Origin of the sequence: Pseudarthrobacter sp. NPDC058329, assembly GCF_042879835.1 — a bacterium.
Classification (GTDB): domain Bacteria; phylum Actinomycetota; class Actinomycetes; order Actinomycetales; family Micrococcaceae; genus Arthrobacter.
This window is the reverse complement of sequence record NZ_JBHVZR010000004.1, coordinates 55,178-170,060: the sequence shown is the minus strand read 5'-3', so window position 1 is coordinate 170,060 and position 114,883 is coordinate 55,178. Positions and strand designations below refer to the sequence as shown.

Sequence of the window (114,883 nt, the reverse complement as noted above, 5' to 3'; positions counted from 1 at the left end):
GTGCAGGTGTCAACGATCTTGGAGGCGCCTTCGCGGGTCAGCAGGGTCATCATGACAAAAACGTCCTTGGCGCCGGTGGCGAGGTCCATGGCGCCGCCGACGGCGGGAATCGCCCCGGGTGCCCCGGTGTGCCAGTTCGCGAGGTCACCGGTGGCGGAGACCTGGAAGGCGCCCAGAACGCAGATGTCCAGGTGTCCGCCGCGCATAATCGCAAAGGAGTCGGCGTGATGGAAGTAGGAGGCTCCGGGGAGTTCGGTGACGGGGATCTTGCCGGCGTTGATGAGGTCCCCGTCGATCTGGTCCCCCTGGGCCTCGGGGCCCATGCCGAGCATCCCGTTCTCCGTGTGGAGGGTGATGTTCTGCTCCTCGGTGAGGTAGTTCGACACCAGGGTGGGCTGGCCGATGCCGAGGTTCACAAAGGAGCCGGGGGCGATGTCCTTCGCGACGAGGCGGGCGAGGTCGTCCCGGCCCAGCGGGGTGGCGGAGGTCTGGAGGATTGTTGCGGTGCTCATCTCAAGCCACCTTTCCTGCTGAGGCTGCTGAGGGGACGCGGACCACTGTGTTGACGTAGATGCCGGGGGTGACCACGTTTTCCGGATCCAGGGAGCCGGTGGGGACGATCTCGGAGACCTGCACGATGGTCTGTTTCGCGGCGGCGGCCATGATCGGGCCGAAGTTCCGGGCGGTCTTGCGGTAGACCAGGTTGCCCTTGCCGTCAGCCTTGAGCGCCTTGATCAGGGCTACGTCGGCGTGGATCGGGGTTTCGAATACCTGGCCGCGGCCGTCGATGATGCGGGTTTCCTTGCCTTCGGCCAGCATGGTGCCGTAGCCGGTGGGGGTGAAGAACCCGCCGATCCCGGCACCGGCAGCCCGGATCCGCTCGGCCAGGTTGCCCTGCGGCACCAGTTCGAGTTCGATCTCACCGGCCTTGTACTTGGCATCGAAGTGCCAGGAATCAGACTGCCGCGGGAAGGAACAAATCATTTTGCGCACCCGGCCTTCCTTGATCAGCAGCGCGAGTCCCTGGTCGCCCTGGCCGGCGTTGTTGTTCACCACGGTCAGGCCGGTGGCACCGCAGTCCATCAGCGCGTCGATCAGTTCGAACGGCTGCCCGGCGTTGCCGAACCCGCCGATCATCACGGTGGAACCGTCACTGATCCCGGCCACCGCTTCTGCGACGGTGTCTACAAAGTTCAACATGCGCTTATGCCTTTCCTGTGTTCTTCCCGGAAGCGGTGACGTTTTCGAGGACCACGGCCAGGCCCTGCCCGACGCCGATGCAGATCGCCGCGACACCCCAGCGCTGGCCGGAGGCCTGCAGGGACCGGGCGAGGGTGCCCAGGATCCTGGTGCCGGACGCGCCCAGCGGGTGGCCCATGGCAATGGCGCCGCCGTGGGCATTCACGATTCCGGGGTCGATGCCCCAGGCGTTGATGCAGGCCAGGGACTGCGCGGCGAACGCTTCGTTAAGTTCGACGGCGCCCACCTGGTCCCAGCCGATGCCCGCCTTCGCGAGGGCCTTGTTCGCCGCCTCCACGGGGGCGTAGCCAAAGTACTGCGGATCGTTGCCGTGCGCGCCGCGGCCCGCGATGCGTGCCAGCGGGTCCAGGCCCAGCAGCCCGGCGGCGGCCTCGGACCCCACCCAGGCCGCGGAGGCGCCGTCGGACAGCGGGGACGCGTTGCCCGCGGTGACGGTGCCGTCCTCGGTGCGGAACACGGTCTTGAGCCCGGCCAGCTTTTCCGCCGACGAGCCGGCCCGGATGCCCTCGTCCCGGACCAGGTCCGTGCCCGGCACCGGCGCCACCAGGTTGTCGTAGAACCCCTCGTCCCACGCCGCAGCAGAGAGATTGTGCGAGTTCGCCGCGAACTCGTCCTGGGCTTCGCGGGTCACGCCGTACTTTTCGCGGAGCCGCTCGGTGGCCTCGCCCAGGGAGATGGTCCACTCCGTTGGCATCGCCTTGTTCACCAGGCGCCAGCCCAGGGTGGTGGAGGCCAGCGTCATGTCACCGGCCGGGTAGGGCTTCTCCGTCTTGGGCAGCACCCAGGGGGCACGGGACATTGATTCTGCGCCGCCCACCAGCATCAGGTCCGCGTCGCCGGCGTTGATCTGGCGCGAGGCGATGATCGCCGCGTCCAGCGACGACCCGCAAAGCCGGTTGACCGTGGTCCCCGGGATCGAGACCGGCAGGCCGGCGAGCAGCGTGCCCATCCGGGCGATGTTGCGGTTCTCCTCCCCGGCGCCGTTGGCGTTGCCGAACACCACCTCATCAATCCGCTCCGGATCAAGCCCGGGGGCGCGCTCTACGGATTCCTTGATCACGTGCGCGGCGAGGTCATCCGGGCGGACGCCCGCCAAACCTGAGCCGAACTTACCGAACGGGGTGCGCACGGCATCGTACACAAAAGCCTGGTTCATGGTGCTCCTCTGGTTCTCTGGGTGCCCAACTGACTCGCAGTTAATGTCGTTTTGGGGGCTCAAAACGACAACTACTGCGAGCTAGTTGGGGGGGTGTGTGGGTGCGGTGGGGTTAGTTGGGGGGCGGTGGGGCGGCAGGGGTGGGAGTGTTGGGTTCAGCGGGGTCCGTGTGGGTGGTGTCCAGTTCGCGGAACACCTGCTGCGCGGTCTTGAAGGCGCTGTTGGCTGACGGGACTCCGCAGTAGATGGCGGTTTGGAGCAGGATCTCCTTGATCTCGTCCCTGCTCAGGCCGTTGGTGAGGGCCGCGCGGATGTGCATGGCCAGCTCTTCCCAGTGCCCGTGCGCCACCATCGCCGTGATGGTGACGGCGGAGCGCATTTGCCGGGTCAGGCCCGGGCGGGTCCAGATCCCACCCCACGCGATCCGCGTGATCATGTCCTGGAAGTCCTCGGTGAACTCGTCCTTGTTGGCGTTGGCGCGGTCCACGTGGGCCCCGCCCAGGACTTCGCGGCGGACCACCATGCCGCCGTCGTAAATTTCCTGGCCGGTGGCCCCGGGCTGGACCACGCCGTGGCGGGAACTCTCGGTGCTCATGCCTTTGCTCCGTTCGATTCGGCCCAGGAAACCAGGCCCCGCATCAGCTCCGCCACGTGCGCGGGCGCCTCGGCGGGCGCCAGGTGGGCCACGCCCTCGAGCGTGACGGCGGTGGCGGTGCCGCCGCCGGCGGTGATGCCTGCCGCAACGTCCTCAGCGAACGACGGCGGGGCCACACCGTCCAGCGCTCCTGCAATGACCTGCGTGGGGACGCGAATGCTGCCCAGTTCCGTACGGACGTCGAATGCTGCCAGCGCTTCACAGCAGAAGGCGTAACTGAAGCGGTCGGCGTCGCGGAGGGCATGCAGGAGCCGGCTGCTCAGCTCGGGTTCGCGCTCCATAAAACCAGGGGCGAACCAGCGCTCCGCCGAGCCCTGGATCATCACCGGAGTGCCCTGGCTGCGGACCGTTTCTGCGCGTTCCAGCCAACCCTCCGGTGTGCCCAGCTTCGCGCCGCTGCACTGCACGGACAGGCTCTTCAGCCGTTCGCCGTGCTTGATGCCCAGCTGCAGGCCGGTGGCACCGCCCAACGACACACCGGCGTAGTGGAAGGACTCTCCGGGGGCGATGGTGTCGAGAAGGTCCACCACAGAGTCAGCCAGCGCCCCGACGTCGAACGCTTCCGCTGCCGCAGGCGAGACACCGTGGCCGGGCAGGTCCCAGGCAATGACATTGAAGTCGTTGCCCAAGAGGGAAGCGGCACGGTTCCACAGGATGGACGAGGTCCCCAGGGACGGTCCAACCACCAGCAGGGGGTGGTCACCCAGTGGCCGCTGCGGCGACAGGAGGGCAGCTTTCAACACAGGATTAGCCACGGCGGGCTCCGTTCGGGTCGGTGTCGGCGGTTGAATAAGCGAAGTCCGGGTAGGCAGCAAGGATGCGCCGGGAGATTTCGGCAGCCTCGCCCAGGTAGCTGGCAGGATTGAGGAGTTCCTCCAGCCGGAGATCCGGAAGCACCCCGGCAGGGACGGCATCGCGGAGCAGCTTGCGGTAGGTGGCGGCCTGCTCGGATGCGGGCGCCTGCAGGGTCTGGTCCACCACAGCCTGGAGTTGCTGTTTCCCCGTCAGCCCGTCCCTGTCCTCAAGCAAGGGTGCGACGGCGGCACCCACCCCTTCAGCCAGGAGCAGCGGTCCGGCGAGGTCCAGGTTCCTGCGCATGCCGTCCGGGAAAGCCTGCAGCCCCCCGGCGAGCTCACGGAGGTGGCCGGCGGCGCCGAGGGCCAGGGCCAGGAGCTGCCGGAGCGCGGGCCACTCGGTGTGCCAGGCACCGTCCGGACGTTCGTCATTGAAGTTCGCGGCGGCTAGGTGCAGCTGGGCGGCCAGCCCCGGTGCCTGCAGCGCTGCGCTGCGAACCAGCACCGACAGCACCGGGTTCTGCTTCTGCGGCATCGCCGACGAGACGCCCCGGCCGGCAGCCCGAGGCTCGGCCAGCTCCCCCACCTCGGGACGGCTCAGGAACAGGACGTCCGCGGCGATCTTGCCGAAGGCATCCAGCGCGGCGGCCAGGGCATGGCCCAACGTTGTGATGGTCAGGCGGTTGGTGTGCCAGGGCGCGGCAACGGCGGCGAGGCCCAGCTGGGACGCCAGGGCATCAGTCAGGCTGAACGGCGTGGCCACCGAACCCGACGTCAGGACGCTGCCGGCGGCAAGGGTGCCGGCAGCCCCGCCGAACTGCACCGGAAATTCACAGTTCTCCAGTTGCCGGCCGGCTGCGGCCGCGCCGTGGAACCACTGAGCCGCCCGGAGCCCGAACGTAAAGGGCAGCGAATGCTGCGTCAGGCTCCGTCCCACGCACAGCGTGTCCGCATGCTGCTCCGCCAAGCCGGCGAGCGCCGTCGTCGTTTGTTTCAGGTCAGCGAGCAGCGCCTCGACGGTGTTCCGGGCAACCAGCATCAGCGCGGTGTCCAGCACGTCCTGGCTGGTCAGCGACGTATGCACCGCTTCCCCAGCCCCGACACCGGCGGCATCGAGCGCCGCGACGTGTTTCCGGAGGTCGGCCAGCAGCGGGATCACCGGGTTGCCGCCGCCCTGGGCACGGCGCGCAATATCGGCGGGATCGTAGCGGCCCGCCTCAGCAGCGGAAGCGACGACGGCGGCCGCGCCGCCGGGTGCCAGGCCAACCTTCTCCAGCACAGCGGCCCAGCCGGACTCGACGGCGAGGATCGCCGCCAGCACGGCCCGGTCCCCCGTCAGCGCTCCGACAAGGGGCGACGCCGAGACGGGACTCAGCAGGCCGACGTCGCCATCTGTCCCCAAGCTGCCTGCCCCGAGGGCCGCGCCCGCTGCACTGGCCACATCAGTCACTGGAAGTCCAGGAAAACTGTCTCGCCCTCACCCTGCAAGCGGATGTCGAAAGTGAGCCCGCCGTCGGCATCACGGCGTGCGATCAGGGTCTGGCGGCGCTCCGGCTCCAGCGAACTGAGCAGCGGGTCGTTGGCGTGGGCTTCCTCGTTGTCCGGCAGGTAGATCCGGGTAAAGAGCCGGTTGGTCAGGCCGCGGGCGAACAGAGCCACGGAGATGAACGCCGCAGCGCCGGGCTTGGTGGGGCCGGGGTTGACGGTGGTGAAGGTGTAGACACCGGTGTAGCCCACGGAACCGCGGCCCCAGCCCGTGAAGGTGTAGCCGTCACGGACCAGGGAGCCGGTCTTCTGGACGATGTTGCCCTCGGCGTCGGGCTGCCAGATTTCCAGGATCGCGTCCGGAACGGTCTCCCCGGCGCCGTCGTACACGGTGCCCTGGAGGCGGATGGAGCCGGGCGAGCCAGGAGCAAGGAGCTCATTGTCCTTCTCGAACGGCAGCGCGTAGCCGTAGAACGGGCCCACGGTCTGGCCGGGGGTGGGGACAAGCTGGGTGGTCTGGTTGCTCATGTGACTATCCTCTGCCTATTCGCTGTCGTCGCCGTCAGCACCAAGTGCTTCGTTTTCGGTCCAGGTCCGCTGGGGACCGGTCAGGACGATGTCCCAGTTGTAGCCCAGCGCCCACTCCGGCTCGGTGAGGTTGTGGTCGTAGTTGGCCACCAGCCGGTCCCGGGCATCCTGGTCCACGATGGTCTGGTAGATCGGATCCAGCGGGAAGAGCTGGTCGCCGGGGAAGTACATCTGGGTGATGATGCGCTGGGTGAACTCGGTGCCGAACAGCGAGAAGTGGATGTGCGCCGGGCGCCAGGCGTTCAGGTGGTTCTTCCACGGGTAGGCGCCGGGCTTGATGGTGGTGAACCGGTAGGAACCGTCCGGGCCGGTGATGCAGCGACCGATGCCAGTGAAGTTGGGGTCGATCGGGGCCGGGTGCTGGTCGCGCTTGTGGATGTAGCGGCCGGAAGCGTTGGCCTGCCAGATCTCCACGAGCTGGCCTGCCACCGGGTGGCCGTTGCCGTCCAGGACCTTGCCGGCCACGATGATCCGCTCACCCTGGGGTTCGCCGTTGTGCTGGATGGTCAAGTCCGATTCCAGGGCGTGCACGTCCTGGTGACCGAACGCCGGGGAGTACAGCTCGATGGTCTCGGGGTCCGCGTGATGCAGGTTCTTGGTGGGGTGCCGCAGGATGCTGCTGCGGTAGGGCGGGTAGTCCAGCCGGGGCTGGGTCTCGGCCGGGGCGCCGTCCTTGAGCGCCCGCACGTAGGCGTCGCCCAGGGCGTTGATCTCCGCACTGAGATCCGCCTGGGTCTCGACGCCGCGGTTCTGTTGCAGGTGCGCTGCCTGGGGTTCGGCGGCCGGTACGAGCTCGTCGGTCTCAGGCTGGGTGTTGATGTCCTGCGGCACGGCTGGCTCCTTTCGTGGGGTGGTTTCTTGAGCGGATGTGGGTCAGGGGCGGGCGAGGTCGTACTGGACGGCGTGGCGGACGGGGGCGTTGGGCGCCCCGTAGCCGTCATAGGTGCCGCGGCGTTCCACCATTTCGAAGAACACACTGCCCACTGTGGCGGTGTAGAAATGGAGGAACTCCCCGTCGGCGTCCCGGTCATACAGGAGGTTGAGGTCCTCGAGGGTAGCCAGGAATCCCGGTTCAAGATCGAAGCGGGCGTCCAGGTCCTCGTAATAGTTGGCCGGGATCTGCAGGAACTCAAGGCCGCGGTCCCGCGCAGACTTCGCCGCAGACACGAGGTCGTCCACAGCGAAGGCGATGTGTTCCTGGTATGTCTTGTGGGCCTGCTGGGCCGGTGCCTGCTGGTTGGGTGCAAGGTTCAGGACCAGCCGCACCGCGCCGTCGGAGGTCTGCATGACCTGAGAGCGCACCAGGCCGCCGGGGCTGGGCACTTCCGCGAACGGCTGCGGTTCCAGGGCCAGCGCGCTGGTGTAAAAGAGGACGGCCTCGTCGAAGTGCTGCCACGGCTGGGCGAGGTTCACGTGGTCAATGACCGCGTTCGCCTCGCGGCGGGAATGCTCCAGCCCTTCACCGAATTCATTCGTCCAGGCGGCGGTGCCGTCCGGGCTGCCCTGGCACAGGAAAATCTCGGTGGAATCCGGGGCGGAAATGCCCTGGAACACTTCCTCGTCGGCCTGGACCTTGCGGGCCACCACCGGCGCCTTCAGCTGCTGGGCCCGGGCGGAGGCAATCACGGGCGAATCGACGTCGAACCCCAACGCGGCGATCGCGGGCTCGGAGTGCGATGCCGCCTGCTCGTTGATGATCACCCGCGCCTGTCCCATGCTCCAGAGCTGGACATCCTTGGTGCGGTGCCGGCCCTCGAAGGCGAAGCCGAGCTGGCCCAAAAGTTTCTCGAGCTGCGCGGTATCGTCCGCCTTTACCTCCGCGAAGTTGAAACCCGCCGGCTCACTGACCTTGGGCAGCGTGGCCAGTTCCATGGGATAACGACGGCGGGAGGCGGCACCGTTGCCGGCCTCACCTTCCAGTGAGCTGGCTGCGAGCCACTTGGCGCTCTGCTCCTCCAGCCAGATGAGCGAGCGCATGGCATCCACGGCGGTTCGTTCGACGTCGGATTGGCGGAAGACGTCATTGAAGACTTCAAGCGATACCGGGCCCGTGTAGCCGGCGCGGACCACGTGGCCCATGAACTTGGCGAGCTCGAACTGGCCTTCGCCCGGGAACACGCGGTAGTGGCGGCTCCAGGACAGGACGTCCATGGAGAGCTTGGGGGCGTCGGCCACCTGGACGAAGAAGATTTTCTCCGCATTGATCTTTTCGATGGGCGCGGTGTCCCAGTCGCGGGACAGGATGTGGAAGGAGTCCAGGCACGTGCCGAAGTTGGGGTGGTCCACCAGCTCCACCAGCCGGTAGGCGTGCTCGTAGTCGTTGACGTGTTTGCCCCAAGCCAGGGCCTCATAAGCCACCTTGACGCCGTGATCCCCGGCCAGTTCCGCGAGTTCGGCGAGCTGGGACGCCCGGAGGCCGTCGTCGTCGATCGTGGCTGTTGCCACGTTGGAGCACACCAGGATGGTGTCCATGCCCAGCCGGGACATCAGCTTGAACTTCGCCTCGGCCCGCCGGAGGTTGGCCTTCAGCAGGTCCGGGGTGACGCCGTCGAAATCCCGAAAGGGCTGGTAGAGGTCCAGCCCCAGGCCGAGGTCGGCAGCCATGGAGCGCACATCCTCGGGACTCAGGGGCGACGTGACCAGGTCCTGCTCGAAAATCTCGATGCCGTCGAACCCCGCGATGGCGCAGGCCTGCATCTTTTCCTTCAACGTGCCGGACAGGCACACAGTGGCGATTCCGGTGCGCATCAGGCGGCCACCTCCTCGGCGGCGACAAGCTCCAGGAAGTGGCTGCGCATGCGGTCCGGGTCCGGTTCGAGGCCCGTGAAGATGCGGAAGGCGTCTGCCGCCTGGCCCACGGCCATCCGGCCGCCGTCCAGCACGTCGCAGCCCTTGGCCCGGGCGGCCCGGACCAGCTCGGTCTCGATGGGGCGGTAGACGATGTCCGCCACCCAGTGGCGGGGCTCCAGCAGAGCCAGGTCCAGCGGGACGCCGGGGTGGGCGGCCATGCCGACGGGAGTGCAGTGCACCAGGCCGTCGGCCAGCGGCATCAGCTGCGGCAGCTCCGGCGTCGTACGCGCTGTAACGGTGCTGTCCGGGAAGAACCCGGCCAGTTCTGCCGCCCGGGCCGCGCCGCGGTGGGCGTCCGTATCCACCAGGTCCAAGTGGCGGACTCCGGCGGTCAGCAGGGCGTAGGCCACCGCGGATCCGGCGCCGCCTGCCCCCAGCTGCACCACGCGGTCCAGTCGGGCACCGGGAAGTCCGGAAGCGAGGGCGGCTGCAAAGCCGGAGAAGTCAGTGTTGTGGCCGACGAAACGGCCGTCCTGGATCACCACTGTGTTGACGGCACCGAGCCGGAGGGCGTCCGGGGACACCTCATCCAGGTGCTGCAGGACAAGCTGCTTGCAGGGATGGGTGATGTTCAGGCCGTTGAAGCCGAGGCTGCGGGCACTTTGGAGCAGCTGGCCCACGGATTCGCCGGGGAGGCCCAGTTCCAGCAGGTCGATGGGCCGGTAGAGGTAGCGCAGGCCCTGCACATCCCCTTCGCGTTCGTGCATGGGCGGGGTGAGTGACGGCATCACGCCATCGCCGACCAGTCCCACGAGGTAGGACTCAGTTCGATTGCTCATCCGTGCAGCTCCTTTGATACGGCACCGGGGCAGCTTCCTTGCGGAGGCGCGCTGCCGGGGTGATGGAATTACGATACATGATTTGTTCAATCACCGCACTAAGGTTCGACATGCGAACATTGCTTCGGGAGGGACCGCCGTGGCTACCGCTGCGGCAGCCTGGCGGCAAGCTCCGCGGCAGCCTCCTGCAGCAGGGGGACATGCGCCTCCAGCGCCTCGAGGTCCAGGCGGAACACGGGCACGGCCGTGGCCAGCGAGGCGAATGCATGCCCCTGGTCGTTGAACAGCGGGACCGCCACGGCGCGCATGCCGGTCTCGTTCTCCTCGTCCATCACCGCGTATCCGCGGCGCCGGACCAGTTCGATTTCGGCCCGGAAGGCGTCCCGGTCCGTGATGGATTTTTCCGTGAGCGGCTCGAGCGGAAGCTCAGCGAGGAGCTTTTCACGCTCGGAGTCCTCGGCGAACGCCACCAGGGCCTTGCCGACGGCGGTGGTGGAGAGCGAGCCCAGGTGGCCTGGGTCGCTGGTCACCCGGAACATCTTGGGGCCATCCACCTTGTTCACAGTGAGGTGATGGTGTCCGTCGCGGACACTGAGGATGGTGGCCTCCCCTGTCTGCTCGGTGACGCGGCGGAGGACGGGCAGGGCAGTCCCGGCGAAGCCGTGGTGGTTGGAAACCCGCTGGCCGAGCTGGAAGATCCGCAGGCCCAGGTGATAGCGGCGGCCCTCGGCTTCATAGTCCACAAACCCGTCCCGGGTGAGGGAGCCCAGGAGGCGGTAGGTGGTACTGAAGGGCAGTTGGGCCCGGCGGGAAATCTCCGCCGCGCTGGCACCCCTCGGCTCATCGCCAAGCAGAACCAGGAGGCCGAGGGCTTTACCCACCATGTCCGTCCGGTCCGCTGACCGCGCCGCGGCGGGAGGAGTTTCGTTGTCAACGGCACCGTTGGCCGCTGTGGCTTGGTTCACACTCATACTTCGATGTTGCCACAATGTGAGAGCTATTGCCAGACCGTGATTATTTTCTTGACAAGTGATAGCCCTCACAGCCACTATTGCTGTATCGCACAAGTAGCTCCCACCATGTGGCTACTGTCCGGGTTCTCCCGCACCTCCAGCCGTGCCGCGCCAAGCCACCATCCCAGGCAGCGCCGGCTGCGAGTCCCTGATCCATCCGCGACAAAGTCGTCACACCAAAGGAACTCCATGAGCCAGATACTTCCGTCCGCCGAGCCAGGCGTTGCCGCCCCGGCCGGGACGCCGAAGAAGGCAGCCCTCGCCAGCTTCCTGGGCAGCGCCGTAGAATACTACGACTTCTTCATTTTCGGTTCCGCCGCCGCCCTCATCTTCCCCACGGTCTTCTTCCCGGACGCTGACGCCAACGCGGCCATCATGTCTTTCGCCACCTTCGGCTTCGCCTACGTGGCCCGCCCCGTGGGTGCCGTCATCCTGGGCCACTTCGGCGACAGGGTGGGCCGGCGGAAAGTCCTGATGTTTACCCTCCTCCTGATGGGCGCCTCCACCTTCCTGATCGGCTGCCTCCCGGACTTCAACACCGTTGGCTGGTGGGCGCCCGCCCTGCTGGTCCTCGCCCGGCTGTGCCAGGGACTCTCCGCCGCAGGCGAGCAGGCCGGCGCCTCCTCCATGACGCTGGAACACGCCCCGGACAACCGCCGCTCCTTCTTTACCTCCTGGACCCTCACGGGCACCCAGGGCGGCCAGATCCTCGCCGCCCTCGTTTTCATCCCCGTCCTGGCCCTCCCGGACGAGATCAAGTACGGCATCGGCTGGCGCATCCCCTTCTGGCTGAGCGCTGTCGTGGTGGTGGTGGCGTTCTTCATCCGCCGCACGCTGCACGAGCCGCCGGCCTTCGAGGAAGCCCAAAAGACCGCCCAGATTTCCAAGCTCCCCGTCGCCGACCTCCTCAAGGGCCACTGGCGCGACGTCCTCCGCGTGATCTGCTGCGCCTTCATCGCCGCCGTTTCCACCGTGTTCGGCACCCTCGCGATCAGCTACGCCAAGACCGTTGCCGGCGTAGACGGCACCACCACCCTGTGGCTCGTGGTGGGCGCCAACCTGGTGGCTCTCGGGACCCAGCCGCTGTTCGGCATGCTGGCGGACAAGATTGGCCGCAAGCCCGTCTTTATCTACGGCGCCCTTTCCAGCGCCGCCCTGACCCCCGTTTTCCTGCTCAGTCTGGAATCCGGCAGCGTACCGCTGATGTTCCTGGCCGCCATCGGCTTCTTCTCCTGCGGCTACGCAGCCTCCAACGCCGTCTGGCCGTCCTTCTACGCAGAGATGTTCAGCACCAAGGTGCGGTTCTCCGGCCTGGCCATCGGCACCCAACTCGGCTTCCTGATGGCAGGGTTTGCGCCGGCCATCGTCGCAGCCATGGGCGGCATCAGGCCCGGCGGCTGGGTGCAGATCAGCATCTTCACCGCCGTCATCTGCGCCATCGCCGCCATCTCCGCGCTGACCGCCAAGGAGTCCTTCAAGATTCCCACCAAGCAGCTCGGCCTCAAGTAAACCGTCCGGAGCGCGCACTCCTGCCCGGTTACCCCAGTAGAAAGCCCGCCATTCTCCCGGAACGGCGGGCTTTCCGCTGCCCGGGCGGGGGAAGACCGGCCGGTAAGCGGGCAGGAACGCACGACGGCGGGTCCCGGCGAAGGCTGAACGTTTCCCTTCTGCGGCGCTGAGCAGCCACGTCATCAATTCACGCTTTGCCGGAAGGGAAGGCTACCCTAAGTCGTCCCCTCTTTTATTTCTGCCCCTCCCCACGGCAGCCCTGCAAGGCGGTTTTCTGTGCGTTCCTCCCTCCGTCCCCGCGTCCTGATTGCCGCGGCGGCTGCCCTGTCCCTTTCCGGTTGCGGTTTCAGCGGCACCCAGACCCAGGCCCCCCAGTCCTCCGCAGCGGCGGACACCAGCCAGCGGATCGTTGTGGACAACTTCCGCGCGCCGGTGGCCAACTGGGCCGTCGAATCGGACGCCGCCTACATCCTGTCCCTGTCCGGCTGCCTGGAGACGCTGACCACCTTCAACCAGGCCGAGGGTAAGGTCCTCCCCTCACTGGCCACGGAATGGAAGCAGACCTCACCCCTGGACTGGGATTTCAGCATCCGCGAAGGCGTCAAGTTCCAGGACGGCACCGACCTCACCGCAGAGTCCGTGGTGTCAGCGCTCAACCACGTCCTGGACGCAAAAGTCCCCGCCCGCGCCTTCAACCGCACCATGATCAGCAGCGTCACCGCAGTGGATGCACAGACCGTCCGCGTCAGCACGCCGGCCGAAAACCCGCTGGTGCCGTACCGGCTGGCCAGCGTCAACACCGGCATCCTCGCGCCCGCAGCCTACAAGGCCGACGGCCTGGACCCGTTCGGCCACTGCACCGGCCCCTTCACGCCCGTCTCCGAGAAGGCAAAGCAGTCCCTGACCCTGGACCGCAACGAGAACTACTGGGGCGGCGACGTGCAGCTCGCCGGCGCCGAGATCCGCTTCATCACCAACGGTGCCACCCGTGCCGCCCAGGTGCAGACCGGTGAGGCAGACATTTCGCTGTCCATCCCCGTCGCCAGCCTCGCGGCACTAAAGGCGGACGACGGCGTCTCCGTGCTGGGTGCCGATTCCCCCCGCACTGCCACGATGTACATGAACAACGGCCGCGCCCCACTGGACAACGTGGACGTCCGCAAGGCCATCCGCGAAGCGCTGGACCTCGACGCCCTCGCTGCCAGCGTCTACGAAGGCGCCGCCCTCCCGGCTACCGGACCCTTCGCGCCGTCCGAACCCTGGGCGGGTGAAAAGCAGGACAAGCAGCAGCAGAACCTGGAGGAAGCCCGCAACCTGCTGGCCAGCGCCGGCTACACGGCAGGCCGCCCCCTGGAAATCATCGCCATCGTGGAGCGGGCCGAATTTGCCGATGTGGCCGCCGTCGTGCAGGAAAACCTGAAGACCATCGGCATCCCCGTCACCATCACGTCAAAGGAATACGCCTCCGCTGAGCCGGACGTCCTGGCCGGTAACTACGACATACTGCTCAGCCAGCGCAACCGGCTGATCGACATCGCCGACCCCATCGGGTTCCTCACCGCGGACTACACCTGCAAGGGCACTTACAACCTGAGCCACTTCTGCGACCCGGAGTACGACCGGATCATCGCCGAAGCCGCCACCACCGTGAACACCGAAGAGCGCTACAAGCTGTACGCAGCGGCAGGCCAGATCCTCCAGGACAAGGCCGTCAACGCGTGGCTCGTGAACGAACAGGCCACCGACGCGATCCGCAAAAACGTCCTCTCCTACGTCCAGGATCCACTGTCCCGCTACGTCCTGACGGCGAAGACGGGCAAGGCCGCGTCCTAGCCCCACTCCCCGAAACCCGCGAATGCTGCAGTTCATCACCAAACGGACGGCCACCCTGGTGGCCGCCGTTGTGGTGTCCTCCTTTGCGGTCTTCCTGATCCCGTACTTCACACCCGGTGATCCGGTGCGCAAGATCATCCGTTCCCGGGTGGCGGGGGACGCCGTCGACGAGTCCGCGGTGCAGGGCCTCAGTGAGAGCCTTGGCCTGAACGATCCCCTGGCCGTCCAGTACTTCCGCTGGCTGGGAGACTTCTTCAGCGGCGACATGGGCCTGTCCTTTGTGAGCCGCACGCCTGTGGCAGAGCAGGTGCTGCCGGCGCTTTCCGTCACGCTCAGCCTGGTCACCATGGCGCTGGTCCTGGCCGCGGCAGTCTCGCTTCCGTTGGGCATCCTTGCCGGACTGCGGCCGGGAAGCACCGCGGACAAAGCCATCACCGGCGTCACCCAAGCCCTGATCGCCATGCCGGAGTACTGGGTGGCGCCTGTGCTGGTGCTGGTCTTCGCGCTGAAGCTGTCCGTCCTGCCCACGGCGGGCTGGAACGATCTCTCGTCCGCCGTCCTGCCCGCCCTGACCCTGGCCCTGCGTCCCATCAGTTTCTTCACCTCTGCTGTCCGCGCCGGCATCATCGACGCCACCGCCGCGGACCACGTGCCGGCTGCCCGGGCACGCGGCCTGAGCCAGGGCCAGGCCATCCTGCGCCACGTGGTGCCGAACGGGCTCGTGCCGCTGTCCACCCTGTTCGCCGTGTGGTTCGCGGGCCTGCTGGGCGGATCGGTCATTGTGGAGGTCATTTTCGCCGTGCCCGGCATGGGCAGGCTGCTCTTCGACGCTGTGGTCAACAGCGACATTCCCCTCGCGCAGGGCGGCGTGGTGGTTGTAGTGGCCCTCGCGGTCGGCGTAACCACCCTGGCGGACTTCGTGCACCGGTTCCTCAGCCGCACGGTGGGAGCCTCCCTTGCGTAATTGGACGAACGCCACCACCCTCGCCGCGGCCGTGCTTGCTCTCATTGTGCTGGCTGTGCTGCTCGCACCGTGGATCTCGCCCTACCCGCCGGCGGAGCAGAACCTGGCAGAACGCCTGGCACCGCCCTCGGCCGCGCACTGGCTGGGAACGGACAACCTGGGCCGGGACACCCTCAGCCGGATCCTCGAAGGCGGCCGGTTCTCCATGTCCGTGGCCGCGCTGGCGGCGCTGCTGACGTGCCTGCTGGGCGTGGCCATCGGTATCATCAGCGCACGCCGGCGCGGCTGCGTGGATGAGTTCCTGACCCGCACCAACGACGTCCTGCTCGCCCTGCCGGAAATGGTGGTGGCGCTGTTCATCGTCGCGGCGCTGGGCACGGGCTTCGGGCCGCTGCTGCTGGCGCTGGTGGTCACCGGCTGGACGCCCTTTGCCCGGCTGGCCCGCACCCTGGCGTACGACGTCTCAGCCCGCGGCTTCGTGGACGCCGCACGCGTGGTGGGCTGCCCGCCGTCGTTCATTATCTTCCGGCACGTCCTGCCGCACCTTGCAGCGCCCATCCTGGGGCAGGCGACGCTGAGGTTCGGGCACCTGCTCATCAGCGTGGGCGCATTGTCCTACCTGGGCCTGGGCGTGCAGCCGCCGCAGTCGGACTGGGGTTCCATGCTGGCGGCGGCACAACCGTTCGCGGACCGTGCCCCGCTGGGAATCCTCGCCCCCGGCCTGGTGATCTTCACCGTGGCCCTCTGCGTGACCCTGATCGGCCAGCGGGCCGCCCACATGGCCGCGGCGCCGCTGCTGATGCCGCAGGTTGCGGAAAAATGAGCCCGGAGAACACGCGCCTGGTCCTGGAGGACCTGAAGGTAAGCCAAAAAGCTGCCGACGGCGGGACCTCCGGCAAGCATCTGCTGTCCGGCGTCTCGCTGTCCGTTGATCCCGGCGAGTTCGTTGCGCTCGTGGGCAGTTCCGGCTCCGGCAAAACCCTGACGGCGATGTCCTGCTTTCAGCTGCTCCCGCCCAGCCTGGGCATCACCGGCGGTTCCATCAGGCTCGGCGGCCTGGACCTGACCCGAGCATCCGAACAGGAGCTCAACTCGGTGCGCGGCGGACGGCTGGGAATGCTGTTCCAGCAGCCCAAGCGGATGTTCAACCCGAACCGGAGCATTGAGCAGCACCTTAAGGAGCCGCTGCGCCTGCACGCCGGGCTGCGGGGCTCGAAAGCCCGGGGCAAGGCGCTGGAGCTGCTCGAGGAGGTGGGCTTCGCCGATCCCTTGAAGGGGATCCGGGCCTACCCGCACCAGCTCTCGGGCGGCATGGCCCAGCGCGCAATGACCGCCCTGGCCCTGGCCGGGCAGCCTGGCATGCTGCTGGCGGACGAGCCGACGTCGGCGCTGGACAAGGTGCTGGAACGCCAGATCCTGCAGCTGCTGGACAGGGAACGGCGGGAACGCGGCCTGGGCATTCTGTACATCACCCACAACATCGCCTCGGTTGCCGCCTTCGCGGACCGCGTGCTGGTGATGAACTCGGGCAGCATTGTGGAGGCCGGACCCGTCGGTGCGCTCCTTACCCGGCCCAAGACCGCCTACACGCGGGAGCTTCTGGCCGCCGCGCGCCTGGCACCGGAGTCGCGCCGTCGTCCGCCGTCCAGGGAACGCGAAATCCTGGTGCTCAAGGGCGTGGGCAAGCACTTCGGGCCGCGGCGGAAGCTGGGCCACGCCGCGCTGCAGGATGTGTCGCTGACCCTTCGGCGCGGTGAAATTTTGGGCGTCCTGGGCCAGTCAGGCTCCGGCAAGAGCACCCTGGCCAAGGCCATTGTGGGGCTGGAGACGGCCGGCACGGGAACCATTACCCGGCAGCTGGACGCAGCGGGACCGCGGTCAGCCACCGCCGTGCAGCTGGTGTTCCAGGAACCGCACGGCGCGTTTGACCCGCGGATGACGCTGCGGACCAGCCTGCAAGCCCCGCTGCGCGCGCACCACGGCCTTTCGCCCGCACAGCGGGCCCAGCGGATTGCCGCCGCAATGCAGGAGGTGGAGCTTGATGCAGCCTTGCTGGACAAGCGGCCGGGGCAGTGCTCCGGCGGTCAGCTGCAGCGCGCCACGATCGCCCGCGCCCTGCTGCTGGAACCGCAGGTCCTGATCTGTGACGAAGCCACCTCGGCACTGGACGCCCTCACGCAGCGCACCATCCTGAACCTGCTGCTGCGGCTGCAGCGCGAGCGCGAGCTGTCCCTTATCGTCATTTCGCACGACATGGATGTGGTGCGGTACATGTGCGACAGGGTGGCCGTCCTGCTCGAGGGCCGCGTAGTTGAGGTGGCCGAAACCAAGGACTTCTTCGCGGCGCCGCAGCACCAGCACAGCCAGGCGCTGGTGGAGGCCTCGATCCCCTGCCGTGCGGACGGGCTGTGGAGTGTCCTGGATGCTAGGGCCGCCCCGTCTCCAGCACCGACGCCAGGTCAAAGCTGACCGGTTCCTCCAGCTGCGCGTAGGTGCACGATTCCGGGTCCCGGTCCGGCCGCCAGCGGTTGAACTGGGCCGTGTGCCGGAACCGGTCACCTTCCATATGGTCGTACCGGACCTCCACCACCAGTTCCGGGCGCAGCGGCACAAAAGAGAGGTCCTTTCCCGCGCTCCAGCGGCTGCCTTCGGCGTTCCGCGGGGTCCGCTCCCCTTCCTCCTGCTTCCCCCATGCCCACGGGTGGCCGTCAAAGTCCGTGACCAGCGGCTGAAGCTCCTCGAACAGCTCCTGGCGGCGCTTCATCGGGAAGGCGCCGATCACCCCGACGCTGGCCAGGCCGCCGTCGTCCTTGTACAGGCCGAGCAGCAGGGAGCCAATGACGTCCGGTCCGCTCTTGTGCACGCGGTACCCGGCCACTACGCAGTCTGCCGTGCGCTCGTGCTTGGTCTTGAACATCACCCGCTTGTCCGGCTGGTACCGGCCGTCCAACTGCTTGGCCACAATCCCGTCCAGGCCTGCCCCCTCGAACTGCCGGAACCACTGTGCGGCGGTGTCCTTGTCCGTGGTGGCGGCCGTCAGGTGGACCGGGGCCTTGCTGGCCGCGAGCGCCTTCTCGAGCGCCGCCCGCCGCTCCGTGAAGGGCCGGTCCGTGTAGTCGTCGTCGCCAAGGGACAGCAGATCAAAGGCAACAAAGGACGCGGGTGTCTGGGCCGCGAGCAGTTTCACGCGGCTGGCCGCGGGGTGGATGCGCTGCTGGAGCGCATCAAAATCCAGCCGGTCACCTGAGGCGCCCACCAGGATAATCTCGCCGTCCACCACGCAGCGCGGCGGCAGGTTTTCCTTGAAAGCCTCAACCAGTTCCGGGAAGTAGCGGGTCATCGGTTTTTCGTTGCGGCTGCCGATCTCCAGGTCGTCGCCGTCGCGGAAGATGATGGACCGGAAACCATCCCATTTCGGCTCATAGCTGAGGTCCCCTTCGGGGATGCCGCTGACGGCCTTGGCGAGCATGGGCGGGACGGGCGGCATCACGGGAAGTTCCATGTGCCCATTCTTGCCCGGCAGCAGCCTTTCGCGGAACCCCGGGGGTGAGCGGCTTACCCGGCCAGGAGCCAGACGATCAGGACCAGGACCGGGGCGGCCGCCGCCGTCGAAATGAGGATGCTTTCCCGCGCCACCGCCACTCCCTTGCCGTATTTGCTCGCGAACATAAACACGTTCTGGGCGGGCGGCAGCGCCGCCATCAGCACCACCCCCAACAGCATCTGCTGGTCCAGGTTGAACAGGAAACGGCCGACGACGTATGCCACCGCCGGCATCACCGCGGACTTCAGCGCGGTGGCAGTAAGGATTTCCGCCGTATGCCCGCCGCCCTGCAGCATGCGGGTTCCGCGCAGGGACATACCGAAGGCGAGCAGCACCACCGGCACCGCAGCGCCGCCCAAGAGCGTCAGCGGGGCCATGACCGGATCAGGAAGTTCCACGTTGAACGCGGCCAGGACCACGCCCAGGAGGGAGGCGATGATCATGGGATTCCGGAACGGCTGGGTCAGCAGCAGGCGCGGCGAGAACCTGCCCGCCTCCGAAAGGTCCAGCACGGTCAGGACCAGTGGCGCGAACAGCAGCAGCTGCACCAGCAGGACGGGTGCCACGGGAGTGGCATCTCCCAGGGCATACAGCGTGATGGGGATGCCGATGTTGTTGGCGTTGACATAGGAACTGGCCATCGCGCCGATGGTGGTGTCAGCCAATGGCCGCCGGAACCAGAGCCTGCTGGCCGCCACGTACAGCAGTGCGGTGGCGGCGGCGGTGACCAGCGCCAACGGAACGTAGGCGGAGAAGACGGTGGTCATGTCGGACTCCAGCACCACCGTGAACAGCAGGACGGGATTGGTGATGAAGAACGCGGTACGGGTCAGCGCCGAAACCGTGGAGTCCCCGCCCAGCCCGCACCGTGCGGCAATGTATCCCACCGCAATGACCACGCCGATCACCGCCAGCCCGATCAGCACACCGCCCACGAGTGGTACTTCCTTCCAGCTCCCGCCTGCGCAGGAACGCAGTACTACAAGCTACAAACTTATCTGACAAGTTGCCCGTCGCCGGCACGCCGGCCCCGCCCGGCAATCCAGGCCGGAAAATCCTCGACACAGCACCACCCCGGACGGTAGAGGTTAACGATGCTTACTGTCGGCTTCCACGCCTCCCACGAACAGATCAGTCCGGGCCAGCTGCTCAAGGACGTCCAGCATGCGGAACGTGCGGGGTTCGACGCGGCCATGTGCTCGGACCATATTGAACCGTGGTCCTCCCGGCAGGGGCACTCGGGGTTCGCCTGGTCCTGGCTGGGAGCCGCGCTGGCCACAACCGGACTGCGCTTCGGAGTGGTGACGGCGCCCGGGCAGCGGTACCACCCGGCCATCATCGCGCACGCCTCGGCCACCCTGGCCGGCATGTTCCCCGGCCGCTTCTGGATGGCCACCGGGAGCGGCGAGAACATGAATGAGCACATCACCGGGGATGCCTGGCCACCCAAGGAGACGCGCCAGCGGCGGCTGGAGGAGAGTGTGGAGGTCATCCGGCGCCTGCACCGGGGCGGGGAAGTCACCCATCACGGGCTGGTCACCGTGGAACAGGCAAGGATCTGGGACGTCCCGGACACTCCCCCGCCGCTCATTGCCCCCGCCATCAGTGTGGACACCGCCCGCCGCGCCGCCGCCTGGGCCGACGGCCTGGTCACGGTGAACCAGCCCGCGGGCAAGCTCAAGGAAATGCTCGCGGCCTACCGGGACAACGGGGGCCGGGGCAAGGCCATCCTGCAGGTGCACCTCTCCTGGGCATCCACCGAAGGTGATGCCACCGCCGTCGCGCTGGACCAGTGGCGCACCAATACGTTTGCCCCGCCCGTTCCCTGGGACCTTCCCACGGCCGGCCATTTTGACGGTGTCAGCGGCCACGTGGGCGAGGACCAGGTCCGCAAAGCAGTGAACATCTCGGCCAGCCTGGACCAGCATGTCGAGTGGCTGGCCGGCTATGCGGACCTGGGTTTCGACGAGCTCTACCTGCACTTTGTGGGCCAGGAGCAGGGAGGTTTCATCGACACGTTCGCCGCGGAGGTCCTCCCGCAGTTGCGCCCGTCCCCCGCTTGGGCGTCAGCCGCCGCAGCGGGCAGCACGGCAGCTGAACCCACGGCGGGGGCCGGCGCGTGAGGATCGCCGAGACCTCGGACCTCTGGTGGAAGAACGCGGTCATCTACTGCCTGGACGTGGAGACGTTTTTTGATGACGACGGCGATGGCACCGGCGATTTCGCTGGCCTCACCCAGCGCGTGGACTACCTCGCGGCGCTGGGTGTGACCTGCATCTGGCTCATGCCGTTCTACCCCTCCCCGGACCGGGACGACGGCTACGACGTCACGGACTTCTTCACCGTGGACTCCCGGCTGGGCACCATGGGAGACCTGGTGGAGTTCATCCGCGCCGCCAAGGACCGGGGCATGCGGGTCATCGCGGACTTCGTGGTCAACCATACCTCGGACCAGCACCCGTGGTTCGTCAAAGCCCGGAAATCCACCGACAACCCGTACCGGGACTTCTACGTATGGCGCAGCGACACGCCCCCTGACACGTCGTCGGAAGTGGTGTTCCCCGGCGAAGAAACCTCGCTGTGGACCCAGGATGACGCCACCGGCGAGTGGTACCTGCACATGTTCGCCAAGCACCAGCCGGACCTGAACGTCACCAACCCCGCGGTACGGAACGAAATCGCCAAGGCGATGGGCCTATGGCTGGAGCTCGGGCTGGACGGCTTCCGGCTGGACGCGGTGCCCTTTTTCCTGGAGACCCGCGGCCAGCCCAAGGACGAGGCCGCCAACCTCGATCCGCACGCCTACCTGGCAGCACTGCGGAGTTTCGTCAGCCGCCGGAACGGAAGTGCGGTGCTGCTGGGCGAGGTGAACCTGCCGTACAAGGAACAGGTGGAATACTTCGGCGGCCCGGAGGGCAACGAACTGAACATGCAGTTCGACTTTATGACCATGCAGCACCTCTACCTGTCCCTGGCCCGGCAGGATGCGCGGCCACTGGCTGAAACACTCAAGAGCCGCCCGGCACTCCATCCCGACAACCAGTGGGCCATATTCGTTCGCAACCACGACGAACTCACCCTGGACAAGCTCAGCGACGGCGAGCGCGGGGAGGTTTTTGCCGCCTTCGGGCCGGAGAAGAACATGCAGGTCTATGGACGGGGCCTGCGCCGGCGGCTTCCCCCGATGCTGGGAGGCGACCCCGAACGCCTCCGGATGGTTTATTCGCTGATGTTCTCCCTCCCCGGCACCCCCGTACTGTTCTACGGTGAGGAAATCGGCATGGGCGAGGACCTGCGGCAGAAAAGCCGCGCCGCGGTGCGCACCCCCATGCAGTGGAGCGATGCGAAGAACGGTGGCTTTTCCACGGCCAAAGCAACAGACCTGGCAGTGCCGCTGGCGCGCGGTGAGTACGGTCCGGAACGGGTCAACGCCGCTGCCGCGAAACGCGACCCCGGCTCGCTGTTCAACTTCATGACCACCCTGATCCTGCGTTACCGGGAATCGCCGGAACTGGGCTGGGGAACGTTTGCCATCATCGACCAGCCGGAGCCGGCGGTCTTCGCCCACACCTGCAGTTCCGACGGCGGCACCTTGGTCCTCCTGCACAACCTCGGCGAGGAACCGGTCAAGGTGGCGGGCAAGGCGGGCGCGGAGGACGGGCCGCGGCAGGCTTTCAAGGGCGCAATCCTGGTGGATCTGCTCGACGGCGACAACGTGCCTTTGGAGCCCGACGGCGGCTTCACAGTTGAGCTGGAGCGTTACGGATACCGCTGGTTCCGGGTGCAGGCAAAAGGTGACCGGCTGGCACCCTGAGCGCGCAGAAACGCGACGGCGTCACCGGGCGGAGGAGGCCTCCAGCAGGCGTTCAGCCTCCGCCAGGATGCGTTCCCGTACGGGCAGGGACACGGTCACCGTGCGCCGGCCGTCCTGCTCCTGGTCGCGGATGCCCACGGCCAGGGCGCTCATCAACTCTGCGTCCTCGGCGGTGGCAAGGTCGCTGCCGATGAGTTGGACCAGCACCTTCAAGCCGGCCAGGCGGCGCTGCGGGTCGGCGTCGTTCAATGCGGAGTCGATGGCCCACTGTGCGCGCTTCCACCACTGGTCGCGCCGGTCCGCGCGGGATTTTTGCCGGTACGTCAGGTAGGCCACCAAAACGACGCCGAAGGTGGCCAGCGGTGCCAGTGCCGCCGCACCCAGCAAGGCGGCCCGGATCCCCTCGAAGATCTCCATGGCACCACCATAAAGCCCCGCTTGCCCGGTCCGCGGTTGGGAAACAGTTCCGGCTTCAAGAACTAACCGGCGCCTAACCGCGAGGAAACCAGGGCGCAACATTGGCCGCGCACACTTGGTAGTGCAGGCAAGAGCCGGCACCAGCTCCAGCCAGGAGGCCACGCCATGATGAAGGAAGCAGCAGCCCATGTAACCAGGATCCGCGCCCTGGACCAGCTCCAGCGCGGCGATGAGATTGAAGCCCGCCTCTCCGTGGGCCCTTCCTACGACGACGTAGTGGTCCGGCGCGGCAGCGTCCAGGAAACAGCACCCGGCATCGGCGTGGTGTGGATCCTGGACCGGATCACCGGCCTGCGCAAAGCCATCAATACGGACGAATGCAGCGTGTGGCGGGTCGCCTGACGCAGGTTCCTGTCCGTTGCGCCGTTCACGGCCTGCGGCTTAGCGACGGCGGGTGTAGTCAGTAAGGACTGCCCGCCATCCGTGACGCACGGCCCGTACGGACGGCTTCTTCAGCCTCCGGCCACCGACTGGATAATCAGCACTTCCTGGCCGGGAGCCACCTCCGTTTCCAGGCCCTGCAGGCGCCGCACCTCATCACCGTCCACATAGATATTCACGAAACGCCGCAACGTACCCGTCTCGTCCCGGAGCCGCCTGGCGAGCACCGCGTACCCGGCAGTCACGGAATCCAGCAGTTTAGCCACCGTCACAGGCCCGTCGGCGGGCGCAGTCAGTACGGACTGCCCGCCGGCCAGGGGCTGCAGGATGCTGGGGAGCACTACCGTGATGTCAGGCACCGGCCACCACTGCTGCCCGGACACACAGCACATCGGGGAGGTGGGCCACCACCTCGGCGAACGTCTCCCCTTCGTCCGCGCTGGCGTAGACGGTCCCGCCGCGCGTACCAAAGTAGACACCTGCGGGCTCCGCTGTATCCACGGCGGCGGCGTCGCGCAGCACGCTGTTGTACTCCCCGGTTGGCAGCCCGTTACTGAGCCTCTTCCAGGTGCCCCCGGCATCGTCCGTGCGGTGCACTGCCAGCTCGCCGTTGGGCGGGATCCGCTCACCGTCGGCCTTGAGCGGGACAACCCAGGCAGTGCCTTCCCGGCGGGGATGGGTCAGCATTACGAATCCGAAATCGGCCGGCAGGCCCTCGGCAATGGAGTTCCAACTCTCGGCGTTGTCGTCCGTGCGGTACACGCCGTGATGGTTTTGGGCGTACAGGCGGCCGTCGACGGCGGCGTCCGCGGCGATCTTGTGCACGCACTGGCCGAACTCGGGGTTGGGGTCCGGCATGAAGTAGGCCGAGATTCCGCGGTTCCGGGCTTCCCAGGAGGTGCCGCCGTCGAGCGAGCGGTAAACTCCTCCGGTACTCATGGCCACGTGCACGGTTTCCCGGGCGGGGTGGACCACGATGGAGTGGGCGGCAGCACCGCCATAGCCGGCACCCCATTCGCTCCGGTGCGGGTGGTCCCAGAGGCCGCGGTTGAGTTCGAAGTGTTCGCCGCCGTCCGTGGACTTCCAGACCGAAATGGGCTCTGCCCCTGCCCACACGACGCCCGGACGGGACTCGGCGTCCGGATGGATCTGCCAGATCCGCTCCAGCGCGGCGCCGGTATCCTCGGGGAACCTGATGGCGCCCTGCTCCGGTTCGGTCCAGGTGGCTCCAAGGTCATCGGAATGGGCCACCGTGGGCCCCCAATGCTCGTTCCGCACCCCCACCATGATTCGGGTGCGGCCTTCCCTGGTGTCGATGCCGATGCTGGGGATTTCAGCCATCAGGAAGTGGGGGCCGGTGAAGGACCACTGGCGCCTATCCTGGCTGGTAGCCAGCCACAGACCTTTTTTGGTGCCGATCGCCAAGACAAAACTCTCTGGGGTTGTCATGCCCACCATGCAACCACCGCCCCGGGCGGCCCGCAACGGTTCCCTGGCAATCGGGGCAATCCCGTACGGCTGTTAATCCACGAACTCCGACTGTGTTTCGATGAAGTCCCAGTCCGCAGCCGTCAGCACTGCCGCCGGGTTATCCGGATGTGGTCCACCTGCCTCCGCGATGCCTTGCAGCACCGGGAGCGGCAGTTCCTCGGCTCGAAGGTTCTCCCGCAGCCATTCCTTGCTCGCAAGGTCCAGGTCCAGCCACCACATAAAGATTTGCATGTCTTCACGCCCTTTCGTCGGCAAATTTAACGGTAGGCGCGGGCAAGGCGGGCTACAAGGTATTCCGGCAGCTCCAAGTGGTGCCCGCGGTTTTTCGGGTACCGGCAAGTAACCGGTCCCCCGGGAGCGCCGCAAAGTCGAGTAGGCCCTACCCGCGACCGGCGATGGCGGCCCGCCTAGCCTGAAAACTCAAACAAGCTGACCGTGCTGCCGGGGCAATCGGCGCATCCGCTAGTCCTGCTCATCATGGTCCGTTCCACATCGAAACTGGGGAGAACCATCATGAAACGTGCCATCACAACGTTGGGAGTGCTGGGGTTGGCGGCGTTGACCGCCGCGGCTCCGGCCGCGGCCGACCGCGGCGGCGGAGACGACGACGACAAGATCGTCATCTGCCATACCGGTTCGGGCTCCAACTCCGGGCATTTCAGCGCCATCACTGTTGCCATTCCGTCACTGAACGGCCATGACAGGCACGGCGCGGACATCATTCCGCCCAACGATGGAATGGATGACGGACAGAACTGGAATGCTGCAGGCAGGGACATCCACGCCAAGGGATGCGAGACGCCGGGCGCGGTGGTTCCTCCCGCAGACGTGCTGCCCGTTGTGGTGAACCCGCCGGTTGTTCCGCCGGCAACCATCCCACCTGACCTAACGGCCGTCGTCGTCCCTGAACAGCCAGGGGCCGTCCAGCCGCAGGCAAGGGCACCCCAGACTCCGGCGGCAGCCCCCTCTGTAGAAGCCGCCGCCGACATCAGCCGTGGAACCAATCAGGGCTACAACGCCCAGACTGCCGTCGGCGGCTCTGACGGCGCACCGTCCTGGATGGCCGGCGTGGGTGCCCTGCTGGCAGCGGGAGCGGCAGTGGCATTCCGCCGCAAATCCCGCCCGCTGCCGCAGGTCGACTGACGCCGGCCGTTGCAACTGCTCAGGAGCAGCATGTCCAAGGAACGCAGCCGGCACGCGGCACCTAAGGCGCGCAGGTACAGGCGCTGGAACCGGGCCGACCTGGCAATTCTCCTGTGCGGCGTCCTGGCCTTTTTCTCCATCACCTTCGGCGCACCAGTCTTACAGCAGGCGGGATTATCCGCCGGTGGCGGCGGGACGGCCATTTCCTCGGCCCCCTCTGCCAGCCGCTCCATGGAACAGGAACCCGCAGCTTTACCGGGGACACCGCCAGGGGCAACGCCAGTCCCCGGCGGTTCCCCTGTCCGGCAAGCCGCGGCTCCTGCCCTGCCGGCCGCAGCGCCTCCGGTGCGCATTCGCTATGCGTCAGCGGCGTTCGATGTGCCGGTGCATGCGCTTGAGCTGGACGCCGCCACGCAGGCCAGCCAAACGATCGTGCCGCCGGCCACCAAGGACGGCTACTGGCTGACGCCGTTCGGTACCCCCGGAACCGGCTCCACCAACACCACCTACGTGATCGGCCACAGCTGGGAAGGCGCAGATGCACCCTTCAACCACCTCAGCTCAGCGGCCACGGTGGGTGATGAGTTAGAGATGGAAACCACTGCAGGCACCATTCCCTATCGGGTGGAGAGCGTCACGACGTACCTGAAATCCGGCCTGAAAGACAGCCCCGTCTGGGACATGGTGCCCAACCGGTTGGTTCTGATCAGCTGCTATACCGAAGATCCCTGGGGCAAAAATGTGGTGGTTACGGCTGTGCCTGCCGCGTCCTGACCTCCCATGGGCGGATAGGCGCTGTTCAAGAGGGTGTAAGGAGGCTGAGAATAAGCTATGTCGTCAGAACACATACGCGGTACGTCGCCCCTGCTGGTAGGCGTCGTCCCGCATCAGCATCCGGAGGTCCTGCAAACCGCAGCCGACCTCGCCGCCCGGCTGGGGATTCGCCTGCTCTGTGCCTACGTGGATGAGGCCAGCTACCTGGTGGAGTGGGACCCGGCACGGTCCGCTCACAGGCTCTCCCTGCACCCAACCGCCGACAAGGAGAACATCGGCGGCGTGACGTCCGAGCTTAAGGTTGCGATAGAAGCCGCAGTGGCCCGGGAGCCCCCCGGCACCGCGGCCGCAGAATGGACCCTGCAAACCCTCGCGGGTGATCCCGCCCGCGCACTCGCCCAGCTCGCGGCGGAAACCAACGCGCCGATGATTATCGTGGGAACCTCCGAGCGGGGCTTCTCGCATCGCCTTGCGGAAGCACTCAGCGGATCGGTAGGTGCCTGGCTCACACACCATCAGAGTAGGCCCGTACTCATCGTTCCCTACCGCATGGCGGCCCACGAGGACCGGCCCTGACCTGCGCAAGCCCTTCCAAACACCAGGAAACCCCGGCGAAGAAAATAAAGCGAAAGTAGTTATTCGGGGTGGTGGCGGACCGGGCTACCAGCCCGTAAGCTGATTCAAGCAGGCCGATTCCAGCAATGTGGAAGATGGGCTTGCCCAAGAGCTGCTCCGGAGTGCGTATCCCCCAATAACGCACTCCGGAGCTTTTTTGTGCCCGAATATCGACGCCCGCCACATCCACTGATACCCCCCAGGGGTAGTTGTGTTTATACCCCCACGGGGTATAGGTTGTTGATATGAGCGCAACCCATGAAGCAGTTCCGGAAACGGCGGACCAGCAAGAGCACGGGTACACCGGGAACAAAGATGCCCACCTCCGCCGGCTCAAGCGCATTGAAGGCCAAGTGCGGGGAATTGCACGCATGGTGGATGAGGACAAGTACTGCATCGACATCCTTACCCAGGTCTCCGCCGTCACCAAGGCCCTGCACGCCGTCAGCCTGGGACTCGTGGAAGAGCACATCGGCCACTGCGTGGTGGGGGCGGCCTCCGAACCGGATCCTGCAGTGCGCGCAGAAGCCATCGACGCCAAAGTCAAGGAAGCCGCCGACGCCATAGGCCGGCTCCTCCGGTAACAGCCGGCTGCGGCCGCCTTCCCCGCAACACCCACAGCTTCCCGCAACACCCACAACAAGGAGCAGCACATGAGCACCATGTCCCCCACCACAACCACCGTCAGCGTCTCCGGCATGACGTGCGGCCACTGTGTCTCCGCCGTCAGCGAAGAACTTGAAGCCCTCACGGGCGTTGAGGCAGTGGACGTAGAACTCAACGCCGGAGGTATTTCCACGGTCACCATCACCTCCAGCGATGTACTGTCACCGTCCGAGATCGGCGAGGCTGTCGCAGAGGCCGGCTACCTGGTTGTCGCCAACGAAGCGTAAGCACCGCTGATTCGAGGAGCCGCATGAGCAACCAGGAACTTCTCCATCAGCCCGCAAGCCGGGTGGTGGAACTCGACATCGAGGGCATGACCTGCGCCTCCTGCGTCAACCGGGTGGAAAAGAAGCTCGGCAAGCTCCACGGCGTGCAGGCCCTGGTCAACCTGCCCCTGGAGTCCGCCCACGTGACAGTCCCCGCCGCCATCACGGATCAGGAACTGGTGGATACCGTCAACGCCGCAGGCTACAAGGCAACGGTCCGCCAACCGGCTCCGGCAGTGGCGGCCGAGCACACGCCCGGCGGGCTCCGTCCCCGCCTGATCCTGGCCGCCGCCCTGACGCTGCCCGTGTTCCTGATGTCGATGGTCTCCGCGCTCCAGTTCCCGCAGTGGGGCTGGGTGGTGGCAGGACTGGCCTTGCCGGTGGTCACGTGGGCCGCGTGGCCGTTCCACCGTGCCGCCGCCATCAACGCCCGCCATCTTGCTTCGACCATGGACACCCTGGTGTCGATCGGTGTTGCCGCAGCGTACCTGTTCTCGGCCTGGCAGCTGTTCGCGGATCCCCTCATGACCCAACATCCCGGCATGGAGGGCATGGAGGGCATGGAGCAGGGCGGCCTCTACTTTGAGGTCGCGGCCGTCGTCACCACTTTCCTGCTCCTGGGCCGTTACCTCGAGGCCAACGCCAAGCAGAAAGCCGGGGATGCCCTGCACGCCCTCCTCAGCCTCGGCGCCAAGGACGCCACGGTCTTACGCGACGGCTCGGAACATCGAATCCCTGCCGAGCGGTTGCAGGTGGGCGATGTCCTGGTGGTACGCCCCGGCGAGAAGATCGCTACCGACGGCGTGGTGATTGACGGGACTTCTGCCGTTGACGCCTCCCTGGTCACCGGCGAATCAGTACCGGTGGAGGTGGGCCCGGACAGCCGGGTCACCGGCGCAACCATCAACACGTCCGGCCGCCTGCTGGTCAAGGCCACCCGCGTGGGCTCCGAGACCACTCTCGCGCAGATGGCTCGCCTCGTGTCCCTGGCACAGACGGGCAAGGCCCCCATTGCCCGGTTGGCGGACCGCATCAGTGCGGTGTTTGTTCCCGTAGTCCTGGCGATCGCCGGCCTCACGTTTGTGCTTTGGCTGCTCTTCGCCGGGGCGGAGGGCGGAGGACTGCGTTCGGCATTCATTGCCGCCGTCGCTGTCCTGGTGATTGCCTGCCCGTGTGCGCTGGGGCTGGCCACTCCCGTGGGCCTGCTGACTGGTACCGGGCGGGGAGCCCAGCTGGGGATCCTCATCAAGGGCCCGCAGGTCCTGGAGGATACCCGGACCGTGGACACCATCCTGCTGGACAAGACCGGCACCGTCACCACCGGGATGCTGGCCGTGGACTCCATCCTTGCCTTTGACGGGTTCGAGGAGCGCGAGGTGTTGAGGCTGGCCGGCGCTGTAGAAGCCGCTTCCGAGCACCCCATCGCCCGTGCCATCGCCGCGGCAGCTTCCGCGCCGGAAGCAGGCTCCGAATCAGCGTCCGACGGCGTGCCCCTGCCCTCGGTGCAGGCCTTCCGTTCCGCTCCCGGCGGCGGCGTCGCCGGGACCGTCGAGGGCAGGCTGGTAACCGCCGGGCGTACCGGCTGGCTCGAGGAAAACGGCATCACCTTTTCCGGCAAGCATCTGGAACTGCTCGTTGCGGCGGAGGCCGCCGGCGCCACCGCCATCTGGGTTGCCGTGGAGGGCACTGCCGCCGGCATCATCAGCCTGCGGGACACCATCAAGGATGGCTCCGCGGCCGCCGTCGGACGGATGAAGTCCCTGGGCCTGCGGCCCATCCTCCTGACCGGTGACAACGCCGCCGTTGCTGCCCAGGTGGCCGCCGCCGTCGGCATCGATCCCGCTGACGTCTACGCAGGTGTCCTGCCGGAGGGCAAGGTGGAAGTGGTGCGCGCCCTGCAGTCCAGCGGCGCCACCGTGGCCATGGCCGGTGACGGCGTCAACGATGCTGCCGCCTTGGCACAGGCGGATCTTGGCATCGCCATGGGTTCCGGCACGGACGTGGCCATCGAGGCTGCAGACCTTACGGTGATGGGCAACGACCTGTCGCAGGTGGTCCAGGCCATCGAGCTCTCGCGCAGGACACTGGCAACCATCAAGACCAACCTGTTTTGGGCGTTTTTCTACAACGCAGTGGGCATTCCAGTGGCCGCCCTTGGACTGCTCAACCCCATGATCGCCGGCGCCGCGATGGCCGCGAGCTCGGTCCTGGTGGTGGCCAACTCGCTGCGCCTGCGGAGCTTCGGCAAGCGGGCATAAGGAGCCCTGCCCAGGCCTTGGGCCTGAAACCGGGAGCTTCAGGCGGCGCCGTACCGCACGGCAGCCCGTGCACGCGCCTTGGCGGCCTCGGCTTCCCGGTCCTTGGGCGGCGCCTGCGTCACCAGCGAATCCAGGAGATGCTGGGTGATGTGGGCGATTTCGTGGACCGCCTCCTCGAAGGCCTCCTGGTTGGCCTTGGACGGTTTGGTGCTGCCGCTGACCTTGCGCACGTACTGCAACGCTGCGGCATGCACTTCCTCTGAGGTGGCGTGCGGTTCAAAGTTGTGAAGGGTTCGGATATTCCGGCACATACCGCCATGCTAGGCTCTGGACCGCCAAGGATCGACCCCCTTCAACAAGACATTTCGAACCCGCCCATGGGGAGCACGGCATGGGCAGGGGTGCCCATCGACACTGTTTTGCGGACCGGGGTAGGTTTTAGGCAATGGATCTTCCGGATAAGCCGGAGGCCGCTGGGGATGCCGACCTGATTCGGATCCACGATCTTTGAGGAGAAACTGATGGCTATTTGGGGTGCAGACGTTGAGCAGCTTCGCCAGCTCGGCAGCAAGCTTAACCAGGGTGCGACCGAGATCGAGTCGCAGCGCGCTAATCTCACAAGCGCTCTGAACAACACAGAGTGGAGGGGACCGGATGCGGACAAGTTCAAGGACCAGTGGAACGGCGAGTACACCACAAGGCTGAACCAGGTTGTTGAAGCACTCAAGGAGGCTGGCAACAAGGCGAAGCAGAACGCCGACCAGCAGACCCAGGCTTCGCAGGCCTAGCCATCGTCTTGGGGATGACTCCCCCGGACGGCCCGGGCACCGCAAGGTGTCCGGGCCGTCGGCGTCTAAGGGACGGGTTCGACGTCGTTCGCGTGTTCCAGCGGGGACGCCGGCTTACGTGCCTCCCCGGTCCCTCCCGGAGGTACGTCCGCGGGGCTCCGCAGCTCATCGAGCCGGACCAGGATAACGCCCCCCACAATCAGCGCACCGCCCAGGAGCTGGATGGCACCAGGGAGTTCACCCAGCAGCAGCCATGCCCAGACAACGGCGAAAAGGACCTCGGTCAGGGACACGAAGGACGCCACCTTGGAGCCGAGGGCACGGGCCGCCACGATGCCAGCGACGTAAGCCAGCACGGTGGCCAGGATGACCAGCCCCGCCAGCGCGACCCACCAGGGAGTGACCCATGGGCCGAGCCTGGTGTCGGCCGTACTGAAAGCCATGGGCAGCAGGCCGGTTGCCGCGGCCAGCCACATAATCGCAGCCCCCACCAGAAGCCCACCCGAGGCCAGGACGATGGGCGGAAGGGAGTCGTTCTCCTTGGCGGTGATGACGAAGTAGATGGCCAGGCACACCGCCGCCGCCATGCCCCAGAGGACACCCACCAGGTCAATTTTGACCGAGCCCGTGAAGTCCAGGACCAGGACCAGGCCTGCGAGGGACAGCAGCGTTCCTGCGAGGGTCAGCACCCGCGGCCGCTTCCGGCTGGCCGCCCACAGCCACAGCACGATGATCACCGGGGCCAGATACTCCAGGAGAAGGGCCACGCCCACCGACAGCCTGGCCACGGCGTTGAAGTAAAACAACTGGCAGGCCGCGACGCCCACCAGTCCGAAGAGCAAAATGGTCAGCCAGTTGTCCCGGAGCTGGTGCCAGCGCCCGTGGAGGGCAGGAACTGCGGGGACGGCGAGAATCAGGGCAGCGCCCGTGAGCCGGGCCGTAACGGCGGCCCCCGGGGACCATCCCGTTTCCAGCAAGGCCTTGGCAAAGGATCCGGAGAGGCCAAATACCGCGGACGAGAACAGCGCGACGCCGAGGCCCGAGGCCAGGAAGCTGGGACGGTCTGCGCGCACCATCAGGTTCGAGGTGCGGTTGTTTGCGGCAGACATCATTGCCTCCTGTCAGGAGTAAAGTGGGGTAATGGTCATGACAGTACGGGAGAGCACTGTAAGGAGTCAAGATGCTATTTGCCCCTGACACTGAGGTGGCTCTGCGCAGCGTGGTGAACCTGGTCAACTCCGCGGCCAACGGCAGGGACGCGCTTGCGTCGGCTGCGGAGCTGGACGACTTTCTGGCAACTGAAGGATTTACCGGAGCGCGCACCCGGGATGACGCGGAACTGAAGAGCGTACATCAATTGCGCCAACAGCTTGCGGCGCTGTGGACCGCAGACGAAGACACTGCGGTTGAGGCCGTGAACCGCATGCTGCGGGAGGCCAATGCCCTGCCCCAACTGGTGAAGCACGATCACTGGGACTGGCACCTGCATGCCACCGCCTCCGAAGCCCCGCTGGTGGACCGGATGAGCACGGAAGCGGCGATGGCTTTGGCGGACGTGATCCGCGGCAAGGAGATGGACCGGCTGCGTATCTGCGAGTCCGAGGACTGCGACGCTGCGGTGCTTGACCTCAGCAGGAACCGGTCGAAGCGGTACTGCGATACGGGGAACTGCGCCAACCGTGCACACGTGGCCGCCTACCGGGCACGCCAGGCGGCAACCCGTTAGGGCAAGCGGCTAGCGGGAGCCCGGGTTGTCGGATTCGTCAGGGGAAGCCGGGTCCTGCGGGCGCGGAGTTCCGAACCCATGGGATTTCTTTGGAGCCGAGCTGAGGTTCACGCCGGATCCCTTGCCCAGGTAATCGGCGTTGTCCTTGTGGCTCATGGAAAGCATTGCGGCAATCACCAAGGTAACGATGAACGCTATACCGGCAGCGGTGAAAGCCAGATCGAAGCGGGGGGCCCGGGCGCTGCCGCCGGAGGCGAAGATCACGACGGCCACGAAGGCGATCACGGCCCAGAATGCGGAGAACATCAGCGGGCCCTTCACCGAGGTCCGCATCTTGTGCGGATTTCCTGGTTGCTGGTCTGCCACGGTGATTCCTCCCTGCAGGCGGCGCGCCGGCCGGCCTGGGTCAATGTCTTTCGGTAGTGCGCCCGGCCATTTTCTACGAGAAGTAGAACCGGACACCTCCTAGTTTACGGGTTTCCCGCTTCGGTGCGGGCATCATGCCGGATGGTCAGCCCGGCAAGGGCCCAGAGCACGCCGGAGATGATGGCACCGCCGCCGGCAACGCCCAGCAGCGCATGCGCTCCGAGGCTGATAAAGAAGGGCAGGACGGCGGCAGTGCCGAGCCCAATGATGCCTGAGGCAATCCAGTCCCGCGCCAGCACGTGCCGGCCGCGGAACTTCAATCCGCAGAACAGCTCGAGGGCACCGGCCACGCCCAGCCCAAGGGCGGCAATCACGCCAAACAGCAGGTCCCCATGCAGCAGGACCAGTGCAAACCCGGCACCGGCCAGCACGGAACCGGCGGCGGAAAACAACTTGCCCGCCGCACTGTCCCGCGGGAAGCCTGTAGCCGGGATGCCCCACATCAGGAGCAGTCCGGTTGCCAGCAGGTAGAGCCCGCCGGACCAACCCATAACCTCCACGGACGGCGCCGCCCAGAATATGGTCACGGCCCCAAAAACCAGTGCCGCGGCAGAACGGAGCAGCACCGGCTTCCACAGCTCAGCCGTGGGAGCCGTTCCGGAAGCAGTACCTGCGGGCGTTCTCGGTAGGGTCACCGCTCCAGTTTAGTGGGGGTCCGGCCTACGTCGAACCGAGCACCATCCAGCGGTCGGACCGTGCGCGGGCACCCAGAGTGATGGCGCGCGCCGCCATGTAGCCAAGGGCGAAGGCCGCCCACAGCCAGCCCAGTCCAGCCGCGCCCCCTGCACTCGACAGGGCTACGGCGATCAGCAGCGGAGCGTAAACCGCAAGGTTCACCACACCGGCGAGCGCCAGGTACTTGGCGTCGCCGGCGCCGATCAACACCCCGTCCAGCACAAAGACGTAACCGGCGATGGGCTGGCCGGCAGCGAGAATCCACAGGGCGACGGTGAGGGCCGAGTGCACTTCAGTATCCGAGGTGAAAAGGGATCCCGCAAAGGGCGCGGCAACTGCCAGGAGTACCCCGGTGACCGCTCCGAAGCCGAGACCCCAGCGGGTCATGGTCCCGGTCAGGAGCCTTGCCCTTGCAGGGTTGGATGCCCCGAGCTCCTTGCCGATCAGCGCCTGCGCCGCGATGGCGAGGGCGTCCAAAGCGAAGGCCAGGAATGAAAAGATGGTCATGGCCAGTTGATGCGCAGCGAGATTCACTGGCCCCTGCGCGGTGACCACAACCACCGTCGCCAGAATTGCCACCCGAAGGCTGAGGGTCCGCAGCATCAGCCAGGACCCAACGCGCGTCATGGTCCTGATCCCGCGCCAGCTCGGCAGGAGCCCAACGCCGTTGCGCCGGGCGTATCGCTTCACCATCACCAGGTAGACGGCGGCCATAGCCCACTGGGCCAGGCTGGTGCCCACCGCGGAACCGGTAACCGACCAGCCCAATCCGTAGACGAGCCACAGGTTCAGGACGATATTCAGGCCAAACCCGGCGGTGGCCACTACGAGTGGCGTCCGGGTGTCCTGCAGGCCGCGGAGGAGGCCGGTGCCGGCGAAGATGAGCAGCATTGCCACCAGCCCCGGCATGGACCAGCGAAGGTAGTCGACGGCGAAAGTGCGCACCGCGCCTTCCGCTCCCAGAAGCCCAATCAGCGGGTCGGCAGCCAGGAAGCCGGCCACCGCCAGAATGGTGCCGAGCAGCAGCGCCAGCCAGACGCCGTCGCGCCCTGCGGCGAGGGCCTTGCCCAGCTGGCCGTCCCCAATGGCCCGGGCCACGGCAGGGGTAGTGGAATAGGCAAGGAAAACCATCAGGCCGACGGCGGTATGCAACACCGCCGACGCCAGGCCCACACCCGCCAGCTGGGCGACGCCAAGATGACCCACGATGGCCGAATCAGCCAGCAGGAACAGCGGTTCGGCAACCAGCGCACCGAAAGCCGGGACGGCCAGCCGAAGGATTTCGCGGGCATGTCCCTTGGGCGGCGCGGACGGCGCCGGGGCAGGTAATGGGGGCACCCAGCCAGCCTAGTGCGCCACCCGCGCGTGATCGCAGCGGCATGACAAAGCCCACATTATGACGCAAATAGTTGACACTTCAACCATTGGCACGGAAGACTTAAGCCCTATGAACCAGTCACGACTTACCACCACCGCCATCACCGCCCTCCGCATCATCCTGGGCTTCCTCTTCGCCGCCCACGGCTGGCAGAAGTTCAACGAATGGACCATCGCAGGCACCCAGGCATCGTTCGCCAAGATGGGAATCCCGGCAGCTGAGATTGCCGCACCGGCCGTCGCCGTTCTGGAACTCGCTGGTGGAATCGCCCTGATCCTCGGCATCCTCACCCGCGTTGTCGCGGCACTCCTGGCGCTGGACATGCTGGGCGCCCTGTTCCTTGTCCATGCCTCCGCCGGAGTCTTCGCCGCAAACGGCGGCTATGAACTGGTGCTGCTCCTCGCCGCAGCCGCCTTTGCCCTGGCACTGACCGGCGCGGGTCGCGTCTCGGTGGACCGCGTCCTCTTCGGACGCAGCAACTCGAAGCTGGCACTTCTGGCCTGATCCCCCAAATCCGGCCTCAGCCGGGAAGCGCGCGACGGCGGATGGGCACGTGGGTGCCCATCCGCCGTCGCGCCTTAAGGAGCAGAATTTCCAGGGCTGCAGGCGCTGACCCTTTGACTGACCAGAGGAGCAGCGAACAATTCGAAACACGGGGCACCAGAAGCTCACGGGAAAGTTGGGAAAACGCTTGCCAGCAGGCTTGGCCAACTGATAAACCAGTGAGTGCTGCAGCGAGAGCTGCATCACTCCCAGGTCTCAGCCACTCCCGCACCATCACTCGGAAACCCTTCAGTGTAGTTCGCCGCAGTTTGCGTATCTTCGCTCTTGAATCGTTCCAATCCTCCTGGGTACCGCTTTGCCACCGCTCATCGAAGGAGATGTCCGTGAACACACCCCCGCAAGTGACACCGCCGCCCCAGAAAGCACCACCACCCCGCCTGCGCAGGCTCCCTGCCGGAGCGAAAGCAATGACCGCCGCAGTAGCTTCCGCTGCCATCGCCTTCACCGGGCTTCCCGCGGTCCAGGCCGATACCTCGCTGCCGCCGGTAGGAAGCGGCTACAAATTCGACTTCGGCCCGGGATCCCTTGCGGACGGCTACACGGCCGTAGCCGCCGATGCCCAGTATTCCGCCGGTACCAAGTTCGGCTTCACGGATACCGCCGTGACCTCCGGGGTGGACCGCGGCACGGGAGATCCGCTGCGCTCCGACTTTGTGCAGGCCCAGGGAAGCTCCTTCCTGGTAGACCTCCCCAACGGCGACTACACCGTCAAGCTCATCGCCGGCGACGCCGCTGAAGCGACGAACATCGCCATCACGGCGGAGAAAATGGCCAAGGTCCAGGCGACCGACAAGCCGGCCGGCCATTACCTGGAAATGGAGTTCCCCATCTCACTGGTGGATGGCCAGCTTAACCTCGACTTCACGGGAACCGCTGCCAAAATCAACTCCCTGGTCATCGCCGCCCGGGCTCCCCGCACCGCCACCACCGACCCCGGCGTCTATCTCGCGGGCGACTCTACCGTCCAGACCTACGACGCCGGCTACGTTCCCCAGGCAGGCTGGGGCCAGATGATCGAGCGCTACTTCGATGACAGCATCTCTTTCAAGAATCACGCCATCGGCGGCAGGAGTTCCAAGAACTTCATAAGCCAAGGCCGGCTCGACGAGATCCTGCGCGTTATCAACCCTGGCGACTACCTGATGGTCCAGTTCGGCCACAACGATGCCACCATCGGTGTTGACGACCGCTACGCCTCGCCCGCCGATTACAAGGAATACCTCCGGACCTACGTGAACGGTGCCCGCCAGCGCGGTGCGACGCCCGTGCTGGTCACCCCCGTGGGACGCCGGGACTACGACGAAGCCACCGGCAAGTTCCGGGTCAGCTTCCCCGAGTACGTGGCCAAGATGCAGGAACTGGCAGCCGAGGAAAACGTGGCATTGGTGGACCTCTCCGCCTCAAGCCGCGCCTACTACGACGCAATCGGCCCGGAGGACACCAAGTCCGTGTTCCTCCACGTCGATGCCGGCGTCTATCCCGGCCGCCCCACCGGCACGGTGGACAACACCCACTTCCAGGAATACGGCGCCATCCAGGTCGCCCGCCTGGTAGCCGGCGGAGTAAAGCAGCTCAGCGTTCCGCTGGCGGCACGCGTGAAGGAAGTCGCGCCGCCGTCGTCCGTTCCCGCCAAGCCGCAGGGCCTGGTGGCCGGAAGCGTTTCCAATGCGGGAGCACTTCTGAAATGGCAGCCCGTTGAGGGCACCGACATCTATAAGGTGTACCGCAAGCTGGCCTCTGAGCCGGACAGCGCCTACAAGCTCACCACCACCGCGACCGTCCCCACCGCCAACTTGACCGGGCTGGGCGAAGGGATGGCTTACAACGTCCGCGTCGCAGCCATGAACGGCAAAGGCCTCTCCGAGCCCAGCGACACCCTTACCGTGACCACCAAACAGGCGAAGTACAAGTTCGACTTCGGGCCGGTGGGAGCACCGCTCGAGGCCGGTTACACCGAGGTCGACCGGACAATGGCCTACACCCCGGAGCGGGGCTTCGGCTTCAAGGACATCTCAGTGCTCAGCGACCGGGACCGCGGAGCGGTGACCAGCAACCTGCTGCGCGACTTCGTCCTCAGCGGCTCCAGCTTCGAATTCCAGCTGGACGTTCCCAACGGCGCCTACGCCCTGAAGACCTACCACAGCGACTGGATCGGCTCCACCCGGACTGACGTGGCCGCCGAGGGCACCCCCTTCGGCCAGGTGTCCTCGAGCAGGGCATCCTCGGCCACCAAGATCATCAACCAGGTCCTGGTTTCCGACGGCCAGCTGAACCTGGCCATCAGCGGTTCCGGCCAGCGGCTCAACGGGCTCGAGGTCACTCCGCTCCTGGTCGGCCCCACCAACCTGCACACCTCGGCGGTTGACGCCGCGGCCGAGCCCCCCACTGTTGACCTCGCGTGGGATGCCGTGCCGGACGCGGCCAGTTACAAGGTGTTCCGCCAGGCCTCCTTCGAAGCTGAACCGCAGGTCATCGCCGAAAACGTCCCCGCCGCCTCCTTCCGGGACACCACGGCTTTCGCCGGCCTGAAGTACAAGTACTTCGTCACGGCACTGGACAGCACGGGACTGGAATCCGTGCCATCCAACACTGTGGACACCGCTCTGGTGGACCCCAACACCCCGGTCCCGGCAGCCACCGGCAAGGTGGACGTCAAGGCCGTCGAGAAGACCAGTGTTACGCTCAAATGGCAGAAAGTCGCCGGCGCTGCCGCGTACCAGGTCTACCGGTCCACCTCCCCCGATGGCCCGTTTGAGTACGTGGGCCGCGCCACCGAAGTGAACTACACCGATTACACCGTGCTGACCACCATCAAGTACTACTACCGCGTCACCACCGTGAACAAGGGCGGCGAATCAGCGCCCTCTCCAGTAGTGGGAACCGAAAAGGTCACTGTTGTGAACCGCCAGATGGAGAAGCTGGACCGCGCCCCCGTGGCCCTGCTGACCGGTGACGGTGTTCGGGTGGGCTGGCGCATGCTGGGCCTGGACCCGGAGCAGATTGGCTTCCATGTAATCCGTGACGGCGTCCAACTCACCGATGAGCCGATCCGTAACAGCACCACGTTCCTTGATCCGGACGGAACCGCAGCTTCCCGGTACGTCGTCAAGACAGTGGGCAACGGCGGAGACCAGCTCACTGCCGAGTTCACTCCGCTGGCGCAGGATTACCTGGCTGTCAAGCTGGATAAGCCGGCTGACGATTACACCAAGGACGGCCAGCCCTACAGCTACTCCGCCGGCGACTCCAGCGTGGCAGACCTGGACGGCGACGGCACCTACGAGGTCCTCCAGATGTGGTCACCGTCCAACTCCAAGGACAACTCGCAGGCAGGTTACACCGGCACTGTTTATGTGGATGCCTACACGATGGACGGCACCAGGCTCTGGCGCATCAACATGGGCCCGAACATTCGCGCCGGCGCCCACTACACCCAGCTCCTCGCCTACGACTTCGACGGCGACGGCAAGGCTGAGATCGCCATGAAGACGGCGGACGGAACACGGGACGCGGCCGGCACCGTAGTTGGCAATGGCACTGCGGACTACCGCAATAGCAGCGGCTACGTGTTGACGGGGCCTGAGTTCCTTACCGTGTTCCACGGCGCCACCGGCACCATTATGGACACCGTGGCCTACGATCCGCCGCGAGGCGATGTGGGGGCCTGGGGCGACACTTACGGCAACCGCGTGGACCGGTTCCTTGGAGCCGTGGCCTACCTGGACGGTGAACACCCCTCCATGATGTTCAGCCGCGGCTATTACACCCGTGCTGTGCTGGCCACCTACGACCTGGTGGGCGGCAAGATCGTCAAGCGCTGGGTCTTCGATTCAGATGCTTCCGGTGCCCAGTACCGGGGCCAGGGCAACCACAACCTGTCTGTCGCGGATGTTGACGCCGACGGCAAGGATGAGTTCATCTTCGGCTCGATGACCATCGATGACAACGGCAAGCCGCTGTACAACACCGGGCTCGGCCACGGAGACGCCATCCACACCAGCGACCTCGATCCGTCCCGCCCAGGGCTGGAGACCTTCACCGCCCACGAGGACATGGGTGCCAGCGGCAACAAGGGTGCCACGTTCCGGGACTCGCGGACAGGTGAGGTGCTCTGGAGCATCCCGGCGACCAAGGACACCGGACGCGCGGCAGCCGGTGACATCGACCCCCGACGCGCAGGTGCCGAGGGCTGGGCCATTGGCGGGGACGCAGCCTGGAATTCACCAGTGGGCGAGCTCCGTTCGGCCAAGGGCGAGCTGATCGCCAACTACATCCCCGCAGCCAACTTCCTGGCCTGGTGGGACGGCGACCTGCTCCGCGAGATCGTGGACCACGACTGGGACGCTGCTGCGAATAAGGGGACGCCCAGCATCGCCAAGTGGAACTGGGAAACGGAGTCCAGTGACCGTCTGCTCACGGCCACCGGCGCCAAGACCAACAACAGCACTAAGGGCACACCCGCCATCCAGGCGGACCTCCTGGGTGACTGGCGGGAGGAACTGGCGTGGCCTTCGGCTGACAGCACCGAGTTGCGGATCTACACCACCAATGCAGGCACCGACGTCCGGCTGCGGACGCTGATGCATGATCCGGTGTACCGGCTCTCGGTTGCGCGCGAGAACATCGCGTACAACCAGCCGCCGCACCCCGGTTTCTTCATCGGTGAGGGCATGGAGCTTCCGGCCCAGCCGGACATCGTATACACCCGCGGCGGCTAAGCGGCGGCGGTCAACCTCAGGTGGCAACGCAGTGCCCCGTCCGCCCTTCGGCGGGCGGGGCACTGCCTTTGGCTCCTTTGTTGCCGGCCCAACCGATGGGTAACCGGCGGCGTCAGTATGATCGCACCATGACTGAGACCGGCACCTCCAACTCCGTGACCCTCCGCTTCCTGGCCGCCCCCATGGACGTGGGCCACAGCGGTTCCGTGGACGCCGGAACCGTTTTGGAGTGGGTGGATAAGGCCGCCTATGCTGCCGCCGTGGGCTGGGCAAAGTCCTACTGCGTCACCGCCTACGTGGGGAACATCCACTTCGCCGACCCCGTCAACAGCGGTGACATGGTGGAGGTGGAGGCCACCATCGTCTATACCGGCCGGTCCTCGATGCACATCCGGACCGTGGTGTCCTCGGGGGACCCGAAGGGCGGCACGGCCACCATGCGCAGCCAGTGCATGGTGATTTTCGTTGCCGTGGGCGAGGACGGGAAGCCTATCCCGGTGCAGCAGTTCGAACCTGTCACCACTGAGGAGATCGAGCAGCGTGACCATGCCCTGGCGCGCGTGAAGATCCGCGAGCAGATCGTGGAAGCTATGAACCGCCAGGAATATACGGATGCGGGTACGGCGGAGCGTGTCACCCTGCGGTTTATGGCCGCTCCCACGGATGTGAACTGGGGCGGAAAAGTCCACGGCGGCATCGTCATGAAGTGGATTGACGAAGCCGCCTACGTCTGCGCGACCCGCTACTGCGGAATGGATACCGTGGCGGTGTTCTCGGGCGGCGTCCGGTTTTACCGTCCGCTGCTGATCGGCCACGTGGTGGAGGTGGAGGCCCGCCTCGTGTACACGGGGACGAAGGGCATGCACATCGCCGTCCACGTCCGGTCCGGCGACCCCAAGAGCAGCGAACTGCACCTCACCACTTACTGCCTCACGGTGATGGTGGCGCGCGACGACGACGGCAACTCCGTGCCCGTCCCCGCCTGGGTTCCTGTCAGCGACGAGGACAAAAGGCTTCACGCCCACGCCCGCGAACTGCTGGAAATCCGGGGAACCGCACCGGGAAACCGGCTGCCGAACCACCTGTTGCCGCGGGGCTGAAGACCAGCGGCGGCAAGTCCCCACGGCTGACCGGGCCCGGCAGGGACAATCCTGGCCTAGAAGCCTCCGCCGCCGGTGTCGGCCGCCATGTTGGCGAAGCGGGAGTAATGGCCCTGGAAGGCCACCACGATGTCCTTGGTGGGGCCGTTACGGTGCTTGGCGATCAGGATGTCCGCTTCACCGGCACGCGGTGATTCTTTGTCGTAGACGTCCTCGCGGTGGAGCAGGATCACCATGTCGGCATCCTGCTCGATGGAGCCGGATTCACGGAGGTCCGAGACCATGGGGCGCTTGTCCGAGCGCTGCTCGGATCCACGGTTCAACTGGGACAGCGCGATAACAGGGACCTGGAGCTCCTTGGCCAGCAGCTTCAGCGCACGCGAGAACTCGGAGACTTCCTGCTGGCGCGACTCCACTTTCTTTCCTGAGCTCATCAGCTGCAGGTAGTCGAGGATGACGAGCTTGAGATCATGCTGCTGCTTCAGGCGGCGGCACTTGGCACGGATTTCCATCAGGGACATGTTGGGGCTGTCATCGATGAACAGCGGGGCGTCATTCATCCTGCCCATGGTGGTGGCGATCTTGGACCACTGCTCGTCCTTGATGGTTCCCTTGCGCAGGTCCTGCAGCCCGATGGTTGCCTCGGCGGAGAGCAGGCGCATGGCGATCTCGTTCCGGCCCATTTCGAGGGAGAACATCACGGTTGCCAGGTTGTTCTTGATGGCGGCGGAGCGGGCAAAATCGAGGGCGAAGGTGGACTTGCCCACGGCGGGCCGGGCAGCAATCACAATCATCTGGCCGGGATGTAGCCCGTGGGTGAGCTCGTCGAGTTCAAAAAAGCCGGTGGGCACCCCGGTCATGCCTTCACCGCGGTGGCCGGACGCCTCGATCTCGTCCACCGTGGACTCCATGACGTCCTTGAGCACCACGTAGTCCTCGGCGGTGCGCCGTTCGGCCACAGCGTAGACCTCCGCCTGGGCCTGGTTGACCAGGTCCTCCACCTCGCCGTCCGAGCCGTATCCCAGCTGGACGATCTTGGTTCCGGCATTGACCAGGCGCCGGAGGACAGCGCGTTCAGCAACGATTTCGGCGTAGTACCCCGCGTTGGCTGCGGTGGGAACAGTTTGAATCAGCTCGTGCAGGTAGGCAGGGCCGCCGATCCGGTTGATCTCGGCGCGCTTGGTGAGCTCATCGGAGACCGTGACGGCGTCAGCCGGTTCACCGCGGCCATAGAGATCGATGATGGCCTCGTAGATGGTTTCATGCGCCGGCCGGTAAAAGTCCTGACCGCGGAGGATCTCCACGACGTCGGCAATCGCGTCCTTGGACAACATCATTCCGCCGAGGACGGATTGTTCGGCGGGAATGTCCTGCGGAGGCTTCCGGCTCACATCCGATCCGCGGGTGGCTTCGATCGGGTCCAGATGCGCTACTGACAAAGCTGCCGTCCTCCACTGTGTACCGGGGACTGTGGTGCCCGGTGGCTAACCATCCTGCTAAAGGCGTTGCGCCGCAAAACTGCGCCCCGCCACCTGTCCAGGTTTACCGGCGGGGTCCGACAATCCTGCGCTGCCCGCGGGTGCCGCAGGCCTCTCGCCGGAGTTATCCCCACTGTCCACAGGTTTTCCACAATTGGCCGTCCCTGCGGGTTGCAGCAGTCCGCCCTGTACAGTCCTGCGCCCCATTTGGAAGCCGTCGGAGGCGCCGAAGAACAGGTACCCCGCTACGCTATCCGCCTTGGGTCCAGCCTCAAAGCCAGCTTGCCGCGAGGGCTGTGGATAACCTGTGCAGTACCCGGCATAGCTTGTGCACAGCCTGTGGGGAAAGCTGTGGACACTAAAAAACTTTGACCCTCGATACGGCTTTGACCTGCGCAAACGTTGGGCCGGGCATGTGGAGGAAATATTTCTTCTGGGGAATTTCATCCACAGCCTGCGACGCAGACCAGGGCGGAACGGGAAGCCCGGAGAGGCGCAAGCGGAGGTGACGGGCATTCCTGTGGTGGTCCTCATATTCCATTCCGCTGATTTGTCCCGGCGGCCGGCCCGCCACCATGCGCCATGCCGAATATTGCTGTGGATAACCAGGATCTGGCATAAGCTCTATGCATGGGCGAACTGCTGCTGGTTTTGTTGCCTGCGATCGTTTTAGTGGCGCTCATCTGGGGTCTTTTCACCGCCCTGAGCCCGCGCGATTCGGGCGTGTCTGACGCCGAAAAATACCAGCGCGACCTCGCGGAGCGTTCGGCGCAGCACTACGCAGCACAGGTCCAGGCTGCCACGGCAGCGCGCGCCCGCCTGGAGCGAAGTACGATGCCCAGCCAAAACGCTGCCCAGGCTAAGCAATCAGATCTGGCGGCAGCCAGGAAGCACATAGAACGGCAATAGATCATGGAATCGCTTGTGGCACCTGTCCTTATCCTCCTTGCCGTGATCGCGGGAGTAACACTGGCTGCCCGCGCCGTCAGCAGGCGGAAGGCCGCCCGCACTGCCGGGCCGGCGGAGCCGACCGTCACCCCCGCCGAACTGGCGAGGGCAGCCGCCGCCAGACTTTCCGAGGAAGAACACCGCAGGCTCTATGCCCTGATTGCCCAGGGCCAGGCGATGGCTGCCATCAAGCTGTACTACGAGAGCACGGGGGAGGGCCTGCGGGCGTCACGGGACGCCGTTGGGGCACTGGCAGCCCATCCCCAGCCCTACCGGGGCGCGGAGGCCCGTCATGCAGCCGTGGACGATGACGAGGACGAAGAACCGCAGCGTTTCCCGTACCGCTACCGCGCAATTGCCAGCAAGGGCGAGGTGACGCGTGAGGTCAGCAGCAACATGCTCAACGACGAAATCTACGGCAGAATCCGCACGCTGGCCCGCAGCGGGGATACCGAAGCTGCGGCCACCGCCTTGTCGAGGCACTCGGACATCACCCTGAACCAGGCCAGGGAATTCATCGAACTGCTGGATGACTGACCTTCGGGCGCCATCCCTTCAGGGGCACGGTGCCCCTGCTGGGCGCCTGGCCTAGAAGTCGAACAGGTCTCCCAGCCAGCCTTCCTTCTTCTTGTGGCGCCGCCGGTCATTGTCCCGGTCGTAGCCCTGCTTGCCGTACCGGCGCTCGTCGTAGCCACGCTGGTCCCGGCGCGGTTCGAAGTTGGGGTAGAGCGGCGGGGGCGCCATCCCGGGAGCCGGGGTTGAAGGACGCGCCGGGGCGGGACCGGACATGTCAGCCGCACGGTCCAGGATCTTGTCCAGCTCCCCGCGGTCGAGCCACACTCCCCGGCATTGGGGGCAGTAATCGATCTCCACCCCGCTGCGTTCGGTCATCATCAGTTCCACGGAATCCACAGGACATTTCATGCCCACACAACGTCCGGTACTGCCCGAAAGTTCGACGCTGCAGGTTCAGCGCTTTCCGGAGATGCCCGCCAGCAGCTGTTCGAAGGGCAATGACTCCATCGGGGCCGGCCCGCGCCCCGGCTGCGGCCCTTCCAGCAGGCGCGTAAACTCGCCGGATGCCCGGTCGATGCGCTCCGCAAGGCCGGAGCCGCCGTCGTCCGTGGTTCCCCAGTCCTGGGGGCCGGCGAAGACTCCGGTGGCGGCCATCCGGGTGCGAAGGTAGCTGAACAGCGGCCGCATGGCGTAGTCCAGGACCATCTGGTGGCGGTCGGTGCCGCCGGTGGCGCCGAGCAGGACCGCTTTACCGTCCAGTGACTTGGGGTCGAGGACGTCGATGAAGGACTTGAAGAGGCCACTGTAGGACGCGCTGAAGACAGGCGTTACAGCGATGATTCCGTCCGAGGCTTCGACTCCTGCAATAACCTCGGCCAGGCGGGGAGCTGCATAGCCGGTCACAAAGTTGTTGGCGATGTCCACGGCCAGGTCGCGGAGTTCGATGACGTCCACGTGCACGCTGAAGCCTGCGGCGTTCAGTTCCCGCTCGGCCGAGGCGGCCAGCTGGTCAGCCAGCAGGCGGCTCGAGGACGGTACGCCGAGTCCGGCGGAAAGGACGGTGATGCGGCGGGTCTCCATGGCATTCTCCTGTTGTTCAATCAATTCATCGTACATGCATATGCATCTACCTTCTGAACCGGAGAGCCTCCCGGAGTATTCCCGTCCCCCTGCTTAGAGCAGCACTGACCCCCTGATGCAGGTGGTGGAATGTCCGCCCACCCAAATATCGCCGTCGTCCGCCGCGACGTGAATGCGTCCGGCCCGGCCCAGGACGGTCCCCTGGGCGGCTACATACTCGTGTGGAGCCTTGTTGTTGTTGATCAGCCACTGCGCCACGCCGGCGTTGAAGCTGCCGGTGACCGGGTCCTCCATGATGGCGTCACCGGGAAGGAAAGTGCGCACCTCGAAATCCGCCCCGGCTCCCGCTTTGTGGGCTCCCACAACTCCCACCTTCAGGTCGCCCATAGCAGCGAAGTCGGGCCGGATCGCCAGGACCTGCTCCGCCGATCCGAGCAGTACACCGATCCATTCAGGACCGTTGACCAGCCACGAAGCATCAAGGACGTCAGATTCGGGAACGCGCAGCCCGGCGGCAAGTCTGCTCCGAAGGTCTCCTCCCACCGGACCGAAGCGGGTGAGCGGCGGGGCCGCGAAGGCCAGCCGTCCGGCGTCGTGCTTCACCCGGACCAAACCGGCACCGCACTCCTGCACCACAAAGCCCCCGGATTTGGGCACACCTCCGGATTCCAGCCAGGTATGGGCCGAACCCAGCGTGGGATGGCCGGCGAACGGAAACTCCTCGCTGCCCGTAAAAATCCGCACGCGGTAGTCAGCGCGGGGGTCGGTCGGGGGCAGCAGGAAGGTCGTTTCGGACAGGTTGGTCCAGTTGGCGAACTGTTGCATTTGCTCTGCCGTCAGCCCCTCAGCATCGACCACCACGGCGAGCGGGTTGCCGCGGTATGGCTCGCCGGAGAAGACGTCAACCTGATGGAAGGGACGGCTGCGCGCGGAAGGTGAACTCACCGCTGCAGGCTATCACCGGAGCTGGCAGGTAACCTGCTGGTCTGCAAAACTACGTCCATGGCAGAGAACAAAACCCAGCCCACCAACGTGCCCGTTGAGGAGTTCCTGGCGGCGGTGGAGCACCCCGGACGGCGCGCCGACGGGTTCGAACTGCTCGAACTGATGCGCGGCATCACCCACCAGGAGGCGGTGATGTGGGGGCCGGCGATTGTTGGCTTCGGCAGTTACCACTACCGGTACGCCAGTGGACGGGAGGGGGACGCGGCCGCCGTCGGCTTTTCACCCCGGAAGACCAATCTGGCACTCTATGGCCTGACCTACGGCCCGGACGCTGACAGGCTGCTCCCCGAGTTGGGCAAGCACAAGACGGGAGTCGCGTGCCTCTACATCAACAGGCTCCAGGACGTGGACCGCGAGGTGCTCGCCGAGATGATCCGGACCGGCTACCGCCATGTCATGGCGGAGTTGCACAGCCTCTAAGCCGGATTTATCCGCGCAGACAAAAGACCCCCGCCGCCGGAGTCCGGCGGCGGGGGTCTTTGTGCAGTTCAGGTGCGGGCAGCCGTAAAGACTACTTGCCTGCCACTACGTCGAGCTCGATCACAGCAGCAACGTCGTCGTGAAGACGGACGTTTGCCTGGTAGGAACCAACCGACTTGATGTGTGCCGGCAGTTCAACCTTGCGCTTGTCGATGCGGCCAAGGCCAGCGGCCTCAACAGCGTCAGCGACGTCGCCCTGCTTGACGGTGCCGAACAGGCGTCCGGTCTCGCCAGCCTTGACAACGAGCTTGACCGGCTTGGCGGAGAGTGCAGCGGCCTGCTTCTGAGCGTCTTCCAGGGAAGCGTGCTCGCGGGCGGCGCGGGCAGCCTTGATGGACTGAACCTGCTTTTCGCCACCCTTCGACCAGGTCAGGGCGAAGTTGCGGGGGAGCAGGTAGTTACGTGCGTAACCGTCCTTGACCTCTACAACATCGCCAGCAGCACCGAGACCGGTTACTTCGTGGGTCAGAATGAGCTTTGCCATGTTAGTTAATCCCTTCCTTAGCCGCGGCCAGCGCCGGAGTAAGGCAGCAGGGCAACTTCGCGGGCGTTCTTGATTGCCTGTGCGATCTTGCGCTGTTCCTGCACCGTGACGCCAGTGACGCGACGGGCGCGGATCTTTCCGCGGTCGGAGATGAACTTGCGCAGCAATGCTACGTCCTTGTAGTCGATGACAGTGATGTCAGCGGCCTTCAAGGGGTTGGACTTTGGTTTGGGCTTACGGAGTTCAGCCTTAGCCATCGTGGAGCTCCTATTCTAGGGAGCCCGTGGATATTGATCCACGGGATGGTGGTGGTCCGGCGGCGGCAGTCACCCTGGTGCTTTGCGGCACGTTCGGTGGTCCCGGCGCCGGGCCTTAATGAGTTGTTAGAAGGGAGGTTCGGAATCGGGGCCGTTGCCCCAGCCGCCTGCATTGGAGACGCCGGGCGTTGCCCAAGGGTCGTCCTGCGCAGCCTGCTGGTTGCCGCCGCCCCAGCCTCCACCGGAGTTGCCGGAGTTGCCGCCCTGGTTTCCACCAGAGTTGCCTCCTCCGAAGCCACCGCCGCTGTTGCCGCCGCCGAAGCCGCCCTGTCCACCCTGACCGCCGGAGCGCTGGGTGCGGTTGACCTTGGCATTGGCGTAGCGCAGGCTCGGGCCGATTTCGTCGACCTCGAGCTCAATGACGGTGCGCTTTTCGCCTTCTTTGGTTTCGTAGGAACGGCTCTTCAGGCGCCCGGTAACAATCACGCGCATGCCCTTGGTAAGGGATTCGGCGACGTTCTCGGCCGCTTCACGCCACACAGCGGCGCGGAGGAACAGGGTTTCCCCGTCCTTCCACTCGTTGGACTGGCGATCAAAGGTGCGGGGGGTGGAAGCGATGGTGAAGTTCGCTACTGCCGAACCGGACGGTGTGAACCGCAATTCCGGGTCATTGGTGAGATTACCGATGACCGTAATGGTGGTCTCGCCTGCCATCTACTGCCTCCTTGTTCGATCCTGGGTGAAGAGTGCGTTTCCTGCGGGGTAAAGAATGAAGATTGGGCTGAAATTACTCAGCAACAACCTTCTGCTCTTCGGGGCGGGTGATCTTGGTGCGCATGATGGTCTCGTTAAGAGACAGCTGGCGGTCAAGTTCCTTGGCGGTGTCCGGCTTGGCGGTGAAGTTCACCACGGCGTAGATACCTTCGGACTTCTTCTTGATGTCGTAAGCCAGCCGGCGACGGCCCCAGATGTCAACCTTTTCGATGGTTCCACCATCGTTGGTGATGACGTTCAGGAACTTCTGAAGCGACGGCTCAACGGTACGCTCTTCGACCTCGGGGTCGATGATTACCATCAATTCGTAAGGACGCATATGTGAACCCACCTCCTTTGGGCTAAGCGGTTACGGCATTTCCGTAACAGGAGGTTCATTTGCGATGCCATGCAATGCCCCGCCGCCGGAACGGAGGCAGGACGCAGCACAGACTTCAATATCTTAGTGCATTTGGACCGGATAGGCGATTCGCGCTTGACTCAAGGCTATCGGCCATGGTTGCCCGCACGGCAGCACAAATGCGGCTATGTGGAAAACCCTCCCGGGACTTACGACGCCGGGCCGGTACCTACGGGGACATCCTGGCTTGCTGCATCGCCCTCTGCCGCCGCTTCCGGGCCACTGTTGCGGTAACGCCATACGCCGAGCCCCACCACCAGGGCCGCCAGGCCCAACGAAAGGAACAGGGACTCGCGGGTGAACTCCAGGATCACCATGCCGATCAGCAGGGCCACGATGCTGGCGATTGCCACCCACGTCAGGTAGGGGAAGAGCCACATTTTCAGTGCGAGGTCCTTGGCCGCGGCGCCCATGCGCTTGCGCAGGACCAGCTGGGAGGAGGCAATGACCAGCCACACGAACAGGGCGATGGCGCCGGAGGTGTTGACCAGGAACAGGAAGACGGTGTCCGGTGCGATGTAGTTCAGGCCCACGGTGACGAACCCCACCACGGTGGAGGCCAGTACTGCCGCTGCAGGCACTCCACGCCTGGAGATCTTTGTCCAGGACGCAGGGGCGTCGCCACGGCGTGAAAGGGAAAAGAGCATGCGGCTGGCGGTGTAGAGGCCGGAGTTCAGGCAGGACAGCACGGACGTGAGGACCACGATGTCCATGATGGTGCCCGCGCCGGGAATCCCGAAGAGTTCGATCACTGCCACGTAGGGGCTCTTGGCAACACTTGCATCGTTCCACGGCAGCAGGGTGACAACGATGGCGATGGAACCGATGTAGAACACCAGGATGCGCCACACGGTGGACTTGACGGCCTTCTTGACGGCGTCCACCGGGTTCTCGGATTCACCGGCCGCGATCGTGGCGATTTCGGCGCCGAAGAAGGAGAAGACCACCACCAGGATGCCTGCCAGCACCGCCCCCGGCCCGTTGGGCAGGAAGCCGCCGTTTTCCACCAGGTTGCTCAGCCCGGGCGCGGGTACGCCGGGCACAAGCCCCAGGATGGCGGCCACGCCGAAGAGCAGGAACAGCACGATCGCGGCGACCTTGATGGAGGCGAACCAGAATTCGAACTCCCCGTAGGACTTCACGGAGCCCAGGTTGGTGAGGGTGAGCAGGACCATCAGGATCAGTGCCCAGACCCATTGGTCGATACCGGGGACCCAGCGGTGCATGATGGCTGCGCCGGCGGTTGCCTCGATGCCGAGCACGATGATCCAGAACCAGGCGTAGAGCCAGCCGATACTGAACCCGGCCCACCGGCCGAGCGCCTTGTCGGCGTACGTGGAGAAGGAGCCCGTCTCGGGGTTGGCTGCGGCCATTTCGCCGAGCATGCGCATCACAAGGATCACCACGACGCCGGCAGCCATGTAAGCCAGCAGGATTCCGGGCCCGGCCTGCTGAATGGCCGCCCCGGAACCGACAAACAGGCCGGCGCCGATGACGCCGGCTATCGCGATCATTGACAGGTGCCGCGGCTTGAGCGACTTGGCTAATTGCTGGTCAGCGGGCATGTTGCGCCGTCCTTAGTTCTCTGGGAATGGATGGCATCAGGCAGGCGCGGACGGGGCCGGGCGCGGTGGATGCAGCATCCAGTGGGGTGGGTCACAGGTTTCTCCCACCCTAATCCGGTGGAGAGCGATGGGACTTGTGCAGAAGCACAAAAACGGCCACAGCAGACCGGGCGGGCTACCCGTTCGAAGGCACCGGGTGCTGCCCCCGAGGCCAGGAAGGACTACACGGCCGTCCGGAAGAACAACTCCGTCACCGCAGCCAGGCGCCGCGGGTCCTCCACCCCGCACAGTTCCCGGGCAGAGTGCATGGAAAGCAGCGGAACACCCACGTCCACTGTCCGGATTCCAAGGCGGGTAGCGGTGAGCGGGCCGATCGTGGACCCGCAGGGGATCGCGTTGTTGGACACAAACTCCTGGTACGGCACACGCGCTTCGCCGCACAGCCGGGCCCAGAAAGCCGCACCGGCCGCATCCGTGGCATACCGCTGGTTGGCGTTGATCTTCAGGAGCGGGCCGCCGTTGAGCACCGGGTGGTTGGCGGGGTCGTGCCGCTCGGCGTAATTCGGGTGGACGGCGTGGCCGGCGTCGGCAGAGACACAGAACGACGCCGACAGCGCCTGCCGCCGCTGGCTCACCGTGGCGCCAAGGCCGTCAGAGATGCGCACCAGAACATCCTCAAGGATTGGTCCGCAGGCTCCCGAGCGGGAGTTGGAGCCGATCTCCTCGTGGTCAAAAGCAGCCAGCACGGCAATCGGTGCCGCCCCTGCGCCAGCGGACCCGGCCACGGACGAAGCATGCCCCATCAGCGCCGTGAGCCCCGCATGCGTGGCGGAAAGGTTATCCAACCGCCCGGACGCGAAGAACTCCCCGTTCCCTCCGAAAACTGCAGGGGCCTGCGTGTCTGCAATAACGACGTCGTACCCGCCAATCCGGGCAGGATCCACGGACGCTCCGGGAACGTGCGAAGCCAGCACCGCAAGCAGGTCAAAATCACCAGGGTTCCCGAGCCCCCACACAGGGTTCATGTGGCGCTGCTTATCCAGCGTCAGCCCGTCGTTGACCGCACGGTCCAAATGGATGGCCAGCTGCGGGAAGCGGAGCAGCGGCCCGGTGGCCGTCAGGTGCTCGGTTCCGTCCAGCATCACCAGCCGCCCGGCGAGCTGCAGTTCCCGGTCCAGCCAGGAGTTCAGCAGCGGCCCGCCGTACACCTCCACCCCCGCCTGCAGCCAGCCGTGCGCGCCGATGGTGGGTTTGGGCTTGAGCTTGAAGGACGGCGAATCCGTGTGCGCGCCCAGGATGTTGAACCCGGTGGCGGGCCCGGCACCGTCGGGAACCACCCAGGCAATAAGCGCGCCGTCGCGGATGATGAAGAACGAACCGGCCCCGCCCTCCCAGGGCTCCAGCTCCTCCAGGCGGACAAATCCCGCCTCCACCAGCCGGCGCCCGGCTTCGTGCACAGCGTGGAAGCTCGACGGCGATGCGCTGACGTATGCGCCAAGGTCCTGGATGTGCTCTGCAGCGGAGGATGAGGAAGGCATGCTCCCGAGTCTAGATGGTGACGTTCAGCCCGGCCGCGTAGCCCGCCGCGGCGGATCCTGTCATGGTGGCAAGCTGGTAGATGCCGCCGTCATTCCTGAACACACTGTCCGACTGCAGGGTGGTGCGGCCCATGTTGCCCCGGCTCGCTTCATAGCCAGCGGACGCGTAAACGTCGTCGCAGGACGCCTTGGTCAGTGCGATCTGCGACACGGCCAGCACCTGGCCTGCCGCCGTCGCGTTGCTCATGGATTCGAACACCTCGAAGTGGATGTGCGGCCAGCGCCCCGGGTAGGCGCCCGGAAAAATGGACGTGAACGTCGCCTGGCCGTTCGCATCAGCCTCCTGCACGCCGCGGAGGTAGTTTTCGCTGGCCAGCTCCGAGTCGTACAGCGAGTACCTGCCTTCCCGGTCGCAGTGCCACGCGTACACAGCGGCGCCGGCCAGTGGGACGCACCCGTTCGCATTGTCCAGCAGTGTCAGGGTGAAGGTCAGCGGCACACCTTCGGCCCTGGCGGTCCCGGTGCCGAAGCTGGACGCGATGTCCCGCCGCACCACTCCCGAGGCTTCCAGCAGGTTTGGTCCGTTCGAACCGTCGGCCGGAAATGGCCCGGCCGTTTCCTGCGGAATCTCCACGCCGCACTCCGTGATCGCCCGGGTCAGGGTTGGCGAGGGCGATGCGACCCCACCGGAACCGGTCGCCGCCGGAGTACCGGTTCCGGGCACGGTTGCCGGGGCGGCGGCCGACGTCGGGGGGCTGGCGTTGGGGGGCGCGCCAGCGGTGCACGCGGCCAGGGCGGCAGCAGCGCCGCCCGCACCGAAAATCATGCCCAGCGACCGGCGGCTCACCATTGTGGACAGGTCGAATTCGAGGCCGCGGTCGTGATTTGGGTGGGGGACGTGGTTGGTCATGGGACTATCCAACCCGTCCGCCCACCGCCTGCATAGTGGTTTCTTGCCCGGAGAGCGGGTCAGTAGTCCGGGTTGCTGGGTACCACCAGGCCGGTCTCGTAGGCGTAGACCACAGCCTGGACACGGTCCCGGAGATGGAGTTTGGTGAGGATGCGCCGGACGTGCGTCTTTACTGTGGCCTCGGACAGGAAGTACCGGTGGGCGATCTCCGCATTGGACAGGCCCTCGGCCATTGCCTGCAGCATTTCCGTTTCCCGGGGTGTCAGGTCGGCCAGCAGTGGATCGGGCGGCGGGGCGGCGGGGGCTGGCTTGGCGGCACCGCGGACATAGGTTTCGAGCAGCCGCTGGGTGATCCTGGGTGCCACGACGGCGTCGCCGCTGGCCACCACACGTACGGCGCTGATCAGTTCCGACGGCGCCGCGTCCTTGAGGAGGAACGCGGACGCGCCTGCCTGGAGACCGGCGAACGCATACTCATCCACGTCGAAGGTGGTCAGGATGATGATCCGGGAACATGCTCCGGATTCCGTAATGGCGCGCGTCGCCTCAATGCCGTCCAGCACGGGCATCCGCACGTCCATCAGCACCACATCAGGGTTCAGTTCACGGACTTGGCGGACAGCCTCGGCGCCGTTTGAGGCTTCCCCCACGATCTGCAGGTCATCCTCGCCCTCGAGGATGAGGCGGAAGCCCATGCGGAGCAGCGGCTGGTCGTCCACCAGCAGGACGGTAATGCCGGAATTGTTGGTCATGCCTTGCCTTGGAGTTCGTAGGGACGGAGGGGCTCGGACTCGTCATCGCCCGGCCAGGTAAGGACGGCGTGCACCCGCCAGCCCCGTCCGCTTCGGCCGGCTTCGACGGTTCCGGCGTAGATCCGGGCGCGCTCAGCCATTCCGTTGATGCCTTGGCCGGTGCCGTACGAACCGTGGCCCGAGGCAGCCGCGCCGTTGTCAGGGGCGGGAACCCCCGGAACCCCCGCACCGTCGTCGAGCACGTCGATGGTGACTGTAGAACCGGACCGGACAATCGAAACGTCCACCCGTCCCAGAGAACGCCCGTAGCGGAGCACGTTGGTCAGTGATTCCTGGACAATCCGGTAGACGGTGAGCTGGAACGCGGCGTCGTCGGGCAGCGCCGGGCCGGTATGGGAGTAGTGCAGGGGCAGGCCTGCCGTGCGGAATCCCTCCAGCAGCTTGGACAGGCTGTCCCCGGAAGCGAGCGGGAGCGGCGCCGCACCGGCTCCCGCATCATCGCGGAGGACGCCCAGGACCCGCCGCATGTCGGCGAGGGCCGTCCGGCCCGTCCGGGACAATTCGCCGAGGACCTCGCCGGCGCGTTCCGGACTTTTCCGGACCACGACGGCGGCGCCGTCCGACAGGCTGATCATCACCGTCAGCGAGTGGGCCACGACGTCGTGCATCTCTCTGGCGATCCGGTTCCGTTCGTTCACGGAGGCAAGCCGGGCCGTCCGCGCCGCCCAGGCGGCCACTTCCTGTTCATGTTCGCGCCGCTGCCGGACGGAGATGCCGATGCCTGTGGCGATGACGTTCGAGAGGGTGATGGTGGCACCGGTGGCGATGCTGGTCAGGAGGTGGAAGTCGCCGGGGTTGACTCCGGGGTCGTGGACGAAGGAGTTCTCCATAGGCCCGACGGCGGCCAGGAGGTACAGGAGGGCCAGCGGCGCCGTGGCCACCGCCATGGTGATGAGCGCAAAGCGTCGCGTGTGGGCCACCGCCACTGCGTACAGCGAGAACCAGAGGCCGGCCGACGCATTGGAGCCCCACGGATGCAGCAGGGTCACCGCCACCTCCGCTACTGCCACAAAGGCAACAAGGCCCACCGGGTAGAAACGGCGAAGGAACAGTGACGCGGCCACCGCCACCAGCAAGGTAATGGCCAGCCAGTTGCCGGACAGGGCGGCGTCCGCCACCGTGGGTGCAACCAGCACGCAGTAGCAGAGGGCCACCACGGCGTCCATAACGCGGGGGTGCCGGTGCAGGTAGCGGCGGACGAGTCCCCTGCGCCTGGCCGTGAGTTCGGCAAAGGACGCGTCGGCCTGTCCGGCCGGCGCGTCCCTTTCCACCGCAGGTTCTGTCATGGTCCTGGTTCTTGGTCCTGCCCGGGTCAGACGTCGCGTTTCTTCAACACGATCATCGCCGGAATCAGGAACAGCAGCACGTAGCCCAGGAAAATCAGGCCGCCGTGCCAGGGATCAATCACGCCGTCGGTATGTCCGATCGACAGGAACCGTCCGCCGGCTTCGCTGGGGATGTACTGCGGGACGTACTTCCAGAACTCGCCAGGGATAAGGGTCATAAAGCCGGCGGCGATGGACAGCACAAAGAACATTGCCACCAGGACGGTGATGCCGCCGGCGGAGTTCCGCAGCAGGGTTCCCAGGGAGAGTCCGATCAGGGCAACGCCTGCCACGTAAAGGCCGCCGGTGAAGATGCTGTACAGCACGCCGTCGGTGGACCAGTCGAGGTCAAAGCCCATGCCCTGGAATACCGGCATGGCGATCAGGAAGGTGGCTACTCCGGCGATGGTGGTGATCACGTAGGAGATGACCGCAAGGATGACCGCTTTGGCCACAAAGGCCGGCGTGCGCCGGGGGACGGCGTTCATGGTGGAACGGATCATTCCGGTGGCGTATTCGGAGGACATAAAGAGGACCGCCAGTGATCCGAGGATCAGGATACCGATCTGCAGGCCTGCGTTGGGCAGGTTGTAAAGGTCGAAGCCGGAACCCGGAGGAAATGATGCCTCCAGCATTTCGGGGGTCATCGTTTGGCCCTGGTCCCTGGCGCTGCGCACCATCTCATCCAGGTAGGTGTAGCGGATCAGTACCGCCAGCGCGCCGATTCCGATGATGGCAACCAGCGTCAGCAGCAGCAGGATGCGGGTGGACATCAGCGACCAAAGCTTGATCCATTCGGACCGGAGGACGCCGCCGAAGGTCACGCCTTTTGAGCCGGCGGAGGAACGGGTGGGCGCGGTACGGGTTTCAGTCATGGTGCTCATCGTCCTTACTTTCCTGCCGCTGCCGGTGCGGACAGTGCGGGTCCGCCGGTCAGGTGCGAGTGGTATTCCACTTCGTCCTTCGTAAGGTCGAAGTACGCGTCTTCAAGGGAGGACAGTTGCGGAGTGAGCTCATAGAGCAGGACGCCATTGTCCAGGGCAACCTGGGCTATCCGGCGGGAGTCCATCCCTGTCACTTCAAGGGTTTCGGGCTCGGCCTGGTCCACGGTGACGCCGTCGCCGGCCAGAAGCGCAGACAGTTGCAGGGCTGCGCTGGTGCGGACAAGGGTCCTGGCCTGCCGGGTTCCGGCAATGATCTCCTTGACCGGGGCATCGGCGATGATCCGGCCGCGGCCAATGACGATCAAGTGGTCGGCGGTCTGCGCCATTTCGCTCATCAGGTGCGAGGAAAGGAAAATTGTTTTGCCCTGGTTCGCCAGGTACCGGACCAGGTTGCGGACCCACAGGACGCCCTCCGGGTCCAGGCCGTTGACGGGTTCGTCCAGGATGAGCGTCTGCGGATCGCCGAGCAGAGCCGCAGCGATACCCAGCCGCTGGCCCATACCCAGCGAGAAACCGCCGGCCTTCTTGCGGGCCACCGCTTCCAGGCCGGTCATCTCGATGACTTCCCGGACCCTGGTCTTCGGAATGCCGTATGTGGCGGCCATGGCCAGCAGGTGGTTGTAGGCACTGCGGCTGGTGTGTACGGCCTTGGCGTCCAGCAGCGCGCCCACCTCGTGCAGCGGTGCCTTGTGCTCGGCGTACGGCCGGCCGTTCACGGTGACGGAGCCCGACGTCGGCCGGTCCAGCCCCATGACCATGCGCATCGTGGTGGACTTGCCGGCGCCGTTCGGACCCAGGAAGCCCGTGACCTGCCCTGCTTTGACGGTGAAGCTGACCCCTGCCACGGCGGTTTTTCCGCCGTAGACCTTGGTCAGGCCTGTTGCCTCAATCATTGATTGTTCCTTCGGACGGCAGCGCGAGGCTGCGGCAGATGTTCAGGGACGCTTGTGTACCCACCACGCTACCGATGCCCGGCCCTCTTTTCGCCGGTCTCAGGGATGATTCAGGGGTAAACCGGGGTAGTCCCCCTGGATGATCCCCGCCCCCCGGATTCCCCACCGCAGCGAATCTCCGTCACGGGCGGGGGGAGTAATAGGCGAGGGCACGCGGCAGCACCCTGTACGTCACGCTGCGGACCCCGGCCAGGGCCTCGCCGTCCACGGCCAGCGCCATCGGCGACCCGCCGGCCTCGATGCGCACCTCCTTTGCCTCCGACAGGTGGGTGATGCGCGAGGTGGCCACGGTTCCCGTCAGCACCGACCCCAGCAGCCGCAGCCGGGCGAAGGACTCGTCTGCCGTGATCATGCGGACGTCCAGGACGCCGTCGTCCATCACCGGCCGCAGCAGCGGCGCATGGTCGCGGGGGTAATAGCGGCCCCGGCCCACGTAGGCGATCCATACCTTGTGCAGCTTGCCGTCCACCGTGAGGGTCGTGGGCGTGCCCGCGGCGAACGTCCGGAACATGGCCACCACTCCGGCAAGCGGTTTTCCCAATGCCGGCTGCAGTTGCCCGCGCCGCCGCACAAAATCGGGATACAGGCCCACGCTGGAGGTGTTGAGCATGACCAGGTCCGCAGTCTCGGGCTTGCCCGCCAGGCCGCGTTCCACCGTAACGGTTCCGACGTCGGCGTAGGCCGCCTCACCTTTCGACGCCGCCGCCAAGGCTTCCTTGAGGCTCCCCGTTCCGGCATCGCGGGCGAAATGGTTGAGGGTTCCGCCGGGCAGGACCAGCAACGGAAGGGAACGTTCGACGGCGGCTGCGGCCGCCGCTCCCACCGTCCCGTCGCCGCCCCACACCCCGAGGGCACGGGTACCCGGGCGGTCCGCCGTGTCGCGGATAGCGGCCAGGAGGTCGTCGACCGGCTGCACGGTCCTTATATACGCATCGGGGAATACCTGCTGAAGTGCGGTTGCGGTCTCTTCAGTAAAGGAACCGCCCAGAGTGTTCACCACGATCGCCAGCCCTTCGCCTCCGGGCACCCCGGGCGCCGTGGTCCAGGTCCTGGCCGTCTGCTGAATGGGCGGACGGACGGGCCACCACCGCCGGGTCACGAGGGCGGCGCCGGCACCAAGAGCCGAACCAAAGAGCACATCCGAGGGCCAGTGCGCTCCTGTGTGCACCCGGGAGTACGCCACGCCGAGGGCTGCCGGAGCGAGCGCCGCTCCGAGGGAAGGCATCACCAACCCGGTCCCTACCGCAAACGCTACTGCCGAAGCGGAGTGCCCCGAGGGCATGGACGAACTCCGGGGCTGCGGGTGCACAAACCGGAACACGGGCAGGTGTTCAGGCAACGGGCGGGCACGGGGCAACAGGGTCTTGAAGACTCCGTTGGTAACTGCGGAGGCCACCGCCTGCGCGATCAGCCCGTGGAGCGCCGCGCGGCGCGGCCTGCCCGGGATGGTGGTGAGGACGGCTGCCACGCCCATCCAGAGTTTCCCGTGGTTTGCAGAGGCCGAGAGCCGGCGGAAGAAGTCGTCGTGGTTTCCGCCGGGCAGCTTCGATACATGCCGTACAAGGTATCTGTCAGTCCGGCTGATCCATCGATGGCCCTTGCGCCATTTCCTCTGCATGCCCTCACCCTACCGCCGCCGCTGCATGCGACGGGCTGCCCTGGAATCTTGACGGCCAGCCCATTTTTCGGCGATGCCGCTACTTGACCTTCAGCGGCTTGGCGGCGCCGGCAAGGAGGAGGGCGAGGAGGATGGGCGCAAGGATGGCCAGCAGCGCGAGGTGGATTCCCGTCAGGTCACCCAGGTAGCCCAGCAATGGCGGACCGGCAAGGAAGGAGATGTAGCCGAGGGTGGACACCACGGAGACCCTTGCTGCGGCGTGCCGGGGGTCGTCGGCGGCAGCGGACATCCCCATAGGAAAAGCCAGGGCTGCGCCCACGCCCCAGAGGGCGGCGCCCACGGCAGCGAGCCATACGTTGCCGGCCAGCACGAAGAGGCAAAGTCCGGCTGCGGCTGCGGCCATGCTGGCGCGGAGGACGGCCACGCGGCCGTACTTGTCGATGACGCGGCCGCCGAGGAACCGCATGGCGGTCATGGCCAGGACAAAGAGGGCGAACATCAGCGCGCCGGTGGATTCGGAGGTGCCCAGGCCGTCAACGGACGCCTTGGCAATCCAGTCGTTGCCCGCACCCTCGGTCAGGGTGGCACCCAGCACCACCACGCCGATGAGAAGGGTCCTGCCGTCCCGCCAAGCCGACGGGCCCTTGGCGGCTTTCGGCTCTCCCTCAGCCGGGGTGGGGGCCGTGATGTGCGGCAGGAAGTAGCGCGGAACGGTCATGGTCACCAGCAGCACGATGCCCGCGATGACCAGCAGGTGCACCGGAAGTCCGACGCCGAGGTTCGACAGTCCTGCGCCGATGAGGGCACCCACGAAGGCACCGCCGCTGAAGGCAGCGTGGAATTGGGGCATGATGGTGCGGCGAAGCTTGTGTTCGACGTCGGCACCTTCAATGTTCTGGGAGACATCCCAGAGGCCGATGGCGATGCCAAAGAAGAACAGGGCGACTGCCGTGCCCGGAATGGAGGCCGCGGCCAGGGAGAGCGCTATGCCCACACCTGCCGCCGACGCCAGCAGCCCGCCGAAGCGCACCGTGTTGGCCGTGCCGATCCTGCCCACCACCCACCCTGCGGTAGGCAGGGCGAGCAAAGAGCCGACGGCGGTGCAGAGCAGCAAGGTGCCCATCTGTCCGGACGTAATCTGCAGGGTCTCGGTCACCGCAGGAATCCGCGCTGCCCAGCTGGCGAACACCAGGCCGTTGATGCCGAACACAACAAAGGTGGCGGCAGCTGCCGCTTTCAGGCCGGCATGCTGTGCCGTTCCGGTATTCATGCTCATACGTTCACTACTTCCACAGAGTTGTCATCAAGTCGTCGCCGTTCGTTCGGGGCTGGCTTACCCGGTGACGGACGCTCTCTCACATCCTGCGGGAAAACCCGCCACGCTCTCTCACCGGGTGCGTGAGCGTTGGCGAAAAGCGTGCAGGAACTGAGAGACCGTTTGGTCTAGCGCACGCGCTCCACGCGCTTTTCGTCCCACACCGGCCCGGCGGACTCGTACACTTTGCCGTCGGACCCGAACACCAGGAAGCGGTCGAAGGTCCGCGCGAACCAGCGGTCGTGCGTCACGGCCAGGACGGTGCCCTCGAAGTGGTCGATGGCCCGTTCAAGCGCCTCGGCCGAGTGCAGGTCCAGGTTGTCCGTGGGCTCGTCCAGAAGGAGCAGAGTTGCCCCGCTGAGCTGAAGCAGCAGGATCTGGAACCGGGCCTGCTGGCCTCCGGACAGGGACTCATACTTTTGCTCGGACTGGCCTGCCAGCCCGTAGCCGTCAAGCGCGCCCGCCGCTGCCTCGCGGCCCAGGCCGGAGCGGTGTTCGTCGCCGCGGTGCAGGATTTCCAGCAGCGTCTTGCCCAGAAGGTCCGGCCGGACATGGGTCTGCGCAAAGAATCCGGGGCGGATCCTGGCACCGAGCTTTACCGTGCCCTCGTGCGGCACCTCGGCTATCTCCACATCGGACACCGGCAGGTGCTCGCGTTCGGGATCGGTGCCGCCGGTGGCGAGCAGCCGCAGGAAGTGCGACTTGCCGGAGCCGTTGGATCCCAGGACACCCACGCGGTCGCCGAACCACACCTCTGTGGAGAACGGCTTCATCAGCCCGGTAAGTTCGAGTTTCTCTGCCACGATGGCGCGCTTTGCGGTGCGCCCGCCCTTGAGCCGCATCTGCACGTTTTGCTCGATGGGCAGCGCCTCGGGTGGTCCGATTTCCAGGAATTTTGCCAGGCGGGTCTGGGCCGCGTGGTAGCGGTTGGCCATGTCGGAGCGGAACGCGGCCTTGTTTTTGTACATGTTGACGAGTTCCTTGAGCTTGACGTGCTCCTCGTCCCACCGCTTGCGCAGTTCCTCGAACCGGGCGTTACGGTCCTCCCGCGCCTGCACGTAGGAGCCGAACCCGCCACCGTGGATCCACGCACCGGCACCGTTGATACCCGGTTCCAGTGTGACGATGCGGCCGGCTGCGTTGTTCAGAAGTTCGCGGTCGTGGCTGATGAAGAAAACGGTCTTCTTCGAGTCGTTCAGCTTGTCCTCGAGCCAGCGCTTGCCGGGCACGTCCAGGTAGTTGTCCGGCTCGTCCAGCAGCAACAGATCGTCCGGCCCGGCAAAAAGCGCCTCCAGCACCAGCCGCTTTTGCTCACCGCCGGAAAGGCTCGACGCCGGGCGGTGCTGCGCGCGGTCGAAGGGGAGTCCCAGCGCTGCCATGCAGACTTCGTCCCAGACGGTCTCGACGTCGTAGCCGCCGGCGTCTCCCCAGTCCACGATGGCCTGGGCGTAGCGCATCTGGCTGGGTTCGTCGTCGTCCTCGACCATTGCCAGCTCAGCCTCGTCCACCTCGCGGGCCGCTGCAGCCAGGGCGGGCGGTGCCGCGGACACCAGCAGGTCGCGGACGGTGGAACCGTCGCGTACCTGCCCCACGAACTGCCGCATGATGCCCATGTTGCCGGAGCGCCCGATCACGCCTTCATCCGGCACCAGGTCCCCGGCGATGATCCGGAACAGCGTTGTTTTACCAGTGCCGTTGGGCCCGATCAGGGCTGTTTTGGTGCCGTCCGGGACCTTGAAGGTCACCCCGTTGAGCAGTTGGGTGCCGTCGGAGAGGAAGTAATCGATACCGGAAACGTCAATATGGGCCACGTACTCCATCTTCCCACGGCATACCCTCCGGAGTTTTTGGGCGGATAACGTGGCCTGGCCGGCCTGGACGTCCGGTTACCTTTTCAAAGACCCTAGCCGGCGGCGGTCAGGAACTTCTGCAGCAGCGGTCCGGACGTTGTCGCCCCCAGGCCTCCATCCTCAACGAACACGGCAACGGCCAGATCACCGTGGACGGCCACAATCCAGGCGTGGGTCTTCGGCGGGTTTTCATTGCCGAACTCGGCGGTGCCCGTCTTGGCTCCCACCGGATCACCCGGAACGCTCGAGAGGAAGCCGGCGTGCCCGGAGGTGACGACGGCGCGCATCATGTCCGCGAGGGAGGCCGCCTCTTCGGCGGTGATGGGTTCATCCGAGGCAGTCGAAGGTGACTCCGCCGTCGCGGTGGCGGACGGCTGGGCAGCGGGAGCTGTGGAACCGCTGGTTGTTCCCTCCGCTGCGCCGCCGCCGTCGGGGTTCAGGACCAGCTGGGGGGCCACCGGCGCGCCCTTGGCCACGGAGCCGGCCATCATGGCAGCGGCCAAAGGTGACAGCAGCACCTTTCCCTGGCCAATCATGGAGGCGGCGTGCTCCGTTCCGGCGGCCTCGCCGGGGACGGATCCCAGGAAGGCAGCCGCACCGAGGGTCGGTGCTTCGACGGCGAGGCCCATGGCCATGGCGGCTGCTTCCAGCTGCCCCTGGGACACGGAGTCACGCGCGGCGATAAACGCGGTGTTGCAGGAGTGCGCGAACGCATCGCGGAGCGTCACGGAACCGAGTGATCCCTCCGGATATCCCTCGGCGTTCTTGAAAGTCCGTCCGTCCACCGTCAACGTGGGCGTGCATTCGACCTTCGACTCCGGGGTCAGGCCATTGCGGAACATCGCCAGCGAGTCCACCATCTTGAAGATGGATCCGGGAGCATACTGGCCAAGCATTGCGGTGTTGTACCCGTTGCTTCCAGGCCCGGATGCCGCTGCCAGGACTGCGCCGGTGGAGGGGCGGAGCGCAACAATCGCGGATGCCGGTTCCACACCTTCCAGGGTGCTCTCGGCGAGCGACTGCAGTGTGGGGTCCAAGGTGGTCTTCAGCGGCGCTCCCGGCGTGGGCTTCACCTCGAAGAGCACCCGGCGGGGATCCGTTGCCGCAGCCTGGATCTGTTCCCTGGTCAGGTCGGCCCGCTGCGCACGGATTACGACGGCGTCTGTCCCCCGAAGCTGTTCGTCGTACTGCTGCTGGAGGCCGCCAACGCCGGTGACATCGCCGGCGGTGAGCTCGCCTTCGGATGCTTCGATCTGCTCGGCGGAGGCCTCACCCACCGAGCCGAGCACGGCGCGGGCAAACGTGCGGCTGGGAGCCAGGGGCACCGTGGCCGGAATGGCGCGGGCTCCGGGAATTGCTGCTATCTGCTCATTCGTGATGGTCCGGCCTTCTTCGCGCAGGGTGATCGCGGAGACGAAGGCCTCGGCGCCGGAGGCCTCCACCTGCTGGACGTACGCGGCCGGGTCAACTCCAACCAGGGCTGCAAGCTTGGCGGCGGAATCAGCAGGATCCGTGGCGCCCAGCTGGGGCTTGTCGATGCCGACGTTCACCACGGGGCGGTAGGTCACCAAGGGCACGTCGCCGGCACCGAGGATGTCTGCCCGCTGCGGCGACTGCGAGCCTTTGGTCAGGATCTCGCTGTCGGCAAGGCCCGGCGCCAGGGTTGCCGGATCCCAGACAGTGAGCCATTTGTCCCCGGACTTTTTGAACTTGGCTGCCACGGTGTACTTCCACTCGGCGCCGCCGAAGTTCCAGGTGAAGTTCAGGGGGGCAGATGCGTTGTCGCCGTCGAGGGCCAGTTCGCCCGCCTCGACGGCCGGCTTCTCTGGATCGAGCGCCGCGAACACTTTTTTCAGCTGGTCATTGGCAGCCGCTGAGTTCTTGCCGTCGAAGGGCACCGAGCCCACATCGAGTCCGGAGACTGCGGTGGCCAACTGCCCCGCGGCCGCTTCGGCGCCTTTCCTGCCGTCGTCGCAGGCAACCAGCGACGTTCCGAGAATGACGGCAGCGATGCCCAAAGAAAGTTTTGTTGATATCCCCATCGCGCCATTATCGCCCGAATCTAAGGTCAGTCTGGCACCCGTTCCCTCCCCGGCAGGGGGTGACTGCGGCTAACGTCCCGTCAGCCCCAGCGCCGGTACGGGCAACCCGAAGATGTCTTGAAGGGCATATTTCGCCGCATGGTAGCCGGGCATGCCGGTAACACCGGGCCCTGGCGGCGTGGAAGAGGAACAAAGGTAGACGCCGCGCAGCGGAGTCCGCCACGGAACCCGGGACACAACGGGCCTTTGGACCAGGTTCAGCATGTCCATGGTGCCGGCGCTGAAGTCCCCGCCAACGTAGTTCCGGTTGTACTGTGCCAACTGCGCAGCCGTGATGGCTTTGGACTCCACCACGAGGTCCCGGAACCCTGGTGCGAAACGCTCCAGCTGCGCTGAGATGGCTTCGGTCATGTCCCGTGTGGACCCGGTGGGGACGTGGCAGTAGGCCCAGAGGGTGTGGTGCCCGTCCGGCGTACGCCCGGAGTCGAAGCGTGACTGCTGGGCCACCAGGACGTACGGGCGTTCGGGGTGCCTGCCCGCGCTGACTTCATTCTCGGAACGTGCCACTTCGGCCCGGGTGCCGCCCAGGTGGACGGTCCCGGCATTGGCCAGTTCCCTTGCAGTCCACGGCACGGGACCCGAAAGGATGAAGTCGACTTTGCACGAGCCGTTCCCGTACCTGAAGGACTCCAGCGCGCCCCGGTACCGGGCGGGAAGTGCAGCCCCTGCCATATTCAGCAGCCCCTGTGGAGCGACGTTCAACAACATGGCGCGCACAGGGGGAAGATCCTCCAGCCGGTTGATGGGCGCATCGGTGTGGATAACACCACCGTGTGCAACGATGTCATCCGCCATCGCAGCAGCAATGGAAGCCGATCCCCCTTCGGGAATCGGCCACCCTCCCGCATGTCCGAGTGCTCCCAGCATCAACCCGCCGCCGGAGGCTGCAAGGGACGGCTGGCGGGAGATCGGGTGGGCGGCGACTCCGCTGAGCAGGGCGGGCGCCAGTTCTTCCTTGAATCGGGCGTTCCACAATCCGGATCCCTGCTCCAGCGTCCTGAGCCCGAACAACCCCGCCGCCATAGGATTGCGGGGGATGCGGAGGAGCTGGTCCTGGGTGAATTCAATAATGCCGTCAATGCGGTCAACGAGAGGCTCCATCAGCCGCCGGTATGCAGCACCATCACGGCCCAGCCCGGCGGCTGTCCTGTCCAGCGACCGGTAGGCGAGGGCGGCCCGGCCACCATCCAGCGGCGAACCGTAGGACAACTCGGGGGTTATCAGGTTCACGCGGCGGGACAATTCGAAGGCCTTGAAGAACGGAGAGGCCACCGCCATGGGATGAACGGCGGAGCAGATGTCGTGGAAGTATCCGGGTTGCATCACTTCACTGGTGCGCGCACCGCCACCGATGGTTTTGCCGGCTTCGAAAAGCTCTACGGAGAGCCCGGCCCGCGCCATGACCGCTGCTGCTGCAAGTCCGTTGGGACCTGCGCCCACTACCGCCACGTCAGGCATTGGAACCAACTTTCCCGGGGAGTATGGAGTTCGATCGGTCCCGTAAGTCCAACCGGAGCCAGTCAGGCGCGCCGGCAAACGGCCCGCCGTGGGGATCGTCGAGATGATGCCGACGGATGGGGTCGTAGTCCGGGTTGCGGATGTCCCAGGTGACACGCAGCACAAGGTAGCCCACCGCGGCCATGTGCGCCGCCACGGCGAGGACGTAGTAGGGCATATCCAGGTTGTGCTGGGAAGAGCCTGCGCTGGTCACCTGTCCAAGGTACATCCACACCGCTGCCCAGTGCAGGGCCTCGATTCCCTGCCAAATCAGGAAGTCGCGCCATCTCGGCCGCGCCAGCGCAAGGAGCGGGATCAGCCACACCACGAACTGCGGCGAGTAGACCTTGCTGGTGAGGATGAAGGCCGCCACGATGAGGAAGGCGAGCTGGGCCAGGCGGGGGCGGCGGCCGGCAGTCAGGGCAACAGCTGCGATGGCTGCGCAGCAGAGCAGGAAAAGGCCAAGGGATAGGAGGTCGACGGCGGCCGGGCTGAGTTCGGTCCACCGCAGCCGGTTTGCCACAAGGTTGTAGGCGAACCAGGGCGAGCTGTACCCGGCGTCACGTTCGGCGCTGAACTGGAAGAAGTAGGCCCAGCCGGAGGGGTTGGCAACCGCGAAGGGCAGGTTGACGGCCAGCCACGAGGCAGCGGCAGCGCCCGCTGTCACTGCGAAGGGGCGGAACCGGCCGGTCCGGAGAGCCAGCAGCAGGATCGCGCCCAGAACAAGCAGCGGGTACAGCTTCGTGGCCGTGCCCAGCCCAATAAAGAGCCCGGCCAACACCAACTGTTCCCGCGAAAAGAAATACATTCCCAGGGCAAGAAGCGCGACGGCCCAGAGATCCCAATTGATGGTGCCGGCCAGCACGATGCCCGGGGCCAGGGCCACCATGGCGGCATCCCAGGGCCGCCGGCTGGTCATCCGGGCGGTGGCCAGGACCGTGACCATGGTGACGGCGGCCAGGAGCGCAACATTGATATCGAAGTAGGCGAGCACACTCGAATCCGATATCCCGGTTCCCGGAACGAGCCACGCCGTACCCCCCGCGATCAGGGCGGTGAGGACCGGATACTCGAACTGGCTTCCGGTGCCCAAAATGGGGAATGTTCCGGCTGCCAGTCCACGGTTCCGAAAGAGCTCGGGAAAGTCCGAATAGCAGGTGGCGTAGAACTGGGTGGGGGATTCCCAGCCGTTGGCGCGGCAATACCCCTTGACCAGGAGGCCGGTGACCGCGGCCAGGAGTGTGAGGAGTACCAGTACGCGTTCAACGGTGAAAGTGCCGGGGGAGACGATGCCCGGAGCGGCCCTCGATCCGAGGGGGCCGCCGATGACTTCGGTGAAGTTGCGCAGCAGGACATCACTGCGGCTGGGAACTACCAGGCGGGACCGTCCTCGATGCTCCGGCGGCTGGTTCTCCTGCATGCGATCGAGCTTACCGCCGCTGCCGGGACACCATCAGGAGGCCCGGGCGGAGCCCACGCATCGCCGCGTGGGCTCCGGTACGGCAATGATGTGCAGCATCACTTCTCCTGGGGACCGGGCAGATGGTTATCGCATGCCGCCCAGCTGTTGGTGCATCAGGAGGAAGACGTCTTCCCGCTGCTTCTCCAGCAGCGGGCGGTTGAATTGCCTGCGGCTGCTGCGTCTGCCTCGTAAAGGAGACAGGAGTTTTTGAAGCCTCTTGATCATTATGGTCACCTCCTCTTGGAATTGGCTGGCCCGCAAACCGGGCGCGGCAATTAGACCCCTAATTCACGGTGCAAATAAATGGAAACAGGGCAGGAAAAAGCCCGGGAAATAAGCGCGTTAAAGCGACTAGTGAAAGGGAACGCAAAAGCCCGGGGACAGCAGGCCCGTTTAGAAGCAAACCGTTCGGCTAAGGAATGGCAGGGTTACCCCGAGGAAACCTCAAGGATGCAAACACCGGTACCCGGAGGAGCCAAAGCGTTGCAGCCGGTATCAGTGCCGGCGGCAGAGGCGAAGGCTAGGAGGCGGCGTGCCCTGTAAACGGGCGCGCGAAAGCATCAGAGGCCGGGGTGGCGGTGATGGTTGTCTTCCGTCCGCTAGTCAAAGTAATCATTTTCCCAACCTCCTTTTCTGCTGTGCCGTTGCTGCGGCTGTCTCGCCTGGCAACGATCGCCTCGACCCCGGCGGGACGCTCTGGGGTCAGGAATAAAAGTACACCACAATTACCGTGCACGGCTACTAAATTTGCAAAACTTTCCAGGAAACCGGGAAGTAACTATTAGAGACCCCACCGGACAATTGCCGGCGTCCTCTTGTCCCAGCCCAGGGTGCACACTTTCGCAGTTCCGAGGATAAAGTGGCGCCCCTCTGTGGGAGGCAATTCAAGCCAACGGGCTGTGAGGATCCGGGAGAAGTGCCCGTGAGCCACAATAAGGACATTGTCCATTCCCGATTCCAATACCCGCCCAATGATTTTGTCCGCCCTGGCTGCCACCTCGTCCAGGGTCTCACCGTTGGGCACGCCGTGGGTCCAGATCAGGTAGTCAGGGTTGTCCTTACGGATGAGGTCAGAGCTGATGCCCTCGTAGTCACCGTAGTTCCACTCCACGGCGAGGGGCTCGTGCTGGGCGTCAGGGAAGCCGGCGAGCTCCGCGGTCCGTCGCGCCCGCCTCAAGGGAGACGTCAGCACCAGGTCGAAATCCACAGGGTCCAGTACCTTGCGGGCTTCCACCGCCTGCTGTTCGCCTTCCACGGTGAGGGGTAAATCAGTAAGCCCCGTGTACTGGCCGCTTTTGGACCACTCGGTCTCCCCGTGGCGGAGGATCCAGAGCTGGGGCCGGGGGGCAAGGGCGGGATTGGTCACTTGGACTCCTTGGAGGAAAGGTCGACGGCGGCAGGAGACGCTGCAGCCTCAGGTCCGGCAGGTGCTGATTCAGGCTGTTCGGTCCACCAGCGGAGCAGCCTGGCCTCCGCTTCTTCGGTGGGCAGGGGCCCGTGCTCCATCCGCTCGTTGAGCAGGAACTTGTAGGCGCGGCCCACCACCGGGCCTGGTTTGAGCTCCAGGAGGGCCATGATCCGGGCGCCGTCCAGGTCGGGGCGCACCGCGTCCAGCGATTCCTGCTCCCGCAGCTCCGCAATCCGGGCCTCAAGGTCGTCATAGGCAAAGGACAGCCGCTCTGCCTTCCGCTGGTTGCGGGTGGTCACGTCGGACCGGGTCAGCCGGTGCAACCGTTCCAGCAGCGGCCCGGCGTCGGTCACGTAGCGGCGGACAGCGGAATCGCTCCAGCCGGCCTCCCCATAGCCGTAGAAGCGCATGTGAAGCTCCACCAGGCGGGAAACGGCCTTAATGGTGTCGTTGTCGAACCGGAGCGCCTTCATCCTCTTGGTGGTGAGCTTGGCACCCACCATGTCGTGATGGCGAAAACTCACCGCGCCGCCCGGTTCGAAGCGGCGCGTAGCCGGCTTGCCGACGTCGTGCATCAACGCTGCGAAACGCAGCACAAAGTCCGGCGCCGGCACAGGGCCGTCAGCGTCGGTTTCCAGCTCCGCTGCCTGTTCAAGCACCTGCAACGAATGCTGGTACACGTCCTTATGCCGGTGGTGCTCATCCGATTCGAGCCTCAGCGCAGAAACTTCCGGCAGCACGAATTCAGCGAGTCCGGTGTCCACCAGCAGGTCCACGCCCACCCGCGGCCGGGCGCCGCAGATGAGCTTGGTGAGTTCGTCGCGCACCCGTTCCGCGGAAATAATGGTGATTCGTTCAGCCATCCGGGTCATCGCCTGGCGGACGTCGTCGTGGACGGAGACACCCAGCTGCGCCGCGAACCTGGCGGCGCGCATCATCCGCAGGGGATCATCCGTGAAAGACGCTTCGGGGGAGCCGGGCGTGGCCAGGACGGAAGCGTGCAGGTCGCGCACGCCGCCAAAGGGATCCACCAGTTCCAGGGAGGGCAGTTTCAGGGCCATGGCGTTGATGGTGAAGTCCCGCCGAAGCAGGTCATCGGTCAAGGAGGAGCCGAACGCCACCACGGGTTTCCGGGACTCCGGATCGTACGCCTCGGCACGGTAGGTGGTTATTTCGATCTGGAAACCGGCTTTGCGCATGCCGATGGTGCCAAAGGCACGGCCGATTTCCCAGTAGTTGTCCGCCCACTTCTTGATGAGGGCCACCGTTTGGTCCGGCGTGGCGTCTGTAGTGAAGTCCAGGTCCGGGGAGGTCCTGCCCAGGAAAAGGTCACGCACCGGGCCGCCAACCAGTGACAGTTCGTGGCCGGCGTCCACAAAACGCTGGCCGAGCTCCAGGACCACCGGGTCCACCTGGAAATCGACGGTGTGGGATTCAGTCTTGTGATCTGCGTGCGCCATAGTTACTTAAGCTTGTCAGAAACCAGCGGCAGCGCAGGCCAAAATGCCGTCAAGATCCGGCTCATTGTGTCCGCCGCCGGCAAAGCGCGTCATATGCAGTCCATGTTGGTGTCATGTTCCGGTCATCACGAACGGGCAACAGTCGTTAGAGTGGACTCCATGGCCCATCCAGTACCGAGCGCTCCAGGCAGGAGGACAAACGCACCATTGCCGTCGGCAATAGGTGCGCACGTTGCGCCTGCCCAGCATTCGGCACCGGCTTCGCTGCCTACGGTGGAGGAAGTCTCCGCCGGCGGCGTCGTAGTGGACACGTCCGACGCCGAACTGAGGGTGGCCATCATCGCCCGCCTTAACCGCGGCGGACGGCTGGAGTGGTGCCTGCCCAAGGGTCATCCGGAGGGCAAGGAAAACAACGAGCAGGCCGCCGTCCGCGAAATCGCCGAAGAAACCGGCATCGAAGGCGACATCCTCGCACCGCTCGGAAGCATCGACTACTGGTTCACCGTCAGCGGCCACCGTGTCCACAAAACGGTCCATCACTACCTCCTGCGGGCCACGGGCGGCGAGCTGACCATCGAGAACGATCCGGACCAGGAAGCCGTGGATGTTGCCTGGGTTCCCATCCAGGAACTTGCGCGCAAGCTGTCCTTCCCCAACGAACGGCGCATCGCCGATCTGGCCCGCGAAGTCCTGCCCGAACACCTCTAGGACGGCACTGCCGGCGCAGGCATTGCCGTGATAGGTGCCTGCGGGTGAGACGATGAACTCGATGTCAGCTTCCAATTTTCCTTCCGATCGGGCCGGCCGGGCCGGCGGCGCTCCACAGGGCGTGCCCGCCGACGGTGTACCGCTTGACGGCGCACCTCAGGGCGCAGCACCTCTGGACAGCGCGACGCAGGACAGCGCCCCCGCGAAAACAGCCCACCCCAATACGTCTGTGGACGGCTCTCCTCTGGACAGCTCTCCCTTGGACGACGGACAAGCGGGCGCGCAGGCAGGCGAGACCAGGTCAAGCGCCATCATGGCCGCCGGAACCCTCGTTTCGCGTTTCCTGGGATTTGGCAAGACCTGGATGCTGGGCACAGCCCTGGGGCTCGGTTCCACGGTCAATGACACGTTCATCAACGCCAACAACCTGCCCAACCTGATCTTCCTGCTGGTGGCCGGCGGCGTGTTTAACGCAGTTCTCGTGCCGCAGATCATCAAGGCCAGCAAGGCTCCGGACAGGGGAGCGGACTACATCAGCCGGCTGCTGACGCTGGCGGTCCTGCTCCTGCTGGGACTGACTGCCCTGGTGACGCTGGCGGCGCCCTATGTCATCGAACTCACCACCCAGGGGTACTCCCCACAGCAGAAAGCGCTGGCCGTGGCCTTCGCCTTCTGGTGCCTGCCCCAGATCTTTTTCTACGGCCTCTACGCGCTCCTCACACAGGTACTTAACGCCAACGGCGCTTTTGGACCGGCAATGTGGGCACCCATCCTTAACAACCTGGTGGCCATCGCCGGGCTGGGCATGTTCATTTGGATTTTCGGCACCAACGAGTTCAGTCCGCACACCCTGGACAATTGGGGCGAGACCCAGACCCTGTTCGTAGCCGGTTTCTCCACCATCGGCGTGGTGTCGCAGACTGCCATCCTGATGATTCCCGTGCTCCGGCTGAGACTGGGGCTCCGGCCGCGGTTCGGCTGGCGCGGAGTGGGTCTGGGCCAGGCAGCGAAGCTGAGCGTTTGGACGCTGCTGACGGCCGCCGTCGGGCAGCTCGCCTTCCTGTACGTCATGCGGATCGCCACCATTCCCGGTGCCGAGCGAATCCGGCTTCAGCAGGCAGGCGACCCTGCCGCCAGTATTCTTCCCGGCAACGCCGTGCTGGAGGTGGCCAGCCAGCTGTACCTGCTGCCGCACTCGATCATTGCGCTGTCACTGGCCACGGTCCTGTTCAACCGCATGACCCGCGCCTCGCAGGACGGCAATCGCGCCGAACTGCGCGATGCCCTCTCGCACGGCCTCCGGACCATGGCAGTTGCCACCGTGTTCGGCGCACTGGCGCTCTTCGCCCTGGCTGGTCCGCTCGGCATGTTCTTCTCGGGCGGCCTTCGCCAGGACGGCGTCATGCTGGCCCAGACGCTGACCATCCTCGCGCTCAGCACGCCGTTTATGAGCGCCAACTTTATGATGTCCCGGGTCTTCTACGCCAACGAGGATGCCCGGACACCCTTCTACATCCAGCTGCTGCTGGCGGTTGTCTACGTGGCCGGGGCGTTCGCCATCCAGTTCCTGCCGGTGAACCAGATCATCTACGCCATCGCGCTGCTGTACATGGTGGGCAACATCCTCTCGGTGGTTATCAGCGCCTACTTCCTGCGTCGGCTCCTGGGGCATCTGGACGGGCCGCGGATTGCCAACTCCTACATCCGGATGGGTTACGCAGCCCTGGGCTCAGCGATTGCGGGTGCCGGCGCGCTTTGGCTGATGGGCAGCTACAGCCCGGACGGGTTCGCCTGGCGGGACCGGCTGTCGGCCCTCATCACAGTCGTCGTGGTGGGCCCGGTCATGCTCGTGGTCTACTTCTTCCTGCTCAAGCTGTTCCGGGTGTCCGAACTTCGCGACCTGCTCCGTCCGGTCCTGGGGCGCCTGGGCCGCGGCAGGCAAGGTGCGCCTGCCGCTGGAGCGGGGACCCCGACGTCGGACGCTTCACCCGCTGAACCCACCGAGGACAGCCACCGGCGTGCGCCCGAGCGCGCCACCACCTCCGTTGATACGGGGCTCATCCCACGCATTTCAGGTGAATTCGACGCCGTTTCCTTCCGTGCCGGCCCGGTTCCGGAGCGCGCTGCAGACCGCCCTGGACAGCCCGACGACGCTGCCGACTCCGACGTCGAGGGCACCTATCTCGCCGGTGAGGATCAGCCGGGGACCGCACGGGGCGGATTGCTGCGCGATCAGATCCCGCTTCCGGGCCGCCGGACCTTCCAGGGTAAGCCCGGCGAGAACCCCCATTTCAAGCCTCGGCGGCCCCCCAAGAAGTGATTCTTGTGCAGTCTGCCGCTGTCTTCATCCACGGTGCGCCGGGTGCAATCGGCTAGGATCGAAAGGGAACAGGGGTAGTTGCGTTCAAGGGCCAGCCTCCCCGGCGGCCCCTTGAACGGTGTTGCGTCATCCGTGCCGGCGATACCGGACAGTCTAGGAGGAACACGTGTCCAACCCGATCGATGTCGGATCAGTACTGGGCGGCCGTTACAAGGTCACAGCCACTGTATTGGCCTCGCACGACCACGATCTGGTGCTGGATGGTGTGGACCAGGTACTTAACCGTCCCGTCAGCATCCTGGTTGCCGGACCCGACAACACGGAGCAGGTTGCCCAGAGCGCCCGCGAGGTTGCCACCGGTGAACGTCCCGGGACTGTCCAGGTACTGGACCTCGGGGTCACCGAGGCGGCCACGTACCTGATCACCAACCACACGTCCGCAGCGGACCTGCTGGATCTTGTGGTGGCTTCCAACCCTCCGTATGTGGAGCCGTTCTTCACGGACACCCTGGGAAGTGAGATCTTCGGCCAGCCGCGGTCCCACGAGCCGGAGCCTTACGACGACGAAGATCACGTGGACGCGGGCTACATCAACTATGGTGATACGCACCCAAGCCAGGTTGATCCTTATCGTGCCGCTCCCGCTGCTGTGCCGCCGAAGCCGCCGGTCCGTCCGGCGGCGGCCCCCGCTGGCCGCAAACCATCCGGTTCGTCTCCTTTGAAGGGAGCAGCCCTTGGCGGCGCCGCCGGTGCTGCAGCGGCTGCAGCTTCAAGCGCTTCAGCACGCCCGGCCGGCCCGCTTACTCAGCCCGCCGGCCCTTCGACCCGGCCTGCCGAAGATACGTCCACTGCCAGCTTGTCCTCCAACTCGAACCAGGTGGAGGCGCCTGAGTCAGCGAAGCCAAAGGTGTCCCTCTGGTCGGAGGACGACTACACCAATGCCGACGACCAGGACCGTTATGAGGATGCACCGGTAGAAGAAAACCGGCCAGTCAAGAAAAAGTCCTCCGTCTTGGCTCGCGCGGCAGCTCCGGCCGCGGCTCCTGCCTCTGCCGGCCCGTCCTACGCTGAACAGGACGACTACGACGACGATGCACCTGAACGTGAACCTCGGTCCATGCGCTGGCTCGTGGGAGGGCTGCTGGCCGTGGTCCTGATTGCCGGCCTAGTTTTCGCCGTGACCAACCTTGGCAGCCTCTTTTCACCGGAGCCCCAGGCCAACCCTTCCGCTCCTGCCACCAACAATGGTGCTCCCGAGGGCTCCGCCGCTCCAACGCAGGCAACCACCTCGGCTCCGCCGGCCGTTCCGCCCGCCATTGAAGGCGTCACCCGGCAGGGCAACTTCGATTTTGCCGCCACCTTTGACGGTGACCTGGCCAAGGCCTACGACGGCAACGCAGCCAGCTACTGGTCAGACATGGAATTCGCCACGGAAAACTGGGGCGGGCTGGCCGCCCAGGGTGTGCCGCTGGTGGTAAAGCTTGAAAAGCCTGCAACGGTTGCATCCGTAACTCTTTCGCAACTGGGTGGCTCAGGCGGAAGTATCACTGTGTACACCAATGACCGGCCTTCCTTGGACGGAGCGAAGGCAGTCGGGACCAACAGCTTTACCTCCACCGACCTGAACATGCCCCTCGCAGAACCTGTACAAGCCCAGTACGTCATCGTTTCCATCAACTCCCTCCCCAGGCTGGCTGCCCCCAAGACGCGCTACGGTTACGGGCTCCGGCTGGCTGAGGTCAGGGTTCAGTAGCTCCGGCTGACTTCGCGGCCTGATCCGTGGACCCCGCGGCAGGAAACGCTCCGGTGCCAGGGCTTGCCGCAGGACGGGTAATCTGGAAAGAGCGTCTCGCGGAGTTCGCTTACTGCTGTCCGCCGGCAATCCGTCGTGCCCCGGGCCGGAATATTCGGCCTGCAGTATCAGTTGTGCCATGTGGCCGGCCTCGAAAGCGGGGCGCGTCAATTAAGGAAGAGGTTCACCGTTCAGTGACCATCACAGAAAACACCACGTCAGACGTACGTGATGTCATCATCGTCGGCTCCGGCCCGGCTGGTTACACGGCAGCTGTCTACACTGCCCGCGCCAACCTGAAGCCCCTGTTGCTGGCAGGTTCTGTCACTGCCGGCGGTGAACTGATGAACACCACAGATGTCGAGAACTACCCGGGCTTTCCGGAAGGCATCATGGGGCCGGACCTGATGGAGAACTTCGAGAAGCAGGCAGCACGCTTCGGCACCGAAATCCAGTTCGAGGACGTCACCTCGCTCCAGCTTGAGGGACCCGTCAAGACAGTCACCATTGCCACAGGTGAAAGCTTCCAGGCCAAGGCAGTAATCCTTTCCACCGGATCCGCCTACCGGGAGCTCGGCCTTCCGAACGAGAAGCGGCTCTCGGGGCACGGCGTCAGCTGGTGCGCAACCTGCGATGGTTTCTTCTTCAAAGACCAGGACATCGCTGTCATCGGCGGGGGAGACTCCGCCATGGAAGAAGCATTGTTCCTTACCAAGTTTGCGAAATCAGTAACGGTTGTCCACCGCCGCGATTCGCTCAAGGCTTCCAGGATTATGGCTGACCGTGCCCTGGCCCACGAGAAGATCAAGTTCGTGTGGAACAGCACCGTGGATGATGTTGTCGGCGACCAGAAAGTCACCGGCCTTAAGTTGAAGAACCTTTTGGACGGTACTGTTTCCGATCTCGCTGTAACGGGTGTATTTGTCGCAATCGGTAACGATCCCCGGACCGATCTCGTCAAGGGCATTCTGGATCTGACGCCCGAAGGAACCATAGCCGTCGAAGGCCGGACATCCAAGACCAGCGTCCCGGGCGTCTTCGCCGCAGGTGACGTTATCGACCCCACGTATCGTCAGGCCATCACTGCTTCGGGTTCGGGCTGTGTAGCCGCGCTCGACGTAGAGCATTACCTCGCAAACCTGAACGCATAAGCACCTAAGCCCTTTACGAAGAGAGAGATAAAGCTATGAGCAATGCTAAAGACGTAACAGACGCAAGTTTCGGTACGGATGTTTTGTCCTCGGATAAGCCGGTTATCGTGGACTTCTGGGCGGAATGGTGCGGTCCCTGCCGCAAGCTCGGACCCATTCTTGACGAAATCTCGGTCGAGTACAGCGAAAAGGTTGATGTCGTTAAACTGAACGTCGATGACAACCCGGCGATTGCCGCTGAATACGGCATCACGTCGATTCCTGCTGTCTACCTGTTCCAGGGCGGGGAAGTGAAGAGCACGGTTATCGGGGCAAAGCCCAAGCAGTTCTTCGAGAAGGAATTTGCTGACGTTCTGTCCTAGGCGCGTATGACGCTGGACTCGTACCAGGGAATCTCTTAGTGGCCACCGCTTGTAACAAGCGATGGCCACTTTTCTTTTGCCATTTGCTGCTCCGCTGCTAGTTGCTAGGCAAATGACCGGGCGGATGGCGCTTGTGGGGGACGGGCGAGCCCATGAGATCTTCGGGTAGCTTGTGGGACTGTACAAGCCCGCGTCGATCCTTGGAGTCAGAACTTGATCTGGCGGTTCTGGAAAGCGGCTGCGCCTGAGGTGACGCGAAACGGGCCCTTTCTGAGCTATGGGCCAGTGGTTGAGTTTGTTCACGTGAAACAGCACAGGAGAGGTGTGGTCACTGTCCGAGATGCAGTGGAGAACCGCGACGACTACATGAAGCACTTCTATCTAGAGGACGGCACATAATCGGTGAGCAGGGTCTTCTGTTTAGAGAACCGCACATGGGAGGTGAGCAGGGATTCACGCTTGGCCGGACGGCCGCGAAGGGGAGCATATTGATACCTGCTCGAAGACAATTGCAATGACCGTTGGCTATTTCCTATTGAACCACTGGCCACGGACCAGGACAGGTGCTGTCGGTTTCACGTGAAACATATAGCGTCCTCTGTCTGAGCTGACGTGCCTTTGCAACAAGCTCGGGAAATCTTGTTAGTGCTGCCTGTGGCTAGTGTTACATGTCGTTAGTGCTGCCTCATGGCAGCCGGATTCAACGCTATTTTTGATGGCCGGCCCACAGGGGGCTCTATGACGAACTTGATAGCGGAAAGACAGACCCTGAAACACTTTCTGAGAATTACGCATTGGCATCTACCTGCCAAAGCACGCTGAGCCTCAGCCTCAGACCCCCCTGTGCAACTATCTCCGGCATGGGAACCCCAGAATGGCAATGATTTGGTGGTCGAGTAAATCCTCCGGTACTGCCCCTAACCTAAGCAGCGTTCTGACGCGGAGGGCGACGTCTGGCTGTTTCACGTGAAACAAGGCGACAGCCGCCTGGCCCCTTTCCGTACGTGGGGGATGCCCAAGTTGCAGTAAACAACGCTGGCAAAGGAACTGGTCAAGACTCAGGAGACTTATTCCCTTCGAGGCGGTGTTCGTTGGTTGATAAACGCTGCCAACGGTGGAAGGAGTCCCTCGCCAATGGTCTTGCGATCGAGGCAGACAAAGACCGAAATCTAGATAGTGAACCCGTCTACTTTGAATCACGTATTAGGCGCGAGAATGAAAGCCAAATTATCCCGCCGCGCTTGACAGCGGAGTGAACGTGAAGCCGGTCGCCTGCGGTAAATCTTCCCGCGCATCGATGCACCGGTCACCACACGGCCTATGGCAGGCCAGCCCGCTCTTCGCGACAGCAATCGGCCCTCTGCACCCTTGAAGGCCACGGGAACCACATGTAACAACCTTCCTGCTCACGGCCCGCTCATCCAATGCAAGGCGTATCCTGCCAGGCAGCACCCGTGCCTTCGTTCCAAACCACGAGTGTTCCTCCGGCCATAACGACAATGCCGCCGAGACCGCACAGCTAGCGATAGACGGAGGACGAATTGCAGGCGCCAAGGAGTGACGGATTTCTCAGCGATGGCGCGCCACCCGGCAACGGGCCCCACATTGTCCGGTGAATGCGCCAGCAGCCGCTCCTACCAACCGCGCTGCTTTGGGAGCTGCCGCTCCTCACGGGAAGGACCGCTAGAAGAACCTCTCCTCCTTCTCCTCTTCTGTTTCACGTGAAACAAGAAACCTACCGTGCCCAGTGTCCGCTCTCGGGGATCAGCATCTCTATAGGCCCTCGCTACCGCCACCGAATGCGCTGCGACAACCGCCGATTCGAAAAGAGGCTACTTCGTCTAACAATCAATCGAGGCACAGGCAGATCGAGTGGTCCATAGTGTCCCACCACTGCGTAGCCGTCCAGGGGCAGAGTAGGCGACTCCCCGTGTTTGAATCTGACGAAGGGGCGAACTCAGTACTTTCGGCAGAATTCTTTCGCAAACCAGATCCTGGCGATCGGGACTGCACCAAGGGCACCGTACTCCAAACTATGACGGAGTGCCCCGGAAGGCCCGTGAGGGGTCTTCCAAGATGTCCGGATCACCAATTGCCGAGGGATATCCGCATGCATTGCCGACCCGACTCGCGCAACCGAGACTGCTGAGCTTCCTGATGGGCAGCCTTGTCACTTGGGGGATTAGGCGGCATAGAAGATGCTTCACTTGCAACGATTCTGATCACCCCTCGGACCTCAGCCTGAGGTACGCGTTCTTGAGAACACTAGACTTTTTCGCGCAAGAAGTAGTCCCAGAAAGTCATGCCGGCCCGCACTCTCTGACGCCTCCTCTACTACTTCCGTATGTCCGGCTGACACAACTGATAGCTGACGGTAGTGACTTGCTCACATGCTTTTCCACAAAGTTATCCACATACCCTGCTCGGTTTGTCCCCAGTCTTATCCACAGTCCGTTAGGAAAATCACAGTGCTTGCACGGGTCCGCCTACCCGACCTGCAGGGGGCCCCCGCCGGCCCTCCAGTCTTGGCATGCACCATTGTGCGATACAAGGCTCAACGGGAGAGGACAATCAATCATTTTTGGCCTCGACAACTACCGAATTCGGCTGGTTTAGGTGAGAAGACGAGCCACATGCGGAGGGGAAAATCTGCGGGCTCCTCGGGAAGCTCCGTTTCACGTGAAACACCCCCTCCCTTGTCTCCGGAAAGTCCGTAGCGAGTCGCCTGCGCTTACCTAACGTCCCAGTGAAGGGATTTGAATAGTCCACAGGAGCACGGCGAGTAATCCACAGCTTTATCCACAGGGCTTTCCACACCGTCAAGGATGGACTCTACTTAGCAGGCTCACCTGTGGCCGTGTCAATCAGCGATACCTTGGACTAAAGATCAGATGACCTATATGGCTCCATTTCGCGTTAGTCCAGGAGCTCAGTGATGGCCGTGGAAGAACGACCACGCGGAATCCGTCCTATTGCATGCTCGCATTGGCGAGCTGGCTAGACCAATCCGCCGACCAATCGGCCCTATCGATCTGACCCTTTTGAGTCAGCTGCAGTACCACCGGCCGTGCCATCGCTAGTTGGGCCCTCGGCCGCGATGCTGCCTGCCTGCCTATACTGCCTCAGCAACAAGTCGTCAGTCGCGGAGTCATCAGTACTTGGACGCCATAGTGGTACCGAGGTGTCTGAAATCCTTGTCCGGCATCTCGTCGTTCAGCGAACCGGATCTCACAATCTGCTAACCCAGCGTCGCCCAGCACTAATACCCGTTTAGTGGGCTTGCCGCTATCCTGGGTCTGAACTTTATCGTCTTGCTCCTCTCCAGACCTTCGCTCGACCTCGCATGCCAATATCACGCGCCCTGTTTCACGTGAAACAGCTGCCGATCATAGTGGCAGATGAAGCCAGAGCGTGAGGGTTAAGGGGGCCATCAAGGTACGCGCCGCTACACCTTTTCAAAGAGAGATTCTCGTAAGCAAAAGCGCAACACGCAAGGCATCCATGCGCGGGGTGGAGAGAGTAGAAACGTAGAGCGGCCCACCGCTCTGCTTTGCGCTGATGGCACCCGATGTGGGAGGAGGACAAGTTCGGCCGCCTAGGGGTGCCTAGCAACATCGAATACCTGGGCTGTCAGGAGGGAACACCGCGTGCTTGCGGCTTCACTCCGATCACCGGACCAGGCAGTCCTCAGTCCACGATTCGGCTGCACTTGAAAGCTCGGCGCCCTTCGCCTGAAAGTCCCCAGGTATCAGCAAAGGGGACTGTCTCCACAAAAGTCGATCCGCGAGTTGGCAAGAACACCGGCGCCAAAATTGGACGAAGTGAGCGCTCTACTAGGGTTCTCCGTTAAAGGTCGCCGACGGGGCCGACACACCCAAGCCTTCATACCCAGCCACCCAGATTTTCGGCACACAGCACTGTGCAACCACAACGACCAAGTTGCCGTACCTGAACATACGGCTGGGCATCCACACGGATCAGCTCGCGGGGTCTCCCGCCACCTGGTTTATGCGCCCATCTTCCGCCCGCCACGTTGGGCTGTAGCAACAACGTCATCTGGAAGCTTAGTCTTATAGGACATATGAGTTTCTAGACCGCTAAGACGTCACCCGCCACGCGTTTATGGATTGCCGCCGCCTATTTGTTTCACGTGAAACAGGGGTACCGTCCAGAACGTACGCAGGAACGCTATGAGCGGCGGCTGCTGGTAGCTAGAGAACTTCTGCCACTTCGTTTTGCTGCGGCCCATCGAGTAAGAGGATCCGATGTCCTTGAGGAGCCAGACCAAGGAAAGCTGTGCGATGGAGAACTGGCAAGAGCTCGGCTGCGCCACGCACTTCAACGAAGTAGGCCACGATCCTGATCCAAGATTGCCTTCTCTGCTGCCAGCATATCCCTTGAACCTATGTTGCGACGTTCGCCGGCCGGGCGCAGAGGGGTCCATCGTGGGGCCAGGAATTAGTCATCAACACGGAGTTTCACGTGAACATACGGCCGTATTGAGTGCTCGTCGCTGACTAACCTAGCTGGTGAGTCTATTCCCGTGACTACCCCGAATAAGTTATGTGTCTAGGCTCGACGCGAGTATCTGAAGGCACAAAAGCCTAGCTACAGATATACAACGAAATTAGCAAAGGGAAATCAGTGCGCAGGCATCTACCCGAAGCAAAATGAGCCCATCTGCCCTCTGGCAAGAAAATCATATGAAACGTCGTCCAACTGGATCACCACAAGGCATTCAGGTATCAAGGATCAGCAAAAGGATCAGAGAAGATCGAACTGAAACCAGCAAGCCGTCGGCGTGAACTGAGGGTGGTGCCGGGTATACGGACTGGGATCAGTTTCCGTGGCTCTTATCTAGTCGTCGGATCCAGGCGCGAGTACGTCCATAATCCGGTTTAGATCCTCAACGCTCGCGAATTCAATGCTGACGCGTCCCTTGCGAACGCCCAACGAGATCTTGACGTTTGTGTCAAGGCGATCGGATAGCGACGACGCCAGGTAATCCAAACGCTCGTGCCGGGCTCCAGGACGGGGAATGTTGTTCTTCGGCGGCGAAGCCGGGTCCTGGTACATAGCCACGGCCTCTTCCGTGGCCCGTACGGACATTCCTTCCGCGACAATGCGCTGTGCCAAGCGCTCCATCGCGGCTGCGTCAGGAAGTGCCAGGAGGGCGCGTGCGTGGCCTGCAGAGAGTACCCCTGCGGCCACACGGCGCTGGACCAGCGGAGGCAGCTTCAGGAGCCGCAGAGTGTTGGAAACCTGTGGGCGGGACCGACCGATGCGATCGGCCAGCTGCTCGTGGGTAGTACCGAAGTCCTCGAGCAGCTGCTGGTAGGCCGCTGCTTCTTCCAGGGGATTCAGCTGGCTCCGATGGAGGTTCTCCAACAAAGCGTCCCGCAACAGGTCGTCGTCGGTGGTGTCCCTGACGATTGCGGGGATGGTGTCCAGCCCGGCGGCCTGCACGGCGCGCCACCGCCGTTCGCCCATCACGAGCTCGAACGGCTCGCCACCGGTTTCAGTTGAGTTACGCACCACAATTGGCTGGAGCACGCCGATTTCACGGACAGAGTGTACAAGCTCCGCCATGTCGTCTTCATCGAAGACAGCGCGCGGCTGTTTCCGGTTGGGGTGAATATCAGAAACGCGAATTTCTGCAAACCGGACGCCGGGAACCGGCAGCAGCTCTACCCCATCATCAGTACCAAAAGAATTGAAGGAACCGGCGTCCGGGAGGTCCACTAGTTCAGCTGTGTCTGCTGCAGGGGAGTCCTCCTGGGTACTTGTCTTGACCGCCGATTTGCCGGCAGCCTTGGTGCTGCGGGTGGACTTCGTTGCAGCGTCGCTGTCTGCTTCTTCGGAAGTCGAGACTGATTCGGATGACTGGTGCGCTGCTGAGGATTCAGTCGCAGTGCTCTTACGCGGAGTGCTAGCCGGAGCTTTGGCAGCAGAATTTTTGGCGGTGGCCTGCTGAGTGGCACCATCATTGGCCGCTGCCGTGTTCTTCGCAGGCGTGGTCTCCGCAACCTCCGTGGGCTCGACCGTTTTCCTGCGCCCTTCGGGGAAGAACAGATCTACGGGACGCGCAACCGCTGTGCCGTTGCCCGCCCCGTTTGCACTGGCGGAACTCGGAATCAGTGCGCCAAGACCGCGGCCTAAGCCCCGTCGCTTCTCGCTCATGGGTAAATCCCTCCAGTGGTAGAGCGCGGCCTTGCCGCACCCCAGTTGTTGCAGTTCTTGAAGTTTTTAGCGTTCTGCTATTTCAGCAGCGGCTTCCAGGTAGGACAGGGCTCCACTGGATGAGGGGTCGTAAGTCATCACGGTCTGTTGGTAGCTCGGAGCTTCGGAGATCCGAACCGAACGCGGTACAACCGCCCCCAGGACTTGTTCCGGGAAGTGCTGGCGGACCTCGGCGGCAACCTGGGCAGCCAGGTTGGTTCGGCCGTCATACATGGTCAGGAGGATAGTGGAAACCACGAGGTCAGCATTGAGGTGTTTCTGGATCATCTCGATGTTCTTGAGGAGCTGGCTCAAGCCTTCCAGTGCGTAATACTCGCACTGGATCGGGATAAGCACTTCGCTCGCCGCGCAGAACGCATTGACAGTCAAGAGTCCGAGGCTGGGAGGGCAATCGATGAAGATGTAGTCCAGGCGTTCCTCGCCCTTCTTCTCACGCGCCTTCGCGTAGACATCAATAGCCCGACGCAGCCGCTGCTCACGGGCCACCAAGGACACAAGCTCGATTTCCGCACCTGCCAAGTGAATGGTTGCGGGGGCGCAAATGAGGTTGCCGATATCAGGGCACTGCGCCACCACGTCCGCCAAGGGGACATCATTGATCAGGACATCGTAGATGCTGTCCACATCCGCGTGGTGCTCAATACCCAATGCAGTGGAAGCATTGCCCTGCGGATCGATGTCGATCACCAGAACGTTCAGTCCGGCAGCGGCAAGGGCCGCGGCGATGTTCACCGTAGTGGTGGTTTTGCCTACGCCGCCCTTTTGGTTGGACACCGTGAATATGCGCGTCTTTTCGGGACGCGGCAACTGGCGTCCCACAAGACGCTCGCGTCGGCGGGTTTCGTGCGCAAGCTCCCGCGCTATAGGGCTTGAATCGTCTATGGCATCGATGATGTTCGCTCTACCCGTAGACGTTGTTTCACGTGAAACAAGCACAGGAGAAGAGCCCGAGACTTGTTTGGGTTGATTAAGCAAGAAACCCGATGTGGCGGTACCAGCCCCAGCGAGAGAACGCGCCGACCCCAAGGACACGAACGGCGGTATCCGTTGCGTGGAGGCTTCGCTACTGGTCACTGGGGCACACTCACTCTCGTTCAGCTATTTTTGCTGCCGTTGACTAGCCTAACTGCTTACCCCGGCAGACTGTGGCCGCCGGGCCTACCCTAGGCCTTCTTTTGGGACTTGTTTACAACGATGCGTACTACAGTGGTGGGTTCGTCGAGGAGGTTGTCGCCGACCGTGACTACAGATGTCTGAACGCCCCCCAGTTTGCGGATGACCTTCGCTGCTTTTTCGATCTCCTCAACCGCAGTGCGGCCCTTGATGGCCACCACTTCCCCCCGCCCGCCAAGCAGGGGAATGGTGAGGCCCGCGAGGTTACTCAGTGCGGATACCGCCCGAGCCGTCACCACATCAGCCTCCACATGGCCCACCGCAAGTTCAGCGCGGGTCCTCATGACCGTCACGTTGTCCAGGCCCAGATCATCGACGACTTCCTGCAGCCAGATCACCCTGCGCTCCAGCGGTTCGATCAGGGTGAGTTCCAGGTCCGGGCGAGCGATGGCGAGGCAAAGGCCCGGCAGTCCAGCACCACTGCCGACGTCGGCAACATGGCTTCCCTGCGCGATCTCACTTTCAATGACGGCACAGTTGAGGACATGCCGCCCCCACAGGCGGGGAATCTCCCGGGGCCCAATAAGCCCGCGCTCGGTTCCCGAGGTGGCGAGGTGTTCCACATACCGTTTTGCGAGATCCAGGCGGTCGCCAAAAATCTTTTCAGCTGCCAGAAGCTCAGCTGCCGTGATGTCAACCATGATTAGCGAATCAGCAATTCTCTAGTCTGCGGATACAACAATGTGGCGGCCGGCGCCTTCGCCCTCGGACTCGCTCACGAGACCAAGGTCTGCGACGGCGTCGTGGACGATCTTCCGCTCGTACGCACTCATGGGTTCGAGGGCAACAGCCTCGCCGGTCTTCTTCACGGCCGCCGCTGCATCCTCGGCAACCTTCTGGAGGTGGCCTGTGCGTTCCTGCCGGTAGCCGTTGATGTCCAGCACCAACCGGGACCGGTTTTCCGTCGCGGACAGCACGGAGAGCCGGGTCAGTTCCTGCAGGGCTTCGAGGACTTCGCCGTCCTCACCCACAAGGCTGTCCAGGGTGTCGGACTCTTCCTCGGTGACAATGGAGATGTAGGTGCGGCCGTTGCGGACTTCAATGTCAATGTCGCCGTCAATGTCTGCAATGTCCAGCAGCTCCTCGAGGTAATCCGCCGCAACGTCCCCCTCTTCCTCGAGCCGGCTGGCCGAGGATACCTTGGGGGCGGAGCTGTCCTCGGCCGCGGACTCGTCCTGATCGTCGATGATCTCTTCGGAAAGGGCGTGTTCGGTACTCTCGGCTGACATTACTTCTTCTTCCTGTTCTTGCGTTGTGGCTGGATGCGCTGGCTCTTGGCTTGCGCCACTGCAGCGGCGGCAGCTGCCGCGTCGGCGTCCTCGTCCTTCTTGCCGCTCAGGATCGAGAGGGCAGGGAGTCCCTTGGCGGCACGGCGCTCGGCGAGGGCCTTGGCGGCGGGGGATCCCGGCGTCGGCATGCGGCGAATGACGAAGAACTGCTGGCCCATGGTCCACAGGTTGGTGGTGGTCCAGTAGATCAGGACACCGATGGGGAAGTTAATGCCGCCGACACCGAAGACGATGGGCAGGATGTAGAGCATCATTTTCTGCTGGCGCATGAATGGGCTGGCCATGGCTTCTTCAGACATGTTCTTGGCCATGATCTGCTTCTGCGTGATGAACTGCGAGGCGGTCATCGCCAGGATCATCAGGATGGAAAGGATCCAGACTGCCACCTGGTTTCCGTCGCCGCCATGCAGCAGGGAGGCGGAGAGGGTGGCACCAAAGATGGTGGAGTCATCGAACTGCACAACCTGCTCGTGGCTCATGGCCCCGATCCCGTTACCCGCGGCTGCTGCGCCGCTGATGCCGGACAGCACGGTGAAGAGCGCGAAGAAGAACGGCATCTGGATCAGCATGGGCAGGCACGCAGAGAACGGGTTGGTTCCGTGCTTCTTGTACATGGCCATCTGTTCCTGCGCCATGGCCTGGCGGGACAGCTGGTCAGTTTTGCCCTTGTACTTGTCCTGCAGCTTCTTCAGGTCAGGCTGCAGCAGCTGCATGCCGCGCTGCGCCTTGATCTGCTTGACGAACACCGGGATAAGGGCGGCGCGGATCACGAGCACCAGGCCGATGATGGACAGAGTCCAGGTCCAGCCGGAGGCCTCCGGCATGCCAATGGTGCTCAGGCCCTCGTGGAAGCCCACCATGATGATGGACACCAGCCACTTGAACGGAAACATGATTGTTTCAAAGAAGTCCATACTTATCCCTATTCGTCAGGCCGCGGTGCGGCCTTCTCCATCAGTCCGAGCAGCCAAGTACTTGTCCGGGTTGTTCAGCACAACAATTGTGGGGGTCTGGCTTACAGGCCATTCCCGGTGGCCGGCGGGGACGTGGTCCACACCACCGGCATTCCATGGATGGCAGCGGCCGAGGCGGCGGACAGCAAGCCAGCTCCCCTTGACGGCACCATGGACGGTAATCGCTTCAAGGGCATAGGCCGAGCATGAAGGAAAGAATCGGCAGACCTGACCATACAAGGGAGAGATCACCTTGCGGTATGCGGTCAGCAGAAGAATCAGGATGTTGCGGGGCAGGTTCCAGAGGAACCTCCCGGCAGCGGCAGCAGCAGGACGGAGATAGGTGACGACGACGGCGGTGGCGTTACGCACGCGTGGTCCCCTCCTGTGTTGTACCGGCCGAACCGTTAGCAGCAGCCCGTGCAGGGCGGCCGGCCAGCCGGGTCATAGTCGCTGCCAGTGCGGCGTTGTAATCCGACAACAGCTGATCCCAGCTTGCGGACGCGGACGCAGGAAGCGCCCGGACCACTATGGCAAACCCGGTACCGTACTCGCGCAGCGAGACAGCACCTGCTTCTCTCAGTCTCCTCTTAACGAGGTTCCTGACCACAGCGTTCCCGACACCTTTGGAAACGATGAACCCGATCCGGCTGGGTTCGTCAGCAGCAATGGCTGCCGTATATAACACTACGTTCCGGCGTCCATTGCGGACACCGGAACGTACAGTTGTTGAAAAATCGGTTGCAGTCCTCAAACGGTTACGGGTGGCCAGCACCTTAAACTCGCAAAGAAATGTCTACCGACGAGTCAGTTATTTAGGCCGACAGCTCGGTACGGCCCTTGCCACGACGGGCTGCCAGGATGGCGCGGCCGGCACGGGTACGCATACGAAGGCGGAAGCCGTGCTTCTTGGCTCGACGGCGGTTATTCGGCTGAAAAGTCCGCTTGCTCACGTTAGTTACTCCAGTGGATCAAAGGTGCGCCCACCCGATCAGTAAAGGGGAAGAACTGGCCGACGCTAAGTTTTGTATATGCACGCTTCCCCCGGCTGCTCAAACGCACTGCGCCTGAGAGATTCAGATGGGGCCAAAAAGCGGACACAAAGGACTTCACAACGTTAGGGCAATTTAAGCCCCTGAGTCAAACCGGAGCAGGGCTCGCTCTCCATCCACAACTGTGGCCAACCGGCCCCTTCAGCCTGTGGATGAAGTGGCTCACAAGGCCGCTTTGAGAACAACACCCGTGTAATTATCCACAAGCTACTTGCCAGCTATCTTCTAGGCTTTTCATCCCCTAGAGTTGCCCAGTAGCCGATTATCCACGTGCTGTGCATAACCCTGTGGATGAAGCTGAACCCATCCTGGTTTAAGACTCGCGGCTGCAGGCAATGCAGGCAAAGCAAGTTTTGAGGGAACCGGTTGATGACAGTAGACGAAGCAAACCACGCCAATACTGTCGGAAGTTCCTGGCGGCGCGTTGTCACTCTGATGGAGCAGGACCACCGCGTTACACCTCGCCAGCGCGGCTTTGTCATCCTGGCCCAGGCCCAGGGCCTGATCGGTTCCACCCTGCTGGTTGCCGTGCCCAACGAACTCACCCGCGAGGTGCTGCAGACCCAGGTCAAGGATGCCCTGGATGACGCCCTGCACAACGTGTTCTCCGAAGACATCCGCTGTGCCATCGACGTGGACACGGATCTGGTGCCTGTCCATGTAGAGCCGGAACCCGTCGTCGAACCTTCCTACTCGGCCGACCAGCTCATCGAGCAGAAGCCGCAGCCCATGCTGCCCAGCACCTCGCACGAGTTCGGCCGGTTGAACCCCAAGTACGTCTTCGACACCTTTGTGATCGGTTCCTCCAACCGCTTCGCCCACGCCGCCGCCGTCGCAGTGGCCGAGGCGCCGGCCAAGGCCTACAACCCGCTGTTCATCTACGGCGACTCCGGCTTGGGAAAGACACACCTGCTGCACGCCATCGGGCACTACGCCCGCCGCCTGTACAGCGGCATCCGCGTCCGCTACGTCAATTCGGAAGAATTCACCAACGACTTCATCAACTCCATCCGCGACGATGAAGGCGCCAGCTTCAAAACCACTTACCGCAACGTGGATGTCCTGCTGATCGATGACATCCAGTTCCTGGCCGGCAAGGACCGGACCCTGGAGGAGTTCTTCCACACCTTCAACTCGCTGCATAACAACAACAAGCAGGTGGTCATTACCTCCGACCAGCCGCCCAAGCTGCTCGCCGGATTCGAAGATCGCATGAAGTCCCGCTTCGAATGGGGCCTGCTGACGGACATCCAGCCGCCGGAGCTTGAGACCCGTATCGCCATCCTGCGCAAGAAGGCCCTTAGCGACTCTCTCTCCGCGCCGGATGACGCACTGGAGTACATCGCGTCCAAGATTTCAAGCAATATCCGGGAACTCGAAGGCGCCCTGATCCGCGTTACCGCGTTCGCCAGCCTGAACCGGCAGCCCGTGGATGTTGCCCTGGCCGAAATGGTCCTCAAGGACCTCATCACCGACGACGGCGCCCAGGAAATCACCTCAAGCCAGATCCTCACGCAGACTGCGGACTACTTCAAGCTCAGCATGGAAGAGCTCTGCAGCAAGTCGCGCACCAGGACCCTGGTTACCGCCCGCCAGATCGCCATGTACCTGTGCCGGGAGCTGACGGACATGTCCCTTCCCAAGATCGGCCAGGAACTCGGCGGCCGCGACCACACCACCGTGATCCACGCGGACCGCAAGATCCGCGAACTGATGGCCGAGCGCCGTGTGATCTACAACCAGGTGACAGAGCTGACCAACCGGATCAAGCAGCAGCAGCGCGATTCCTGACGGCGCCTCTATACCTTATTAACAGGTGCATGTGGATAAGCCTGTGGATAGTTAAGGGGACAACCGCGGCTAATGGGCTTAAAACCCTTAAGCCGCCTGTGGATTCGAAAAATCGCGAAAAATGTTGTCCCCATCCACACCCTGTTTAAACCTGCTCCACCCACAACCCATGAACAGGGCTTAACCGCCGGATCCTGCGGCCGGAGAAGGTTATCCACAGTTTCCACAGCAGTTATTAACACTACTAATCCCAAAAAATTGAAGTCCCTCAAATAACAACTTCGATTCCCGCCCCGCACCGAGGGGGCCGAGGGCCCGGAGGACCTTGCGTTGCAGGATGGGGGATGGGTTAATCGCTGATCTTCCGGCTAAGCTGTCAGCAGCGCTCCCATCCTTGGGTTTCTGCGTGGTCCAGGCAGCACGGACCATGCAGGTTCAGGTGTCGGGACAACTCCTTTCGGGGCTTCCTGCGGGAAGTTTCCGGAACACCATCGCAGCAGCAATGAAAGGCGGCACCCTTCCGTGAAGTTCAGAGTCGATCGGGACGTCCTGGCAGAAGCCGTCACCTGGACAGCCCGTTCGTTGTCTCCGCGGCCGCCCGTTCCCGTCCTTTCCGGCCTTCTTTTGAAAGCCGAAGCAGGCACGGTCAGCCTCTCGAGCTTCGATTACGAGACTTCCGCGCGCCTCGAAATCGCCGCTGACGTACGGGACGAAGGCACGATCCTGGTTTCCGGCCGCCTGCTCGCAGACATCTGCCGGAGCCTGCCGTCGGCTCCGGTCGACGTCGAGACTGATGGCAACAAGGTCACGCTCACCTGCCGCCGAAGCAGCTTCCATCTGGCCACCATGCCCGAAGCTGAATACCCGCCACTTCCGGCACTCCCCACCGTCAGCGGAACCGTGCCCGGTGACTCATTTGCCCAGGCCGTCTCCCAGGTGATCATCGCTGCCAGCAAGGATGACACCCTCCCCATCCTCACTGGCGTTCGGATGGAGATCGAGGATGACCTCATCACCCTCCTCGCCACAGACCGCTACCGGCTCGCGATGCGTGAGGTGCCGTGGAAGCCCGTGACCCCAGGGATCTCAACCAGTGCCCTGGTCAAGGCAAAAACCCTGAACGAAGTAGCCAAGACCCTCGGCAACAGCGGCGACATCCATCTCGCCCTCGCAGATGACGACACCCGTTTGATCGGGTTCGAAAGCGGCGGCCGAACCACCACCTCGCTGCTGGTGGACGGTGACTACCCGAAGATCCGCTCGCTCTTCCCGGATTCAACCCCCATCCATGCAACGGTCCAGACCCAGGAACTCGTGGAAGCCGTACGCCGTGTGTCCCTGGTGGCTGAACGCAACACCCCTGTCCGCCTTGCCTTCACCCAGGGCCTGCTGAACCTTGATGCCGGTACCGGTGAGGACGCCCAAGCTTCCGAGGAACTGGAAGCACAGCTTTCCGGTGAGGACATCACGGTGGCGTTCAACCCCCACTACCTGGTGGAAGGCCTCACCGTGATTGAAACCAAGTTCGTCCGGTTCTCCTTCACCACGGCTCCGAAGCCTGCCATGATCACAGCCCAGGCAGATGCCGACGGCGAGGACCAGGACGACTACCGTTACCTCGTGATGCCGGTCCGCCTCCCCAACTAGTCCGCACCGCCACCCCGCAAGCCCGGCGAGGGAAACCGGCGGCGTGGGCCCAGGCAGTTGTTGTCGTTCCGGGCCCCAAAACGACAACCGACACCCAATGCAGAAAGAGAACCCGCATCGTGCATATCGGACTGATCGGCCTTGGCAAAATGGGATTCAACATGCGCGAACGCCTGCGTAAGGGCGGTGTGGACGTCACCGGCTATGACCGGAACCCGGACGTCACCGACGCCGGCTCCATCGATGAGCTCCTCGCCGCAGTTCCCAGCCCGCGGCTGATCTGGGTCATGGTCCCCGCGGGTGACATCACGGACGCCGTCATCAAGGAACTCAGTGAAAAGCTGAACGAGGGCGACCTCGTGATTGACGGCGGCAACTCTCGGTTCACCGAAGACCAGAAACACGGGGAACTCCTGGCCGCCAAGGGCATCCGGTTTGCGGACTGCGGCGTTTCCGGCGGCGTGTGGGGGCTGCAGAACGGATATGGGCTGATGGCCGGCGGCGACGCGGCGGACATCGAACGGGCACTTCCGGTGTTTGACGCCCTGCGCCCCGAGGGTGAGCGAGAGGACAGCTTTGTCCATGTGGGCGGTGTCGGCGCCGGACACTACGCCAAGATGGTGCACAACGGCATCGAGTACGGCCTGATGCAGGCGTATGCCGAGGGCTACCAGCTGCTCGCTTCCAAGGACATCATCACCGATCTGCCCGGAACTTTCCGCGCCTGGCAAAAGGGCACAGTGGTCCGTTCGTGGCTGCTGGACCTCGCCGTCAAGGCACTGGATGAGGATCCAGGACTGCAGAACATTGACGACTACGTCGAAGACTCGGGCGAGGGCCGGTGGACCGTGGAGGAAGCCATTGCCAACGCCATTCCGGCGCCCGCGATCACGGCCGCACTGTTCGCACGCTTCGAGTCCCGGGAAGACAGTTCCCCGGCCATGAAGATGGTGTCCGCACTGCGCCACCAGTTCGGCGGACACGCAACCCGTCCCGCAAAGTAGCCACCACCGGGAACCTCAGCGGTTCCCAGAATTGCCGAACCCCGCGTGTATCTAGAACACCTTTCCCTGACTGACTTCCGCAGTTACGCCCAGGTTGACCTTGCCCTGGGTCCGGGGGTCACCGTCCTGGTGGGATACAACGGCATCGGCAAGACCAACCTCATGGAGGCCATCGGTTACCTGGCCACTCTGAGTTCACACCGGGTCAGTTCGGACGGACCACTGTTGCGCTTCGGCACCGACCGCGCGCTGGTCCGGGCCCGGTTGGTCCGCGGCGGCCAGATTACGGTCCTGGAGCTGGAAATCAATGCCGGCCGGGCCAACCGTGGCCGCATCAATCGCAGCAACCCGGTGCGGGCCCGCGACCTGCTGGGAATCTGCCAGACGGTGCTCTTCGCCCCGGAAGACCTGGCACTGGTGAAGGGTGACCCTTCGAGCCGGCGCCGTTTCCTCGACGAGCTGCTCGCCAGCTTGATTCCGCACCACGCGGCCACGCGCAGCGACTACGACAGGGTGCTGAAACAGCGAAACGCGCTCCTGAAGTCCGCCCGTGCCGGCAAGTTCACCCCGGCGCATGAGGCAACACTGGATGTCTGGGACCAGCACATGGCCAAGGCGGGTGCCGAGCTGCTGTACGCCCGGCTTGAACTGGTGGAGCGGCTCCGGCCGCACCTTGCCCGGGCCTACGCCGAGCTGACCGATGCGACAAAGCCCGCTGACGCCGTCTACCGCTCCACGCTTCAGGACCAGATGGACGACGACGGCGCCCCCCTACTGCGGGATGCCGGCACCGCAGCAGGGGGTGCTTCGGCGGACGTGGGTGACCTGCGCCGGCTGACCGTGGAGCAGTTGACTGAACGGTACGTGCGCGCCTTCGGCGAATCGCGCCGGAAAGAACTGGAACGGGGCATCTCCCTGGTGGGCCCGCACCGGGATGAACTGGAACTGGTCCTGGGGCAGGCACCCGCCAAGGGCTACGCCTCGCACGGTGAAACGTGGTCCATGTGCCTTTCGCTGCGGCTCGCTTCCTACTACGTGATGCTGGACGATGCGCGTACCGGAGGTTCCGCACCCATCCTGATCCTGGATGACGTTTTCGCCGAGCTTGACGTCCAGCGCCGGCGTAAACTGGCGGCAATAGTCGCAGGCGCGGAACAGGTTCTGGTGACCGCCGCCGTCGACGCCGATATCCCGGAAGAGCTGTCCGGCCGGCGGGTGAAGGTCATCGCGGGAGGCATCGATGAATAGGGACGAGGAAAAAACCGGCGGCCGGCAGCCCGGCGGCTCTGACGGCCGCGTCCCGGACAGCATCGATGCGCCCCAGGCTGCACTGAACAGAATGCGGGAGGCCGCCGCAGCGCGCGGCGAAATCCGCCGGGCCGCAACGCGCCCCGGATCCCAAAAGGCAAAACGGGGAATCCGGGACACCCGCGGTTTCAGCCAGTTCCACGCCACTGGCCGCGATCCACTTGGACTCGGCAAGGTAGTGGGAAGGCTGGTGGCGGAACGCGGCTGGACGTCACCGGTTGCTGTCGGTTCCGTCATGGCAGAGTGGGCCACCCTGGTTGGACCGGAAATTTCGGCCCACTGCACCCCGGAAAGCTTCACCGACACCACGTTGCACGTCAGGTGCGATTCAACGGCCTGGGCCACGCAACTGCGGCTACTCAGCTCGAGCCTGCTGGAGAAATTCCGGGCGGAACTGGGCGATGGAGTGGTCACCAGCATCCAGGTCCTCGGACCCTCCGCGCCCAGCTGGCGCAAGGGCGGCCGGTCCGTCAACGGCCGGGGACCCCGGGACACCTACGGATAGTCCGCCGTCGAACTCTTGAAAATCCCCTGATAGGCGTGTAGCGCGCTGTAAGGGCCGGAGGGTGTATAGGCACCCGGACACGGGACTCCTCGGGCGCCCAAGGCGCGGTCTACGGCTTCCAGCAGGCACATTGCCGGCCATCCACGGCTCCGGAATGCGGGGTTACTGCCCTTTTCGCGGTAGAATCGTTGTAGATAACTGGGCGCGGGTGAAACGTTGACTGAGTCCGTTTTCCGCAGGCTTCCAGCACGCGGACATCGGGTTCCGCCATCAGCTAGTCACCGGCGCTATAAGTTTGTGCCTGCCGGCAGATGACAGTCCTGGGCAACCAGGGAAGGAATCGGCTGGCCATCATCGAGAACAGAGGAGTCGACAGCGCCTGTGGCTAACGACAATACAGATATTCTGGCAGTTGACCCCGCAGTCGAGGATGCCCGCACGCCTGACACCCCTGCAGAAGCTGCCACTCCGCGCGAATACGGCGCCAGCGACATCACTGTCCTTGAAGGACTGGAAGCGGTGCGGAAGCGCCCGGGCATGTACATCGGTTCCACCGGACCCCGCGGACTCCACCACCTGGTGTACGAAGTGGTGGACAACTCCGTGGATGAGGCGCTGGCCGGCTATTGCACACACATCGAGGTTGTGCTTCAGGCCGACGGCGGCGTGAAGGTAGTGGACGACGGCCGCGGTATTCCCGTGGACATGCACCCCACCGAGCACAAGCCCACCGTCGAAGTTGTGATGACCATCCTGCACGCAGGCGGCAAGTTTGGTGGCGGCGGCTATGCGGTATCAGGTGGCCTGCACGGCGTGGGTATTTCCGTGGTCAACGCCCTCTCCAGCAGGGTTGACACAGAGGTCCGCCGCCAGGGCCACGTCTGGCGGATGTCCTTCGCGGACGGTGGCAAGCCCCAGGGCAGCCTGGTCAAGGGTGAGGAAACGGACCGCACCGGAACCACCCAGACGTTCTACCCCGATGCCGAGATCTTCGAATCCACCGAGTTTGATTTCGAGACGCTGCGCGCCCGCTTCCAGCAGATGGCTTTCCTCAACAAGGGTTTGCGCATCACCCTGACTGACGAACGCACCTCGGCCAGCGACAGTGAAGCAGACGCCGACCTGGACCTCGACGCTGTCGTCACCGAGGGCGAAGTCAGTGCAGAGCACCGCACGGTGGTCTACCAGTACAACGAGGGCCTGCTGGACTACGTCAAGCACCTGAACTCCGGCAAGAAGGTCGAAGTTGTCCACGAGGACGTCATCGCCTTCGAGACCGAGGACAAGGAACGCAAGATTGCTCTGGAAATGGCGATGCAGTGGACCAACGCCTACTCGGAAAGCGTCCACACCTACGCCAACACCATCAACACCCACGAGGGCGGTACCCACGAGGAGGGCTTCCGCGCTGCCATGACGTCCCTGATCAACCGCTACGCGCGCGAAAAGGGGATCATCAAGGAGAAGGACGACAACCTCACCGGCGACGACATCCGAGAGGGCCTCACCGCCGTCATCTCGGTCAAGCTCGCTGAACCCCAGTTCGAAGGCCAGACCAAAACCAAGCTCGGCAACTCGGAGGTAAAGGGCTTCGTTCAGCGTGTTGTCACCGACGGGCTCGGCGACTGGCTGGAACGCAACCCCGGCCCTGCCAGGGATGTCATCCGCAAAGCCATTTCGGCGGCCCAGGCGCGCATGGCGGCCCGCAAAGCACGGGACAACGCGCGCCGAAAGAGCCCGCTGGAATCCTTCGGCATGCCCGGCAAGCTGTCCGACTGCTCCTCCAAGGATCCGGAGAAGTGCGAGGTCTACATCGTGGAGGGTGACTCGGCAGGAGGATCCGCCAAGCGCGGCCGGAACCCCGAGACCCAGGCTATCCTTCCGCTGCGCGGCAAAATCCTAAACGTGGAGCGTGCCCGCCTGGACAAGGCCCTGGGCAACGCTGAGGTCCAATCCATGATCACGGCTTTCGGTACCGGTATTGGCGAGGACTTCGACCTCGCAAAGCTGCGGTACCACAAGATCGTCCTGATGGCCGATGCCGATGTGGACGGCCAGCACATCACCACCCTGCTGATGACGCTGCTGTTCCGCTACATGCGCCCGCTGATCGAAAACGGCTACGTGTACCTGGCGCAGCCGCCGCTCTACCGCATCAAGTGGTCCAACGCCGCCCACGACTACGTCTACAGCGACAGGGAACGCGATGCGAAGCTGGTTGCCGGCCAGGCAGCCGGACGCCGCATCCCCAAGGACAACGGCATCCAGCGCTACAAGGGCCTCGGCGAGATGGATTACACCGAACTGTGGGACACCACCATGGATCCGGACCACCGCACGCTGCTGCAGGTCACCATGGATGACGCCCTCGCCGCGGACCAGATCTTCTCCGTCCTGATGGGCGAGGACGTGGAATCACGCCGTAACTTCATTCAGCAGAACGCCAAGGACGTCAGGTTCCTGGATATCTAAGCGCACGTCCTTCGCATATTCCAGAGCTGACATATACCTGAAACGGAAATAGAAAATGAGCGACGAAACACCCGAGAGCCCGGACACCGAGGCCGGGAACCCGGACACCGTTCTAGAAGGCGACGTGCTGGTGGACCGCGTGGAGCAGGTGGACCTGCAGACGGAAATGCAGCGGTCCTACCTGGACTATGCCATGGCCGTCATCGTGGGCCGGGCCCTCCCGGATGTCCGGGACGGCCTGAAGCCGGTCCACCGCCGCGTGCTGTACGCCATGTTCGACGGCGGCTACCGCCCGGAGCGTTCCTTCAACAAGTGCGCCCGCGTGGTGGGCGAGGTCATGGGCCAGTATCACCCCCACGGCGACACCGCGATCTACGATGCCCTGGTACGCCTCATCCAGGACTGGACCATGCGCTACCCGCTGGCCCTCGGCCAGGGCAACTTCGGCTCCCCGGGCAACGACGGCGCTGCTGCGCCCCGTTACACCGAGACCAAAATGGCACCGCTTGCCATGGAAATGGTCCGGGACATCGACGAGGAAACGGTCGATTTCCAGGACAACTATGACGGCAAGAACCAGGAACCCACCATCCTGCCGGCCCGGTTCCCCAACCTGCTGGTCAACGGGTCCTCAGGCATCGCCGTCGGTATGGCCACCAACATTCCGCCGCACAACCTCCGCGAGGTAGCCGACGGCGTGCAGTGGTACCTGTCCAACCCCGGAGCCAGCCGCGAGGAACTGCTGGAAGAGCTTCTGCTGCGGGTCAAGGGACCGGATTTCCCCACCGGCGCCACCATCCTCGGCCACAAGGGCATCGAGGATGCCTACCGGACCGGCCGCGGGTCCGTCACCATGCGCGCCGTGGTGAACGTGGAGGAACTTCAGGGACGTACCTGCCTCGTGGTCACGGAACTGCCGTACCAGGCCAACCCGGACAACCTGGCCATCAAAATCGCCGAACTGGTCAAGGACGGCAAGATCCAGGGCATCGCCGACCTGCGCGATGAAACGTCCGGCCGCACCGGCCAGCGCCTGGTCATCGTGCTGAAGCGCGATGCCGTGCCGAAGGTGGTGCTGAACAACCTCTACAAGCACACCGAACTGCAGAGCAACTTCTCCGCCAACATGCTGGCCATTGTTGACGGTGTTCCGCGGACCCTGAGCCTGGATGCCTTCATCCGGCACTGGGTGACCCACCAGATGGATGTCATTGCCCGGCGTACCCGGTACCGCCTGCGTAAGGCCGAGGAAGAGGCCCACATCCTGCGGGCGCTCCTCAAGGCACTGGACATGCTGGACGAAGTCATCGCCCTGATCCGCGCTTCCAACACCACCGAGGCAGCACGCGACGGACTGATGGAACTGCTGGACATCGACGAGCTGCAGGCCCGGGCCATCCTGGACATGCAGCTGCGCCGCCTGGCCGCTTTGGAACGCCAGAAAATCCAGGACCGGCATTCTGAGCTTGAAGCGCTCATCGCCGAGTACAACGAGATTCTTGCCTCCGAGCAGCGCCAGCGCGAAATCATCAGCAACGAGCTTGGTGAAATCGTGGCGAAGCACGGTGATGACCGGCGCACCAAGATCCTCATGGGCTACGACGGTGACATGTCCATGGAAGACCTCATCCCCGAAGAGGAGATGGTTGTTACCATCACCCGCGGCGGTTACGTCAAGCGCACCCGGAGCGATAACTACCGCTCCCAGCAGCGCGGCGGCAAGGGCATCAAGGGTGCCCAACTTCGCGGCGACGACGTAGTGGAGCACTTCTTCGTCACCACCACGCACCACTGGCTGCTGTTCTTCACCAACCTCGGCCGCGTCTACCGTGCCAAGGCGTATGAGCTGATGGAAGCAGGCCGCGATGCGAAGGGCCAGCACGTCGCCAACCTCATGGCCTTCCAGCCGGACGAACACATCGCCCAGGTCCTGGACCTGAAGGACTACCAGCAGGCACCCTACCTGGTTCTCGCCACCAAGCGGGGCCTGGTCAAAAAAACCCGGCTGGAGGACTACGACACCAACCGCTCCGCGGGCGTGATCGCCATCAACCTCCGCGACGGCGACGAACTGGTATCCGCCCAGCTGGTCTCGGAAACTGATGACCTGCTGCTGGTGTCCCGCAAGGGCCAGTCCATCCGCTTCACCGCCACCGAGGACGCCCTCCGCCCCATGGGCAGGGCAACCTCCGGCGTTACCGGCATGAAGTTCCGGGAGGAGGACGAACTGCTGGCCGCCAATGTGGTGACCGATGGCTCCTTCGTATTCATCGTGACCGACGGCGGCTACGCCAAGCGCACTGCGGTGGAAGAATACCGCCTGCAGGGACGCGGCGGCCTGGGCATCAAGGTGGCCAAGCTTGCCGAAGGACGCGGCGACCTGGTGGGAGCGCTGATCGTCCAGGAAGAGGACGAGGTGCTGGTGGTCATGGAGGGTGGCAAGGTTGTCCGTTCCTCCGTCGCCGGCGTCCCCGCCAAGGGACGCGACACCATGGGCGTCATCTTCGCCAAGCCGGACAAAAACGACCGGATCATCGAAGTGGCGCGCAACAGCGAACGCGGTCTTGAGGGCGAGGAATCGCTGGAGGATGACGTAACGTTGGCTGAAGATGGCGGTTCCCCGGAGGAAGCCGCAGAGTCAGCAGTGGCAGAAGAATCACCGGCCGTTGAGTCAGAGAACGCCTCGGGCGACGCTGAGCCGAACGAAGACAACACGGAGGTAACGAGTGAGTAATCCGGACTCATTTCCCAAGCCGAACACTTCTGTTCCCGACGGAAGCCGGCCCTCGGCTGCGCCCCGCGTGAACGCTCCTGTTCGTCCCCAGCAGCGCCCGGCGGCGCCTGCGGCTGCTCCGGGCCAGCGGCCCGCCCAGGCTGACCGCCCGACGTCGGGCCAGCCGGCCCCGCGCACGGCCCCGGGAAGTCCCGTACAGGGTCAGCGCCCCGTGCAGGGCCAGCCCGGCCAGCGTCCCGCCCAGGGAAGCCCTGCGCAGGGAGCCCCCGGGCTGGTGAAGCCGGCACCGAAAGCCAAGGTTCGGCGCGCCCGGCTGCTGGTCAGCAAGGTGGATCCCTGGTCCGTGCTGAAGATGGCGTTCCTGCTGTCAGTGGCGCTGGGAATCGTCACCGTTGTTGCTGCCATCGTTCTGTGGACCGTCCTGGACCTCACGGGCATCTTCGACCAGGTGGACAGCCTGCTGGGCACCCTTGCCGGCTCTGAGGGCGGTGGCTTCGAGTTGAAGAAGGTTGCTTCACTGGGCCAGGTGGCTTCCTTTGCCACCATTATCGCCGTGGTGAACGTTGTCCTGCTGACTGCGCTCTCCATGCTCTCTGCTGTGCTCTACAACATCGCTGCCACCCTGGTGGGCGGCATCGGCGTCACCCTCACCGACGATTAGGTCCGTCGTTTTCACCGGCGAAATCCCGGTGGAAACGCCCGATTTGAGATCGGGCCGGGATGTGCTGTAAAGTCATGTCTCGGCCCGATGAGGTATCGGGGCGTATAGCTCAGGCGGTTAGAGCGCTTCGCTGATAACGAAGAGGTCCCAGGTTCAAGTCCTGGTACGCCCACGGAACCTGTGCAGGTTCAAGTGGAGGTTTGGTTCGCATCACTGCGGCCGGACCGGAACGGGGAGCATGTGAAGAAGTTGCTTGTACTGGCAGCTGCAATCGCAGGCGTCCTGGTCTACCGGAAAGCACAGGAATCCGAAGCCCGGAAAACAGTCTGGAGCAAGTCAACCGATACGGTTGACTAGGCCGGACGCCTGGTCCGGGGGCTGGTCAGCAGCCCCCTGGTTCTAGGGTATGATGGACGGGTTGCTTCTTATGGGGGCATGGCGCAATTGGTAGCGCACCTGCTTTGCAAGCAGGGGGTTCGGGGTTCGAGTCCCCGTGCCTCCACCATAAGAAAGTCCCGGTTAGCGTATAACGCTGGCCGGGACTTTTGCTTTGCCCCGCAGCCGCCGACATTAGGGTTGGACAGTGAACTTTTTTCTCGCGGCCCTTGGAGTGCTGGGCGTTGCGTCCTCCGGCCCCCTGATAGCTGCCACGCTGGGGGCTACCAGCGTCAGCGCGCTGGCCATAGCGTTCTGGCGGAATGCCATCGGCGCCGCGGTCATGGCGACTCCCACCCTCGTTCGGGAGCCGGCCCAGTTCGGCAGGGTGACCAAGCCGGAATTCGGCTGGTCCGTGCTGGCCGCCGTCGCACTGGCCCTGCACTTCGCCTGCTTCATCACGTCGCTGCAACTGACGTCCGTCGCCGCAGCCACAGCCCTGGTCTGCCTCCAGTCGGCCTGGATCGCCGTCTTCCAGCTCTTCCGGGGCACCCGGCACCGCTGGCAGGTGCTGGCCGGGCTGGGCATCGCCTTTGGCGGCGTTGTGGCCATTACGGGGTTCGACATGGGATCGTCCCCGGAAGCCCTCTTGGGCGACCTGCTGGCGATGGCCGGCGGCGCTCTGGCCGGACTCTACACTTTGGCCGGAGGCAAGGCCCGGCAGAGTATGACCACGGGTACGTACACCACGCTGTGCTACGGCATGTGCGCTGCGCTGGTGGCCGTGCTTGCCTTGCTGGGCGGCCAGCCGCTGGTGGGCTTCGAGGCAGCCGGATGGCTCGGCATTGCCGCCATCACCGTGTGCGCCCAACTCGTAGGCCATACCGCCTTCAACCACCTGCTGGCCACCATGAGTCCGCTCCTGGTGTCGATGATCATCCTGCTGGAAATCCCCGGGGCGGCCCTTCTCGCAGCCCTGTTCCTGGAGGAGGTGCTCCCGGCCGGCACGTACGCCGGACTGGCGCTCATCCTGGTGGGGCTCGCCGTCGTCGTCCTCGGGCAAAAGCCCGGGAAGGCAGCATGGCGGGGACGAGGCAAAAGTACAGGCAACGCTGACGGACCGCCGGAGCGTCCCCTGGCCGAACTGGGGACGGACTGACCCGCTGCTGGCTGCCGGGCCCCTACTGACCGCCGCGGCGGGCGGGCTGGGCCGTGTTGACCGTGTGGATGGCCCGCAGGAGCTTGGCCGGGAAGTACACCGAAAAGAACACCACCATGGGCGCCTTAAGGGCCATCTTCTTGACGTTGTGGGCCTTGTAGGTGCGGTCAAACCGGGTGACGTAGTAGCGGTAGTCCCGCGGTGAATCCTCCAGCCGGCGCGCGGACATCCCGGAAACCATCTGGGGACAGTAGTTGATCTTCAGGTCGTGGTCCGCCAGGTGCAGGGAAAGATCGATGTCCTCATGCATCTCATCCTTTTCATCCCGGCACGTCTCGGAGCGGATGATTTCCCAGGCAGAGGAACGGAGGGCCATGTTGGAGCCAAACAGGAAGTGGTACTGGTGTTTGGCCAGCTTCAGCATGAGCTGGCGCATCTTGTCATCGGCTTTGAGTCCGAAGCGGCGCATGGGCATGTCGTAGTAGACCACGGGCCCGGTGGCGGCCTGGACCGACTGCTCCAGGAAAGCCCGCTGTACCTGTTCCACCCAGTCAGGCTCCACCACGGAGTCGGCGTCGATGCGGCCCAGGATGTCGCCGGTGGCGTTGTCCAGGCCGAAGTTCCGGGTGGGAATGAGCCCCTGCTCCCGGTCCTGGCTCAGCAGGATGATGGGGCTCTCCGGATACTCCAGCTGCATCTGCCGCACAATGTCCGCAGTCCGGTCCTTCGACAGGTTATCCACCACGATGATCTCGTGGGCGGGGACTGACTGGTAGATGGCAGCTATGAGGCACTGCCGGATGACGCTTTCCTCGTTATATGCCGGGATAACAATTGATACGCGGGGCAGTTCTGCTGCGTCGTTCAAGGTATCCCCAGAGGATTGGTTGGCTGGCGTCAGTTCAAATCTAGCACCGATCAGATGCCCCGCCGGGAGGCCGGGATGCCGCGACGCAGAAGGGGCCCCGCCTACAAGGCGGGGCCCCTCACTGGAAACGTGGACTGCCGGGATTAAACGGTGCCCTTGTCCGCGGCGCCGCTGCTGGCGGCGATGTTGCGGGTGGCAGTCTTGGCATCCGTTGCCACCTGCGGCGTGCTGCTCGAAGCGTCCTCAGCAACGTGCTTGGCCTTGTCCGGGCCGTCTCCGGCCGTATCCTTGGCAGCACCAGCCTCTTCGGCGGGGGCACCGGTGGTTGCTTCGGGTACCTCATTGACCGTGGTGGCGGGAACCGGTGCAGGCGTGCCGGTACCTGTGACGGGTGACGGAGTCTTCCACGGGTCCTCGACGGGCTTGGAAGCCTTCCAGGCAGCCACACCGGCCGCAACCGCTGCGGCAATAACACCGAAGACCAGCCAGCCGCGCTTTTTCTGGGCCTTGGGCTCAGCGAGCTGGACGGTAGCCGTGCGGCCGGCCTGGGTGGCGGCTGCCTTGAGCTGCGTCCCGGTGGCCTGCGCCTGCTCCTGGATGGCGTGGATGATTCCGACGTCCCCAAGCTTTTGGGCTACGGCGTCGACGTGTGCCGGCGTGTTCTCGAGCGTGCGGTGCACCACTCCGGATGCCACACCGATCTGGTCCGACAGCCGGGGCAGATAATCAACCACGACGCGGTCCCGGGCATTAAGAATGACCGGTGTTGCCTTGTCCAGGGCCTCATGCAGCCGGGGCGAAGCACCCTCCACAGCGTCATTGATCCGGGGTGCAAGCTGCGCAAGTCCGTCCTGGATGCGCGGCGTAACAACGGCCACGCCGTCCGCAGCACGGTGTGCGGCAGTCTTGAGGCCTTCCTGGATCTTGGGAGATGCAGTATCCAGGCTGTGCTGCAGGCGGTCGACCGCTGCTTCCACACGGGGGGCCGCCCAATCCTTGGCATTCTCTACGGCGCTGGTGACTGACAGCTCAAGCTCACGGGCAATACGATCCGATTTCTTCACAACTACCTCCCGATTTAATGTGACGGTCTGTGGTTAGCCTACGTGCCTTGGTGTTCACCGGCTATTCTCCCTGCGGATTTTGGGCGGATTTCACCCAGCGCGGAACTGTTGCCACAGCCATCCCCACCCCGGACTGCCGTGAAAGAATGGGCCCTATGACTGCAATCGCAACCGCAAAAGCAACCATCCACACCAGCCTCGGCGACATCGTCGTTAACCTCTTCGGCAACCACGCGCCCAAGACGGTCAAGAACTTCGTTGGCCTGGCCACCGGTGAGCAGGCGTGGACCCACCCCGAGTCGGGCGAGGACAAGACGGGCACGCCGCTGTACGACGGCACCATCTTCCACCGGATCATCAAGGACTTCATGATCCAGGCCGGCGATCCGCTGGGCCGCGGCGTGGGTGGCCCCGGCTACCAGTTCGACGACGAAATCCACCCCGAGCTCAGCTTCAACCAGCCCTACAAGCTGGCCATGGCGAACGCCGGCATCCGGATGGGCAAGGGCACCAACGGTTCACAGTTCTTCATCACCACCATTCCCACCGACTGGCTTCAGGGCAAGCACAGCATCTTCGGTGAAGTGGCCGATGAGGAATCCAAGAAGGTTGTCGACGCCATCGAAGGCGTCCGCACCGGCATGGGCGACCGCCCGGTGGAGGACGTCACCATCAACAGCATCGACATCGAACAGCTGTAATCCCCACCCATGAGTTACGGAATTCCGTCGGCTGAGCCGTCCGCGCAGGTTCCGGTGTGCCCGCGGCACCCGGACCGGCCATCCTATGTGCGCTGCCAGCGGTGCGGGCGCCCCGCGTGCCCGGACTGCCAGCGGGCGGCCGCCGTCGGATTCCAGTGCGTTGACTGCGTCAACGAGACAAGGCGCACGACGCCGGAGGTCCGGACCGTCTACGGCGGCGCCGTGGCGTCCGGGAAACCTGTGGTGACGTACGTGATCATCGCCGTATGTGCACTGATGTACGCACTTCAGTGGCTCATTCCCGGCCAGGTGGTCTACGAACAGTTCGCCTACAACAATGTGTTTGCTACCCCTGAATACGGGGCGTTTGAACCTTGGCGGATGCTCACCGCAGCTTTCCTGCACTCCCCGGATTCCGTCCTGCACATTGCCTTGAACATGTACACGCTGTGGATCTTCGGCCAAGCCCTCGAACCACTGCTGGGCCGCGTCCGTTTCCTGGCGTTGTACCTCATCTCAGCAGTGGGCGGCTCGGTTGGTTACCTGCTCTTGAATCCCGTGCTGGTGCCCGGGCAAGGGCTGGTGGGAGTCGTAGGTGCTTCCGGTGCCATCTTCGGCCTCTTCGGGGCCATGCTGCTGGTGCAGCGCCACCGCGGCGGTGACACCCGCCAGCTCTGGGTGTTGATTGCGATCAACGGTGTGATCGGATTCCTGATCCCCCAGATCGCCTGGCAGGCGCACCTGGGTGGCCTGATTACGGGTGCTCTCTGCGCTGCAGTCCTTGCCTACACTCCCCGCGGGCCACGGCAGGGTTTCCTTCAGGCAGCAGGCCTGATGGCAGTGGTGGTGCTGCTGGCGGCGGCCAGCTGGGCCAAGATCTCCATGTAGCCCCCCAGCCCCCCAGCCCGAGCGGCCAGGGCAGGCGTCCTATCGAGAGGCCCCGACATCAAGGATGTCGGGGCCTTTTCTTATCCACAGGACTTATCCACAGTGTTGGTAACTTACACGGCTGTAGTTCATCTGGGAAAGGCAGCTTTCCCGTACGGCGGCGGGGATTCTGTGGCGCGCTTCCCCTTGAAATCCACATCTGTGGATAACTCTTGGGGATAGCGCTGTTATTAAGTGGAAAAAGAGGGCAAAATCAGGCGTTCTGTGGAGAAAGCCGTGGAGGACGGCCGCCAGCAGGTACCCCGCCAGGGGGTACGGATATCTTTCAACAGGTTTGTGCACAGTGTTAATAAGTGACAGCCGTGTAATCGTGTGTCTGTAATTGCCCGGTTCGCAGGGTGGGGAGAGCCGTCACTTCTCCGTAGGCCACGCGATTTCCACAATTGTGGATAAGTTGTGGGTATCCCGTTGTTGGTAAGTGGACAACGTGCCGTGGTGGTTGTGCCAAGCTAGGTGGCAGCCCCAGCTTTGGAGCAGCAGGTGCACCAGATGCTTACCTGCCAACCTTCCCGCCAGGAGAATCCATTGAGCGCCAGCACGCAGCACATCTTCCTCGACAAGCAGCATCCCGTCCTGTGGCGGACCCTCAACGGATTGGGTCTCAAAGTTCGGGAGGCCGCCGAGGCAGCAGGAGTGGACGAGAAGACAGTGGAACTACTGCACGTCCGGATATCGCAGCTCAACGGCTGCGCGTACTGCCTGGACGTGCATGTAAGGGACGCGCTGAAGGCCGGCGAGAGCGGACAGCGGCTGGCAGTGCTCCCCGCCTGGCGCGAGACAGCCCTCTTCTCCGAAAAGGAACGGGCGGCCCTCGCCTTGGCCGAAAGCATCACGGAGCTGCCGGACCACCGCTCACAGGCCCACGAGGAAGCATTCGCACGTGAGCACCTCACTGAGGAGGAATTCTCGGTCATCAGCTGGCTGTCCATCACCATGAACGCGTTTAACCGGATCTCCATCACCAGCCACCATCCCGTCCGCCGGGAACGCTAGGACCTCCGGCTCCCCACAGGTGCCCTGCTTATCCACAGGTCTTCCACACTGTTAATAACTGCATACGGAGGGCGTGATTGGCGGTTTCGTGCCAGCGGGGCGTTATGAAGCGTGGTTACCAAGCAAAGTCCGAAGTTTTCAACAGTGTGGATAACTTTCCCAACAGTTGGGGAAAACCGGTCAGGTGCGGTGGGCCGGCCAGATTCCTGAAGAACCGCGGCGGTGGCTGTCCAGCAGGTGCGTGTCCACCATCCCGACGGCTTCCATCAGGGCAAACATGGTGGTGGGGCCAACGAACGAGAACCCCTTCTTCCGCAATGCCTTTGACAGGGCAATGGACTCGGCGGACTGGGTGGGGATCTCGGAATGGGCTGCAGGGCGTGGCGTATCGGCCGGTTTGAACTGCCAGACGAAGTCCACCAGGCCGCCTTCCCCGCGCAGTGCGAGCGTGGCCCGGGCATTGGTGACAGCTGAGCGGATCTTCAGCCGGTTCCTGACGATGCCGGGGTCCTGCAGCAGCCGTTCGACGTCGGCCTCGCTAAAAAGCGCCACAGCATCAGGGTTGAAGCCCGCAAAGGCAGCCCTGAAAGCCGGGCGCTTCCGAAGGATGGTGGCCCAGGAAAGCCCAGCCTGGAATCCCTCCAGGCAGATGCGCTCATAGAGCCCCTGTTCGTCGGTGACAGGCAGGCCCCACTCATTGTCGTAGTAGTCGCGCAGGAGCGGATCCACAGACGCCCACGCCGGCCGGGCCAGTCCGTCCTCACCAACCACCGCACCGCGCTCAGCAGGGCCGGGTTCAACCGCGCCGCGGTCAGGAACTATGAGCGCCACCTGGTGGTCATAAGGAAGCCGATGATCGCGATGCCGAAGCCGGCAACGATGTTCCACGATTCCCACGCCTGGACCGGCAGCTGGCCTTCACTGATGTAGAACGTGATGATCCAGAACAGGCCGATGATCATCAGGCCGAACATGACCGGCTTGAACCAGATGGGGTTGGGCTTGTAGGACTGCGACGTTGCCTGCTGGGGGGTGCTGGTGGTCTTCTTGCGAGGCTTTGACTCGGGCACGGGCTCTCCTTGGCGGGCTGAGGCAAGCTCGGCGTTCCGGGCTTGATATCCTGCAAGAAGGAAGTTGCCAGCGGTCTGCGCGATCTTGGTCAAATCTGGATTCTTACTAGCAGCCAATTCTAGCCGTAGTCACGGGTCACCAATGCCCATCGCACCCGCCCGGAGGAGGACCCGTGGTACTGCAGGAAAAGGCGAGGCCCGCCGCTGCGCCGGCTGCCGGCGTCGTCATTCTGCGCGGGACGGTCCAGGTTGTGGGTGAGCTGCTCATTACAGCCGGGATCATCCTCCTGCTCTTTGTCGCCTGGCAGCTGTGGTGGACCAACGTGGAGTCCGACGCCAAGCAGAGTGCCATCATCAAGGAGTTCGCCCAGGACCTCGGTGCCGCGGCTCCAGCCGCCCCGGAAGCGGCGGATGCTCCCGCAGCTCCCCCTGCCTCCGAAGATTTTGGTCCGCCGGTGGTTTCGGCGGCACCGGGCCATGCCGGCACCATCGGTATCATGTACATTCCCCGGTTCGGCGAAAGCTACACCCGGCCCATCGTGCAGGGAACCACCGGCGACGTGCTGGACACCTTGGGACTGGGGCACTACACCAACACGGCCATGCCGGGAGCGGAGGGAAACTTCGCTGTTGCCGGGCACCGCCAGACCCACGGCGCCGTCCTGGACAACATCCACACCCTGGTTCCCGGGGACAAGATCTACGTCCAGACCAAGGATGGCTACTACGTCTACGTGTTCCGCAACAACCAGATTGTGATGCCGTCGAGGACGGACGTCCTGGAGCCAGTCCCCACTCTTCCGGGCGTCACCCCCACGGAAAGCTTCCTCACCATGACCAGTTGCAATCCCCGCTTCGGGGCGGAAGAACGCATCATTGCTTATGCACTGCTGGACAGCTGGCGCCCTGCATCAGCCGGTCCGCCCGCTGAAATCGCGGCCCAGGTGGCCGCAGCGGTGGGAAGGGGGTGAGCATGTACGGCTGGATCTTCCGCAACTTGCCCGGCCCCCTGTGGCTGCGGATCGTCACCTCGCTGGTGCTCATCGCCGCCGCACTGGTATTGATGGTTCAATTCCTTTTCCCCTGGATGTCCGAATACACCGCATTCACCGACTCAACGATTGGTTCCGCAAGCCAGCCATGACCACAACCAAGATCCTCGTGGTGGATAACTACGACAGCTTCGTCTACACCCTGGTGGGGTACCTCCAGGAGCTCGGCGCCGAGACCACGGTGGTCCGCAACGACGACGTCACCCTGGCAGAGGCCATTGAACTGGCCGGCACCCGTGACGGCGTGCTGATCTCTCCCGGCCCGGGCAACCCTGCCGAAGCCGGTGTCTGCATCGAACTGATTAAGTGGTGCGGCGAAAACAGTGTGCCGATGTTCGGCGTGTGCCTGGGACACCAGGCCTTGGCGGAGGCTTTCGGCGGCAAGGTTACCCATGCCCCGGAACTGATGCACGGGAAGACCTCGCTGGTGGAGCATATTGGAACCAGCGTGTTCTCCGGACTCCCCTCCCCCGTCACGGCCACCCGGTACCACTCCCTCGCCGCGGTGCGGGACACGCTGCCGGACGTCCTGGAAGTCACTGCGGAAACCGCCACCGGAGTGGTGATGGGCCTCCAGCACAGAACCGCTCCCTTGTGCGGCGTGCAGTTCCACCCGGAATCCGTGCTGACCGAGGGCGGCTACCAGATGTTGGGGAACTGGCTCGAGTCCCTGGGAATGAAAGGGGCGGCTGCGCGGGCAGCCAAGCTGAGCCCCCTCATCCAGCGCTGATTACACACTGACCGGCCTGCTCAGCCCCTCCTGCGGGATGTCTCCGTAGGCGTCGGCGTGGGCGTTGGCGTCGGCGTAGCGGTGGGTGACGGCGGCGGAGGCGGCGCCTTGGCCACCACGATGGCCACCGTTTTGCCTTGTTCCACCGCGGCATTGACGGCGTCGCCCTGTTCCGTGACCCTGCCTGGTTCCACCTCCGCGTTCTCGGCCTCGGTGACGGCGGGTACCAAGCCCAATTCCTTCAGCGCCGCTTCCGCTTCTTCCCGGGTCCGTCCGCGCAGTTCGGGAACTGCCACCTTGCCCGTGGAGACCACCAGTTCAACGCTGGTACCCACACCCACGCTTTGCCCCGGGGCCGGGCTCGTGGTGATCACGATGCCGGCCGGGACGGTGGCGCTGTTGGCGGTGGTGGTTGAGGGTGCGCCCACCAGGCCGATCTGGCGCAGCATGTCACGGGCCGCAGCTTCAGTCTTGCCCGGCAGGGTGTCCGGAATTGTGACGGCGCTGGGCCCGTCGGAGATGTTCAGGACCACCTCGGAGCCGGGGTCCACCTCGACTCCCGAGGCGGGATCCGTTCCAATGGCGGTGCCCTTGGGCACGGTGTCGTGCTGCGAGCGGACGATTCGTGGCTCGAGGTCCGCACCGTAGAGCTCCTGCAGCGCGGCGGACTCAGTCATGGCGGCCACCACCGGAATGGGGATCTGCGGCGGGGGCGGCGCCGGGCGGTTGACCATGGTGTACAACCACAGTCCGCCGCCGGCCAGGACCAGGACCGTGAAGATCACGAGGGTGGTGATCCATGCCCGACGCCGGGACTTCTGGCGGGCGGTCCGCTCGCGTTCCGGGGGCAGGCCGAGGGGCAACTCATCCCGTGTGAAAGGTTCGTAGGCGGCGGGAGCGGTGTGTCCGTCGTCGTCCGCCAGGGCGTTGATGGCAGCGAGGCGGCCGGTGGGAGCGTCGTCCGGGAAGCTGGCGGCGGTCACCGCGAACGCCTCAGTGGCGGGGTCCGCGTAAGGAGTGGGGACATGGTCGTTGGGGTCGGTGGGAGCCTCGGACGCGGCGACGGCAGGGACAGGAACACCTGCGCGGGCAGCCCGCAGGGCGCGCATAAAAGCGGCGGCATCCTGGAACCTGTCATGGCGGTTCTTCTGGAGGGCTTTCGCCAGCACGGTGTCCAGCGCCGGGGAAATCTCCGGGTTCAGGCTGCTGGCCGGTGCCGGGATTTCCCGCACGTGCTGGTAAGCGACAGACACCGGGCTGTCACCGACAAACGGCGGGCGCGAGGTCAGCATTTCATACAGGAGGCAGGCGGCGGAGTAAAGATCGCTGCGGGCATCGACGGTTTCGCCGCGGGCCTGCTCCGGCGAAAGGTACTGTGCCGTGCCCACCACGGCCTGGGTCTGGGTCATGGTGGCCGAGGAGTCCGCAATGGCGCGGGCGATGCCGAAGTCCATGACCTTCACCGAATCGGTGCCTTCGCAGTACATCACGTTGGCCGGCTTGATATCCCGGTGCACAATGCCGGCTTTGTGGCTGTACTCCAGGGCTCCAAGTACGCCCAGGCAGTAATCGATGGCGTTCGCGATGGTGACCTCATTGGCCCGGATAAGGTCCCGGATGGTCTTGCCCTCAACGAATTCCATCACGATGTATGGCACCCGGACGTTGTCATCCGAACCGTCATGGACGAGGTGCTCGCCAGTATCGTAAATAGCCACAATGGACGGGTGGTTCAACGCAGCCACGGACTGGGCCTCGCGCTTGAAGCGCGCCTGGAACTGGGGGTCACGCGCCATGTCCGGACGCAACAGCTTCACGGCCACGGTACGCCCCAGCCGGGTGTCCAGGCCCCTGTACACGTCCGCCATACCGCCACGGCCAATGAGGCCGCCCAGCTCGTACCGTCCGCTGAGGACACGCCGGTTATCCACCGGAAGGTTGTCCTCCCGGTGCAACGGTGTGCGCGCTGACTCGTTCATTGGCTGTCCTGGCGGTTACGGCTGGCAGGTCGGGGGCACGCCCGGCAGCTCACCGTCGGCGCAGTCCGGAAGGGGCGACTGTGCTGTTGGTCCTGCCACGGAGGAGGTTGTGGGTGCCGGCGTCGCCGTCGGCGCCGGAGCGGGTGTGGTGGGGGCCGGTGACGGTGGCACTGCATACGTGATGGTCACCGGCGCACCCACTTCCACCCGGCCGGAACGGGACAAAGCGATAACCGAGTTGGGAGTCGAGTTCGCATCAACCTGCGGCTGCACCGTGACGTCCAGATTAAGGGCGGAAAGTTCGGCCTGAACCGTCCGGTAGTCCTTCCCCAGGTAGGCCGCCGGGATGACGTTGACCGTTTCCGGCGTCGGCGCGGTGGTGGGCGTGGGCGTATCGCGGGTCTGGGTGGGGGTGGCCGACTGCGATGTCCTGGTGGGTGTCGCAGACGTGGCCGGTGCACTGGTGGCGGGGGCACTGGACGAGGGGTTGCCGGACGGGGAGAAAACTCCGAGCTGGTTCACCAGGAACCCGGCCAGCGCGAACAGCAGCAACAGGACCAGGGCGATCAGGGGCCAGGTCCAGGGGCTGCGGCCCTTGCGTTTGGGCTCGTCGGCGGGCTCGTCGTCGTACGTGGATTCTTCGGGTACCCAGTTCCGCTCGGCGGCGAGGGCATTGGCCCGGGCGAGCGTTCCTTGTGGTTCATCAGCATCCCCGGCTGAGGACCCTGCGGTACCGGCCGCCACTCCGGCAGCAGCACCAGCAGCACCGGCACCAAGCACCGGCAACGCGGACGTGGGAGCTGGCGTACTGTCGTGCTGGGCGCCGATCACGCCGGTGGGAGCAGTTGCGGTGTCCACGGGGGCCGTGATGGGGCCGGTGTCGGCGTCGAAGAGGAGCATGCCCGGCACGGCGGCGCGCGCGGCGCTGACGTCCCCGTTCCGGATGGCTTCCGCTGCTTCTGCCAGCTTGATGGCGTTGGCCGGCCGGTTCTTGGGATCCTTGGCGAGCATGGACATCAGGAGGGCGCGCACCGGGGTGGGAAGCGATTCCGGCAGCGGCGGCGGCGCATCGTTGACCTGCGCAAGGGCAATGGCGATCTGGGACTCGCCGGAGAACGGCCGGTGCCCGGAAAGGCATTCGTAGCCGATGACACCCAGTGAGTAGATGTCCGAAGAGCCTGTTGCCGTCTGGCCGGTGGCCTGTTCGGGTGCCAGGTACTGGGCAGTGCCCATCACCTGGCCAGTCTGGGTGAGGGGCACCTGGTCGGCAAGGCGGGCGATGCCGAAGTCGGTGACCTTGACGCGGCCGTCGGGGGTGATCAGGAGGTTGCCGGGCTTTACATCGCGGTGTACCAGGCCCTGGGCGTGGGCCACGGCAAGTGCCCGCGCCGTCTGCGCGATCATGGACAGGGTCCGGTCCGGGGACAGAACCTGCTCATGCTCGATGATGGCACTGAGCGGCTGGCCCGGGACCAGTTCCATGACCAGGTAGGCGGAGCCCTCTTCCTCACCGTAGTCAAAGACGTTGGCGATGCCCACGTGGTTGAGCAGGGCAGTATGGCGGGCCTCTGCGCGGAAACGCTGAAGGAAGCCGGGGTCCCCCGTGTACTCCTCTTTCAACACCTTGATGGCGACGATGCGTCCCAGGACGAGGTCTTTGGCTTTCCAGACTTCACCCATGCCGCCGATCGCGATCCGTGTGGTCAGCTGGAACCTGCCGCCGAGGGTGATTCCGGTTGTAGGCCTCACTTATTCAACACCGCCTCAAAAATTCTCTTCGCGTTCGGACTCGTAAGCTGTGCGCCGGTGGTGATGTCCACGTTCTCCATAACGATCGTGACACCCACCTGCGGATTGTTTGCCGGGGCAAAACCGGTGAACCAGGAGTTGTTCGCTCCATTGCCCAACTCTGCAGTTCCGGTCTTTCCTGCCACCTGGACTCCCGGCACCGCTGCCCTGTTGGCGATGCCCTGGCTGACCGCACTGGTCATCCACTCGGTGATCTGGTTGGCGATCTCCGGAGTGGTGGAAGTGCGCAGCTGCTCCGGCTGCGGTTCGTCAATGACGCGCAGGTCCGGTGAGCGGAGGGTCTTGATCAGGTTGGGCCGCATCTGCACGCCGTCATTGGCAATGGCGGCGGTCATCATGGCTACCTGCAGGGGCGTGGCACGGACGTCCCGCTGTCCGATGGCGGACTGGGCCAGTCCCGGTTCGTCGAGGTCGTCCGGGAAGCCGCTGCCCTTGGCGTAGCCGAGCTTCAGCTGGTCGCCCATGTCCTCGGCAAAGCCGAACTTCCTGGCCTGCTCGGCGATGGCATCGCGTCCCAGGTCCAGGGCGATGCTGGCGAACGGGGTGTTGCAGGACTGCTGCAGCGCGAACGCGAAGTCCGCCGTGTCCCGGGTGTAGCAGTTGCCGCCGGCATAGTTGGGAAGCCTGTACTGGATGCCGGGGAAGGGCATCTCGGCGGGGTTCGGAAGCTCGCTGTCCTTGTTGTACTTGCCGGAGGCGAGGGCAGCGGCGGTGTCCACGAGTTTGAAAACGGAGCCCGGGGCCAGCAGTTCGCCGGTAGGTCCGCTGACGTTCGGGTTCAGGTTGATGCCCGGTACCTTGACGAGTTCGTTGATGTTGGCTGACTCTTCAGTGGGGTTCTGGGTGGCAACCAGGTTGGGGTTGTAGGAGGGCTTGGACACCATGGCCAGGATCGCGCCCGTTTTGGGGTTGGTGACCACAATGGAGCCGCGCTGCCCGTCCGGAATGAGGTCGTAGGCGAGCTGCTGAATCTCAGGATCAATGGTGAGTTCCACCGATGCGCCCTTTGGCTGGTTGCCCAGGAAAAGCTGGCCCACCCGGTCCAGGAAGAGCTGGTCTGCGTTGCCTGCCAACTGCTCCCGCATGGTCTGTTCCAGGCCCGTGGCCCCGTAGTTCTGGGAGAAGTATCCGGTGATCCCGGCGTACAGCTCCGGCTGCGGGTAGGTCCGCTGGAACGCACAGGTCTCTGACCCGCTCTCCACGGATTCCGCTACCGGTGTTCCTGCCACGACGATGGCGCCGCGGTCGTTGCAGTAGTCCTGCAGGATGGCGCGCTGGTTCCAGGGGTTGTTCTCGAGCTCCTCCGCGCCGACCACCTGAACGTAGCTGATGGCGCCGAAGATGAGGGCGAACATGGCGATCGCCGCTACCCATGAATGCCGTATTGCCCGGTTCACAGGTGCTTCACCGCCTCGGTTGGAGTATCAATGCCCATGGATTCCGCGCCCTTGGCGGGTGGCATGGGTGTGGTGTCCACCGGGCCGCGGGCGGTGTGGGAGATCATCAGGAGCAGGCCCACGATGATCCAGTTGGCCAGCAGGGAGGAACCGCCGGCGGCCAGGAACGGCGTGGTGAGGCCGGTCAGGGGAATGAGCCGGGTGACGCCGCCGATGACCACAAAGCACTGAAGCGCGACGGCGAAGGAGAGGCCGCACGCGAGGAGCTTGCCGAACGCATCGCGGGTGCCCAGGGCAGCCCGGAAGCCGCGGGTGAAGAGCAGCAGGTACATCAGGACGATGGCGAAGAGCCCGATCAGGCCCAGCTCCTCCCCGAGGGAGGCAATGATCATGTCGCTGTTGGCGAAGGGAACCAGATCCGGCCGTCCCTGGCCCAGGCCTGTCCCCACCAGGCCGCCGTTGGCCATGCCGAAGAGTCCCTGGACGATCTGGTGGCTTCCACCGGGGGCACGGCCGTACACCTCTTCGGTGAACGCGTTCAGCCAGCCGTCGATGCGCAGTTCCACGTGGGAGAAGACCCGCGACGCCGCGAATCCGCCGCCGAGGATGAGGGCCAGGCCGATCACCACCCAGCTGATGCGGCTGGTAGCTACGTAGATCATGACGATGAACAGGCCGAAGAAGAGCACGGAGGAACCGAGGTCGCGCTGGAAGATGAGCACGCCGATGCTGACCAGCCAGGCGGTGATCATGGGGCCCATGTCCTTGAAGCGGGGGAACTGGAGCGGGCCAATCTTCCGGCCGGCGAGCAGGATCAGGTCCCGGTTCGAGGAAAGATACCCGGCAAAGAATATGGCGAGGGTAATCTTGGCCACTTCACCGGGCTGGAAGGTCATGGGTCCAAGCCGGATCCACACCCGGGCACCCAGGATTTCGCCCGCGCTGATGCCGGGAATCAGCGGCAGAACCAGCAACAGGGCACTGGCGGCCAGCGAGATGAACGTGAACCTGCGCAGGATGCGGTGGTCCTTGAGGAACCAGATCACGGCGATGGCCACGGCCATGGCGATCAGGGTCCAGCGGAGCTGGTTATTGCCGGTATCGTCCGCAGGCGCATCCAGGCGATGGATCATGGCCAGACCGATTCCGTTCAGAGCCACGACCAGCGGAAGTATTACCGGATCAGCATATTTTGCGCGGAAGCGGAGCACGCCGTGGAACACCAGGGCAGCGACGGCGAGGAGGCCGGACTGGAACCAGAAGTCCGAGTCGAAAGCCTTTTCCTGGTCCACCCCCACCAGCATGTTGGCCCCGATGCCTACCCCAAGGGCGAGCAGGAGCAACGCAAGTTCAACGTTGCGGCGGGGTTTGGGTGTGGTACTGAGCTGGCTCATTGGCCCACCTCGCAGGTGACTGTGGGACTGGGTGTGGGGGAAGGGCCCGCTGGGGCGGCCGAGGCGTCGGGTGCCGGCGCCGGGGCGGCGGTGGCGGGAGCGCTCGGGGACGGGCTGGCTGCAGGGGAGGCCGACGGCGGCACGCACTCTTCTTCCGGCGATGTGGTGCCGGTCAGTTCCAGGTTTTTTACGATGCGCTGGGCGTCGTACAGGTCCTGGGCGGGTACCGTCTGGCGGACTCGTTGCTGCGAGAACGGCGGCAGGGAGTCCATCCGGATGGCCGTGACCGTTTCAAGGTTGGAGAGCTGGAT

At 64.6% G+C, this 114,883-nt stretch carries 105 protein-coding genes and 2 tRNA genes (2 of these 107 cut by a window edge); 45 read left to right on the top strand and 62 right to left on the bottom strand.

Annotated elements, in window-relative coordinates; all coding sequences use genetic code 11:
• The 11 genes from ACFVYC_RS08205 to ACFVYC_RS08155 form a co-directional block, all read right to left on the bottom strand.
• Nucleotides 1–512: the 5' portion of a 3-oxoacid CoA-transferase subunit B gene (locus tag ACFVYC_RS08205; RefSeq protein ID WP_387548831.1), read on the bottom strand. The gene continues 184 nt to the left of window position 1, outside the view; 512 of the gene's 696 nt are visible here — the first part of the coding sequence; the start codon lies at nt 510–512; its stop codon lies beyond the left edge, outside the window.
• 1 nt (nt 513) lies between these two features.
• On the bottom strand, nt 514–1,200 hold the full coding sequence (locus ACFVYC_RS08200; RefSeq protein WP_387548829.1) for a 3-oxoacid CoA-transferase subunit A: 687 nt from the start codon (nt 1,198–1,200) through the stop codon (nt 514–516).
• A gap of 4 nt (nt 1,201–1,204) precedes the next feature.
• Entirely contained in the window at nt 1,205–2,416 is a 1,212-nt protein-coding gene (locus ACFVYC_RS08195; RefSeq protein ID WP_387548827.1) for a thiolase family protein, read from the bottom strand.
• A 112-nt stretch (nt 2,417–2,528) separates the two neighbouring features.
• Nucleotides 2,529–3,011, bottom strand: a complete 483-nt coding sequence (gene pcaC / locus ACFVYC_RS08190) for a 4-carboxymuconolactone decarboxylase (protein ID WP_387548825.1) — start codon at nt 3,009–3,011, stop codon at nt 2,529–2,531.
• Complete coding sequence (locus ACFVYC_RS08185) at nt 3,008–3,826, bottom strand: alpha/beta fold hydrolase (protein WP_387548823.1); 819 nt, start codon at nt 3,824–3,826, stop codon at nt 3,008–3,010. The genes pcaC and ACFVYC_RS08185 overlap by 4 nt, the downstream gene beginning before the upstream one ends.
• On the bottom strand, nt 3,819–5,306 hold the full coding sequence (locus tag ACFVYC_RS08180; RefSeq protein WP_387549022.1) for a lyase family protein: 1,488 nt from the start codon (nt 5,304–5,306) through the stop codon (nt 3,819–3,821). Before ACFVYC_RS08180 ends, ACFVYC_RS08185 begins: the two co-directional genes overlap by 8 nt.
• Before the next feature lie 5 nt (nt 5,307–5,311).
• Nucleotides 5,312–5,878, bottom strand: coding sequence for a protocatechuate 3,4-dioxygenase subunit alpha (pcaG, locus tag ACFVYC_RS08175; protein ID WP_387548822.1), 567 nt, complete (start codon nt 5,876–5,878; stop codon nt 5,312–5,314).
• Nucleotides 5,879–5,893: 15 nt separating this feature from the next.
• Entirely contained in the window at nt 5,894–6,769 is an 876-nt protein-coding gene (gene pcaH, locus ACFVYC_RS08170) for a protocatechuate 3,4-dioxygenase subunit beta (RefSeq protein WP_387548820.1), read from the bottom strand.
• Between the two features lie 42 nt (nt 6,770–6,811).
• Nucleotides 6,812–8,686, bottom strand: coding sequence for a bifunctional sugar phosphate isomerase/epimerase/4-hydroxyphenylpyruvate dioxygenase family protein (locus ACFVYC_RS08165; RefSeq protein ID WP_387548818.1), 1,875 nt, complete (start codon nt 8,684–8,686; stop codon nt 6,812–6,814).
• Complete coding sequence (locus ACFVYC_RS08160; RefSeq protein ID WP_387548817.1) at nt 8,686–9,567, bottom strand: shikimate dehydrogenase; 882 nt, start codon at nt 9,565–9,567, stop codon at nt 8,686–8,688. Before ACFVYC_RS08160 ends, ACFVYC_RS08165 begins: the two co-directional genes overlap by 1 nt.
• A gap of 143 nt (nt 9,568–9,710) precedes the next feature.
• Nucleotides 9,711–10,538: an IclR family transcriptional regulator gene (locus ACFVYC_RS08155; RefSeq protein ID WP_387548815.1), complete on the bottom strand. Its 828-nt coding sequence runs from the start codon at nt 10,536–10,538 to the stop codon at nt 9,711–9,713.
• Between the two features lie 231 nt (nt 10,539–10,769).
• Between ACFVYC_RS08155 and ACFVYC_RS08150 the strand changes: the two genes are divergently transcribed.
• From ACFVYC_RS08150 to ACFVYC_RS08130, 5 genes are all read left to right on the top strand, one after another.
• The gene (locus ACFVYC_RS08150; protein WP_387548813.1) at nt 10,770–12,089 is read left to right on the top strand and encodes an MFS transporter; all 1,320 of its coding nucleotides are present in this window, start codon (nt 10,770–10,772) and stop codon (nt 12,087–12,089) included.
• Between the two features lie 276 nt (nt 12,090–12,365).
• Nucleotides 12,366–13,922, top strand: coding sequence for an ABC transporter substrate-binding protein (locus tag ACFVYC_RS08145; RefSeq protein WP_387548811.1), 1,557 nt, complete (start codon nt 12,366–12,368; stop codon nt 13,920–13,922).
• A 22-nt stretch (nt 13,923–13,944) separates the two neighbouring features.
• Complete coding sequence (locus ACFVYC_RS08140) at nt 13,945–14,886, top strand: ABC transporter permease (protein WP_387548809.1); 942 nt, start codon at nt 13,945–13,947, stop codon at nt 14,884–14,886.
• Nucleotides 14,879–15,709, top strand: a complete 831-nt coding sequence (locus ACFVYC_RS08135) for an ABC transporter permease (protein WP_387548807.1) — start codon at nt 14,879–14,881, stop codon at nt 15,707–15,709. Before ACFVYC_RS08140 ends, ACFVYC_RS08135 begins: the two co-directional genes overlap by 8 nt.
• On the top strand, nt 15,706–17,355 hold the full coding sequence (locus ACFVYC_RS08130) for an ATP-binding cassette domain-containing protein (RefSeq protein WP_387548805.1): 1,650 nt from the start codon (nt 15,706–15,708) through the stop codon (nt 17,353–17,355). Before ACFVYC_RS08135 ends, ACFVYC_RS08130 begins: the two co-directional genes overlap by 4 nt.
• Here the strand turns inward: ACFVYC_RS08130 and ACFVYC_RS08125 are convergent.
• Together ACFVYC_RS08125 and ACFVYC_RS08120 are read right to left on the bottom strand one after the other, a co-directional pair.
• A complete protein-coding gene (locus ACFVYC_RS08125; RefSeq protein WP_387548803.1) occupies nt 17,312–18,388 on the bottom strand; it encodes an ATP-dependent DNA ligase in 1,077 nt (358 codons plus the stop codon). The genes ACFVYC_RS08130 and ACFVYC_RS08125 overlap by 44 nt on opposite strands.
• Before the next feature lie 53 nt (nt 18,389–18,441).
• Nucleotides 18,442–19,365: an AEC family transporter gene (locus tag ACFVYC_RS08120; RefSeq protein ID WP_387548801.1), complete on the bottom strand. Its 924-nt coding sequence runs from the start codon at nt 19,363–19,365 to the stop codon at nt 18,442–18,444.
• 159 nt (nt 19,366–19,524) lie between these two features.
• Here ACFVYC_RS08120 and ACFVYC_RS08115 point away from each other — a divergent pair, with 159 nt between their 5' ends.
• Both ACFVYC_RS08115 and ACFVYC_RS08110 read left to right on the top strand, forming a co-directional pair.
• Nucleotides 19,525–20,553, top strand: a complete 1,029-nt coding sequence (locus tag ACFVYC_RS08115) for a TIGR03885 family FMN-dependent LLM class oxidoreductase (RefSeq protein ID WP_387548799.1) — start codon at nt 19,525–19,527, stop codon at nt 20,551–20,553.
• Nucleotides 20,550–22,244 carry an alpha-amylase family protein gene (locus tag ACFVYC_RS08110; RefSeq protein ID WP_387548797.1) on the top strand — a complete coding sequence of 565 codons (1,695 nt, stop codon included), beginning with the start codon at nt 20,550–20,552 and terminating at the stop codon, nt 22,242–22,244. Before ACFVYC_RS08115 ends, ACFVYC_RS08110 begins: the two co-directional genes overlap by 4 nt.
• A gap of 21 nt (nt 22,245–22,265) precedes the next feature.
• On the opposite strand, the gene ACFVYC_RS08105 is transcribed toward ACFVYC_RS08110, so the two are convergent.
• Nucleotides 22,266–22,661: a hypothetical protein gene (locus ACFVYC_RS08105; RefSeq protein WP_387548795.1), complete on the bottom strand. Its 396-nt coding sequence runs from the start codon at nt 22,659–22,661 to the stop codon at nt 22,266–22,268.
• A gap of 165 nt (nt 22,662–22,826) precedes the next feature.
• Between ACFVYC_RS08105 and ACFVYC_RS08100 the strand changes: the two genes are divergently transcribed.
• Complete coding sequence (locus ACFVYC_RS08100; RefSeq protein ID WP_387548793.1) at nt 22,827–23,063, top strand: hypothetical protein; 237 nt, start codon at nt 22,827–22,829, stop codon at nt 23,061–23,063.
• 110 nt (nt 23,064–23,173) lie between these two features.
• On the opposite strand, the gene ACFVYC_RS08095 is transcribed toward ACFVYC_RS08100, so the two are convergent.
• The 3 genes from ACFVYC_RS08095 to ACFVYC_RS08085 form a co-directional block, all read right to left on the bottom strand.
• On the bottom strand, nt 23,174–23,461 hold the full coding sequence (locus ACFVYC_RS08095; RefSeq protein ID WP_387548791.1) for a MoaD/ThiS family protein: 288 nt from the start codon (nt 23,459–23,461) through the stop codon (nt 23,174–23,176).
• Nucleotides 23,454–24,560: a WD40/YVTN/BNR-like repeat-containing protein gene (locus ACFVYC_RS08090; RefSeq protein WP_387548790.1), complete on the bottom strand. Its 1,107-nt coding sequence runs from the start codon at nt 24,558–24,560 to the stop codon at nt 23,454–23,456. Before ACFVYC_RS08090 ends, ACFVYC_RS08095 begins: the two co-directional genes overlap by 8 nt.
• A gap of 63 nt (nt 24,561–24,623) precedes the next feature.
• On the bottom strand, nt 24,624–24,824 hold the full coding sequence (locus tag ACFVYC_RS08085; protein ID WP_387548788.1) for a hypothetical protein: 201 nt from the start codon (nt 24,822–24,824) through the stop codon (nt 24,624–24,626).
• Nucleotides 24,825–25,106: 282 nt separating this feature from the next.
• Here ACFVYC_RS08085 and ACFVYC_RS08080 point away from each other — a divergent pair, with 282 nt between their 5' ends.
• The 6 genes from ACFVYC_RS08080 (at nt 25,107) to ACFVYC_RS08055 (ending at nt 30,315) form a co-directional block, all read left to right on the top strand.
• Nucleotides 25,107–25,736, top strand: a complete 630-nt coding sequence (locus ACFVYC_RS08080) for a hypothetical protein (protein WP_387548786.1) — start codon at nt 25,107–25,109, stop codon at nt 25,734–25,736.
• Nucleotides 25,737–25,766: 30 nt separating this feature from the next.
• Nucleotides 25,767–26,510: a class F sortase gene (locus ACFVYC_RS08075; protein WP_387548784.1), complete on the top strand. Its 744-nt coding sequence runs from the start codon at nt 25,767–25,769 to the stop codon at nt 26,508–26,510.
• Between the two features lie 57 nt (nt 26,511–26,567).
• The gene (locus ACFVYC_RS08070; protein WP_387548783.1) at nt 26,568–27,086 is read left to right on the top strand and encodes a universal stress protein; all 519 of its coding nucleotides are present in this window, start codon (nt 26,568–26,570) and stop codon (nt 27,084–27,086) included.
• 284 nt (nt 27,087–27,370) lie between these two features.
• Complete coding sequence (locus tag ACFVYC_RS08065) at nt 27,371–27,709, top strand: metal-sensitive transcriptional regulator (RefSeq protein ID WP_387548781.1); 339 nt, start codon at nt 27,371–27,373, stop codon at nt 27,707–27,709.
• Nucleotides 27,710–27,778: 69 nt separating this feature from the next.
• Nucleotides 27,779–28,018: a heavy-metal-associated domain-containing protein gene (locus ACFVYC_RS08060; RefSeq protein ID WP_387548779.1), complete on the top strand. Its 240-nt coding sequence runs from the start codon at nt 27,779–27,781 to the stop codon at nt 28,016–28,018.
• Nucleotides 28,019–28,041: 23 nt separating this feature from the next.
• Complete coding sequence (locus ACFVYC_RS08055; RefSeq protein WP_387548777.1) at nt 28,042–30,315, top strand: heavy metal translocating P-type ATPase; 2,274 nt, start codon at nt 28,042–28,044, stop codon at nt 30,313–30,315.
• Nucleotides 30,316–30,353: 38 nt separating this feature from the next.
• Here the strand turns inward: ACFVYC_RS08055 and ACFVYC_RS08050 are convergent, their stop codons facing one another.
• Complete coding sequence (locus tag ACFVYC_RS08050; protein ID WP_387548775.1) at nt 30,354–30,626, bottom strand: DUF2277 domain-containing protein; 273 nt, start codon at nt 30,624–30,626, stop codon at nt 30,354–30,356.
• 210 nt (nt 30,627–30,836) lie between these two features.
• Here ACFVYC_RS08050 and ACFVYC_RS08045 point away from each other — a divergent pair, with 210 nt between their 5' ends.
• Complete coding sequence (locus tag ACFVYC_RS08045; RefSeq protein WP_387548774.1) at nt 30,837–31,103, top strand: WXG100 family type VII secretion target; 267 nt, start codon at nt 30,837–30,839, stop codon at nt 31,101–31,103.
• Nucleotides 31,104–31,168: 65 nt separating this feature from the next.
• Here the strand turns inward: ACFVYC_RS08045 and ACFVYC_RS08040 are convergent, their stop codons facing one another.
• On the bottom strand, nt 31,169–32,212 hold the full coding sequence (locus tag ACFVYC_RS08040; protein WP_387548772.1) for a DMT family transporter: 1,044 nt from the start codon (nt 32,210–32,212) through the stop codon (nt 31,169–31,171).
• A 71-nt stretch (nt 32,213–32,283) separates the two neighbouring features.
• On the opposite strand from ACFVYC_RS08040, the gene ACFVYC_RS08035 reads away from it, so the two are divergent.
• A complete protein-coding gene (locus ACFVYC_RS08035; protein WP_387548770.1) occupies nt 32,284–32,829 on the top strand; it encodes a CGNR zinc finger domain-containing protein in 546 nt (181 codons plus the stop codon).
• Between the two features lie 9 nt (nt 32,830–32,838).
• Here the strand turns inward: ACFVYC_RS08035 and ACFVYC_RS08030 are convergent, their stop codons facing one another.
• The 3 genes from ACFVYC_RS08030 to ACFVYC_RS08020 all read right to left on the bottom strand — a co-directional run bounded on the left by ACFVYC_RS08030 (nt 32,839) and on the right by ACFVYC_RS08020 (nt 35,268).
• On the bottom strand, nt 32,839–33,195 hold the full coding sequence (locus ACFVYC_RS08030) for a hypothetical protein (protein WP_387548769.1): 357 nt from the start codon (nt 33,193–33,195) through the stop codon (nt 32,839–32,841).
• Nucleotides 33,196–33,299: 104 nt separating this feature from the next.
• Complete coding sequence (locus ACFVYC_RS08025; protein ID WP_387548767.1) at nt 33,300–33,890, bottom strand: hypothetical protein; 591 nt, start codon at nt 33,888–33,890, stop codon at nt 33,300–33,302.
• Nucleotides 33,891–33,915: 25 nt separating this feature from the next.
• Complete coding sequence (locus ACFVYC_RS08020) at nt 33,916–35,268, bottom strand: MATE family efflux transporter (RefSeq protein ID WP_387548765.1); 1,353 nt, start codon at nt 35,266–35,268, stop codon at nt 33,916–33,918.
• A gap of 109 nt (nt 35,269–35,377) precedes the next feature.
• Between ACFVYC_RS08020 and ACFVYC_RS08015 the strand changes: the two genes are divergently transcribed.
• The 3 genes from ACFVYC_RS08015 to ACFVYC_RS08005 all read left to right on the top strand — a co-directional run bounded on the left by ACFVYC_RS08015 (nt 35,378) and on the right by ACFVYC_RS08005 (nt 41,690).
• Nucleotides 35,378–35,812, top strand: a complete 435-nt coding sequence (locus ACFVYC_RS08015) for a DoxX family protein (RefSeq protein ID WP_387548763.1) — start codon at nt 35,378–35,380, stop codon at nt 35,810–35,812.
• 383 nt (nt 35,813–36,195) lie between these two features.
• The gene (locus ACFVYC_RS08010; protein ID WP_387548761.1) at nt 36,196–40,590 is read left to right on the top strand and encodes an SGNH/GDSL hydrolase family protein; all 4,395 of its coding nucleotides are present in this window, start codon (nt 36,196–36,198) and stop codon (nt 40,588–40,590) included.
• Between the two features lie 128 nt (nt 40,591–40,718).
• Nucleotides 40,719–41,690: an acyl-CoA thioesterase gene (locus ACFVYC_RS08005; RefSeq protein WP_387548759.1), complete on the top strand. Its 972-nt coding sequence runs from the start codon at nt 40,719–40,721 to the stop codon at nt 41,688–41,690.
• Between the two features lie 56 nt (nt 41,691–41,746).
• On the opposite strand, the gene dnaB is transcribed toward ACFVYC_RS08005, so the two are convergent.
• The gene (gene dnaB, locus ACFVYC_RS08000; RefSeq protein ID WP_387548757.1) at nt 41,747–43,129 is read right to left on the bottom strand and encodes a replicative DNA helicase; all 1,383 of its coding nucleotides are present in this window, start codon (nt 43,127–43,129) and stop codon (nt 41,747–41,749) included.
• A 669-nt stretch (nt 43,130–43,798) separates the two neighbouring features.
• Here dnaB and ACFVYC_RS07995 point away from each other — a divergent pair.
• Both ACFVYC_RS07995 and ACFVYC_RS07990 read left to right on the top strand, forming a co-directional pair.
• A complete protein-coding gene (locus tag ACFVYC_RS07995) occupies nt 43,799–44,077 on the top strand; it encodes a hypothetical protein (RefSeq protein ID WP_387548755.1) in 279 nt (92 codons plus the stop codon).
• A gap of 3 nt (nt 44,078–44,080) precedes the next feature.
• Complete coding sequence (locus ACFVYC_RS07990) at nt 44,081–44,653, top strand: hypothetical protein (protein WP_387548753.1); 573 nt, start codon at nt 44,081–44,083, stop codon at nt 44,651–44,653.
• A 51-nt stretch (nt 44,654–44,704) separates the two neighbouring features.
• On the opposite strand, the gene ACFVYC_RS07985 is transcribed toward ACFVYC_RS07990, so the two are convergent.
• From ACFVYC_RS07985 to ACFVYC_RS07975, 3 genes are all read right to left on the bottom strand, one after another.
• The gene (locus ACFVYC_RS07985; protein ID WP_387548751.1) at nt 44,705–45,040 is read right to left on the bottom strand and encodes a zf-TFIIB domain-containing protein; all 336 of its coding nucleotides are present in this window, start codon (nt 45,038–45,040) and stop codon (nt 44,705–44,707) included.
• A 45-nt stretch (nt 45,041–45,085) separates the two neighbouring features.
• Nucleotides 45,086–45,712, bottom strand: a complete 627-nt coding sequence (locus ACFVYC_RS07980; protein WP_387549020.1) for an FMN reductase — start codon at nt 45,710–45,712, stop codon at nt 45,086–45,088.
• Between the two features lie 93 nt (nt 45,713–45,805).
• On the bottom strand, nt 45,806–46,657 hold the full coding sequence (locus ACFVYC_RS07975) for a PhzF family phenazine biosynthesis protein (protein WP_387548749.1): 852 nt from the start codon (nt 46,655–46,657) through the stop codon (nt 45,806–45,808).
• Between the two features lie 57 nt (nt 46,658–46,714).
• Here ACFVYC_RS07975 and ACFVYC_RS07970 point away from each other — a divergent pair, with 57 nt between their 5' ends.
• Nucleotides 46,715–47,137 carry a DUF1801 domain-containing protein gene (locus tag ACFVYC_RS07970; protein ID WP_387548747.1) on the top strand — a complete coding sequence of 141 codons (423 nt, stop codon included), beginning with the start codon at nt 46,715–46,717 and terminating at the stop codon, nt 47,135–47,137.
• A 91-nt stretch (nt 47,138–47,228) separates the two neighbouring features.
• Here the strand turns inward: ACFVYC_RS07970 and rplI are convergent, their stop codons facing one another.
• From rplI to ACFVYC_RS07875, 19 genes are all read right to left on the bottom strand, one after another.
• Nucleotides 47,229–47,681 (bottom strand): 50S ribosomal protein L9, encoded by a 453-nt coding sequence (gene rplI, locus ACFVYC_RS07965; protein ID WP_123253894.1) that lies wholly within the window; start codon nt 47,679–47,681, stop codon nt 47,229–47,231.
• 17 nt (nt 47,682–47,698) lie between these two features.
• On the bottom strand, nt 47,699–47,938 hold the full coding sequence (gene rpsR, locus ACFVYC_RS07960) for a 30S ribosomal protein S18 (protein WP_003800144.1): 240 nt from the start codon (nt 47,936–47,938) through the stop codon (nt 47,699–47,701).
• A 126-nt stretch (nt 47,939–48,064) separates the two neighbouring features.
• Complete coding sequence (locus tag ACFVYC_RS07955; protein ID WP_387548745.1) at nt 48,065–48,652, bottom strand: single-stranded DNA-binding protein; 588 nt, start codon at nt 48,650–48,652, stop codon at nt 48,065–48,067.
• Between the two features lie 73 nt (nt 48,653–48,725).
• Nucleotides 48,726–49,031, bottom strand: coding sequence for a 30S ribosomal protein S6 (gene rpsF, locus ACFVYC_RS07950; protein ID WP_050683795.1), 306 nt, complete (start codon nt 49,029–49,031; stop codon nt 48,726–48,728).
• Between the two features lie 230 nt (nt 49,032–49,261).
• Nucleotides 49,262–50,677, bottom strand: coding sequence for an amino acid permease (locus tag ACFVYC_RS07945; protein WP_387548743.1), 1,416 nt, complete (start codon nt 50,675–50,677; stop codon nt 49,262–49,264).
• Between the two features lie 221 nt (nt 50,678–50,898).
• Entirely contained in the window at nt 50,899–52,215 is a 1,317-nt protein-coding gene (locus ACFVYC_RS07940) for a M18 family aminopeptidase (RefSeq protein WP_387548742.1), read from the bottom strand.
• A 10-nt stretch (nt 52,216–52,225) separates the two neighbouring features.
• Nucleotides 52,226–53,125: an intradiol ring-cleavage dioxygenase gene (locus ACFVYC_RS07935; protein WP_387548741.1), complete on the bottom strand. Its 900-nt coding sequence runs from the start codon at nt 53,123–53,125 to the stop codon at nt 52,226–52,228.
• A 59-nt stretch (nt 53,126–53,184) separates the two neighbouring features.
• Nucleotides 53,185–53,877 carry a response regulator gene (locus tag ACFVYC_RS07930; protein WP_387548739.1) on the bottom strand — a complete coding sequence of 231 codons (693 nt, stop codon included), beginning with the start codon at nt 53,875–53,877 and terminating at the stop codon, nt 53,185–53,187.
• Nucleotides 53,874–55,223: a sensor histidine kinase gene (locus tag ACFVYC_RS07925; protein ID WP_387548737.1), complete on the bottom strand. Its 1,350-nt coding sequence runs from the start codon at nt 55,221–55,223 to the stop codon at nt 53,874–53,876. Before ACFVYC_RS07925 ends, ACFVYC_RS07930 begins: the two co-directional genes overlap by 4 nt.
• A 26-nt stretch (nt 55,224–55,249) precedes the next feature.
• Nucleotides 55,250–56,137 carry an ABC transporter permease gene (locus tag ACFVYC_RS07920; RefSeq protein WP_387548735.1) on the bottom strand — a complete coding sequence of 296 codons (888 nt, stop codon included), beginning with the start codon at nt 56,135–56,137 and terminating at the stop codon, nt 55,250–55,252.
• 14 nt (nt 56,138–56,151) lie between these two features.
• Nucleotides 56,152–57,099: an ABC transporter ATP-binding protein gene (locus ACFVYC_RS07915; protein WP_387548733.1), complete on the bottom strand. Its 948-nt coding sequence runs from the start codon at nt 57,097–57,099 to the stop codon at nt 56,152–56,154.
• 181 nt (nt 57,100–57,280) lie between these two features.
• Nucleotides 57,281–58,777, bottom strand: coding sequence for a bifunctional phosphatase PAP2/diacylglycerol kinase family protein (locus ACFVYC_RS07910; protein WP_387548731.1), 1,497 nt, complete (start codon nt 58,775–58,777; stop codon nt 57,281–57,283).
• 79 nt (nt 58,778–58,856) lie between these two features.
• A complete protein-coding gene (locus ACFVYC_RS07905) occupies nt 58,857–60,053 on the bottom strand; it encodes an MFS transporter (protein WP_387548729.1) in 1,197 nt (398 codons plus the stop codon).
• A 167-nt stretch (nt 60,054–60,220) separates the two neighbouring features.
• Nucleotides 60,221–61,903, bottom strand: coding sequence for an ABC-F family ATP-binding cassette domain-containing protein (locus tag ACFVYC_RS07900; RefSeq protein ID WP_387548727.1), 1,683 nt, complete (start codon nt 61,901–61,903; stop codon nt 60,221–60,223).
• Nucleotides 61,904–61,995: 92 nt separating this feature from the next.
• Nucleotides 61,996–63,984 (bottom strand): penicillin-binding transpeptidase domain-containing protein, encoded by a 1,989-nt coding sequence (locus ACFVYC_RS07895; RefSeq protein ID WP_387548725.1) that lies wholly within the window; start codon nt 63,982–63,984, stop codon nt 61,996–61,998.
• Nucleotides 63,985–64,053: 69 nt separating this feature from the next.
• Entirely contained in the window at nt 64,054–65,502 is a 1,449-nt protein-coding gene (locus ACFVYC_RS07890) for a phytoene desaturase family protein (protein WP_387548723.1), read from the bottom strand.
• On the bottom strand, nt 65,495–66,961 hold the full coding sequence (locus tag ACFVYC_RS07885; protein WP_387548722.1) for a glycosyltransferase family 87 protein: 1,467 nt from the start codon (nt 66,959–66,961) through the stop codon (nt 65,495–65,497). The genes ACFVYC_RS07890 and ACFVYC_RS07885 overlap by 8 nt, the downstream gene beginning before the upstream one ends.
• 823 nt (nt 66,962–67,784) lie before the next feature.
• Nucleotides 67,785–68,369 carry a histidine phosphatase family protein gene (locus ACFVYC_RS07880; protein WP_163164999.1) on the bottom strand — a complete coding sequence of 195 codons (585 nt, stop codon included), beginning with the start codon at nt 68,367–68,369 and terminating at the stop codon, nt 67,785–67,787.
• Nucleotides 68,366–69,871: a CCA tRNA nucleotidyltransferase gene (locus ACFVYC_RS07875; RefSeq protein WP_387548721.1), complete on the bottom strand. Its 1,506-nt coding sequence runs from the start codon at nt 69,869–69,871 to the stop codon at nt 68,366–68,368. The genes ACFVYC_RS07880 and ACFVYC_RS07875 overlap by 4 nt, the downstream gene beginning before the upstream one ends.
• A gap of 207 nt (nt 69,872–70,078) precedes the next feature.
• On the opposite strand from ACFVYC_RS07875, the gene ACFVYC_RS07870 reads away from it, so the two are divergent.
• The 5 genes from ACFVYC_RS07870 (at nt 70,079) to trxA (ending at nt 76,204) form a co-directional block, all read left to right on the top strand.
• Complete coding sequence (locus ACFVYC_RS07870; protein ID WP_050057127.1) at nt 70,079–70,579, top strand: NUDIX hydrolase; 501 nt, start codon at nt 70,079–70,081, stop codon at nt 70,577–70,579.
• Between the two features lie 61 nt (nt 70,580–70,640).
• Entirely contained in the window at nt 70,641–72,899 is a 2,259-nt protein-coding gene (gene murJ / locus ACFVYC_RS07865; protein ID WP_387548720.1) for a murein biosynthesis integral membrane protein MurJ, read from the top strand.
• A 166-nt stretch (nt 72,900–73,065) separates the two neighbouring features.
• Nucleotides 73,066–74,652, top strand: a complete 1,587-nt coding sequence (locus ACFVYC_RS07860) for an ABC transporter substrate-binding protein (protein WP_387548718.1) — start codon at nt 73,066–73,068, stop codon at nt 74,650–74,652.
• Nucleotides 74,653–74,885: 233 nt separating this feature from the next.
• Nucleotides 74,886–75,842 carry a thioredoxin-disulfide reductase gene (gene trxB / locus ACFVYC_RS07855; protein WP_387548716.1) on the top strand — a complete coding sequence of 319 codons (957 nt, stop codon included), beginning with the start codon at nt 74,886–74,888 and terminating at the stop codon, nt 75,840–75,842.
• Between the two features lie 35 nt (nt 75,843–75,877).
• Nucleotides 75,878–76,204: a thioredoxin gene (gene trxA, locus ACFVYC_RS07850; RefSeq protein ID WP_091419383.1), complete on the top strand. Its 327-nt coding sequence runs from the start codon at nt 75,878–75,880 to the stop codon at nt 76,202–76,204.
• Nucleotides 76,205–81,061: 4,857 nt separating this feature from the next.
• On the opposite strand, the gene ACFVYC_RS07845 is transcribed toward trxA, so the two are convergent.
• The 8 genes from ACFVYC_RS07845 to rpmH form a co-directional block, all read right to left on the bottom strand.
• Entirely contained in the window at nt 81,062–82,384 is a 1,323-nt protein-coding gene (locus tag ACFVYC_RS07845; protein ID WP_387548715.1) for a ParB/RepB/Spo0J family partition protein, read from the bottom strand.
• A gap of 66 nt (nt 82,385–82,450) precedes the next feature.
• Nucleotides 82,451–83,518 carry a ParA family protein gene (locus ACFVYC_RS07840; RefSeq protein ID WP_387548713.1) on the bottom strand — a complete coding sequence of 356 codons (1,068 nt, stop codon included), beginning with the start codon at nt 83,516–83,518 and terminating at the stop codon, nt 82,451–82,453.
• Nucleotides 83,519–83,607: 89 nt separating this feature from the next.
• Nucleotides 83,608–84,258, bottom strand: a complete 651-nt coding sequence (gene rsmG, locus ACFVYC_RS07835) for a 16S rRNA (guanine(527)-N(7))-methyltransferase RsmG (RefSeq protein WP_387548711.1) — start codon at nt 84,256–84,258, stop codon at nt 83,608–83,610.
• Nucleotides 84,259–84,279: 21 nt separating this feature from the next.
• Nucleotides 84,280–84,846 carry a protein jag gene (locus tag ACFVYC_RS07830; protein WP_387548709.1) on the bottom strand — a complete coding sequence of 189 codons (567 nt, stop codon included), beginning with the start codon at nt 84,844–84,846 and terminating at the stop codon, nt 84,280–84,282.
• On the bottom strand, nt 84,846–85,820 hold the full coding sequence (gene yidC, locus ACFVYC_RS07825; RefSeq protein ID WP_387548707.1) for a membrane protein insertase YidC: 975 nt from the start codon (nt 85,818–85,820) through the stop codon (nt 84,846–84,848). Before yidC ends, ACFVYC_RS07830 begins: the two co-directional genes overlap by 1 nt.
• Before the next feature lie 15 nt (nt 85,821–85,835).
• Entirely contained in the window at nt 85,836–86,231 is a 396-nt protein-coding gene (yidD, locus tag ACFVYC_RS07820) for a membrane protein insertion efficiency factor YidD (RefSeq protein ID WP_258061784.1), read from the bottom strand.
• Nucleotides 86,224–86,634, bottom strand: a complete 411-nt coding sequence (rnpA, locus tag ACFVYC_RS07815; RefSeq protein ID WP_387548705.1) for a ribonuclease P protein component — start codon at nt 86,632–86,634, stop codon at nt 86,224–86,226. Before rnpA ends, yidD begins: the two co-directional genes overlap by 8 nt.
• A gap of 40 nt (nt 86,635–86,674) precedes the next feature.
• A complete protein-coding gene (rpmH, locus tag ACFVYC_RS07810) occupies nt 86,675–86,812 on the bottom strand; it encodes a 50S ribosomal protein L34 (protein ID WP_003800212.1) in 138 nt (45 codons plus the stop codon).
• Nucleotides 86,813–87,280: 468 nt separating this feature from the next.
• Here rpmH and dnaA point away from each other — a divergent pair, with 468 nt between their 5' ends.
• The 12 genes from dnaA (at nt 87,281) to ACFVYC_RS07750 (ending at nt 100,567) form a co-directional block, all read left to right on the top strand.
• Nucleotides 87,281–88,702: a chromosomal replication initiator protein DnaA gene (gene dnaA, locus ACFVYC_RS07805; protein WP_387548703.1), complete on the top strand. Its 1,422-nt coding sequence runs from the start codon at nt 87,281–87,283 to the stop codon at nt 88,700–88,702.
• A gap of 522 nt (nt 88,703–89,224) precedes the next feature.
• Nucleotides 89,225–90,349 (top strand): DNA polymerase III subunit beta, encoded by a 1,125-nt coding sequence (gene dnaN, locus ACFVYC_RS07800; protein WP_387548701.1) that lies wholly within the window; start codon nt 89,225–89,227, stop codon nt 90,347–90,349.
• 119 nt (nt 90,350–90,468) lie between these two features.
• A complete protein-coding gene (gnd, locus tag ACFVYC_RS07795) occupies nt 90,469–91,353 on the top strand; it encodes a phosphogluconate dehydrogenase (NAD(+)-dependent, decarboxylating) (protein WP_387548700.1) in 885 nt (294 codons plus the stop codon).
• Between the two features lie 45 nt (nt 91,354–91,398).
• Nucleotides 91,399–92,601 carry a DNA replication/repair protein RecF gene (gene recF / locus ACFVYC_RS07790; RefSeq protein WP_387548698.1) on the top strand — a complete coding sequence of 401 codons (1,203 nt, stop codon included), beginning with the start codon at nt 91,399–91,401 and terminating at the stop codon, nt 92,599–92,601.
• Complete coding sequence (locus ACFVYC_RS07785; RefSeq protein ID WP_387548696.1) at nt 92,594–93,166, top strand: DUF721 domain-containing protein; 573 nt, start codon at nt 92,594–92,596, stop codon at nt 93,164–93,166. Before recF ends, ACFVYC_RS07785 begins: the two co-directional genes overlap by 8 nt.
• Nucleotides 93,167–93,547: 381 nt before the next feature.
• Nucleotides 93,548–95,638, top strand: a complete 2,091-nt coding sequence (gyrB, locus tag ACFVYC_RS07780; RefSeq protein ID WP_387548695.1) for a DNA topoisomerase (ATP-hydrolyzing) subunit B — start codon at nt 93,548–93,550, stop codon at nt 95,636–95,638.
• 55 nt (nt 95,639–95,693) lie between these two features.
• Nucleotides 95,694–98,372, top strand: coding sequence for a DNA gyrase subunit A (gene gyrA / locus ACFVYC_RS07775; RefSeq protein ID WP_387548693.1), 2,679 nt, complete (start codon nt 95,694–95,696; stop codon nt 98,370–98,372).
• On the top strand, nt 98,365–99,033 hold the full coding sequence (locus tag ACFVYC_RS07770; RefSeq protein WP_387548691.1) for a DUF3566 domain-containing protein: 669 nt from the start codon (nt 98,365–98,367) through the stop codon (nt 99,031–99,033). Before gyrA ends, ACFVYC_RS07770 begins: the two co-directional genes overlap by 8 nt.
• A gap of 98 nt (nt 99,034–99,131) precedes the next feature.
• Nucleotides 99,132–99,205, top strand: a tRNA-Ile gene (locus ACFVYC_RS07765).
• Nucleotides 99,206–99,213: 8 nt separating this feature from the next.
• Complete coding sequence (locus ACFVYC_RS07760) at nt 99,214–99,390, top strand: DLW-39 family protein (protein WP_374114819.1); 177 nt, start codon at nt 99,214–99,216, stop codon at nt 99,388–99,390.
• A 72-nt stretch (nt 99,391–99,462) separates the two neighbouring features.
• Nucleotides 99,463–99,538 (top strand) — tRNA-Ala (locus ACFVYC_RS07755).
• Between the two features lie 78 nt (nt 99,539–99,616).
• Entirely contained in the window at nt 99,617–100,567 is a 951-nt protein-coding gene (locus ACFVYC_RS07750; RefSeq protein ID WP_387548688.1) for a DMT family transporter, read from the top strand.
• A gap of 22 nt (nt 100,568–100,589) precedes the next feature.
• On the opposite strand, the gene ACFVYC_RS07745 is transcribed toward ACFVYC_RS07750, so the two are convergent.
• Together ACFVYC_RS07745 and ACFVYC_RS07740 are read right to left on the bottom strand one after the other, a co-directional pair.
• Nucleotides 100,590–101,435, bottom strand: a complete 846-nt coding sequence (locus tag ACFVYC_RS07745; RefSeq protein ID WP_387548686.1) for a glycosyltransferase — start codon at nt 101,433–101,435, stop codon at nt 100,590–100,592.
• Nucleotides 101,436–101,578: 143 nt separating this feature from the next.
• Complete coding sequence (locus ACFVYC_RS07740) at nt 101,579–102,499, bottom strand: hypothetical protein (RefSeq protein WP_387548684.1); 921 nt, start codon at nt 102,497–102,499, stop codon at nt 101,579–101,581.
• A gap of 155 nt (nt 102,500–102,654) precedes the next feature.
• Between ACFVYC_RS07740 and ACFVYC_RS07735 the strand changes: the two genes are divergently transcribed.
• The 3 genes from ACFVYC_RS07735 to ACFVYC_RS07725 all read left to right on the top strand — a co-directional run bounded on the left by ACFVYC_RS07735 (nt 102,655) and on the right by ACFVYC_RS07725 (nt 105,141).
• Nucleotides 102,655–103,200 carry a peptidylprolyl isomerase gene (locus ACFVYC_RS07735; protein ID WP_387548682.1) on the top strand — a complete coding sequence of 182 codons (546 nt, stop codon included), beginning with the start codon at nt 102,655–102,657 and terminating at the stop codon, nt 103,198–103,200.
• A 9-nt stretch (nt 103,201–103,209) separates the two neighbouring features.
• Nucleotides 103,210–104,088: a rhomboid family intramembrane serine protease gene (locus ACFVYC_RS07730; RefSeq protein WP_387548680.1), complete on the top strand. Its 879-nt coding sequence runs from the start codon at nt 103,210–103,212 to the stop codon at nt 104,086–104,088.
• Between the two features lie 585 nt (nt 104,089–104,673).
• Nucleotides 104,674–105,141: a carboxymuconolactone decarboxylase family protein gene (locus tag ACFVYC_RS07725; RefSeq protein ID WP_387548678.1), complete on the top strand. Its 468-nt coding sequence runs from the start codon at nt 104,674–104,676 to the stop codon at nt 105,139–105,141.
• 180 nt (nt 105,142–105,321) lie between these two features.
• On the opposite strand, the gene ACFVYC_RS07720 is transcribed toward ACFVYC_RS07725, so the two are convergent.
• Nucleotides 105,322–105,963 carry a DNA-3-methyladenine glycosylase I gene (locus ACFVYC_RS07720; protein ID WP_387549017.1) on the bottom strand — a complete coding sequence of 214 codons (642 nt, stop codon included), beginning with the start codon at nt 105,961–105,963 and terminating at the stop codon, nt 105,322–105,324.
• Nucleotides 105,960–106,211, bottom strand: coding sequence for a cell division protein CrgA (locus ACFVYC_RS07715; RefSeq protein ID WP_387548677.1), 252 nt, complete (start codon nt 106,209–106,211; stop codon nt 105,960–105,962). Before ACFVYC_RS07715 ends, ACFVYC_RS07720 begins: the two co-directional genes overlap by 4 nt.
• A gap of 173 nt (nt 106,212–106,384) precedes the next feature.
• Between ACFVYC_RS07715 and ACFVYC_RS07710 the strand changes: the two genes are divergently transcribed.
• The 3 genes from ACFVYC_RS07710 to ACFVYC_RS07700 are packed head-to-tail and all read left to right on the top strand — an operon-like array spanning nt 106,385 to nt 107,993.
• The gene (locus ACFVYC_RS07710) at nt 106,385–107,182 is read left to right on the top strand and encodes a class E sortase (protein WP_387548675.1); all 798 of its coding nucleotides are present in this window, start codon (nt 106,385–106,387) and stop codon (nt 107,180–107,182) included.
• Between the two features lie 2 nt (nt 107,183–107,184).
• Nucleotides 107,185–107,355 (top strand): hypothetical protein, encoded by a 171-nt coding sequence (locus tag ACFVYC_RS07705; RefSeq protein ID WP_387548673.1) that lies wholly within the window; start codon nt 107,185–107,187, stop codon nt 107,353–107,355.
• Nucleotides 107,352–107,993, top strand: coding sequence for an anthranilate synthase component II (locus ACFVYC_RS07700; protein WP_387548671.1), 642 nt, complete (start codon nt 107,352–107,354; stop codon nt 107,991–107,993). Before ACFVYC_RS07705 ends, ACFVYC_RS07700 begins: the two co-directional genes overlap by 4 nt.
• A gap of 20 nt (nt 107,994–108,013) precedes the next feature.
• On the opposite strand, the gene pknB is transcribed toward ACFVYC_RS07700, so the two are convergent.
• The 5 genes in view from pknB to ACFVYC_RS07675 are tightly spaced (at most 15 nt apart) and all read right to left on the bottom strand, a layout consistent with a single transcriptional unit that may run on beyond the window.
• Nucleotides 108,014–109,972 (bottom strand): Stk1 family PASTA domain-containing Ser/Thr kinase, encoded by a 1,959-nt coding sequence (gene pknB, locus ACFVYC_RS07695; RefSeq protein WP_387548669.1) that lies wholly within the window; start codon nt 109,970–109,972, stop codon nt 108,014–108,016.
• Nucleotides 109,973–109,987: 15 nt separating this feature from the next.
• Complete coding sequence (locus tag ACFVYC_RS07690; protein ID WP_387548667.1) at nt 109,988–111,721, bottom strand: protein kinase; 1,734 nt, start codon at nt 111,719–111,721, stop codon at nt 109,988–109,990.
• Complete coding sequence (locus ACFVYC_RS07685) at nt 111,718–113,178, bottom strand: peptidoglycan D,D-transpeptidase FtsI family protein (RefSeq protein ID WP_387548665.1); 1,461 nt, start codon at nt 113,176–113,178, stop codon at nt 111,718–111,720. The genes ACFVYC_RS07690 and ACFVYC_RS07685 overlap by 4 nt, the downstream gene beginning before the upstream one ends.
• Complete coding sequence (locus tag ACFVYC_RS07680; RefSeq protein WP_387548663.1) at nt 113,175–114,572, bottom strand: FtsW/RodA/SpoVE family cell cycle protein; 1,398 nt, start codon at nt 114,570–114,572, stop codon at nt 113,175–113,177. The genes ACFVYC_RS07685 and ACFVYC_RS07680 overlap by 4 nt, the downstream gene beginning before the upstream one ends.
• Nucleotides 114,569–114,883 carry the final stretch of a PP2C family protein-serine/threonine phosphatase gene (locus ACFVYC_RS07675; RefSeq protein WP_387548662.1) on the bottom strand. It continues 1,401 nt past the right edge of the window, so only the last 315 of its 1,716 coding nucleotides appear in the window; the start codon falls outside the window, past its right edge — the gene reads right to left on this strand; the stop codon is at nt 114,569–114,571. The genes ACFVYC_RS07680 and ACFVYC_RS07675 overlap by 4 nt, the downstream gene beginning before the upstream one ends.

What these genes read in the sequence shown, in the direction of transcription:
- rsmG (WP_387548711.1), bottom strand. Translation starts at nt 84,258, where the DNA reads ATGGTTGACATCACGGCAGCTGAGCTTCTGGCAGCTGAAAAGATTTTT.
- ACFVYC_RS07730 (WP_387548680.1), top strand. Translation starts at nt 103,210, where the DNA reads ATGAGTTACGGAATTCCGTCGGCTGAGCCGTCCGCGCAGGTTCCGGTG.
- ACFVYC_RS07895 (WP_387548725.1), bottom strand. Translation starts at nt 63,984, where the DNA reads ATGGGGATATCAACAAAACTTTCTTTGGGCATCGCTGCCGTCATTCTC.
- ACFVYC_RS07980 (WP_387549020.1), bottom strand. Translation starts at nt 45,712, where the DNA reads ATGGAGACCCGCCGCATCACCGTCCTTTCCGCCGGACTCGGCGTACCG.
- ACFVYC_RS08040 (WP_387548772.1), bottom strand. Translation starts at nt 32,212, where the DNA reads ATGTCTGCCGCAAACAACCGCACCTCGAACCTGATGGTGCGCGCAGAC.
- ACFVYC_RS08055 (WP_387548777.1), top strand. Translation starts at nt 28,042, where the DNA reads ATGAGCAACCAGGAACTTCTCCATCAGCCCGCAAGCCGGGTGGTGGAA.
- ACFVYC_RS08045 (WP_387548774.1), top strand. Translation starts at nt 30,837, where the DNA reads ATGGCTATTTGGGGTGCAGACGTTGAGCAGCTTCGCCAGCTCGGCAGC.
- ACFVYC_RS08150 (WP_387548813.1), top strand. Translation starts at nt 10,770, where the DNA reads ATGAGCCAGATACTTCCGTCCGCCGAGCCAGGCGTTGCCGCCCCGGCC.
- ACFVYC_RS08085 (WP_387548788.1), bottom strand. Translation starts at nt 24,824, where the DNA reads ATGCAAATCTTTATGTGGTGGCTGGACCTGGACCTTGCGAGCAAGGAA.
- gyrA (WP_387548693.1), top strand. Translation starts at nt 95,694, where the DNA reads ATGAGCGACGAAACACCCGAGAGCCCGGACACCGAGGCCGGGAACCCG.
- ACFVYC_RS08155 (WP_387548815.1), bottom strand. Translation starts at nt 10,538, where the DNA reads ATGAGTGTGAACCAAGCCACAGCGGCCAACGGTGCCGTTGACAACGAA.
- ACFVYC_RS07830 (WP_387548709.1), bottom strand. Translation starts at nt 84,846, where the DNA reads ATGTCAGCCGAGAGTACCGAACACGCCCTTTCCGAAGAGATCATCGAC.
- ACFVYC_RS07925 (WP_387548737.1), bottom strand. Translation starts at nt 55,223, where the DNA reads ATGACAGAACCTGCGGTGGAAAGGGACGCGCCGGCCGGACAGGCCGAC.
- ACFVYC_RS08115 (WP_387548799.1), top strand. Translation starts at nt 19,525, where the DNA reads ATGCTTACTGTCGGCTTCCACGCCTCCCACGAACAGATCAGTCCGGGC.
- ACFVYC_RS08195 (WP_387548827.1), bottom strand. Translation starts at nt 2,416, where the DNA reads ATGAACCAGGCTTTTGTGTACGATGCCGTGCGCACCCCGTTCGGTAAG.
- pcaG (WP_387548822.1), bottom strand. Translation starts at nt 5,878, where the DNA reads ATGAGCAACCAGACCACCCAGCTTGTCCCCACCCCCGGCCAGACCGTG.
- ACFVYC_RS07970 (WP_387548747.1), top strand. Translation starts at nt 46,715, where the DNA reads ATGGCAGAGAACAAAACCCAGCCCACCAACGTGCCCGTTGAGGAGTTC.
- ACFVYC_RS07905 (WP_387548729.1), bottom strand. Translation starts at nt 60,053, where the DNA reads ATGAGCATGAATACCGGAACGGCACAGCATGCCGGCCTGAAAGCGGCA.
- ACFVYC_RS07735 (WP_387548682.1), top strand. Translation starts at nt 102,655, where the DNA reads ATGACTGCAATCGCAACCGCAAAAGCAACCATCCACACCAGCCTCGGC.
- ACFVYC_RS07680 (WP_387548663.1), bottom strand. Translation starts at nt 114,572, where the DNA reads ATGAGCCAGCTCAGTACCACACCCAAACCCCGCCGCAACGTTGAACTT.
- ACFVYC_RS07885 (WP_387548722.1), bottom strand. Translation starts at nt 66,961, where the DNA reads ATGCAGGAGAACCAGCCGCCGGAGCATCGAGGACGGTCCCGCCTGGTA.
- ACFVYC_RS08050 (WP_387548775.1), bottom strand. Translation starts at nt 30,626, where the DNA reads ATGTGCCGGAATATCCGAACCCTTCACAACTTTGAACCGCACGCCACC.
- ACFVYC_RS08090 (WP_387548790.1), bottom strand. Translation starts at nt 24,560, where the DNA reads ATGGTGGGCATGACAACCCCAGAGAGTTTTGTCTTGGCGATCGGCACC.
- ACFVYC_RS08065 (WP_387548781.1), top strand. Translation starts at nt 27,371, where the DNA reads ATGAGCGCAACCCATGAAGCAGTTCCGGAAACGGCGGACCAGCAAGAG.
- ACFVYC_RS08125 (WP_387548803.1), bottom strand. Translation starts at nt 18,388, where the DNA reads ATGGAACTTCCCGTGATGCCGCCCGTCCCGCCCATGCTCGCCAAGGCC.
- ACFVYC_RS08075 (WP_387548784.1), top strand. Translation starts at nt 25,767, where the DNA reads ATGTCCAAGGAACGCAGCCGGCACGCGGCACCTAAGGCGCGCAGGTAC.
- ACFVYC_RS08200 (WP_387548829.1), bottom strand. Translation starts at nt 1,200, where the DNA reads ATGTTGAACTTTGTAGACACCGTCGCAGAAGCGGTGGCCGGGATCAGT.
- ACFVYC_RS07890 (WP_387548723.1), bottom strand. Translation starts at nt 65,502, where the DNA reads ATGCCTGACGTGGCGGTAGTGGGCGCAGGTCCCAACGGACTTGCAGCA.
- ACFVYC_RS07940 (WP_387548742.1), bottom strand. Translation starts at nt 52,215, where the DNA reads ATGCCTTCCTCATCCTCCGCTGCAGAGCACATCCAGGACCTTGGCGCA.
- ACFVYC_RS07920 (WP_387548735.1), bottom strand. Translation starts at nt 56,137, where the DNA reads ATGACTGAAACCCGTACCGCGCCCACCCGTTCCTCCGCCGGCTCAAAA.
- dnaA (WP_387548703.1), top strand. Translation starts at nt 87,281, where the DNA reads ATGACAGTAGACGAAGCAAACCACGCCAATACTGTCGGAAGTTCCTGG.
- ACFVYC_RS07945 (WP_387548743.1), bottom strand. Translation starts at nt 50,677, where the DNA reads ATGCCCGCTGACCAGCAATTAGCCAAGTCGCTCAAGCCGCGGCACCTG.
- ACFVYC_RS07845 (WP_387548715.1), bottom strand. Translation starts at nt 82,384, where the DNA reads ATGAGCGAGAAGCGACGGGGCTTAGGCCGCGGTCTTGGCGCACTGATT.
- ACFVYC_RS07930 (WP_387548739.1), bottom strand. Translation starts at nt 53,877, where the DNA reads ATGACCAACAATTCCGGCATTACCGTCCTGCTGGTGGACGACCAGCCG.
- ACFVYC_RS08035 (WP_387548770.1), top strand. Translation starts at nt 32,284, where the DNA reads ATGCTATTTGCCCCTGACACTGAGGTGGCTCTGCGCAGCGTGGTGAAC.
- ACFVYC_RS08130 (WP_387548805.1), top strand. Translation starts at nt 15,706, where the DNA reads ATGAGCCCGGAGAACACGCGCCTGGTCCTGGAGGACCTGAAGGTAAGC.
- ACFVYC_RS08015 (WP_387548763.1), top strand. Translation starts at nt 35,378, where the DNA reads ATGAACCAGTCACGACTTACCACCACCGCCATCACCGCCCTCCGCATC.
- ACFVYC_RS07990 (WP_387548753.1), top strand. Translation starts at nt 44,081, where the DNA reads ATGGAATCGCTTGTGGCACCTGTCCTTATCCTCCTTGCCGTGATCGCG.
- ACFVYC_RS08060 (WP_387548779.1), top strand. Translation starts at nt 27,779, where the DNA reads ATGAGCACCATGTCCCCCACCACAACCACCGTCAGCGTCTCCGGCATG.
- murJ (WP_387548720.1), top strand. Translation starts at nt 70,641, where the DNA reads ATGTCAGCTTCCAATTTTCCTTCCGATCGGGCCGGCCGGGCCGGCGGC.
- ACFVYC_RS08140 (WP_387548809.1), top strand. Translation starts at nt 13,945, where the DNA reads ATGCTGCAGTTCATCACCAAACGGACGGCCACCCTGGTGGCCGCCGTT.
- ACFVYC_RS08160 (WP_387548817.1), bottom strand. Translation starts at nt 9,567, where the DNA reads ATGAGCAATCGAACTGAGTCCTACCTCGTGGGACTGGTCGGCGATGGC.
- ACFVYC_RS07985 (WP_387548751.1), bottom strand. Translation starts at nt 45,040, where the DNA reads ATGAAATGTCCTGTGGATTCCGTGGAACTGATGATGACCGAACGCAGC.
- pcaC (WP_387548825.1), bottom strand. Translation starts at nt 3,011, where the DNA reads ATGAGCACCGAGAGTTCCCGCCACGGCGTGGTCCAGCCCGGGGCCACC.
- ACFVYC_RS07910 (WP_387548731.1), bottom strand. Translation starts at nt 58,777, where the DNA reads ATGCAGAGGAAATGGCGCAAGGGCCATCGATGGATCAGCCGGACTGAC.
- yidC (WP_387548707.1), bottom strand. Translation starts at nt 85,820, where the DNA reads ATGGACTTCTTTGAAACAATCATGTTTCCGTTCAAGTGGCTGGTGTCC.
- ACFVYC_RS07705 (WP_387548673.1), top strand. Translation starts at nt 107,185, where the DNA reads ATGTACGGCTGGATCTTCCGCAACTTGCCCGGCCCCCTGTGGCTGCGG.
- ACFVYC_RS07995 (WP_387548755.1), top strand. Translation starts at nt 43,799, where the DNA reads ATGGGCGAACTGCTGCTGGTTTTGTTGCCTGCGATCGTTTTAGTGGCG.
- ACFVYC_RS07935 (WP_387548741.1), bottom strand. Translation starts at nt 53,125, where the DNA reads ATGACCAACCACGTCCCCCACCCAAATCACGACCGCGGCCTCGAATTC.
- pknB (WP_387548669.1), bottom strand. Translation starts at nt 109,972, where the DNA reads ATGAACGAGTCAGCGCGCACACCGTTGCACCGGGAGGACAACCTTCCG.
- ACFVYC_RS08105 (WP_387548795.1), bottom strand. Translation starts at nt 22,661, where the DNA reads ATGGAGATCTTCGAGGGGATCCGGGCCGCCTTGCTGGGTGCGGCGGCA.
- rplI (WP_123253894.1), bottom strand. Translation starts at nt 47,681, where the DNA reads ATGGCAAAGCTCATTCTGACCCACGAAGTAACCGGTCTCGGTGCTGCT.
- ACFVYC_RS08005 (WP_387548759.1), top strand. Translation starts at nt 40,719, where the DNA reads ATGACTGAGACCGGCACCTCCAACTCCGTGACCCTCCGCTTCCTGGCC.
- ACFVYC_RS07785 (WP_387548696.1), top strand. Translation starts at nt 92,594, where the DNA reads ATGAATAGGGACGAGGAAAAAACCGGCGGCCGGCAGCCCGGCGGCTCT.
- rpsF (WP_050683795.1), bottom strand. Translation starts at nt 49,031, where the DNA reads ATGCGTCCTTACGAATTGATGGTAATCATCGACCCCGAGGTCGAAGAG.
- ACFVYC_RS08165 (WP_387548818.1), bottom strand. Translation starts at nt 8,686, where the DNA reads ATGCGCACCGGAATCGCCACTGTGTGCCTGTCCGGCACGTTGAAGGAA.
- ACFVYC_RS08080 (WP_387548786.1), top strand. Translation starts at nt 25,107, where the DNA reads ATGAAACGTGCCATCACAACGTTGGGAGTGCTGGGGTTGGCGGCGTTG.
- ACFVYC_RS07915 (WP_387548733.1), bottom strand. Translation starts at nt 57,099, where the DNA reads ATGATTGAGGCAACAGGCCTGACCAAGGTCTACGGCGGAAAAACCGCC.
- ACFVYC_RS07875 (WP_387548721.1), bottom strand. Translation starts at nt 69,871, where the DNA reads ATGGCGCACGCAGATCACAAGACTGAATCCCACACCGTCGATTTCCAG.
- rpsR (WP_003800144.1), bottom strand. Translation starts at nt 47,938, where the DNA reads ATGGCTAAGGCTGAACTCCGTAAGCCCAAACCAAAGTCCAACCCCTTG.
- ACFVYC_RS07955 (WP_387548745.1), bottom strand. Translation starts at nt 48,652, where the DNA reads ATGGCAGGCGAGACCACCATTACGGTCATCGGTAATCTCACCAATGAC.
- ACFVYC_RS07700 (WP_387548671.1), top strand. Translation starts at nt 107,352, where the DNA reads ATGACCACAACCAAGATCCTCGTGGTGGATAACTACGACAGCTTCGTC.
- ACFVYC_RS08070 (WP_387548783.1), top strand. Translation starts at nt 26,568, where the DNA reads ATGTCGTCAGAACACATACGCGGTACGTCGCCCCTGCTGGTAGGCGTC.
- ACFVYC_RS08100 (WP_387548793.1), top strand. Translation starts at nt 22,827, where the DNA reads ATGATGAAGGAAGCAGCAGCCCATGTAACCAGGATCCGCGCCCTGGAC.
- trxA (WP_091419383.1), top strand. Translation starts at nt 75,878, where the DNA reads ATGAGCAATGCTAAAGACGTAACAGACGCAAGTTTCGGTACGGATGTT.